This window comes from Xanthomonas sp. NCPPB 1062, from assembly GCF_041481705.2.
Classification (GTDB): domain Bacteria; phylum Pseudomonadota; class Gammaproteobacteria; order Xanthomonadales; family Xanthomonadaceae; genus Xanthomonas; species Xanthomonas euvesicatoria.
The window spans coordinates 3,655,122-3,770,464 of the sequence record NZ_CM192987.1; the positions used below are offsets into that span (position 1 = coordinate 3,655,122).

At 65.5% G+C, this 115,343-nt stretch carries 90 protein-coding genes and 2 other RNA genes (1 of these 92 only partly in view); 40 read left to right on the plus strand and 52 right to left on the minus strand.

The genetic code is table 11. From position 1 onward, the window contains the following. A protein-coding gene (locus ACCQ16_RS15805; protein WP_014090908.1) for a TonB-dependent receptor crosses the window boundary here: on the minus strand, positions 1-589 show its 5' portion. 2,348 nt of this gene lie to the left of the window's left edge; only the first 589 of its 2,937 coding nucleotides appear in the window; it begins with the start codon at positions 587-589; its stop codon lies beyond the left edge, outside the window. A gap of 140 nt (positions 590-729) precedes the next feature. Further along, complete coding sequence (locus ACCQ16_RS15810; RefSeq protein WP_372380010.1) at positions 730-4,197, minus strand: glycosyl hydrolase 2 galactose-binding domain-containing protein; 3,468 nt, start codon at positions 4,195-4,197, stop codon at positions 730-732. 218 nt (positions 4,198-4,415) lie between these two features. Here ACCQ16_RS15810 and ACCQ16_RS15815 point away from each other — a divergent pair, with 218 nt between their 5' ends. Together ACCQ16_RS15815 and ACCQ16_RS15820 are read left to right on the plus strand one after the other, a co-directional pair. Beyond that, positions 4,416-6,380: a glycoside hydrolase family 97 protein gene (locus tag ACCQ16_RS15815; protein ID WP_372380011.1), complete on the plus strand. Its 1,965-nt coding sequence runs from the start codon at positions 4,416-4,418 to the stop codon at positions 6,378-6,380. 300 nt (positions 6,381-6,680) lie between these two features. Then, a complete protein-coding gene (locus tag ACCQ16_RS15820) occupies positions 6,681-8,168 on the plus strand; it encodes a neprosin family prolyl endopeptidase (RefSeq protein ID WP_372380012.1) in 1,488 nt (495 codons plus the stop codon). Positions 8,169-8,218: 50 nt separating this feature from the next. Here the strand turns inward: ACCQ16_RS15820 and ACCQ16_RS15825 are convergent, their stop codons facing one another. The 9 genes from ACCQ16_RS15825 to cysD all read right to left on the minus strand — a co-directional run bounded on the left by ACCQ16_RS15825 (position 8,219) and on the right by cysD (position 22,075). Then, complete coding sequence (locus tag ACCQ16_RS15825) at positions 8,219-9,724, minus strand: carboxylesterase/lipase family protein (RefSeq protein WP_011348397.1); 1,506 nt, start codon at positions 9,722-9,724, stop codon at positions 8,219-8,221. Next, positions 9,724-10,641, minus strand: coding sequence for a TrmH family RNA methyltransferase (locus ACCQ16_RS15830; protein ID WP_033479195.1), 918 nt, complete (start codon positions 10,639-10,641; stop codon positions 9,724-9,726). Before ACCQ16_RS15830 ends, ACCQ16_RS15825 begins: the two co-directional genes overlap by 1 nt. 288 nt (positions 10,642-10,929) lie before the next feature. Further along, positions 10,930-11,499 (minus strand): GNAT family N-acetyltransferase, encoded by a 570-nt coding sequence (locus ACCQ16_RS15835; protein ID WP_372380356.1) that lies wholly within the window; start codon positions 11,497-11,499, stop codon positions 10,930-10,932. 67 nt (positions 11,500-11,566) lie between these two features. Then, positions 11,567-14,242, minus strand: a complete 2,676-nt coding sequence (locus ACCQ16_RS15840) for a M1 family metallopeptidase (protein ID WP_372380013.1) — start codon at positions 14,240-14,242, stop codon at positions 11,567-11,569. Positions 14,243-14,594: 352 nt separating this feature from the next. Beyond that, entirely contained in the window at positions 14,595-17,720 is a 3,126-nt protein-coding gene (locus tag ACCQ16_RS15845; protein ID WP_011348407.1) for an efflux RND transporter permease subunit, read from the minus strand. Next, positions 17,717-18,787 carry an efflux RND transporter periplasmic adaptor subunit gene (locus tag ACCQ16_RS15850; RefSeq protein ID WP_372380014.1) on the minus strand — a complete coding sequence of 357 codons (1,071 nt, stop codon included), beginning with the start codon at positions 18,785-18,787 and terminating at the stop codon, positions 17,717-17,719. The genes ACCQ16_RS15845 and ACCQ16_RS15850 overlap by 4 nt, the downstream gene beginning before the upstream one ends. Positions 18,788-19,054: 267 nt before the next feature. Continuing rightward, positions 19,055-19,129: non-coding RNA, sX9 sRNA (locus ACCQ16_RS15855), on the minus strand. Between the two features lie 61 nt (positions 19,130-19,190). Continuing rightward, positions 19,191-21,149, minus strand: coding sequence for a sulfate adenylyltransferase subunit CysN (gene cysN, locus ACCQ16_RS15860; protein ID WP_372380357.1), 1,959 nt, complete (start codon positions 21,147-21,149; stop codon positions 19,191-19,193). Positions 21,150-21,166: 17 nt separating this feature from the next. Continuing rightward, positions 21,167-22,075 (minus strand): sulfate adenylyltransferase subunit CysD, encoded by a 909-nt coding sequence (gene cysD / locus ACCQ16_RS15865; RefSeq protein WP_011348410.1) that lies wholly within the window; start codon positions 22,073-22,075, stop codon positions 21,167-21,169. Between the two features lie 179 nt (positions 22,076-22,254). Between cysD and ACCQ16_RS15870 the strand changes: the two genes are divergently transcribed. From ACCQ16_RS15870 to ACCQ16_RS15880, 3 genes are all read left to right on the plus strand, one after another. Beyond that, positions 22,255-24,102 (plus strand): assimilatory sulfite reductase (NADPH) flavoprotein subunit, encoded by a 1,848-nt coding sequence (locus ACCQ16_RS15870; RefSeq protein ID WP_372380015.1) that lies wholly within the window; start codon positions 22,255-22,257, stop codon positions 24,100-24,102. 123 nt (positions 24,103-24,225) lie between these two features. Continuing rightward, positions 24,226-25,932, plus strand: coding sequence for an assimilatory sulfite reductase (NADPH) hemoprotein subunit (gene cysI / locus ACCQ16_RS15875; RefSeq protein ID WP_372380016.1), 1,707 nt, complete (start codon positions 24,226-24,228; stop codon positions 25,930-25,932). Continuing rightward, positions 25,929-26,654 carry a phosphoadenylyl-sulfate reductase gene (locus tag ACCQ16_RS15880; RefSeq protein WP_031424105.1) on the plus strand — a complete coding sequence of 242 codons (726 nt, stop codon included), beginning with the start codon at positions 25,929-25,931 and terminating at the stop codon, positions 26,652-26,654. Before cysI ends, ACCQ16_RS15880 begins: the two co-directional genes overlap by 4 nt. A 126-nt stretch (positions 26,655-26,780) precedes the next feature. Here ACCQ16_RS15880 and ACCQ16_RS15885 read toward each other — a convergent pair whose 3' ends face one another. From ACCQ16_RS15885 to ACCQ16_RS15895, 3 genes are all read right to left on the minus strand, one after another. Then, the gene (locus ACCQ16_RS15885) at positions 26,781-28,382 is read right to left on the minus strand and encodes a PepSY-associated TM helix domain-containing protein (RefSeq protein WP_277572525.1); all 1,602 of its coding nucleotides are present in this window, start codon (positions 28,380-28,382) and stop codon (positions 26,781-26,783) included. After that, the gene (locus ACCQ16_RS15890; protein WP_277572777.1) at positions 28,382-30,385 is read right to left on the minus strand and encodes a TonB-dependent receptor; all 2,004 of its coding nucleotides are present in this window, start codon (positions 30,383-30,385) and stop codon (positions 28,382-28,384) included. The genes ACCQ16_RS15885 and ACCQ16_RS15890 overlap by 1 nt, the downstream gene beginning before the upstream one ends. Positions 30,386-30,580: 195 nt before the next feature. Beyond that, positions 30,581-31,018, minus strand: a complete 438-nt coding sequence (locus ACCQ16_RS15895) for a DUF2946 family protein (RefSeq protein ID WP_057681792.1) — start codon at positions 31,016-31,018, stop codon at positions 30,581-30,583. A 304-nt stretch (positions 31,019-31,322) separates the two neighbouring features. Between ACCQ16_RS15895 and ACCQ16_RS15900 the strand changes: the two genes are divergently transcribed. Beyond that, complete coding sequence (locus ACCQ16_RS15900) at positions 31,323-32,519, plus strand: sensor histidine kinase (protein ID WP_057681791.1); 1,197 nt, start codon at positions 31,323-31,325, stop codon at positions 32,517-32,519. 843 nt (positions 32,520-33,362) lie between these two features. Here the strand turns inward: ACCQ16_RS15900 and ACCQ16_RS15905 are convergent. After that, entirely contained in the window at positions 33,363-33,644 is a 282-nt protein-coding gene (locus tag ACCQ16_RS15905) for a hypothetical protein (protein WP_031424117.1), read from the minus strand. An 8-nt stretch (positions 33,645-33,652) separates the two neighbouring features. Continuing rightward, positions 33,653-34,636: a LysR family transcriptional regulator gene (locus tag ACCQ16_RS15910; RefSeq protein WP_008574681.1), complete on the minus strand. Its 984-nt coding sequence runs from the start codon at positions 34,634-34,636 to the stop codon at positions 33,653-33,655. A gap of 164 nt (positions 34,637-34,800) precedes the next feature. On the opposite strand from ACCQ16_RS15910, the gene cobA reads away from it, so the two are divergent. The 4 genes from cobA (at position 34,801) to ACCQ16_RS15930 (ending at position 38,518) form a co-directional block, all read left to right on the plus strand. Continuing rightward, on the plus strand, positions 34,801-36,003 hold the full coding sequence (gene cobA / locus ACCQ16_RS15915; protein ID WP_277572524.1) for a uroporphyrinogen-III C-methyltransferase: 1,203 nt from the start codon (positions 34,801-34,803) through the stop codon (positions 36,001-36,003). A gap of 16 nt (positions 36,004-36,019) precedes the next feature. Continuing rightward, positions 36,020-36,979: a cysteine synthase A gene (cysK, locus tag ACCQ16_RS15920; protein WP_127167820.1), complete on the plus strand. Its 960-nt coding sequence runs from the start codon at positions 36,020-36,022 to the stop codon at positions 36,977-36,979. Positions 36,980-37,275: 296 nt separating this feature from the next. Next, positions 37,276-37,782 carry a methyltransferase family protein gene (locus ACCQ16_RS15925; RefSeq protein WP_277572523.1) on the plus strand — a complete coding sequence of 169 codons (507 nt, stop codon included), beginning with the start codon at positions 37,276-37,278 and terminating at the stop codon, positions 37,780-37,782. 196 nt (positions 37,783-37,978) lie between these two features. After that, complete coding sequence (locus ACCQ16_RS15930; protein WP_008574675.1) at positions 37,979-38,518, plus strand: O-acetyl-ADP-ribose deacetylase; 540 nt, start codon at positions 37,979-37,981, stop codon at positions 38,516-38,518. A 215-nt stretch (positions 38,519-38,733) separates the two neighbouring features. On the opposite strand, the gene ACCQ16_RS15935 is transcribed toward ACCQ16_RS15930, so the two are convergent. From ACCQ16_RS15935 to gap, 8 genes are all read right to left on the minus strand, one after another. After that, on the minus strand, positions 38,734-39,738 hold the full coding sequence (locus ACCQ16_RS15935) for a class I fructose-bisphosphate aldolase (protein WP_003487259.1): 1,005 nt from the start codon (positions 39,736-39,738) through the stop codon (positions 38,734-38,736). A 554-nt stretch (positions 39,739-40,292) separates the two neighbouring features. Next, positions 40,293-41,759, minus strand: a complete 1,467-nt coding sequence (gene pyk / locus ACCQ16_RS15940) for a pyruvate kinase (protein WP_011348424.1) — start codon at positions 41,757-41,759, stop codon at positions 40,293-40,295. 258 nt (positions 41,760-42,017) lie between these two features. Beyond that, a complete protein-coding gene (locus ACCQ16_RS15945) occupies positions 42,018-42,662 on the minus strand; it encodes an HAD family hydrolase (protein ID WP_372380017.1) in 645 nt (214 codons plus the stop codon). Continuing rightward, positions 42,659-43,834, minus strand: a complete 1,176-nt coding sequence (locus ACCQ16_RS15950) for a phosphoglycerate kinase (RefSeq protein ID WP_031424127.1) — start codon at positions 43,832-43,834, stop codon at positions 42,659-42,661. The genes ACCQ16_RS15945 and ACCQ16_RS15950 overlap by 4 nt, the downstream gene beginning before the upstream one ends. Positions 43,835-44,148: 314 nt before the next feature. Next, positions 44,149-45,507, minus strand: coding sequence for a DUF3999 domain-containing protein (locus ACCQ16_RS15955; protein ID WP_218489703.1), 1,359 nt, complete (start codon positions 45,505-45,507; stop codon positions 44,149-44,151). Further along, positions 45,504-48,335 (minus strand): DUF2339 domain-containing protein, encoded by a 2,832-nt coding sequence (locus ACCQ16_RS15960; protein ID WP_372380018.1) that lies wholly within the window; start codon positions 48,333-48,335, stop codon positions 45,504-45,506. The genes ACCQ16_RS15955 and ACCQ16_RS15960 overlap by 4 nt, the downstream gene beginning before the upstream one ends. 195 nt (positions 48,336-48,530) lie before the next feature. Next, positions 48,531-49,001, minus strand: a complete 471-nt coding sequence (locus ACCQ16_RS15965; protein WP_008575072.1) for a hypothetical protein — start codon at positions 48,999-49,001, stop codon at positions 48,531-48,533. 209 nt (positions 49,002-49,210) lie between these two features. Next, positions 49,211-50,212: a type I glyceraldehyde-3-phosphate dehydrogenase gene (gap, locus tag ACCQ16_RS15970; RefSeq protein ID WP_003490161.1), complete on the minus strand. Its 1,002-nt coding sequence runs from the start codon at positions 50,210-50,212 to the stop codon at positions 49,211-49,213. A gap of 456 nt (positions 50,213-50,668) precedes the next feature. On the opposite strand from gap, the gene ACCQ16_RS15975 reads away from it, so the two are divergent. The 8 genes from ACCQ16_RS15975 to modC all read left to right on the plus strand — a co-directional run bounded on the left by ACCQ16_RS15975 (position 50,669) and on the right by modC (position 56,862). Beyond that, entirely contained in the window at positions 50,669-51,181 is a 513-nt protein-coding gene (locus tag ACCQ16_RS15975; protein ID WP_218498831.1) for an SgcJ/EcaC family oxidoreductase, read from the plus strand. Positions 51,182-51,467: 286 nt separating this feature from the next. Further along, positions 51,468-52,091, plus strand: a complete 624-nt coding sequence (locus ACCQ16_RS15980) for an OmpW/AlkL family protein (RefSeq protein WP_011348431.1) — start codon at positions 51,468-51,470, stop codon at positions 52,089-52,091. 117 nt (positions 52,092-52,208) lie between these two features. Beyond that, positions 52,209-52,823 (plus strand): OmpW/AlkL family protein, encoded by a 615-nt coding sequence (locus tag ACCQ16_RS15985; RefSeq protein WP_372380019.1) that lies wholly within the window; start codon positions 52,209-52,211, stop codon positions 52,821-52,823. Positions 52,824-53,081: 258 nt separating this feature from the next. Further along, positions 53,082-53,855, plus strand: a complete 774-nt coding sequence (locus tag ACCQ16_RS15990; protein ID WP_071118023.1) for a S1/P1 nuclease — start codon at positions 53,082-53,084, stop codon at positions 53,853-53,855. A gap of 13 nt (positions 53,856-53,868) precedes the next feature. Next, positions 53,869-54,693, plus strand: coding sequence for an MBL fold metallo-hydrolase (locus tag ACCQ16_RS15995; protein ID WP_122273514.1), 825 nt, complete (start codon positions 53,869-53,871; stop codon positions 54,691-54,693). 75 nt (positions 54,694-54,768) lie between these two features. After that, positions 54,769-55,545 (plus strand): molybdate ABC transporter substrate-binding protein, encoded by a 777-nt coding sequence (gene modA, locus ACCQ16_RS16000; RefSeq protein ID WP_122272398.1) that lies wholly within the window; start codon positions 54,769-54,771, stop codon positions 55,543-55,545. A 16-nt stretch (positions 55,546-55,561) separates the two neighbouring features. Beyond that, positions 55,562-56,248, plus strand: coding sequence for a molybdate ABC transporter permease subunit (modB, locus tag ACCQ16_RS16005; protein ID WP_008575885.1), 687 nt, complete (start codon positions 55,562-55,564; stop codon positions 56,246-56,248). Further along, positions 56,248-56,862 carry a molybdenum ABC transporter ATP-binding protein gene (gene modC, locus ACCQ16_RS16010; protein ID WP_057681677.1) on the plus strand — a complete coding sequence of 205 codons (615 nt, stop codon included), beginning with the start codon at positions 56,248-56,250 and terminating at the stop codon, positions 56,860-56,862. Before modB ends, modC begins: the two co-directional genes overlap by 1 nt. A gap of 97 nt (positions 56,863-56,959) precedes the next feature. Here the strand turns inward: modC and ACCQ16_RS16015 are convergent, their stop codons facing one another. From ACCQ16_RS16015 to ACCQ16_RS16025, 3 genes are read right to left on the minus strand one after another with little or no spacing between them, the layout of a single operon-like run. Next, on the minus strand, positions 56,960-57,544 hold the full coding sequence (locus ACCQ16_RS16015) for a hypothetical protein (RefSeq protein WP_008575882.1): 585 nt from the start codon (positions 57,542-57,544) through the stop codon (positions 56,960-56,962). Further along, entirely contained in the window at positions 57,541-58,839 is a 1,299-nt protein-coding gene (locus ACCQ16_RS16020; protein WP_277572519.1) for a TonB family protein, read from the minus strand. Before ACCQ16_RS16020 ends, ACCQ16_RS16015 begins: the two co-directional genes overlap by 4 nt. Next, positions 58,829-59,194 carry a BlaI/MecI/CopY family transcriptional regulator gene (locus tag ACCQ16_RS16025; protein ID WP_008575878.1) on the minus strand — a complete coding sequence of 122 codons (366 nt, stop codon included), beginning with the start codon at positions 59,192-59,194 and terminating at the stop codon, positions 58,829-58,831. Before ACCQ16_RS16025 ends, ACCQ16_RS16020 begins: the two co-directional genes overlap by 11 nt. 163 nt (positions 59,195-59,357) lie before the next feature. Between ACCQ16_RS16025 and ACCQ16_RS16030 the strand changes: the two genes are divergently transcribed. From ACCQ16_RS16030 to ACCQ16_RS16050, 5 genes are all read left to right on the plus strand, one after another. Further along, positions 59,358-61,316 (plus strand): acetyl-CoA hydrolase/transferase C-terminal domain-containing protein, encoded by a 1,959-nt coding sequence (locus ACCQ16_RS16030; protein WP_372380020.1) that lies wholly within the window; start codon positions 59,358-59,360, stop codon positions 61,314-61,316. Between the two features lie 135 nt (positions 61,317-61,451). Next, on the plus strand, positions 61,452-62,627 hold the full coding sequence (locus tag ACCQ16_RS16035; RefSeq protein WP_372380021.1) for a phosphatidylinositol-specific phospholipase C1-like protein: 1,176 nt from the start codon (positions 61,452-61,454) through the stop codon (positions 62,625-62,627). Positions 62,628-62,749: 122 nt separating this feature from the next. Beyond that, positions 62,750-65,464, plus strand: a complete 2,715-nt coding sequence (locus tag ACCQ16_RS16040) for a TonB-dependent receptor (RefSeq protein ID WP_014090946.1) — start codon at positions 62,750-62,752, stop codon at positions 65,462-65,464. Between the two features lie 387 nt (positions 65,465-65,851). Next, the gene (locus ACCQ16_RS16045; RefSeq protein ID WP_029820174.1) at positions 65,852-66,781 is read left to right on the plus strand and encodes a L,D-transpeptidase family protein; all 930 of its coding nucleotides are present in this window, start codon (positions 65,852-65,854) and stop codon (positions 66,779-66,781) included. A gap of 2 nt (positions 66,782-66,783) precedes the next feature. Then, on the plus strand, positions 66,784-67,503 hold the full coding sequence (locus ACCQ16_RS16050) for a M23 family metallopeptidase (RefSeq protein WP_218196866.1): 720 nt from the start codon (positions 66,784-66,786) through the stop codon (positions 67,501-67,503). A gap of 467 nt (positions 67,504-67,970) precedes the next feature. Here the strand turns inward: ACCQ16_RS16050 and fhuE are convergent, their stop codons facing one another. The 14 genes from fhuE to ACCQ16_RS16120 form a co-directional block, all read right to left on the minus strand. Next, positions 67,971-70,154 carry a ferric-rhodotorulic acid/ferric-coprogen receptor FhuE gene (gene fhuE, locus ACCQ16_RS16055; protein WP_008575865.1) on the minus strand — a complete coding sequence of 728 codons (2,184 nt, stop codon included), beginning with the start codon at positions 70,152-70,154 and terminating at the stop codon, positions 67,971-67,973. Positions 70,155-71,025: 871 nt separating this feature from the next. Beyond that, positions 71,026-73,026 (minus strand): transketolase, encoded by a 2,001-nt coding sequence (gene tkt, locus ACCQ16_RS16060; protein WP_008575863.1) that lies wholly within the window; start codon positions 73,024-73,026, stop codon positions 71,026-71,028. A gap of 224 nt (positions 73,027-73,250) precedes the next feature. Further along, positions 73,251-74,531, minus strand: coding sequence for a dicarboxylate/amino acid:cation symporter (locus ACCQ16_RS16065; protein ID WP_031424162.1), 1,281 nt, complete (start codon positions 74,529-74,531; stop codon positions 73,251-73,253). 626 nt (positions 74,532-75,157) lie between these two features. Further along, a complete protein-coding gene (locus tag ACCQ16_RS16070) occupies positions 75,158-76,906 on the minus strand; it encodes a BatD family protein (protein ID WP_372380358.1) in 1,749 nt (582 codons plus the stop codon). Next, complete coding sequence (locus tag ACCQ16_RS16075; RefSeq protein WP_277572515.1) at positions 76,903-78,720, minus strand: VWA domain-containing protein; 1,818 nt, start codon at positions 78,718-78,720, stop codon at positions 76,903-76,905. Before ACCQ16_RS16075 ends, ACCQ16_RS16070 begins: the two co-directional genes overlap by 4 nt. Beyond that, positions 78,708-79,724, minus strand: coding sequence for a vWA domain-containing protein (locus ACCQ16_RS16080; protein WP_029820181.1), 1,017 nt, complete (start codon positions 79,722-79,724; stop codon positions 78,708-78,710). Before ACCQ16_RS16080 ends, ACCQ16_RS16075 begins: the two co-directional genes overlap by 13 nt. Further along, entirely contained in the window at positions 79,721-80,182 is a 462-nt protein-coding gene (locus ACCQ16_RS16085) for a DUF4381 domain-containing protein (protein WP_014090956.1), read from the minus strand. Before ACCQ16_RS16085 ends, ACCQ16_RS16080 begins: the two co-directional genes overlap by 4 nt. A gap of 2 nt (positions 80,183-80,184) precedes the next feature. Continuing rightward, positions 80,185-81,147: a DUF58 domain-containing protein gene (locus ACCQ16_RS16090; RefSeq protein WP_033479015.1), complete on the minus strand. Its 963-nt coding sequence runs from the start codon at positions 81,145-81,147 to the stop codon at positions 80,185-80,187. Between the two features lie 20 nt (positions 81,148-81,167). Further along, positions 81,168-82,187, minus strand: a complete 1,020-nt coding sequence (locus ACCQ16_RS16095) for an AAA family ATPase (protein ID WP_029820183.1) — start codon at positions 82,185-82,187, stop codon at positions 81,168-81,170. Positions 82,188-82,447: 260 nt separating this feature from the next. After that, positions 82,448-84,352 (minus strand): type IV pilus secretin PilQ, encoded by a 1,905-nt coding sequence (locus ACCQ16_RS16100; RefSeq protein WP_014090959.1) that lies wholly within the window; start codon positions 84,350-84,352, stop codon positions 82,448-82,450. 19 nt (positions 84,353-84,371) lie between these two features. After that, on the minus strand, positions 84,372-84,905 hold the full coding sequence (locus ACCQ16_RS16105) for a pilus assembly protein PilP (protein WP_007974439.1): 534 nt from the start codon (positions 84,903-84,905) through the stop codon (positions 84,372-84,374). Continuing rightward, positions 84,902-85,567, minus strand: a complete 666-nt coding sequence (locus tag ACCQ16_RS16110) for a type IV pilus inner membrane component PilO (protein ID WP_008575845.1) — start codon at positions 85,565-85,567, stop codon at positions 84,902-84,904. Before ACCQ16_RS16110 ends, ACCQ16_RS16105 begins: the two co-directional genes overlap by 4 nt. Next, positions 85,564-86,346 (minus strand): PilN domain-containing protein, encoded by a 783-nt coding sequence (locus ACCQ16_RS16115; protein WP_011348457.1) that lies wholly within the window; start codon positions 86,344-86,346, stop codon positions 85,564-85,566. Before ACCQ16_RS16115 ends, ACCQ16_RS16110 begins: the two co-directional genes overlap by 4 nt. Then, on the minus strand, positions 86,346-87,404 hold the full coding sequence (locus tag ACCQ16_RS16120; RefSeq protein WP_011348458.1) for a pilus assembly protein PilM: 1,059 nt from the start codon (positions 87,402-87,404) through the stop codon (positions 86,346-86,348). The genes ACCQ16_RS16115 and ACCQ16_RS16120 overlap by 1 nt, the downstream gene beginning before the upstream one ends. 213 nt (positions 87,405-87,617) lie before the next feature. Between ACCQ16_RS16120 and ACCQ16_RS16125 the strand changes: the two genes are divergently transcribed. Further along, complete coding sequence (locus ACCQ16_RS16125) at positions 87,618-90,044, plus strand: penicillin-binding protein 1A (protein WP_228740513.1); 2,427 nt, start codon at positions 87,618-87,620, stop codon at positions 90,042-90,044. 309 nt (positions 90,045-90,353) lie between these two features. Continuing rightward, positions 90,354-91,004, plus strand: coding sequence for a hypothetical protein (locus ACCQ16_RS16130; protein ID WP_011348460.1), 651 nt, complete (start codon positions 90,354-90,356; stop codon positions 91,002-91,004). A gap of 246 nt (positions 91,005-91,250) precedes the next feature. On the opposite strand, the gene ACCQ16_RS16135 is transcribed toward ACCQ16_RS16130, so the two are convergent. The 9 genes from ACCQ16_RS16135 to ACCQ16_RS16175 all read right to left on the minus strand — a co-directional run bounded on the left by ACCQ16_RS16135 (position 91,251) and on the right by ACCQ16_RS16175 (position 101,275). Continuing rightward, positions 91,251-92,540 carry a citrate synthase gene (locus ACCQ16_RS16135; protein ID WP_372380022.1) on the minus strand — a complete coding sequence of 430 codons (1,290 nt, stop codon included), beginning with the start codon at positions 92,538-92,540 and terminating at the stop codon, positions 91,251-91,253. Positions 92,541-92,769: 229 nt separating this feature from the next. Next, positions 92,770-93,012, minus strand: a complete 243-nt coding sequence (locus ACCQ16_RS16140; protein WP_005911911.1) for a type B 50S ribosomal protein L31 — start codon at positions 93,010-93,012, stop codon at positions 92,770-92,772. A 71-nt stretch (positions 93,013-93,083) separates the two neighbouring features. Next, a complete protein-coding gene (locus tag ACCQ16_RS16145) occupies positions 93,084-94,022 on the minus strand; it encodes a nucleoside hydrolase (protein ID WP_008575834.1) in 939 nt (312 codons plus the stop codon). Positions 94,023-94,158: 136 nt separating this feature from the next. Next, positions 94,159-96,312 carry an ATP-dependent DNA helicase RecG gene (gene recG / locus ACCQ16_RS16150; protein WP_218489719.1) on the minus strand — a complete coding sequence of 718 codons (2,154 nt, stop codon included), beginning with the start codon at positions 96,310-96,312 and terminating at the stop codon, positions 94,159-94,161. A gap of 20 nt (positions 96,313-96,332) precedes the next feature. Then, positions 96,333-96,713: a RidA family protein gene (locus ACCQ16_RS16155; protein ID WP_005911914.1), complete on the minus strand. Its 381-nt coding sequence runs from the start codon at positions 96,711-96,713 to the stop codon at positions 96,333-96,335. A 79-nt stretch (positions 96,714-96,792) separates the two neighbouring features. Further along, positions 96,793-98,964 (minus strand): RelA/SpoT family protein, encoded by a 2,172-nt coding sequence (locus tag ACCQ16_RS16160; RefSeq protein ID WP_008575831.1) that lies wholly within the window; start codon positions 98,962-98,964, stop codon positions 96,793-96,795. Positions 98,965-99,091: 127 nt separating this feature from the next. Next, a complete protein-coding gene (gene rpoZ, locus ACCQ16_RS16165; protein ID WP_002812428.1) occupies positions 99,092-99,391 on the minus strand; it encodes a DNA-directed RNA polymerase subunit omega in 300 nt (99 codons plus the stop codon). 260 nt (positions 99,392-99,651) lie between these two features. Beyond that, a complete protein-coding gene (gene gmk, locus ACCQ16_RS16170) occupies positions 99,652-100,263 on the minus strand; it encodes a guanylate kinase (protein ID WP_008575828.1) in 612 nt (203 codons plus the stop codon). 151 nt (positions 100,264-100,414) lie between these two features. Next, complete coding sequence (locus ACCQ16_RS16175; RefSeq protein WP_011348463.1) at positions 100,415-101,275, minus strand: YicC/YloC family endoribonuclease; 861 nt, start codon at positions 101,273-101,275, stop codon at positions 100,415-100,417. Positions 101,276-101,384: 109 nt separating this feature from the next. Here ACCQ16_RS16175 and rph point away from each other — a divergent pair, with 109 nt between their 5' ends. From rph to ACCQ16_RS16215, 8 genes are all read left to right on the plus strand, one after another. Continuing rightward, on the plus strand, positions 101,385-102,110 hold the full coding sequence (gene rph / locus ACCQ16_RS16180) for a ribonuclease PH (protein ID WP_008575825.1): 726 nt from the start codon (positions 101,385-101,387) through the stop codon (positions 102,108-102,110). After that, the gene (locus ACCQ16_RS16185) at positions 102,107-102,499 is read left to right on the plus strand and encodes a VOC family protein (RefSeq protein ID WP_014090965.1); all 393 of its coding nucleotides are present in this window, start codon (positions 102,107-102,109) and stop codon (positions 102,497-102,499) included. The genes rph and ACCQ16_RS16185 overlap by 4 nt, the downstream gene beginning before the upstream one ends. Then, positions 102,496-103,095 carry an RdgB/HAM1 family non-canonical purine NTP pyrophosphatase gene (gene rdgB, locus ACCQ16_RS16190; protein ID WP_372380023.1) on the plus strand — a complete coding sequence of 200 codons (600 nt, stop codon included), beginning with the start codon at positions 102,496-102,498 and terminating at the stop codon, positions 103,093-103,095. Before ACCQ16_RS16185 ends, rdgB begins: the two co-directional genes overlap by 4 nt. Positions 103,096-103,110: 15 nt before the next feature. Further along, positions 103,111-104,268, plus strand: coding sequence for a radical SAM family heme chaperone HemW (gene hemW / locus ACCQ16_RS16195; RefSeq protein WP_136732497.1), 1,158 nt, complete (start codon positions 103,111-103,113; stop codon positions 104,266-104,268). A gap of 291 nt (positions 104,269-104,559) precedes the next feature. Then, positions 104,560-106,989 carry a DUF1631 domain-containing protein gene (locus ACCQ16_RS16200; RefSeq protein WP_372380024.1) on the plus strand — a complete coding sequence of 810 codons (2,430 nt, stop codon included), beginning with the start codon at positions 104,560-104,562 and terminating at the stop codon, positions 106,987-106,989. Continuing rightward, a complete protein-coding gene (locus tag ACCQ16_RS16205) occupies positions 106,986-107,333 on the plus strand; it encodes a PilZ domain-containing protein (RefSeq protein WP_008575819.1) in 348 nt (115 codons plus the stop codon). Before ACCQ16_RS16200 ends, ACCQ16_RS16205 begins: the two co-directional genes overlap by 4 nt. A 207-nt stretch (positions 107,334-107,540) precedes the next feature. Further along, a complete protein-coding gene (pepQ, locus tag ACCQ16_RS16210; RefSeq protein WP_029820191.1) occupies positions 107,541-108,866 on the plus strand; it encodes a Xaa-Pro dipeptidase in 1,326 nt (441 codons plus the stop codon). A 113-nt stretch (positions 108,867-108,979) separates the two neighbouring features. Continuing rightward, a complete protein-coding gene (locus ACCQ16_RS16215) occupies positions 108,980-109,378 on the plus strand; it encodes an XVIPCD domain-containing protein (RefSeq protein WP_372380025.1) in 399 nt (132 codons plus the stop codon). A gap of 162 nt (positions 109,379-109,540) precedes the next feature. On the opposite strand, the gene ACCQ16_RS16220 is transcribed toward ACCQ16_RS16215, so the two are convergent. Both ACCQ16_RS16220 and ACCQ16_RS16225 read right to left on the minus strand, forming a co-directional pair. Beyond that, on the minus strand, positions 109,541-110,869 hold the full coding sequence (locus ACCQ16_RS16220) for an aminopeptidase P N-terminal domain-containing protein (RefSeq protein WP_029820192.1): 1,329 nt from the start codon (positions 110,867-110,869) through the stop codon (positions 109,541-109,543). Positions 110,870-110,877: 8 nt separating this feature from the next. After that, the gene (locus ACCQ16_RS16225; protein ID WP_011348467.1) at positions 110,878-111,420 is read right to left on the minus strand and encodes a YecA/YgfB family protein; all 543 of its coding nucleotides are present in this window, start codon (positions 111,418-111,420) and stop codon (positions 110,878-110,880) included. Positions 111,421-111,655: 235 nt separating this feature from the next. On the opposite strand from ACCQ16_RS16225, the gene ACCQ16_RS16230 reads away from it, so the two are divergent. The 7 genes from ACCQ16_RS16230 (at position 111,656) to ACCQ16_RS16260 (ending at position 115,205) form a co-directional block, all read left to right on the plus strand. Beyond that, positions 111,656-111,877 (plus strand): TIGR02449 family protein, encoded by a 222-nt coding sequence (locus ACCQ16_RS16230; RefSeq protein WP_003486122.1) that lies wholly within the window; start codon positions 111,656-111,658, stop codon positions 111,875-111,877. Then, positions 111,874-112,173, plus strand: a complete 300-nt coding sequence (locus tag ACCQ16_RS16235; RefSeq protein WP_029820193.1) for a cell division protein ZapA — start codon at positions 111,874-111,876, stop codon at positions 112,171-112,173. The genes ACCQ16_RS16230 and ACCQ16_RS16235 overlap by 4 nt, the downstream gene beginning before the upstream one ends. 95 nt (positions 112,174-112,268) lie before the next feature. Beyond that, positions 112,269-112,452: non-coding RNA, 6S RNA (gene ssrS / locus ACCQ16_RS16240), on the plus strand. Between the two features lie 332 nt (positions 112,453-112,784). Further along, positions 112,785-113,375 carry a 5-formyltetrahydrofolate cyclo-ligase gene (locus tag ACCQ16_RS16245; RefSeq protein WP_065628787.1) on the plus strand — a complete coding sequence of 197 codons (591 nt, stop codon included), beginning with the start codon at positions 112,785-112,787 and terminating at the stop codon, positions 113,373-113,375. Beyond that, the gene (locus tag ACCQ16_RS16250) at positions 113,372-113,848 is read left to right on the plus strand and encodes an EVE domain-containing protein (RefSeq protein WP_008575810.1); all 477 of its coding nucleotides are present in this window, start codon (positions 113,372-113,374) and stop codon (positions 113,846-113,848) included. The genes ACCQ16_RS16245 and ACCQ16_RS16250 overlap by 4 nt, the downstream gene beginning before the upstream one ends. 97 nt (positions 113,849-113,945) lie before the next feature. Further along, a complete protein-coding gene (rpiA, locus tag ACCQ16_RS16255; RefSeq protein ID WP_008575808.1) occupies positions 113,946-114,593 on the plus strand; it encodes a ribose-5-phosphate isomerase RpiA in 648 nt (215 codons plus the stop codon). A gap of 162 nt (positions 114,594-114,755) precedes the next feature. Beyond that, complete coding sequence (locus ACCQ16_RS16260) at positions 114,756-115,205, plus strand: DUF192 domain-containing protein (RefSeq protein WP_033479023.1); 450 nt, start codon at positions 114,756-114,758, stop codon at positions 115,203-115,205. Positions 115,206-115,343: the final 138 nt, after the last annotated feature.

The window sequence follows — 115,343 nt, forward strand, 5'->3', positions numbered from 1 at the left end:
AGCCTTCGGCCTGGCCGCTGAAGGTCCAGCCTTCCGGCAGATCGAATGGGCGCCGCGTCTTCAATGAGACCGTGCCGCTGATGCCGCCATCCAGATCGGCGGCAGTGGGCGACTTGATCACGTCCACGCCACTGAACAGCGTGGGTGGAATGTCCACGAAATCCGGCTGCGCGCGGCCGATGTTCGGCTGACCATATTGATCGCCGCCGCCTGCACTCAGGTACAACTCGCCGTTCATGGTGGTCTGCACCTGCGGCATGCCGCGGATATTGAGCTGCGAACCTTCGCCGGCCGACCGCCGGATCTGCACGCCAGGCACGCGCTGCAACGAATCGGTGATGGTGACGTCGGGCAATTTGCCGATGTCTTCGGCAGAAATCGAATCGATGATCTGCGCCGCGCTGCGCTTGTTCTCGATAGCTTCGGCCTGCGCGCCGCGCACGCCCTTGACCATCACCTTGTCCAGTTCGGTGACGCCTGGAGCGGTGGCGGTGTCTTGCGCGCTTGCGCCGCCGGCAAGCAGAGTGAGCGCAGCCGCGAGCGCGGCGGCCAACGGGGTATGGCGGGTATTCGAATGCAGCTTGTTCATGGTCCCCTCCCAGGGATGACAAATCCACGACCGTTTCGACTGGCATTGCCGGCACGGCAATGCGGTATTGGCTGACGTACCAGACGGGGCGTCAGTGCGAGGCACCGTGCATGGCACGGCGCGGCAACACGCAGACGTCGCTACGGAGCCCCGTTGGCGACGCCTGTCGATGGTTCGGCATTCCAGCCACGCAGTTGCAGCGTGGCGTTGCGCAAGGTGGCAGCGGACGGCCCGCGAATTTCCACCACGCGCTCTTCGCCTGGTACCAGGCTCAGATAGTTGTCGCTGTAATAGGCCGGCAGGATGCGTTGGCCTTGCGCATCCACCAGGGTCAACTTGGTGTTGAGGGCCACCTGCTGCGACCGGTTGCGGACAGTGGCACGCAGCACGGCCTCGTTGCCCTGCTGCAATTGCGTGGTGAGCTGCAACGGCACCTTTGCGAGCGCATCCAGCCCACGCATCGCCACCGCATCGCGCGCCACCCAGTAGAAGTTGCGCGAACGCACCACCGCGTCGCGGTCGAGCAACTGCAGCCGCACAAAGCCCAGCCCGTTGGTGTCCGTCAGCAACGGCGCCAACTGCAGCACGGGTGCCGACACTGCCACTGCCGCGGCGTCCAGCGGCTGTTCGCGCTGTTGCAGCAGCGTGCCGTCGTGTGCGTACACCTGTGCACGCACACGCAATCCACGCACCGGCGTGGCAGCGTTGTTGACCACGACCACGTCGTGCCCCGGCAGATTCATCTGCACATGCAGCGTCTCGGCTGCAGTGCGCACGCCGTAATACGCGGCGTGGGTGTCGTAATCGTGGCTATACACCTGCCACATGTTGCTCGGCCACGCCGGATGGCTCATCCACAGCAGGCGGCCGCTGTTCTTGCTCCACAGTTGCGCGTTGAAGCCTTCGAAGATGGCGCGATGGGTTTCGTAATTGAGCAGCTGCGCCTTGCGCTCGAAATCCTCTAGGCTGGTCGGTGCGCCCAGCTTGTCGGTCAGCGTGCGCATGAAACTGTTGGTATCGCCATTACCGGACTGGTGCCAATCGTGGTACGCCCAGGCGTCGCTGATTGGCCATTGGTCGCCAACCGCCGGCACCGAGGCCTTGAACGACTCCAGCGTGGAGAACGATGGCGTGCCCACTTCCACCGAGAAGCCCTGCGCCAGCTTGTTGAAGTAGGCCACCGGCTCGCGATAGTTGTACGGCCCACTGCCTTGTAAATTGATCTCGTTGGAGCTTCCTGTGTACCAGCGCGTGCCGTCGAGTTCGGCGACCAGCTTGTCCAGGCCTTCGTTGAGGATGGGGGCCGGCACGCCTTCGTTGCGCCCGAACCACAACACGATGGACGGATGATTTCGGAAGCGCTTGATCACCTCGGCCGCGTTGTCCAGGAACAGCGCCGCGTCGGCCGGTTCCATGTTGTAGTTCTGCGTGGACTGCCAGAAATCGTTGAGCACCAACATGCCGTATTCGTCGGCCAGCTCGAAGAAGTTTGCTTCGGTGTTCTGCCCGACCCAGTTGCGCACCACATTGAAGTGCGCATCGCGCTGCAGGCGAAAGTACGGCTCCAGCCGCTCACGCGACACGCGCTTGCGCCAATCGTCCATGCCCCAGTTACCGCCCTTCACCGCAATGCGCACACCGTTGATGCGGATGACCAGATGCGGGGCCAGCGTGGAATCCTCCAGCTGCTGAACTGCCGGCGAGCCCAGCGCACCGGGATACAGCGACTGCGCGTTGCCGCCGGGTACCGGCCGGATCGCCGCATGGCGTACATCGACGATGCGTTCGCCACGCTGGCGGGCCTGGTTGAGATCGACCAGTACACGGCGCAATGCGCCATCGTCGTCGAATAACGACAGCTCGTAGGTCACTTCGCGAATACCGAAGCGCAGCTGCTGCGCATCCGAGCGCGCGCCTTCCACATCGACCCCCACTTGCAGCGTGTACAGCGCAGGCTCGCCGTAGCCGTTGGGCCACCACAGGCGCGGGTTGACGAGGCGCAACTGCGGCGTGTCGGCCGCGGTGAACTTCAGCGTACTGCCGCCGGCCGGCACCGTGACCTGGCGCTGGATGGTCACATCGCCGAAGGCCAGCTGCACATTGCCCTGCACTGCGGCAGGCGTGTCGTTGCGCAGCGGCACATTGATTTCCAGTTCGGCGCGTTGATGATCCGGCGCCAAGCGCGCGGTCAGCACCTGGATGTCGCCAAGTGCGAGCGGGCCGCTGGCGTGCAACTGCACGTCCTGCCACAGACCGGCATTACGGTCGCGTACCGCGGGAATCCAGTCCCAACCCTCGGTGGCGATAAAGGTCGGGCCATCCAGGGCCTGCATGCCGCCGTTTTCGCCGACGCCTGCGCGCATCGATTGTTCGTGCGCAATGCCCGGATGCGGTGGCGGCGACACCCGTACCGCAATGACGTTGCGACCTGGCTTGAGCTGCCTGCTGACATCGAAACGACCGCGTGCGAATGCGCCGCGCGTACGCCCGACCTGCACGCCGTTGACCCAGACTTCGCCGGCATAGTTGATGCCATTGAACAGCAGTTCCAGACGCTTGCCTTGCGCGGCGGCAGGCAGATCGAAACTGCTGCGGTACCACCAGTCCTGACGGCTCAACGCTTCGGGAATGGCCATATTGTTCAGGCCGATGTCCGGATCCGGATACACGCCACGGTCGACCAGCGTGGTGAGCACGGTACCGGGCACGGTCGCCACACGCCACGACGCATTGCCGGTGGTGTCATCACGACGCGACAGCGTGGCGCCGGTCGCTGCACCAAGCTCCGGTGCTGCGGCCAGTTGCCATGCATCCACGCGCCAGGATGCGGCATCCAGCGATTGCAGCGCAGGCGCATCCGGTACTGGCTGTGCAACCGGCGCCGAGAACGCTGCGCTGCTGCGCGGCAACGTCGCAGCCGGCTGCGGCGCAAGCTGGCCGGCCATCTGCTTGACCTGCAAGCGCCAGCCTGGCGATGCGTCTTCGAAGCGCTGCAGTGCCGGATCCGGCGCGTTTGCGACAAGCCGTGCAATGGCCTGTGCATCCAGCGCGCCCGCCTGCGCGGTAAAGCCCGCGATATCGCCGCCGAAGTGTTGCGTATACGCCGCAGGTTGCTGGCGTGGACCGAAGACGAGCGTCGGCGCGATGGCCGTCCGTTGCACACGACCGCTGGCGACCTTGCGGCCGTTGGCGTACAGGGTCAGGCGTTCTCCCTGGGCAACTGCGGCCACTTGCGTCCAGCTGCCTGCACGCAAGGTCTGCGTACTGCGCAGCACATTGTCGGCGCCCTGCGCAAAGCCGAGTGTGCCGCCATCGATCGCGAAGTAGCGGCCTGCGCCTTGCGGATCGCCGACGCCTGCAATCAATGCAGGACCTGTAATCGAACGTGATGGGCGCACCCATCCAACCACGCTCCAGTCCGCATCGGCAGACAACCACGGCGTCTGGGCGGCGAGCTTCTTGGTCAGCGCAACGCCGCCGGCAAGCACGCGCACGTCATACGGACCGGGCGGATCGTCGGCAGGCGCTGCCTCCACTGCAGTCCAACCCATGCAAGCACACAACACCCACAGCGCTCCGCGGCGGAACGCCTTGCGAACCATCAGCATTAGAGGCCTCTCCCAAGCTCTACTGCCACACAACGGTGCACACCGCTTCGATGCAATCGGCAACCCGTCGTGCAGACGTTCTGCGTCATGACCTCCGTGATGCCGCCCGTGGCTGCCGCCCCTGTTTCAGCGGCCATGGTGCGAGGTAACGTTACCCCAGCTGGATATCGACAACAACCTTTCTGCGTTAGGGTTGGCAATCCCAGGAGGAGGGAATCATGCGAAACCTGATCCAGTCCGCAGTCCCCGCGGCATGTGCGTTGTTGTGTTTGATCGCTGCACCCGCTGCAGCACAGAGCTTGCGCGTACAGTCGCCTGATGCACGCACGCAAGTTGAATTCACGCTGCGCGACGGCGGCGTGCCCAGCTATCGCGTGCTGTATCGCAACACGCTGGTGCTCGACGATGCACCGCTCGGGTTGGATCTGGGCCGAGGCAACAAGCTCGGCCGTGACATGACGCTAGAAGGCAGCACGACCGAACTGCACGACAGCCGCTTCACCTTGACGGTGGGAAAGACGCGCCAAGCACGCGACCACTATCGAGAACTGCGCGTGCAACTGGCCGATACGCAACGCCGCAGGCTCAACATCGAATTGCGTGCGTATGACGACGGCGTTGCGCTGCGTTATGTCTTGCCGGATGCGGGCCAGGTGCGCATTCGCGACGAACTCACCAGCTTTGCATTCCCCCAAGATTACCGCTGCTGGAACTTGAATCTGGGCCGCTTCGGAACCAGCCACGAGGGCGAATACGATGCAATCGCCGCATCCAGATTGCGCGCGCATCATCTGCTCGAGTTACCTCTGGTGTGCCAGACGGACGCCAACGGCACCACGCTTGCGATCGGCGAAGCGAATCTGCGCGATTACGCCGGCTTGTATCTCACCGGTCGTTCCGATGGCGGTCTGGGCGTCTCGGCAAAACTTTCGCCGCGCCTGGACGACCCCACGGTGGCGGTCAGCATCGATGCGAAGGGACGCGATTTCGCCACGCCATGGCGTGTGATCATGCTGGCCGGCAACCCCGCGAGCCTGATCGAATCCAATTTGATTTCTGCGCTGAACCCGCCGCCCGCCTTCGATGCGAGTTGGGTGCGCGCGGGCAAATCGGCGTGGGATTGGTGGTCGGGCAGCCTGGCCAGCGGGGTGGCGAACCCGGGCATGAATACCGCCACCATCCAGCGCTATATCGATCATGCGCGGGATTTGAAGCTGCAATACATGCTGATCGACGACGGCTGGTACTACGGCAGTACCGGCGATGGCCAGTACAACGCCGATGCAGACATTCTCCGCCCGGTCGAGCAACTCGATCTGCCTGGTCTGGTGAACTACGCACGCAAGCGCGGTGTGGGGCTGTGGCTGTGGGCGCACTGGCGCGCGCTCGATGCGCACATGGACCAAGCGCTCACCTGGTACCAGCAGCTGGGCATCAAGGGCATCAAGGTCGATTTCATGGACCGCGACGACCAGCAGATGGTGGACTTCTATCATCGTCTGCTGAGCAAGGCCGCCGAGCACAGGTTGCTGGTGGATCTGCACGGTGCGTATCACCCGACCGGGCTGACCCGCACCTATCCGAACTATCTCACCCAAGAGGGCGTGCTCGGCGCCGAGTACAACAAGTGGAGCGCACGCATCACCGCGACCCACAACCTCACCTTGCCGTTTACGCGCATGTTGCTTGGGCCGATGGATTACACTCCTGGCGGCTTCCGCAATGTCCGCCCGGCCGAGTTCAAGCCACAGCACTTCGGGCCGCAGGTGATGACCACACGCGCGCAGCAATTGGCGATGTATGTGGTCTACGAGAGTCCGTTTGCGGTGGTTGCCGACAGTCCCGAGCAATACGAAAACGTGCCCGCCGCGCAGTTCCTGCGCGATGTGCCTGCAAGCTGGGACCAGACGCGCGCATTGGATGGCGCCATCGGCGAGCACATCGCACTGGCGCGGCGTAGCGGCAAGGACTGGTATGTGGGTGCGATGACCAACGAGCAGGCGCGCACGCTGACCCTGCCGCTCTCGTTCCTGGGCGAAGGCAGTTGGACCGCCACCATCTATACCGATGGAGAGACCCCGAGCGACGTACGCATCGACACACGCAGGCTCACACGTAACGACACATTGCAGCTTGCGCTTGCTGCCGGCGGCGGCGCTGCAGTGAGGCTGCAAAAAAAGTAAGAGCAGCCATGCTGATAGTGGAGTGAACTGGCACACCTTTGCGCAATAGCAAACGCCGTACGCAAAGGTGTGCATGACCATTGACATGGCATCCGCTTAGCGCATTGCGCTTACTTCGTGCCTGATGTCACGCAATGCATTGTTGCCCATCCAGTTGTTTTTTGCACAGCTAGACTGCGCACGCCTTCAACGCAGGCATGCGCCCCGAACGGAACTCGGAATGCACCTGCGGACTGAAGCTGCTGTCCTGCATGGTACGCCGCGTGCAGGCAGTTTCATTCCGGCGCCAAGGGACAACACATGACCTTCCGTTCTCATCGGCCGATATCGATCAGCCACGCGATTGCTGCGCTTTGCGTTTTTGCACTGGCTCCCACAGCCGGCGCTGCCACGCTGCTATCGCCATCGATCTCGACGACCAGCGACCGCAGCATTGATACACTGATGCCACCCTTGCTTCGCACACCGGCCACCGCAAGCGTCGCAACTACCCAACGCGACGCGCTTGGCACGTCGCTGGCTGCATCCCGGGCATTTCCGCAGGTCACGCGGGACTTCAAGGCGTTTCTGGATGCGCAGGCGCAGCTCAGTTACGCAACACGTGGTGCTGCGGCCAAGGTCAGCGATCCCACCGCCTTCGCCGAAATGCAGCGTTATCTGTTCAATCGTTACAACGGTCTGACCGTGCTGCGCAGCGTGCAACAGGACGGCAAGGTGTTCGATTGCATTCCAAGTGCGCAGCAACCTGCCTTGCGCGATGGCAGCACGCCGGCGGCCCCCCCCTCCCTCTCAAGTAACAAGGGGACGGTGGCGCCGGTCAACCCGGGTCAACGTTGCGACACCGGCAGCGTGCCGTTCGAACGCATCGGCTTGGCCGAGATGAGCAAGCATGCGAATCTGCGTAGCTTTCTACGCGGCACAACCCCGCGCGCGATTGCTCCCAGGCAGGCTGACGCTGTGCCGGCGGTGCAGGAAGCGGCGCCGGTCACGCATTACTACTCCCTCGTCTTTCTGGATACCGCCGGCACATCGGTCACAGGCGCAGGAGCCGACATCAATCTTTGGGCACCCACGTTACGCTCCACCAACGAGAAACAAACCATCAGTCAGATATGGATCGTTGGTGAAAGCGCAAGCGAGCAAGTGCAAACACTTGAAGTGGGCTGGGAGATCCAGCCAGACGCAGGCTGGGGCAACAAGCCGATCGTTTTCATTTATTCCACCCAGGACGGTTACGTCACTACAGGTTGTCATAATCTGGATTGCAGCGATTTCGTGCAGACCAGCACGCGACATGTCCTGGGCGCTCAGCCGGCCGCAGGATTCAGCATTGCAGGCGGCAAGCAGACCCTGCTGGGTGTCGAATTCCAGAAGAATACCGACGGCAACTGGTGGCTGCGCCTGGACGGCGAATGGATCGGTTACTACAAAGCATCACTGTATTCGGGCGATCTCGCCGATGGACGCGTTGCGTACGTGAGCGCAGGCGGCGAGGTCTCGACCAACAGCGGTGTAGCCAGCACACGCATGGGGAGCGGTCAGTTCGCAGCGGCCGGCTATCGCCAGGCCGCATTCCAGGCCAACCACTTCTACCGCGATGCGGCGATGGTCACCCATCCCGTGCAGCGCCTGTCATCGCTGAGCGTGGAGCATCCGTCCTGCTACACGCTGGCGATGGCCGGTTACAGCTATCCGTATGCCTTGGATGCCGGCGTCACCCGCACCGGCTTGTCGCCGGAAATGCAGAATGGTGGTTTCTATTTCGGTGGGCCGGGCTGCGAACGCTGAATCGAGTTGCGTTGGGTCGATCGCGCGCACCGTTTGGTGCGCGCGATCGATCAGGGCAAGTCCACGCCTGCACATACCGCCGGACGCGCGTGCTTGATGGGTTGCACGCCACGCGCATCGAACTGCAGCCCCGCCTGTGCCGGCGCAAATGCCGGCCAAGCCGGCAGGCCCTTGGCATTCGGATTGCCCTGCTGCACGAACGCGGCCCAATAGCGCTGCAGGGACACCGGCGGCTGGCCGATCGGCAGATTCTTGAACAGGAACGGCAACTCGGCGCTATGTGTCACCTGCCCACCGGGCACCGCCGTATCGAACACGTAATGCCACACCGGCACGCCCAGCGCAGCCTGGCGTTGCGCCACGGTCACCGCCGGGCAGCGGAAGGTGAGATCGGTGGACAATTGCATGGATGCATTGCCTTGCCGCGCGGCGCGCTGCGCGATAGCGGCACGATGCGTTTGCAGGATGGTGTCGGCGTGGTCGGGATAGTCGCGGCGCACCCGCTTCTCGGCGCCGTCCTCGCCGCCATAGCGCAGTTCCTGCACCACGTAACCGATCAACAGTGGCACCTTTGCCTGCGCGCCGGCAGCCAGCAGTTCGGCCGGCGCACGTGGCAGCACGCGCCCGTCGACCACCGCCTGCAACCAGATATAGCCGTCGTCATCCAAGGCCGGCACATCCACGCCCTGCGCGGCCTTGAGCAGTTGGTCGGCCGGCAACGCGCGTAGTTGCGCCAGCCGTGTGGCCGAATCGTCGATGCCGGCACGTTTGGCAATGCTCACACCCAGCGCGCGATTGTCTTCCAGGCTGCGCGCCGGCAGGCCGAAGCCGGCAGTGCCGCTCTGTTCGATGGCTGCCGAGAACAGGCCACGTGCGAGCGGGCTGAGCATCAGCAAGCCCACGTCCTGGCCGCCGGCCGACTGCCCGGCAATCGTGACTCGCGCGGGGTCGCCGCCGAACTGCGCGATGTTGTCGCGCACCCATTGCAGCGCCGCGATCTGATCGAGCAAGGCGACATTGCCGGCGGCTTCGTTGTCGCCATCGGTCAGCTCCGGCAACGACAGGAACCCCAGCGCGCCCAGCCGGTATTGCAGCGTCACCACCAGCATGCCCTGCGCCACCAGGTTGGTGGGCAGATGTCCGTCGGCGCCGCCGGCCACGTTCGCGCCACCGTGGATCCATACGAACACCGGCAGCGGCTTGGCCGGATGCAACTGCGGTGTCTGCACTTCGACATAGAGGCAATCTTCGGTGCCGCGCCTGGCCATGGCGTTGTTCCAGCCCAGCGCCGGCTGCACGCACGGCGTGGCGGCCTGAGTGGCGTCGCGCACCTGCGTCCATGCGGCGACCGGTTGCGGCGGGCGCCAGCGCAGCGCGCCCAGTGGCGGCGCAGCGAAGGGGATCGCGCGGAAGACCGCACTGCCGTCGTCCTGCCATTGGCCACGCACCACACCATGATCGGTGCGCACCTCGGGAGGTGCCGCCGGCGTGGCGGCAGACGCGTTGGCACTGAACAGGCAACCGGTCGCAAGCAACAACGCACAAAAACGCACCATCAGTGTTCTCCGTTGAGCACGCGCGCGTGCCAGGCGGCCTGGAAGACCGCAGTGGCCGAGGCGACGTTGAGACTTTCCACCTTGCCGCTGCCGCGGATCGACAACTGCAGATCGCAATCGCGCGCGAAGGCGCGGTCCATGCCTTCGCTTTCCGCGCCCATCACATACACCAGGCGCTGCGGCAGCGCGGCGGCGAAGACGTCCTGGCCACCATCGACCAAGGTCGCGGCAATCGCAAAACCGGCCTGGCGCAGCTGCGCCATCGCCGTTGCAGTGTCGGGCAGTTGCACCAGCGGTACCGCTTCGGCGCCGCCTTCGGCCACGCGTGCCGCCGCGCCCGACAGGCCCAACGTGGAGCCGGCCGGCAACAACAGACCGGCCACACCGAAGTGCGCCGACGAGCGCAATATCGCCCCGAAGTTGTGCGGGTTGCCCACCCCGTCCAGCCACAGCGCCAGCACCGGGCCCTGCGGCAACGCGGCCAGCCATTCCTGCAACGGTTGCGGGGCGACGCGCAGCACCTCGGCGACGATGCCTTCATGGTGCGCACTGGCAGCGAGCTTGCTCAGATCGGCCTCGTCCACCACCCGATAGCCGATGCGCTGGGTCACGCACCAGGCCAGCAGCGCCTTGAACTGCGGAATGCGCGCCTCGCTTAGGTACAGCTTGCGCAGCGCCTGCGGGCGCGCCTTGAACACGGCCTGCACGGCGTTGATGCCGTACAGCCGCACCTCACGCGCGTTGCCGCTTGCTGCAGCGGCAGGTGGCGTGACAGCGGAAGTGTGCTGCGCTGGAGCGCGGGGTGCGGCACTGCGCGGTGCAGGTGTGCGCGGCGCAGCGCGGCCCCACGGGTTGTGCGAGGGGCCGGAGCCGCCGTCGCGTGGCGGCCGTCCGCCGCGTCCATCATGCTGTGTCATTGTCGGATCCAGGAGTTCGAGTTGCTTGCAGTGCGGAACGGCTGCTTCCGGCCGTTTCGCCGTCTGCGTGTCGATCGTGTTGCAGCGCCGGAAGGCCGCTGCCGCACAGGCAGTGACGCCGATGGTAAGCCACAGGCGCGATGGTCCGTACATGGCGGCTGCGCTGAGGCATGTTGAACGTCGTGCCGCCCGGCAGGAGGCGTCGACGCGACCCGAAGGCCAGCAGCATCTGCAAGACTCCTGCGGCGGCCATTTCTCGTCCTGCAGCTGGCCATCATGTGCATGCAATCACGCAGGGGCGGATGCGCACACCGGCACGCCAATCGCAACGGGTGGATTCACCCGCGCGAACACACGCAGATCGTGCAGCCCATCCGGCTTGAGCAGCGCACAGCGGCTGACGCCTTCTTCGACGAAGCCATTGCGCAGCAACACCGTGGCCGATGCAGGATTGCGATCGAGCACGGTGGCCTGCACACGATACAGCGGTCGTGTCTGCATCGCCCAGGCGACATACGTGCCCACGATGCGTGTCATCCAGCCGCGGCCCCAGTACGTGCGACCGATCCAATACCCCAGCTCGGCCGAGTAGCGACGTTCGCCCTGCCCTGGGCGCACTGCGATCGTGCCGCAGGCCCGGCCATCGATCTCGATGGCCAGCACCGGGTCTCGCAAATCGACAACCCTACCCGCTAGGAACGCTTCGCCATCGGCACGGGTATATGGGTGAGGGAATCGCTCGCTCAATCCGCGCGGCACCAACGGATCGTTGGCATGCCGCACCAAGGCATCCAGGTCGTCCTGGCGCCAGCGGCGCAGCACGAAGCCTTCCCCGTGCACGATCAGCGATTGGTCCATTGCGTTGGTCATGGCATGCGCAGCAGCGACTCCCGCGATACTGCGCACACCGGCCGCACACCGCAACTCAGCGCTGGGCGGTTTGCGCCTGTTTCAACGCAGCGCACAGGCGGATGGTCTCGCCGGTCTGCGCCAGGCCACGGTCGGCGCCACTGAGCTTGGCCAGGCGCGGCTTGAAGAACGCATCCAGGCGATCGGCCTCGTCCACGCTGCAGCCACCGGAAGCACCCAGCGCCGGCAACCCGCCACCATCGAACGAGCCACTGCGTTGCACGATGCGGTCGAAGTTGGCGGTGAACCAGGCCCACATCGACTCATGCGAACGCTCATCGCTGTGCCCGCGCATCAGCAGGCTTTTCATCTCGCCCACCTTGATCGCGTCGGTCAGCGCGAAATCGCGCACCTGCTTCAGCAGCGCCGGGTCCTGCACCGCACCCAGTGCGGCGATCATGGCGTTGCGCTGGGCCGGGTCGGCATGCGTGCGCAATGCATCGATCAGCGCCTGCACTGCCGGTGCGCCGCGTTCCTGGACAGTCACTGCCAGCACGGTGCCGAGCAAGTCCGGGTTGGCGGCGGAGAAATCCAGCGCACCCTTGCCGCCGGCCAGCACCGCATCGCCTTGCGCCAGCAGGGCCTTGCGGACCTCTGCGTTCTGCAGACGCAAGGCGAACACACTGGCCAGCGACGTGCGCAGTGCGGTGTCGTCGATCGACTCACCGCTGCGCCGCGTGTAGCCCAGCGCACGCAGACGCGGCAGGTACGCCTGTTCGGCGGCCTTGCGCAATGCGCCGCGCTGCGCCTCGGTGGTGGCCTGGTAACGCCAGATCCACCCGAAGCGGTCCAGCAACGCGGTCGACACATCGGCCGATGCCGACGGCGCCAACTGCGCGAGCGCTGCCAGCACGGCCGCGTTGTCGGCATCGCCGTGACGGTACGCCGCATTGATCGCATCGGCGTAGGCGAGCTGTTCGTTATCGTCCAGCTGGCCGACCTGCTTGCCCAGCGCCGCCAACTGCTTGCTGGGCAGCGAGAAACGGTAATAGCCGGCGCCACGCGCATTCGGGAACACCCAGGTGTTCTTGCCGGCGCCTTCCAGCACGATGCTGCCGCTGCCGCCCTCAAGCAACTGGCAGGCGGTGCCAACCTGGTTCTTGCCCTTGCCGTACTTCACGCACAACGGCACGCCCCACTGTTGCGCGGCAGAGCCGCTGGAGCCCAGCGGCAGGTAGCGTTGCTGCTGCAGCTTGACCACGGTCTTGCCGCCTTCGCGCGCCACCTGGGTCTGCAGATACGGCACGCCCGGCTGGTTGAGGAAGCTGCGGAATGCGGCCTTGAAATCATCGCCCTTGCCGGCCGCTTCTGCGATTGCATCGACCAGGTCATCGGCGGTGGCGTTGCCGAACTTATGCTTGGCGATATAGGCGCGCATGCCCTGACGGAACACGCCTTCGCCAACGAAGGCTTCAAACATCGCCAGCACCGCCGCGCCCTTCTGGTAGGTGATGCCGTCGAAGGCGGTTTCGATATCGCCATTGCCGGTGATCGGCTGGCGAATCTTGCGTGCGCTCACCAGGCTGTCGTTTTCCATCGCATGCTGCGCACCGCCGATACGGTCCAGATTGGCGTGGTATTCCGGATGCAGCTGCATGGTGATCTTCTGCTGCATCCAGGTCGCGAACGCTTCGTTGAGCCACAGGTCGTCCCACCACGCCATGGTCACGGTGTCGCCGGTCCACTGATGCGCCAGCTCGTGCGCATTGACGTTGAAGGAACGCTGCACGTTCTCGGCCGGCGAATCCTTGTCCAACAACAGCAGCCAATCGCGGAAGGTCACAAACCCCGGGTTTTCCATCGCGCCGGCGCTGAAGTCCGGCGCTGCGACCAGATCGAGCTTGTCGAACGGATAACCGAAGGCGTAGTAGTCCTCCAGCGCGGCGATGATGGCCGGGGTCTGGTCCAGTGCGGGGGTGATGCGCGGGCCCTGGCCCTTGGCGGCAATGCCGCGCAACGGCGTGGCGTTGGGGCGCTGCGGGGTGGCCGGCATCGGCGCCACATCCACCACGTCCCACGGGCCGGCGGCGTAGGCGACCAGATAGGTCGGCAGCGGCACGGTCGGGGCGAACGTCACCGTCTTCCAGCCCTTGCCGGCCGGCTTGGTCGAGGTCGCGATGGTGTTGGCCAGTGCCTGGTCATCGCTGGGCACGGTCAGGCTGATGTCGAACGGCGTCTTGAACGCCGGCTCGTCGAAGCCGGGGAACGCGTAGCGCGCACTGATCGGCTCCATCTGCGTCATCGCATACGCCTTGCCCTGGTATTTCACCTGGTAAAGGCCCTGCAGCTGTTGGTTGAGCGGCGCGCTGTAGGCGATTTCCACGGTAAGCGTCTGCGGCGAGAGCGTGCGGCCGAAATCCAGCCTTGCTACGCCGGTTTGCGCATCGGCTTCCACGTAGCGTGCAGTCAGCGCCTTGCCCTTGCCGGGCTTGACGGTGACCTTGCTGACCTTCAATTCCTTGCCGTGCAGCCAGAGATGGTCGGACGCCTGCTTGAGCTGCACGCGGATGGTGGTGCGGCCGCTGAATTGCGTCTGCTCCGGGTCGATCTTGAGCGCGAGGCTGTAGCGCTCCGGTACTGCCCAGGTCGGCAGACGACCATTGGGAACCGGCTCGCCGGACGACTGTGCCAACACGTTGCCGCAGCACAACGCGAGAAGGGAAGGAGCAAGCAGGCAGGCAAGACGACGCATCGACAACTCCGGGGATGGCAATCGTCGAAGTGCACCATATCCATCCGTGACTGTCATGGGCCATTGGTTGGCGACTGGCGCGCACCCGTGCTGTGCCGCGCCCACAGGACCGGCCACAATGCGCGCCCGTCCTGGCTGGGCACCGTTATGAGGCTCGCAGCGACGGCCTACCGTGCACAACCATATGAGACGTATCGCAGCGCGCGGCATCGCCGCCGCATGCAACGTACCGCGCAGCGCAGCGACACCGGCCGCTCAGATGGACGAATGCACATACCGGCCCAGCACGTCGATGGCCTGACACCTTCCCCGCCTCGACGGACGCCGGCAGCCGTTGCGCTGCCGGCCGCGTTCACGCATGCCCACCCACCGACGGCGTCTGCGCTTCCAGGGTTTCCAGCTGGCGTGCCACCGCTTCGGGCGACTTGGTAAACGGCGCGATCAGGCTGTAGAACGCCGGCACCACGTACAGCGACAACAACGTGGACAGCGAGACGCCGAAGATCACCACCACGCCGATGGTGGCGCGGCTGGCCGAGCCAGGCCCACCGGCTACCACCAGCGGAATCGCGCCGACTACCGTCGCAATGGAGGTCATCAGGATCGGGCGCAAACGCACCGATGCCGATTCCACGATGGCCGCATGCACACTGCGCCCTTCGTCGCGCAACTGGTTGGCGAATTCCACGATCAGGATGCCGTTCTTGGCCGCCAGCCCCACCAGCATCACGATGCCGATCTGACTGAACAGATTGAGCGTGCCGCCGGTCAGCCACAGCCCCACCAGCGCGCCCAGCACGGCCAACGGCACGGTGAGCATGATCACCAACGGGTGCGCAAAGCTTTCGAACTGCGCGGCCAGCACCAGATACACCACCAGCAGCGCCATGCCGAAGGTCAGCAACACCGCACTGCCCGATTGCTGGTACTCGCGCGATTCGCCTTTCCAGTCCACCTGCGCATATTCGGGAAGTTCTTCCTGCGCGGCCTGCTGCGCCCAGGCAATGGCATCGCCAAGCGGGTAGCCCGGGGCCAGGCCGGCGGTGATGGTGATCGCACGCAGGCGATTGAAGCGATTCAAGGTGCCGGCTTCGGCCACTTCGCTCAAGGTCACCAGGTTGGAGAGCGGGATCAGTTCGCCACGGTTGGAACGCACGCGAATGGCGGTGAGGTCTTCCGGCGACATGCGGCCTTCGCGCCCGGCCTGCAGCATCACGTCGTATTCCTCGCCGTTGTCGACGAAGGTGGTGACGCGGCGCGAGCCCATCAACGCTTCCAGCGCCCCGCCGATGGCAGTGACCGGCACGCCCAGATCGGCCGCGCGCAGGCGGTCGATATTGACGCGCATCTGCGGGCGGGTCTCCTTGTAATCGGAGTCGGGGCCGACCAGACCGGGGTTGGCTTCCATGCGCTGCAAAATGCGGTCGCGCCATTGCGCAATCTCCGCGTAATCCGGCCCGCCCAGCACCAGCTGGAACGGTTGTCCACGGCTACGCACCAGCCCGCCGCTCACCTGCGTGCGCGCACGCACGCCGCTGAGCACATTGAGTTTCTGCTGCACCTCATCGGCCACTTCGGTGGTGGGGCGGGAGCGCTTTTCCCAATCCTGCAAGAACACGCTGACCCGGCCGGTGTGCATTTCCTCGCTGCTGCCAAAGCCGCCGGGCACGCGCGGGTTGGCGCGCACGATGGGTTTGTCCGGCCCCACGAAGGGGCGCAGGATATCTTCCACCTGATGCATCTGCCCCACCGTGTAATCGAAGCCGGCACCTTCCGGGCCGTCGATCATGATCTGGAAATTGCCGCGGTCTTCGGCCGGCGCCAGTTCGGAAGGAATGCGGCCCATCAGCCATGCGCTGGCGCCCAGCGCCAACAGCATCAACAGCGCAAAGATCCAGGTGCGGTGCACATGCCGCTCCAGCGAGCGCCCATACGCACCGGACACCGCCTGCATGCGCCCATCGAACCAGCGGTGGAAGCGATTGGGCTTGGCCTGCCCATGCGCGCGCAACAACTTGGACGACATCATCGGCGTCAGCGTCAGCGCCACGAAGGCCGAGATCGCCACTGCCGCCGCCAGCGCCACCGCCAATTCGCGGAACAGCCGCCCGGTATTGCCTTCCAGAAAACCGACCGGCAGAAACACCGCCACCAGCACGGCCGTGGTCGCAATCACCGCGAACGCCACCTGCCCGGTGCCGCGCTTGGCGGCCACCAGCGGCGGTTCGCCCAGATCGATCCGGCGCTGGATGTTTTCCACCACCACGATGGCGTCGTCCACCACCAGGCCGATACACAGCACCAAGGCCAGCAGGGTGAGCAGGTTGATCGAAAAATCGAAGGCGTATAGCGCAATGAATGCGGCAATCAGGCACACCGGCACCGTCACCGCAGGAATCAGCGCGGCACGCGCGCTGCCCAGAAACACCCAGATCACCACCAGCACCAGCACCACCGCTTCCACCAGCGTGTGATACACGCGCTCCACCGCCGCATCGATGAAGGTGGTGGTATCGAAGGCAACGAAGATGTTGGTGCCCTTCGGGAGCGACTTCTGCACTTCTTCGGCCTGCGCGCGCGCTTCGCGCGCCACGTCCAGCGCATTGGCGGTGGAGTTGCGCACGATGCCCAGCCCCACGTTGGGCACGCCATTGCTCTGGAAATAGGCGCGCCGCTCGGCCGAGGTCAGCTCCACCCTGGCCACATCGCCCAGCCGTACCACGTAACCGCCCTCGCCCTTGTTCAACGGCAACTTGGCGAAATCTTCGGGCTTGAGATAACTGCGCTCCACGCGCAAGGTGAAATCGCGCTGCGCCGATTCGATGCTGCCGGCGGGCAGCTCGACGTTTTCGTTCTGCAGCGCCGCTTCCACATCGGCCACGGTGAGTTCGCGTGCCGCCAATTGGTCGCGGTCCAGCCAGATGCGCATCGCATAGCGCTGGCGCCCGCCGATCCGCACCTGCGCCACGCCATCCAGGCTGGAGAAGCGGTCGACCACGTAGCGCTCGGCGTAGTCGGACAGCTGCAGCGTGTCCATCGTGCTGGAGCTCATGTTGAGCCACAGGATGGGGTCGGCGTCGGCTTCGACCTTGGAAATCTCCGGTGGACGCGCCTGGTCGGGCATGCGGTCGGACACCCGGCTGACCGCATCGCGCACGTCGTTGGCGGCCGCTTCCACATCGCGCGATTGCACGAACTCGATACTGATGTCGGAGGAGCCATTACGGCTGCGCGCCTCGATGGTGGAGATGCCCTCGATGCCGGCCAGCGCGTCTTCCAGCACCTGGGTGATGCGGCTTTCCACCACTGCGGCAGAGGCGCCGGTGTATTCCACATCCACCGAGACGATGGGCGGGTCGATGGCCGGCAATTCGCGCAAGGTGAGGCGGGTGAACGACATCACCCCCAGCACGATCAGCAGCAAACTCATCACCACCGCCATCACCGGGCGGGTGATCGACAGGTCGGAGAGTTTCATTGTGCGGCCGCCTGCGGGCGTGGCGCTGCGGGCACGGCCTGATCGGCAATCTTCAGGCCCGGGCGCAGCTTGCCGGTGCCGTCCACCACGATGCGCTCACCGGCCTTGATGCCTTCGAGGATTTCCACCTTGCCGTCGCGACGCTCGCCCAGCCGCACATCGGCGCGCTCCACGGTGCTGTCGGGCTTGACCCGGAAGACGTACGATTCGCGCCCCACCTGCACCACCGCGATTTCCGGAATCACCACCGCCTGCCGCGCCGGCTGGAACAGCCGCACATCCAGCAGCATGCCCGGACGCAGCCGGCGGTCGTCGTTGGGGAAATCCGCGCGCACCGTCACCGAGCGCGTGGTCTCATCGATCCGCGAATCGATGGTCACCACCTCGCCCTGGAACTGCGCGCCCGGATACGCCGCCGCGCTGCCGCTCACGGCATTACCGAGTTGCACCAGGCCGAACTGCGATTCCGGCACCTGGAAATCCACGTACATGCGCGCTACATCGTCCAACGTGGCGATCACCGTGCTGGAGGTGATCAGCGAGCCAGGGCTGATCTGGCGGATGCCCAGCACACCGGAAAACGGCGCGCGCACTTCGCGGTCGGTGATTTCCGCGCGCATCTGCTGCACCCGCGCCTGTGCGGCATCGCGCAGCGCGCGCTGCGTGTCCACGGTGGACTTGGCCACCAGTTGCTGGCCAACCAGACTCAACTGGCGGCGGTACAACTGGTCGGTCTCTTCGAAGGTGGCCTGTGCGGCGGTCAATGCCGCCTGCTGCGAATTGCCGCGCAGACGCAGCAGCAATTGCCCGGCCTTGACCTCGTCGCCGCTGTCGAAATACACCTGCTCCACCACATCGCTGACCGCGGCGGTGAGCGCCACCGATTCGCGCGCACGCACGGTGGCGATCGACTGCACGGTCGAGTTCCAGGGTTGGGTGGCCACCGTCTGCACCGACACCGGAATGGGTTTGGCGGCGGCCGGCGTGCTGGCCTGACGGCTACAACCGGCCAGGACAGCGGCCAACAAGAGCGCGGCGCAAACGCGCGCGCTGGGCAGAACAGGCATCAGAACATCCTGGCGGGGTACGTCGAAAGTTTACCGACCTAGCCGCCATGAATTGACAGAAAGGGCGCGCTTTGCACCATGACCAAAGACCCTTGCTGTCCTTGGCACGATGCGCTGGTCAGCGCGGCCAGCACCTGGCCGCGCATTCGCCAGACGGGCGCCGCCGGTATGCACTAACGGCGTGTATGGGGTCTACACCGCCGCTGCGTACACGCACCGCGTTTGCCTGACGACCGCCTGCCCTGTCGTGTTCGCCGCGCTTAGAGCGGCGAACAAAACGTAGCGAGCAGTCGTCAGGTGGGTGCGGACGGCGCACAGGACCGGAGTGTACGAGTGGTACATGCCGATTCCGAGCACCGGCCGCGCCCGCCTGGCGGCTGCGCAGGAGTTTTACTAGCCGCGCTTAGCGTTCCAGCCCCAGATATTCGAGCACATGGTGCGCCAGCGCCTCTACATTCTCACCATCGGCGTGAAGATGGATCTCCGGGTTCTGGGGCGCCTCGTACGGCGAGTCGATCCCGGTGAAATTGGGAATCTGCCCGGCGCGCGCCTTGCGGTACAGCCCTTTCACATCGCGCGCCTCGGCAACGGCCAGCGGCACGTCCACGAAGACCTCGACGAACTCGCCCTGGTCGAAGCGTTCGCGCGCCAGTTGCCGCTCGGCACGGAATGGCGAAATGAAACTCACCAGCACGATCAGGCCGGCATCGGCCATCAGGCGGGCCACTTCGGCCACGCGACGGATGTTTTCCACGCGGTCTTCGTCGGTGAAGCCCAGGTCGCGGTTGAGCCCGTGGCGCACGTTGTCGCCGTCCAGGATGAAGGTGTGATAGCCCAGCGCGTGCAGGCGCTTGTCGACCAGGTTGGCGACCGTGGACTTGCCGGCCCCCGACAGCCCGGTAAACCACAGCACGCATGGCGCTTGGCCCTTGATGCGCGCACGTGCGCTGCGATCCACGTCCAGATGCTGCCAGTGCACGTTGCCGGCGCGGCGCAACGCGAATTCCAGCGTGCCGGCGGCCACGGTGGCATTGCTTTGGCGGTCGATCAGGATGAATCCGCCGAGCACGCGGTTGCGCGCGTAAGGCGAGAACGCGATCGGTTCGTCCAGTGCCAGGTTGCAGTAACCCACCTCGTTGAGTTCCAGGCGCTTGGCGGCCAGCCGCTCCTGCGTGTTCACATCGACCTTGTGCTTGATCTCGCTGATGCTCACGGTCACGGTGCGGGTGCCGATCTTGAGCCAGTACGGGCGGCCGGGCAGCAACGCAGCATCGTCCATCCACAGCAGATGCGCGGCGAACTGGTCGGCCACCTCCGGCGGGTCGTCGACGGCGGCAATGATGTCGCCACGGCTGATGTCGATCTCATCGCGCAAGGTCAGCGTCACTGCCTGCCCGGCGCGTGCGCTGTCGACCTCGCCGTTGGCATCGCGCACGCTTGCCACCTGCGTGCGGCGCCCGGACGGCACGACCACCACCGCATCGCCCGCACGCACCTGGCCGGCGGCAATCGTGCCCGCATAGCCACGGAACTGCGCGTTGGGGCGGTTGACCCATTGCACCGGCAGGCGCAGGCCGCTACCAGCGTCCAGCGACTCCAACTGCACGGTGTCCAGGTGCTGCAGCAGATGCGGGCCGCCGTACCACGGCATCTGCGTCGAAGCGCTGGACAGATTTTCGCCCGCCAGCGCCGACAGCGGAATGCACTGCACCTGGGCGATGCCCAGCTGCGCGGCAAGTGCGGCGTAGCCTTCTGCGATGTCGGCGAACACCTGCGCGTCGTAGTCCACCAGGTCCATCTTGTTGACCGCCAGCACCACATGCCGGATGCCCAGCAACGACACGATGTAGCTATGCCTGCGGGTCTGCGTCAGCAGGCCCTTGCGTGCATCCACCAGCACCACCGCCACATCGGCAGTCGACGCGCCGGTGGCCATGTTGCGCGTGTACTGCTCGTGCCCGGGGCAATCGGCCACGATGAATTTCCGCCGGTCGGTATCGAAATAGCGGTAGGCCACATCGATGGTGATGCCCTGCTCGCGTTCGGCCGCCAGCCCGTCCATCAGCAGGGCATAGTCGATGCCCCCGCCCTGGGTGCCATGCCGTCGGCTATCGCTTTCCAGCGCGGCAAGCTGATCGTCGAACAAGCGCTTGCTGTCGTAGAGCAACCGCCCGATCAGCGTGCTCTTGCCGTCGTCCACGCTGCCACAGGTGATGAAGCGCAGCAGCGGCTTGGATTCGTGTTGCTGGAGGTAGGCGCCGATGGTGCCGGGAATTGGGAGTCGGGAATCGGGAATCGCAAAAGCGTTCTCCGCCAACGTGACGTCTTCCGGCAACCGCTGTTGCGATTCCCCATTCTCCATTCCCCATTCACTGCCCATCAGAAATACCCCTCAAGCTTCTTCTGTTCCATCGATGCGCCCGGGGCGTGGTCGATCATGCGGCCCTGGCGCTCGGAGCTGGTGCTGACCAGCATTTCGGCGATGACCGCTTCCAGCGTGTCGGCATCGGAGTCGATGGCGCCGGTGAGCGGGTAGCAGCCCAGCGTACGGAAGCGCACCGAGCGCAGTTGCGGGGTTTCGCCAGGGCGCAGCGGCAGGCGCGCGTCGTCGACCATGATCCAGGCGCCGTCGCGCTCCACCACCGGGCGCGGGGCGGCGAAGTACAGCGGCACCACCGGAATCTTCTCGCGGTAGATGTACAGCCAGATGTCCAGCTCGGTCCAGTTCGAGAGCGGAAACACGCGCACGCTTTCGCCCGGACCGGTGCGCGCGTTGTACAGATTCCACAACTCCGGGCGCTGGTTCTTCGGGTCCCAGCGGTGGCGTGCGGTACGAAACGAAAAGACGCGCTCCTTGGCCCGCGATTTCTCTTCGTCGCGGCGTGCCCCACCGATCGCCGCATCGAAGCCGCCGTGCTCCAGGGCCTGCTTCAGGCCCTGGGTTTTCATGATGTCGGTGTGCACGGCGGCACCGTGGCTGATCGGGCCAACGTCCTGCGCAACGCCGTCGGGGTTGATGTGCACGCGCAGGTCCACGCCGGTCTCGGCCGCGCGGCGGTCGCGGAAGGCGATCATCTCGCGGAACTTCCAGCGTGTATCGATATGCAGCAGCGGGATCGGCGGCCGCGATGGCGCGAACGCCTTGAGCAGCAGGTGCAGCAGCACCGAACTGTCCTTGCCCACCGAATACAGCATCACCGGAGCCCGGAACTCGGCGGCGACTTCGCGCAGGATGTGGATGCTTTCGGCTTCGAGCCGGTCGAGATGGGACAGCGGCGGCAGGGTCATCGGAATGTCGTGGGTGTCGGCGGGCAGACCAGCCGATGGTAGGGCAAGGCGCTGCAGTGTGTGCCGCCCCGATGACTGCGCGAAATAAGCGCCCGGCATAACGCGATAACGGCAATTCCTTTCTGGTGGGCGCAACGCTTCCCTAACATCGTCCCTCTCATCAAATCCCCCGGATCCGAATGACCGCCGCCAGTTCCGCGCTACCGCCCAGCCCCTTGCCCGACGAGCGCAAGGCGCTGCTGGACCGGTTGGTCGACGGCCTGGATACCGCATCGCTGTGGTGGCTGTCCGGTTACACCGCCGGGCTGGCGCAGGGCCATCCGCCGCGCGCGCTGGCCGTGTTGCCGGGCGGACAAGCACAGGCAATCGCCCTGGAAGGCCAGCGCCTGACCGTGGTGTACGGCAGCCAGACCGGCAACGCGCGTCGCCAGGCAGAGCACCTGGCCGCCGAGGCCGAAGCCGCAGGTCTGAGCGTGCGCCTGTTGCGCGCCGACGCCTACCCCACCCGCGAGCTGGCCAGTGAGCGGCTGTTGTATGTGGTGATCAGCACCCAGGGCGAAGGTGACCCGCCAGACGATGCGATCGGCCTGGTGGAATTCCTGACCAGCCGTCGCGCGCCCAAGCTGCCCGAGCTCAAGTACGCAGTGCTGGGGCTGGGCGATTCCAGTTATGCCGATTTTTGCGGTATCGCCCGACGCATCGACGAGCGCCTGGCCGAACTGGGCGGCCGCCGCGTGCAGCCGCGCGGCGAAGCCGATCTGGACATCGACAGCGTCGCCGCGCCATGGCGCGCGCAGGCGCTCACGCATGCGCGCGAGCAACTCAAGGGCGGCCTGCACTCGGCCACGGTCACGCCACTGCGCAGCACCCCGGCCACGCCGGTGTGGTCGCAGCAGCAGCCGTTCGCCGCCGAGCTGTTGTCCAATCAGATCATCAGCGGGCGCGATTTCAAGGGCCCGGGATTTCGCGTCTACGCGGTCCCCGGCAAGCGCGTGCGTCATCTGGAATTTTCGTTGGAAGGCAGTGGCCTGAGCTATGAGCCGGGCGATGCGCTGGGCATCCGCCACCGCAATCCGCCTGCGTTGGTCGATGCGGTGCTGCAGACATTGCGGTTGGACGGCAACGCCGTCGTCACCGTCGGCGAGCAGACACTGGCAGTGCATGCATGGCTCGCCACCCAGCGCGAACTGACCAAGCTGTCGCGGCCGTTTCTCACCGCACATGCCGAGCGCGCAGGCGCGCAAGAACTGCAAGCGTTGCTCGCCCCCACCCAGACTGCCGGCCTGGCGTCGCTGCACGCCGATCATCAGGTGATCGACGTGCTGCGCCGCTGGCCGGCGGATTGGGACCACGCCGGCCTGCTCGCCGCGCTGCGTCCGCTCACCCCGCGGCTGTATTCCATCGCCTCCAGCCGCAAGCGCGTGGGCGATGAGGTGCATCTGGCGGTGGACGAGGTCGCCTACCAGGCGCATGGGCATGCGCATCTGGGTTCGGCCAGCGGCTTTCTGGCCGCGCTTGCCGAAGGCGACACTGCGCCGGTGTACGTCGAACCCAACCACCGCTTCCGCGTGCCGGCCGATACCGATCGCGACATCCTGATGATCGGCCCGGGCACCGGCGTGGCACCGTTCCGCGGCTTCGTGCAGGAGCGTGCGGAAACCGGCGCCAAGGGCCGTAACTGGTTGTTCTTCGGCGCCCAGCATTTCAATACCGATTTCCTGTACCAGGCCGAATGGCAGCTGGCCCTGCAACGCGGCGAGTTGCACGCGCTGGACCTGGCGTTCTCGCGCGACCAGGCCGAAAAGCTCTACGTGCAACACCGCCTGCGCGCGCGTGGCGCCGAGGTCCATGCCTGGCTGCAGGGCGGCGCGCACGTGTATGTGTGCGGCGCCACCCGCATGGGCAAGGACGTGCACGCCGCCCTGCTCGACATCGTCGCCACCCACGGCGCCCTGGATGCCGAGGCCGCCGCCGCGTATCTCACCCAATTGCAGGTGGAGGGGCGCTATGCGCGGGATGTTTACTAGTGCCGGGATTGGGGAGTGGGGATTGGGGATTCGTGAGAGCGGGTGTCCGCGATCTTTGTGCTGTATGGGTAACGCCCGCGCTTTGCTGTTGCTAATCCCCAATCACGAATGCCGAATCCCGTTATGAGCCACTCCGTCGAAGACATCAAATCCGAAAGCCGCCGTCTGCGTGGATCGTTGCAGCAGAGCCTGGCCGATGCGGTGACCGGGGCGTTGCGTGAGGACGATCAGACGCTGATCAAGTACCACGGCAGCTACCAGCAGGACGACCGCGACATCCGCGATGAGCGGCGGCGGCAGAAGCTGGAGCCGGCGTACCAGTTCATGATCCGCACGCGCACGCCGGGCGGAGTGATCACGCCCACGCAGTGGCTGGCACTGGATGGCATTGCCACCCGTTATGCCAATCATTCGCTGCGCGTCACCACGCGCCAGGCCTTCCAGTTCCATGGCGTGATCAAGCGCGAATTGAAGGCCACCATGCAGGCCATCAATGCCACCTTGATCGATACGCTGGCCGCCTGCGGCGATGTGAATCGCAACGTGCAGGTGGCCGCAAATCCGCTGCTGTCGCAGGCGCATGCCACGCTGTATGCCGATGCGGCGCGCGTGTCCGAGCACCTGCTGCCCAACACGCGGGCGTACTACGAAATCTGGCTGGACGAAGAGCGCGTGTCCGGCTCCGGCAGCGAGGAGGAGCCGATCTATGGCGAGCGGTATCTGCCACGCAAGTTCAAGATCGGTTTCGCCGCACCGCCGCTCAACGATGTGGACGTCTTCGCCAACGATCTGGGCTTCATCGCCATCCTGCGCGATGGGCAATTGCTGGGCTACAACGTCAGCATCGGTGGCGGCATGGGCGCCTCGCACGGCGATGCCGAGACCTGGCCGCGGGTGGCCAACGTGATCGGCTTCGTCACCCGCGACCAGTTGCTCGATATCGCCACGGCCGTGGTCACCACGCAGCGCGACTTCGGCAACCGGGCGGTGCGCAAGCGCGCGCGCTTCAAATACACCATCGACGACCACGGGCTGGACACCATCGTGGCCGAAATCGCGCGCCGCGCCGGCTTCGCATTGCAACCGGCGCAGCCGTTCGCGTTCGACCACAACGGCGACCGCTATGGCTGGGTCGAAGGCGAAGACGGGCGATGGCACCTGACCCTCTCCTTGCCGGCCGGTCGCATTGCCGACACCGACACCGCTGCGCATCTGAGCGGGTTGCGCGCAATCGCGCAGTTGAACGTCGGCGAATTCCGCATGACGCCCAACCAGAACCTGGTGATCGCCGGCGTACCGGCCAGCGAGCGCGCACGCGTCGACGCGCTGGTGGCGCAGTACGCGCTGGATGCCGGCAACCGCGCCGCCACCGCCCTGGCGCGCGGCGCAATGGCCTGCGTGGCACTGCCCACCTGCGGCCTGGCGATGGCCGAGGCCGAACGCTACCTGCCCGATTTCAGCGCCGCGCTGCAGCCGCTGCTGCAACAACACGGACTGGCCGACACGCCGATCGTGCTGCGCGTGTCCGGCTGCCCGAACGGCTGCTCGCGCCCGTATTTGGCCGAAATCGCGCTGGTCGGCAAGGCCCCCGGGCGCTACAACCTGATGCTGGGTGGCGACCGCCGCGGCCAACGCCTCAATACGCTGTATCGCGAAAACATCACCGAGCCGGAGATCCTGGCTGCATTGCAACCGCTGCTGGCGCGCTATGCCACCGAAGGCGACCACGCCAACGATGAAGGCTTCGGCGATTTCCTGCACCGCGCCGGCGTGATCACGTTGCCGCCCTACCCCACGCACCGTCGCCTCGACCTGGAATTGCTCGCATGACCGCGCTGCCCGCTGCATCGATTACCTCTTCCGCGTTCGACGATCTGGACGCGCTCAATGCGCAGCTGGAAGGGCTGCGCGCCGACCAACGCGTGGCCTGGGCGCTGCAGCATGGCCCGCAGAACGCGGCCTTGTCGTCCAGCTTCGGCGCGCAATCGGCCGTCACCTTGCATTTGCTCAGTCAGCAACGCCCCGACATTCCGGTGATTTTGATCGACACCGGATATCTGTTTCCGGAAACCTACCGCTTCGCCGATGCCCTGACCGAGCGACTCAAGCTCAACCTCAAGGTGTATCGCCCGCTGGTCAGCCGCGCCTGGATGGAAGCGCGCCACGGCCGCCTGTGGGAACAGGGCATGGTCGGCATCGATCAATACAACAACCTGCGCAAGGTCGAACCGATGCGGCGCGCCCTGGACGAACTCGAGGTGGGCACCTGGTTTACCGGCCTGCGCCGCAGCCAGTCCGGCGGCCGCGCGCAGACGCCGATCGTGCAGAAGCGCGGCGAGCGCTACAAGATCAGCCCGATCGCCGACTGGACCGATCGCGATGTGTGGCAATACCTGCAAGCACACGATCTGCCGTATCACCCGCTCTGGGAACAAGGCTACGTGTCCATCGGCGATTTCCACACCACCCGTCGCTGGGAGCCTGGCATGCGCGAGGAAGACACGCGTTTCTTCGGCCTGAAGCGCGAGTGTGGCATCCACGAAGACATCTAGCGGCAGCGGTCACGTGCACCTGTGCGGGTGACGCTTGACCAGCATGTGCTGCAGCTGCATGGGCAGGCTGCATCCAGGATGCAATGGTGGTGCACTGCGCGCCGTGCTCATGCACCGACGCGCCCGTCACCGCGCCGAGGCACCGGCGTGCATGCGCCGCATCCAGTAACGATCGAACGCCCACATCAGCAACAACGACAGGCCGACCAGCGGAAAGATCAGCCCGCACAGCACCAGCAGCACCATCAAGCCGCGTAGCGTGCGCGGGTCGGCCGGCAACGGCGGTACACCCAGGCCCCCGCTGGGGCGGCGCTTCCACCACATCACCGCCGCGCTGACGCACAACAGCACAATGGCGATGCAGGCGAACAACAGGATCAACTGGTTGGCAGTGCCGTATTGCTGCCCCAGGTGCACGTTGATGCCCCATTCCAGCAGCTTGGCCAGCGGCCCGTAGTCGCGGTAACGCATGTCCAGCAGCACCGCACCGCTGTATTGATCCAGGTGGATCACGCGCTGCCGCTGCAGATCGGCCGGGTACACCGACGCGGTATAGACCCCGGTCGCACCACGCGGCGGCGCCACGCTATATCCCGGCTGGATGCCGCGTGCCTCGAAACGCGCCATCGCTGCATCCAGACCGATCGCGCCGCGTCCCGGCGCAGCGAATCCAGCGGAATCGCCGTGATCGGCATGCGCGTTGTCTGCCGAATGCGCGTGTTGGGCCGCGTGCTCCGCCTGGGCCAGGTGCCCTGCGTGTTCTTCATGGCCTGCATGCGCTGCGCTTGTCGTGAGCGCTCCCTGCCGGGAACGCTCGGGATGCTCGTCGCCCACCTGCAACGCACGCGCGTGCTCGCCATGCGCGTGCTCATCCACCGCGCCAGTTGGCTGTGCAGGCACCACAGATTCCGGCAGGCGCGCCTGCCGCAACAACCATGCCGGCTCGCCACTGTCGGCCAAGCGCTGCTGCGACATCGGCTGCTGCACGCGCAGCCCGGCGGGATAGCCGAAATCATGCCCATTGGCCCAGCGATTGACCTGCGCACCCCACAGCCACGACCACGGCATGCCGGTCAGCGCCAGGAACAGCAGGATCGCACCAACCCCGGCACCGGTCACTGCGTGCAGGTCGCGCCAGAACAGCCGCTGTGTCGACTTGCCGCGCACGCTGATCACGCCGCCGCGTCGCCCGCGCGGCCACCACAGATACACGCCCGTGAGCACCAGCACGATGGCCCATCCGCCGGCCATTTCGATCAGGCCACGGGCATATGGCCCCACCAGCGCAAGACTATGCAGCCGGCGGATCGTCCAGCTGAGCGTGCCGTGCTCGGGCAAGGCGCCCAACACCTGCGCACGGTACGGATCGACATACACCACCTGGCGCACGCCGTGCGCATCCACCAACCCGATCTCCGCGCTCGCATCGACGCGTTTGGGCGTGGTGTACACAAACAAGCGGCCGCCATAGCGCCCTTGTGCAGCGGCAACCAACTGCTGCGCGGGCAGGCGCACATCGCCTACCGGCACCACCTTCAACCCGTGGTGCACGCTGCGGTCGATGGCGTCCTGGTACAGGAACGCAGCCCCGGTCACCGCCAGCCAGATGATGAAAGGCAGCACAAGCAGCCCGGCATAAAAATGCCAGCGCCACACCGCGCGATAGAAGCGCCAGCGGCTGGTTTGGCGTGACTCGTCCACGCCACCGTGGTCAATCGTTGCATGCATCAGAAGCTCCAATCCCACGACACCGACAACGCACGCCCATCGCCGGGCGAGTAACCGGAGCTGCCGCTGTCGTACCAGGCGTATACATACGCGCGATCGGTGACGTTGCGCAGCTGCAGGCTGAGCGCATTGCGCGCGTCCACCGCCCAGCGCGCGCCCAGGTTGAGCAAGGCGTAGCCACCGGTGCGGCCCAACGTGTTGGTGCGTTCCAGGTAGTAGTCGCCTTGTGCGTTGCCCCAGGCGCTCACCTGCACCGACGAACTGACCTGCCACTCCAGCCCGGCGGTGGCCAACCAGTGCGGCACGTTTTCGATCTCCTTGCCGCGCGTGGCCGGGGCGCTCGGATCGGGTGTGGCGATGCTGGCCTTCTGCCGCGAATACGAAACCCATGCACGCCAATGCTCGGCCGGCTGCAGGTTGAGCTGCGCATCCCAGCCGCGCCGCAGCGTACGGCCGACATTGGCCACATCGCCGATGCCCACCACGCCATTGACGCCGAAAATGGTCGCCACCTCGCCGGATGCGCGCTGCTCCCAATATGCCAGGCGCCCGTCCAGCAAGGACGACGGTGCGAACTTCAAGCCGGTCTCCCAGCCATCGTTGATCGACGGACCCAGGTTGCCGGGCTGGCGACGGTAGGCGCCATCGCCGCTGCCGATCTGGAAGGTGCGCCCCCAGTTCGCATACACGCTGCTCTGCTCGCCCACGCGGTAGCTCGCACTGAACTTGGGTTGCTTGATGGTGCCGTAGTCGTAGACCGGCGCAATGCTGCCGGCCAGCACGTCGTGCAGCTGTCCATCGACACGATCGATGCGATACCCCGGCACCAGCTGCAGGCGCGCAATGGGGGTCAGCACCGCCTGCACATACGCGCCACGCGTGCGCAGGTCGTAGTCCCAATCGCGCAGCTGTGCCCCGCGCACACGGGCCACCGTGCGATACCGCTGCGATTGGTTGTCCTGCCACTGCGCATCCACCCCGGCTTCCAGGTTGGCCTGCAGCGCACCCCAGTCCGGCTGCCAGTTGCTACGCAGCAGCAGCCCGCGATGGGTTTCGTCGGTATCGCGTTCCTGCTGCAGCCCGGCCGCAGAAAACCGCACCCAGCGTTGGTTGCGGTAGTCGTTCTGGTAGGCCTTGGCGCTCCATTGCGCCTGCTCACCGAGCGCACCGTCCGCATGCAACGCAGTCTGGCGTAGACGACGCTCGCTTCGGTCGTTCTGCGCATAGTCCGGCGAACTGCGCGGCGCCGCACGCGCGGTGGCGGCATCCAGATAGCCGGCTTCCAAGGCATGGTTGTCGTAGTACCGCGTGGTGAGCCCCGCGCGGAATGCGCCGTCCGGGTCGGTGTAGAACCACTTGCCCGCCACGCTGCGCTTGCGTGCGTCGGCATGATCGCGATACCCGTCCGAGTCGCGCCAGGCCAGCACGTAGTTCTGGCTCCAGGCGCCCTGTTCGAAACCTTTGCTCAGTTGCACCTCGCGCGCATCGAAGCTGCCGGCCGTCACGCTCAAGCGGCCGTCGTTGCCGCCGGTACGGGTGAGCACGTCCACGCTGCCGGCAATGGCATTCAGGCCATAGCGCGCGTCGTTGGTGCCGCGCACGATCTCGATGGCGCTGATGTCCTGCGGAAACACCGCGTCCAGGTACGGCATGGCGCCAGCGTTATCGTTGCTGGGGATGCCGTCGATCAGCAGCTTCACCGCATTGATGCGCCCCTCGCCATTGAATCCGCGGAACGAAAAGCGCCCCGCATCGGTGCCCATGCGGAATTGGGTGACCTGCACCCCGGGCGCGCGCATCAGCAGTTCCCAGCTGTAGTCCACATGTTGATCTTGCAGCAGCTCGCCGCCGATCACATCCACCGAGCTCAGCACGCGCGCCGTGCTCGGGCTGCGCTGCGCATGTTCGCTCACCTGCACCTTGCCCAGCGTGAGTGCGGCGTCTTGCGCCTGCACATCGCATGCAGGCCCCCACACCAGCGCCAACGACGGCGCATACCACATCGTTTTCAACAACCGCAAACGCATGACCAACCCTTCGCCGTGACTGCACGGCCGCACAGCCGTGCGCTGCCACCATCGCGGCGCGCATCGGCATCACTCGATCAGAAGCGAGTCGCCCGCACTGCCCGGCAGGGGCGCCGACAACCTCAGGCGCGCACGGGGCCTTGCTGCGTGGACGCCCGCACAGGGGCCACCTTATGCGCCCAATGGTGGCCCACGTGCGCCGAGTGCGGCCCATCGAAAGACCGAGCGTGCGCTTGCCTGGGTGAGTGTCGGGGCCGGCGTCGGCCGCAGTTGCAGCAGGCACAGCAACGCCGCCATGAGCAATGGCAGCAAGCGTGCGGCCAGGACGCAGTAATCGCAGGCTTCGCCATGCGTCGCTGCATCATGGGTGCCGGCGTGCGGCATGTTCACTACGGCGCCGGAGTGCGCGTCCGCAGCCAGACCGGGCGGCGGGGTTCGATGACCGGCATGCAGCGCGCGCTCTGCAGACAGTGCCGCAGCACCCATGCACATCGGCTCGATCGGCTGCGCCTGGCTCCAGCGGCTGATCAGCGGAGCGACCAGCATCAGCACCACCGCCAGACAGGCAAGCAGGGGCAACAACCGGTGGCGACGGGACAAACGCAGCATGCGTCGAAGTGTAAGCCGCCACGCAGGCCGGCGGCGATGGTCGCGGCCGATGCGCGACCGCATGTCGCACCTGGCTGTCCCGGTCAGCCCCGGATGACCCGCGCCCAGGCATGCGCCGGAGCCGGCGCGCCAGAACCGGATGGGCCTGCCGCTTCAGCCCCAGGCCCGTTTACCGCATGCCGGCCCCGTCCACGCACCGCCGTCCTGGTCGGCAGTCACACTTTCGTCCCACCTCTGTGACTGCAAGCACACGATCGGCCTTGGCATGCCCTATGCTTGCCGCTTCCACCCTGTAGCCGCGCGCATGAGTACCGTCCTGTCCGATCGAGCGGCCGAACCGCTTCCCTGCGCACCCAAGCCCCCCAGCGAAGCATTACGTCTGCAGGCGCTGCGCAGCTACGGCATTCTCGACACCCCGCGCGAAGCGGCCTTCGATGACATCACCCGGCTTGCCTCGATCATTTGCCAGACGCCGATCGCACTGATCAGCCTGGTCGATGCGGACCGCCAGTGGTTCAAGAGTGAGCTCGGGATGGGCGAGCGCGAAACCCCGCTGTTCAAGTCGATGTGCGCGCATGCGCTGCTCGAGAACGATGTGCTGGTGGTGCCCGACACGCGCCATGACATCCGCTTCGCGCGCAACCCGCTGGTCACCGGCGAGGCGCCGCTGCATTTCTATGCAGGTGCCTTGTTGAAGACACCCGACGGCCTGCCGCTAGGCACGGTGTGCGTGCTCGACCGGCAGCCGCGCCAACTCACCGAGGAGCAGGTGGAAGCCCTGCGCGCATTGGCACGCCAGACCATGGCGCAGCTGGAATTGCGCCGCGCACTGGCAATCGCCGAGGAATCCGATCGCTACCGCAGCCGCCTGATGGCCATCGCCGGGCACGATCTGAAGACCCCATTGCGCACTGCCGCCTACGCCATCGACAAGATGCGCCGGCACGCCGACGTCGACGCCGTTCCCAACCTGGTCACCGCGCGCGATGCGATCAGCCTGGTGGGCCGCAGCCTGGACGAGCTGGCCACGCTGGCGGCCGCGAGCAAGGCCGCCATGCCGGACCTGCAGCCACTGCAGCTGGAAGACGTGCTGCATTCGATCCTCGGCGTGTGGCGTCAACCGGCCATCGACAAGTACCTGGCCCTTCGCTATGTGCACACCTCGCTGCGCGTGCGCAGCCACCCCACACTGCTGACCACCTTGATCGGCAACCTGGTCGGCAATGCCATCAAGTACACCGAGCGTGGCCGCGTGCTGGTCGGCACCCGCCGCCGCCCCGGTTTTGCGGAAGTGGAGATCATCGACAGCGGCATCGGCTTGAACATGGACCATCCCGAGCAGGTCTTCCAGGCGTTCCGCCAGGCCGACCCGCGCAGCGACGGTTTGGGCATCGGCCTGTGGATCGTGCATCGCACTGCCGAGACGTTGGGCTGTGAAGTGGACGTCCGGCCGCGGCCGCAGGGCGGGACCTGTTTTTCGGTGCGGATTCCGTTGGCCTAAAGATGTGTGGCCCGCTGCGTATTCGGGCTGCGCGGCAAACGCCTGGGTCTCACCTAGTGGGGCACCGGTCTGTGGCCAGACCTCAACGCGCGAACCCTCCATCCCGTCGGCCCGACGTTGCAGCTGCACGCGCCACGCCAAGTCGCGCCTCAGTGGCGACCGCTCAGACCCGGCAACTCGCCGCAGGTGTCAGAATCCAGCACCGGCTCCGATCGCGCACTGCCTGCCGTGCATGGGCAGGACTTGGCGCTGTTCCATCTTTAACCGATGCTCGCTGCGGAACATAAAAAAAGCGGACCCGGGCTCCCGACCCGGGTCCGCCGCCAAGCACGCCAGGCCTCTCCCCAGGGACCCGGATGCGCCAGCCGCTCTGTGCACAGCCTCGCGCAACAGTGATGCGACAGCGCTAGCAACCCTTCGACGACACCGCGAAACACACCGGCAATGCGATCACCTGCATCGCCAGCTCTGCGCCGTCCACCCCTAGACGTTCGAGAGTGTCGCGTCATGGTTGCTATAAGGGTTTTCGACAACGCAGCGCGCAACTTGATGCGCCCGGTCGACGCCGACTGCATCGCCCCGACACGGGTAGGGAAAATCACCCACAGCACGCATGGCAGGGCTGCCGGGCAGACACGCATCCCGTTGATCCTGCGGATATTTTTTTGCGGCGATTGCGCTGCAGTGCAGCACCAAGGTCATCGCGAACGCACCGATCACACGGCCAAGCCGCCACCGTTTGGAAGGGGCATGCACGCACGTCCACTCCGGCTCCCTCCCGTGCGCCGTCCACATCGCCTGACCACTGCCCGGTGGGCTGTGCTAGCCGCGCATATCCCGGCCTCAGACGTCGGACGCATCCGCATCCTGGCGCGCGAACCACTCGGCCGAATGCACATCCTCGGCCGCAACGTCCAGCGCCTTGCGCAGCACTTCCAGCGGGATCTGCACGCGCGTGCTGCCCGCCTGCACCGCCACCCATAACGCTTCGTCGCGCGGGTCGGCCAGCACCGTCAGCACCTCATGTTCGCGGCCGGCGATGCTGGCCGACAGCTGCAGCGACATGCCGCCGTCCGGCTCGGACGACCACAGCCTGCTCAGTGCGGGGCGCAAGGGCTCGGTCATCGTGCCGCTCAACTGGTGATGGTCTGGGTCAACGATTCCCAGGTCGGCGGCAACGGCCAGTTGGGCGCCTGATTGCCGTCCAGCACGCGGCGTAGGTCGCGCTTGTCGATTTGCGGCGCGAGCACATGCACCAGGTCCAGCGCGTAGTCGCGCAGCACGCGGTCGCGCGGCAGCACCGCCCACGCGATGCACTCGGCAATCGGCGCCGGCGCCGGCCAGGCGCGCAGGTCCTCGTCGAAGGCATTGACCGCCATTTCCGCGACCAATCCCACGCCAAGCCCTGCGCGCACATAGGTCTTGATCAGGTCGGCATCCAGCGCGGTCAGCGCAATGCTCGGCTCCAGCCCCACCTGCGCAAACGCGCGCTGCAGCGACGAGCCCGGCCGGGTGGAGGATTCGTAGCTGATCAGCGGATGCTCGGCCAGCGCCTGCATGTCCGGTGCCGTGCGCGGGTGATCCAGTGCATGCCCCCGCGGCACCACCACCAGCCGCCGCCAGCGGTACAGCGGCACTGCGATGCCGGCGCTCGGCTCGCCACCGGCGGTGCTGACCACCGCGATGTCCGCATCGCCCTGGCTCAGCAGATCCAGGGCCGCACTTTCGGCGGCCTGCTGCAGATGCACGCTCACTTGCGGGTAGGCATTCTTGATCTGTGCCACCGCCGGCGGCAGCACGAAGCGCGCCTGGGTATGGGTGGTGGTCAGGGTCAGCTGGCCCTGGCTTTCGCGGCGCTGGTTGGCCGCATAGGTGCGGATGTTGTTGGCCTCCGACAGCACCGCGCGCGCGCGCTCGATCACTTCCACACCGGCCGGCGTCACTGCGTCCAGGCTACGTCCCTTGCGCACGAACAGCAGAAAGCCCAGTTCGTCCTCCAGCTGCTTGAGCTGCTTGGACAGGCCGGGCTGGGTCGCGTGCACGCGCGCGGCGGCCAGGGTGATGTTCAGCTCGGCATCGGCAATGGCCACCAGATAGCGAAGTTGGGTCAGCGTCATGGCTTATATCCAAAAAAGCGCGAGGCGCTACAAGGACTTCGACTGTAGAGGAGTTCTGCGGGCCAGCTTATAACCGAACGCTATTTTTAGGATGGATGAAGTCATTTCCGACGGCTATAAGCCGGCGTTACGGTCTGGCCCTTCCTCAAGGATGCTGCCGAACCGTGACTCCTGCGTTCCCGCTGCTTGCCGACCTGCGTGGCCGTGCCGTCCTGGTGGTCGGCGGCGGTGCCGATGCCGAACGCGCCACTGCCCAGCTGCTGCAGGCCGGTGCACTGCCGCTGGTGGGCGCGCCCGAGCTCACGGCGCAGCTGCGGCACTGGGCGCAGGCCGGGCAGCTGCGCTGGTTGGCCGGTCGGTTCGACCCGGCATGGCTGGCGCAACCCGACCAACCGCTGTGGCTCACTATTGCCGCCAGCGAATCGGAAGCGCTCAACGACGCCCTGCGCCATGCGGCCAGCGCCCACCGGCTGCTGACCCACGCCGCGACGCCTGCGGCGTCGGCAACGGCTCCTGCGCGCTCCCCCGCACCGCGCAGCCCGATCGGCACGCTGGCGCCCGGCAACGTGAGCCTGGTCGGCGCCGGCCCCGGCGATCCCGGCCTGCTCACCCGGCATGCGCTGCGCGCACTGCGTCAGGCCGAGGTGGTGCTGCACGACCGCCTGGTCAGCCCGCAGATCCTGCGCCTGGCTCGGCACGGCGCGCACCTCATCGAGGTGGGCAAGTCGGCGCAAGGCCATAGCACCCGGCAGGAACAGATCCACGCCCTGATGCTGGACCACGCCCGCGCCGGTCGCCGCGTGGTGCGGCTGAAGGGCGGCGACCCGTTCGTGTTCGGCCGCGGCGGCGAAGAGCTGGAATTCCTGCGCGCGCACGGTATCGGCTTCCAGGTGATTCCCGGCATCACCGCAGCCATCGCCTGCGCTGCGTATGCCGGCATCCCGCTCACCCACCGCGACCACGCGCAATCGCTGCGCCTGATCACCGCGCACTGCAAGGATTCGCTGGACACGCTGGACTGGCAGGCGCTCGGCCAGGAGCGGCAGACGCTGGCCTTCTACATGGGCGTGGCCGGCCTGGACACCATCCAGCAGCGGCTGCTGCAGGCCGGGCGCGCAGCCTCCACCCCGTTTGCGCTGGTCGAAAACGGCTCGCGCCCGCAGCAACGCATAATCACCGGTACGCTCGCCAGCCTGGCCGCCAGCGCCCGGCAGCATGCCGTGGCCGCCCCGGCGCTGCTGATCCTGGGCGAGGTGGCGACGCTGGCGCAGACGCTGCACTGGTTCGGCAGCGCGCCGCTGAGCGCCTCGCCGCCGCACTCACCCGGCGCAACGCCCCACACGCCCACACTGGCCCACGCAGCCTGACCCCGACGGAGACCCCATGGCCCTGTACGACAACATTCTCGACACCATCGGCCGCACCCCGGTGGTCAAGCTCCAACGCCTCGCCCCGGACAACGTGACCTTGTACGTCAAGGTCGAATCGTTCAACCCCGGCGGCTCGGTCAAGGACCGGCTGGCGCTGGCGATCATCCTCGACGCCGAACAACGCGGCCTGCTCAAGCCCGGCGACACCATCGTCGAAGCCACCTCCGGCAACACCGGCGTGGCACTGGCGATGGTGGCCGCAGCGCGCGGCTACAAATTCGTCGCCACCATGGTGGAAACCTTCTCCATCGAACGCCGCAAGCTGATGCGTGCCTATGGCGCCAAGGTCATCCTGACCCCGGCTGCCGAGCGCGGCAGCGGCATGGTGCGTAAAGCCAAGGAACTGGCCGAACAGCACGGGTGGTTCCTGGCCAGCCAGTTCGCCAATCCGGCCAACCCGGCCTACCACCGCAACACCACCGCTGCCGAAATCCTGCGTGACTTCGCCGGCCACCGGCTGGATCATTTCGTCACCGGCTGGGGCACCGGCGGCACCCTCACCGGCGTGGGCGAGGTCCTGCGCGTTGCGCGACCGGAAGTGCGCATCACCGCCTCGGAGCCGGCTGGCGCCGCCCTGCTGCAAGGCCAGGACTGGAAGCCGCACAAGATCCAGGGCTGGACGCCGGACTTCGTGCCCGAGGTGCTCAACCGCGAGGCCGCCCACCAGGTCCTGAGCGTGGAAGACACCGACGCGATCACCGTCGCGCGGCGCCTGGCCGCCGAAGAAGGCATCTTCACCGGCATCTCCGGCGGTGCCACCGTCGCCACCGCGCTGCGGGTGGCAGAAGGCGCCGCATCTGGCGACGTCATCCTGGCGATGCTGCCGGACACCGGCGAACGCTACTTCTCGACCCCGCTCTTTGCCGACATCAACGAAGGCTCCGACGACGACTGGCTGGCCGGACTGCCCTGATCGGGCAGTCGATGACCAGGCCTGAAGCCGCGCAATGCGCGGCTTTTTTTTGGTACCGGCCGAACAGCGCACTTGCGCCGAAAGACGCCGCGTCGCGGCGACCACGTCGTGCCCACAATCCGTGGCCGCTCCGAGACGCAAGCGCACGCGTCATTGCCGAGACCAGGCGTGACACGTGCCCGGCACGCCTCGCGCTGGGCGCAGCATCCGCCCCGTTTCCCGGATGTCGGGACGCCCGCACTCCCGTCCATGTCAAGGAAACGTTAGGATGGCGGCCGTAATGTAGGGAGAGATGTGTGAGCAACCAGCCGTATGGACACAGCGAGACCCGTGCCGCACGGGCGCCATGGCTGGTAAAAATGACCTCCCCGGTCCACTTTGCGCTCGCCCTGGGGCTGGGCGCATGGTTGCAAGACGCGCTGGACCTGCCTCTCCCTCCTCCCGCGCCGCTGGCCTGGATCGAATTGGCTGGCGGCGGCATCGCCTGTCTCGGCCTGGCGTTGGCGGTGAGCTGCTTCGTGCTGTTTGCGCGTCGGCGCACCACCATCATGCCCAGCGGCCATCCCTCGCGCCTGGTGCTGGACGGCCCGTATCGCGTCACCCGCAACCCGATGTACCTGGCCTTGGTGCTGAGCTACGTCGGCCTGTGCCTGCAACTCGGCTTGCTGTGGGCGGTTGTGTTGGTGCCGCTGCCGTGGCTTGCGCTGCAGCGCTATGTCATTCCGTTCGAAGAGGCGCGGCTGCGCGCCGAATTCGGCCGCCACTACAACGACTACTGCGCGCGTGTCCGCCGCTGGTTGTAAACCCGACATGCATCGCCTCGTGCGTTGCGAAGCTTGTTGCCGATCGCTCCGAGGCAGCGCCCAGATGTCGCGGGGCGGCACACATTCCACCCCGTCGGACAGTCGCAGCAGATGAGATGAATGGACGATAGTGTGCGGATTCCGCAGCGTGCTCCCCATCACGCGCCCATCATGCAATTCGCATAATTATCGCGCTATGAGAATCGAAGTCTGGCAAGGCGACATCACCGAACTCGACGTTGACGTCATCGTCAACGCCGCCAACGAATCACTGCTCGGCGGTGGTGGCGTCGATGGCGCCATCCACCGTGCCGCCGGCCCGCGCTTGCTGGAAGCCTGCGAAGCGTTGCCGCAGGTGCGACCGGGCGTGCGTTGCCCCACCGGCGAAATCCGCATCACCGACGGTTTCAATTTGAAGGCACGCCACGTCTTTCATACCGTCGGCCCGGTGTGGCGCGACGGCAAGCACAACGAACCCGAACAGCTGGCCAACTGCTATTGGCAATCGCTGAAACTCGCCGAACAGATGATGCTGCACTCGATCGCGTTCCCGGCGATCAGCTGCGGCATCTACGGCTATCCGCTGTATCAGGCAGCGCGCATCGCCGTGACCGAAACACGCGATTGGCAGCGCTCGCACAAGGTGCCCAAGCACATCGTCCTGGTGGCCTACAACGAGGCGACCTACAAGGCCTACCAGCAGGCGTTGGCCACGCAGGAAACTGCGGCGGCCTGAGATCGGATTGACGTTGGCGGCCTGCTGCATCGCCCGGCTGGATTGCGCAAGCCATTGAGCGATTCCGATTGAGCAAAGGGCGCCGAAAGGCGCCCTTTGCGTTTTTTCGCGCGGCATCAATGCGCACCTGTGGATGCAGCAAACAAAAAACGCCGGCATCGCTGCCGGCGTGTTTGTTTCATCGATGCGGCGGCCTTGCAGCCACCATCAATCGATCAACCTTTCCACTTACCCAGCGCGGCCAGGCCGTTTTCCTTGGCGCGCTCGTAGATGACCTGCTGCGCCTTGGCGAAGTTGCCGGTCATGTCCTTGGCCCACAGCTTCAGCGCGGCCTGCTGCATGGCGCGGCCGTAGGAGAAGCTCAGCGGCCAGGGCAGATTGCCGAGCTGGTGCATTTCGTTGAGGTGGGCGGTGGACTGCTCGTCGGTCTGGCCGCCGGACAGGAACACGATGCCCGGCAGGATCGCCGGCACGGTGGACTTCAGGCACATCACGGTGGACTCGGCCACCTCTTCGATGCTGGCCTGCTCTTCGCAACTCTTGCCGGAGATGACCATCGACGCCTTCAGGATGGTGCCTTCCAGCACGACGTTCTGCTCATACAGGGCACCGAACAGCGAGCGCAGCGTGGCTTCGGTGACTTCGTAGCAGGTTTCGATGTCGTGGCTGCCGTCCATGATCACTTCCGGCTCGACCATCGGCACCAGGCCTTGTTCCTGGCACAGCGCTGCGTAGCGCGCCAACGCATGCGAGTTGGCCTCGATGCAGGTGCCGGACGGAATGTCTTCGCCGATGTTGATGACCGCACGCCACTTGGCGAAGCGCGCACCCAGCGTGTAGTACTCCTCCAGCCGTGCACGCAGGCCGTCCAGGCCTTCGGTGACCAGTTCGCCCGGCATGCCAGCCAGCGGCTGCGCGCCCTTGTCGACCTTGATGCCCGGGATGATGCCGTGGGCGGTCATGTACTCGGCGAACGGCACGCCATCCTTGGTCTTCTGACGGATGGTCTCGTCGAACAGGATGGCGCCGGAGATGTAGTCGCTCAGCTTGGGCGTGGTCAGCAACAGTTCGCGATAGGCGCGACGGTTCTCTTCGATGTTCTCGATGCCGACGCTGGCAAAACGCTTGGCGATCGTACTGGTCGATTCGTCGATGGCGATGATGCCCTTACCCGGGGCGACCATCGCCTGGGCGGTTTCGGCAAGCTGTTCGATGCTCATGTAGTTCCTGTGGCAGCTGCGGGGGAGAACGAAAGTATAGCGACGAAAGTCGTACACATTCCTTCACGGAATGCCTGCAACCGATTACACGTGATCTGCGTGACAGGATGTGTGGTGATGCTCGCATCGCGGGAATCGGGAATCGGGAATCGGGAAAGCTGAGCATGGTGCGCGGCGCGGCGCTTGCGGTGCCGTGATGCATGGCTGCAATGACTGCGCTGGCGCGTTGATATGGAGCCATGCGTGAGTCAGCCGGCATTTTTGAGGGTTGGCCGCGTCGCTGCTTCGTCCGTCGCAATAGCGCTGCGCCTGCGGCGTACGTTACATCGTAGACAGCGTCTTGTTCCGCCATGACCAGCACCGTTGCGGCAGCGCGCGTGCGATGTGGTGGGACCGGGTACCTGCCGGATCCGGCCGTTGACCAACGATCCGGCCACGACCGGGTGCGCGTCCAGCGGCCAGGTCGCCACACAGCACGACGGCGGCCCTGGGGCCGCCGTCGTGTGTCGCCTCTGTTCCGGCTCAGGTCATGCGCCGGATGCAGTCCACAGGCGTTAGAGCTCGCCCAGCCCGGTGGCGCGACCGTCTTCGCCCACTTCCAGCAAACGCAGCGTATTGGTGGCGCCGTGGGTTTCCATGTGCTCGCCACTGGTGAACACCACGCGGTCGCCAGGCCCCATGCGCTCGTTCTCCACCAGCAGACGGATCGCCGCACGTGCGGCTTCGCGCGGGGTCAGGCCGCGGCTGTCGAAGCTGATCGGGAACACGCCACGCATCATGGCCATCTGGCGGCGCGCGCCATCGTGACGGGTGAAGGCGTAGATCGGCATATTGGAGCGGAAGCGCGACAGGAAGCGCGGCGTGCCGCCGGATTCGGTCAACGCCACCACGCCGCCCAGGCCGATGTGCTCGGACAGGAACATGGTTGCCATCGCAATCGCCTGGTCGGCGCGCTGCAGGTTGCGTTGCGCCGCTTCGAAGTCGGTGTCGAATTCGAACTGGTGTTCGGCCCCCAGGCAGATGCGCGCCATCGCTTCCACCGCACGCACCGGATAGGCGCCGGCGGCGGTCTCGGCCGAGAGCATCACCGCATCGGTACCGTCGATGACCGCGTTGGCCACGTCCAGTACTTCGGCGCGGGTGGGGATCGGGCTTTCGACCATCGACTGCAGCATCTGCGTGGCAGTGATCACCACTTTGTTCTGCGCCAGCGATTCGCGAATGATCTTCTTCTGCAGGCCGGGCAATTCAGCGTCACCGATCTCAACGCCCAGGTCGCCACGCGCCACCATCACCACATCGGAGGCTTCGACGATCTCGACCAGGTTTTCGATCGCCTCGGTGCGCTCGATCTTGGACACCAGTTGCGCATCGCAGCCGTGCTGCTGGGCGATCTGACGCGCGTCGTGCATGTCCTGCGCATTGCGACAGAACGACACCGCAATGAAGTCCACGCCGATCTTGGCCACGATGCCGATCAGTTCCTTGTCGCGCTCGGTCAATGCGCCCAGCGACAGACCACCGCCCTGCTTGTTGAGGCCCTTGCGGTCGGACAGCACGCCATCGTTCAACACCTTGGTGACGATGCGCTCGCCCTGCACATCGGTCACCTGCAACTGCATCAGACCATCGTCGAGCAGCAGCACGTCGCCGGCGGTGACGTCCTGCGGCAGCCCCAGATAGCTGACGCCAACCTGCGTCTGGTCGCCAGCCGGCGCGTTGGCATCGGCCACCAGGTCGAAGCGATCGCCCATGGTCAGCTTGATCTTGCCTTCGGCAAACCGTTCGATACGGATCTTCGGGCCCGGCAAGTCGGCCAGGATGCCGACCTCGGCACCGACGCGGGCTGCAGCGGCACGTACTTCGGCGGCGCGCTTGGCCTGGCCAGAGGGGTCGCCATGGCTGAAGTTGAGGCGCACCACGTTGACGCCCGCCTTGAACAGCGTATCCAGCACACCGGGCGCATCCGTTGCCGGTCCGAGGGTGGCGAGGATCTTGGTGCGGCGTTGACGTTCTTTCATGATGGCCTCCCTGTAAAAGCCGCGAAACTTAACACACACGTCACGTACCGAGGATGGCATTGCGGCATAGCCTTCCTCCGATTCCGGCATGTCTTATAGACAGTGCGGGACAGTACGTACGCCTGCGCCCGCGCTGCCATGAGCAATGCGAACGGTCGCCACCCTAACCCGGCGACGGTGAAGAGTGTTCTGCGCGCTTCGAACCGCAACTGCAGGCGCGGCGACCAAGCGAACGCAACGGCCGACGCGCACTGCCCATCACTGAAGCAACGCCGCCAGTTCAGCCGGCGTGCGTGCCAGCGCACCGGCACCGGCGGCGCGCAATTCGCCCTCGTCGCCGAAGCCCCACAACACGCCAATGCTGTGGATGCCGTGGTGATTGGCGCCATCGATATCCATGCGCCGGTCACCGATCATCACGCAGCCGGCCTTGTCGATCTGCAAACGGCGCAGCGCTTCGGCAATGAGATCCGGCTTGAAGCGACGTTCGCCGTCTTCGCTGGCACCGATCACCTCTTCGAAGCACGCGCCGAAGGGCAGATGCTCGACGATGCGCCGCGCGTAGCGCTCATTCTTCGAGGTCACCACGGCCAGACGATGACCGGCGCGCTGCAGGCCGGTGACAACCTCGCCGATGCCGTCGAACACGCTGAGTTCGGTCCAGCCTACCGCGTCGTAGCGTGCGCGGTAGAGCCCGAGCGCGCGCTGCACCAACTCCGGATCGTCCGGAAAACACTCGGTGAAGCTGTCGCGCAACGGCGGGCCGATCCAGGCGCGCAAGGTCTGCGGCGACGGACGCGGCTGGCCGAGTTCGTCGAAGGCGTGCACGATGCTGGCAACGATGCCTGGCTCCGAATCGACCAGCGTGCCGTCCAGATCGAAAAACAGCGTGGCTGCACTCACTGACCGCGGGCCTGGAGTGCGGCCACCGCCGGCAAGGTCTTGCCTTCCAGAAACTCCAGGAACGCACCGCCACCCGTGGAAATGTAGGTGACGTCCTGGGCGATGTCGTATTTGTCCACTGCGGCCAGGGTGTCGCCACCGCCGGCGATCGAGAACGCCTTGGAACTGGCGATCGCGCGCGCCAGCGTTTCGGTGCCGTGGCTGAAGGACTCGAATTCGAAGACGCCCACCGGCCCGTTCCACACCACGGTACCGGCACTGGCGATCAGCTCGGCGTAGCGCTGCGCGGTTTGCGGGCCGATATCCAGGATCAGATCGTCCGCGTCGACCGCGTCCAGCGACTTCACGCTGGCCTGCGCATCGGGCAGGAACTGCTTGGCAACGACCACATCGGTGGGCAGCGGAATCTCGGCGCCACGCGCCTTGGCATCGGCCACGATCTGGTTGGCGGTCGGGATCAAGTCCGGCTCGTTCAACGACTTGCCCACGGCATGCCCGGCCGCGGCGATGAAGGTGTTGGCGATGCCGCCGCCGACGATCAGTTGGTCGACCTTGTTGACCAGGTTGGACAGCAACTCCAACTTGGTCGAGACCTTGCTGCCGGCCACGATCGCCAGCAGGGGCTTGGCCGGGTTGTCCAGCGCCTTGGCCAGGGCGTCGAGTTCGGCCATCAACAGCGGGCCGCCTGCGGCGACCGGCGCGAAGCGGATCACGCCATGCGTGGAGGCCTGCGCACGGTGCGCGGTGCCGAAGGCATCCATCACGAACACGTCGCACAACGCGGCGTACTTGCGCGCCAGCGTCTCATCGTCCTTGCCCTCGCCGACATTCATGCGGCAGTTTTCCAGCAGCACCACCTGGCCCGGCGCGACGTCCACGCCGTCGACCCAGTCGCGCACCAGCGGCACGTCCACGCCCAGCAACGCGGCCAGGCGCGTGGCCACCGGCGCCAGCGAATCTTCTTCGGTCCAGCTGCCTTCCTTGGGGCGGCCCAGGTGCGAGGTCACCATCACGGCCGCGCCTTTTTCCAGGGCCAGCTTGATGGTGGGCACCGAGGCGGTGATGCGCTGTTCGGAGGTGATCTGGCCGTTGTCGATCGGCACGTTGAGATCCTGGCGGATCAGCACGCGCTTGCCGGAGAGATCGAGGTCGGTCATGCGGACAATGGACATGGGCTCAGCTCGTTCGGTCTAGGGAGGGGGAATGGGGAATGGTCATGCAGACGCACCCAGCAGAAGCGCCGGTGCAAACATGTGAGCGCTTGCCTTAGCGGCAACCGGCTGTGGATCGCCATCGCGCCTTCGTTGCGCCCGCATGTGGACCGCGCAGCGCCGATTGCCCACCACGCGCCAGTCCGCCAGGCGGCTGGCAAGGCGCGGGATGCTTGGTCGAACACGACGGGCAATACGGCTGCCTTGGTCACGGGGGACGCCCATTGTCCGACCTTCGCGCCGCAGCGGCAAACCGCCATGCGAAGCGGGCGCGATCAGCCGTTGCGATTGGCCGATGCGCTACGCAACAGGCTCACCGCGAAACCGCCGACCAGCAAGGCGCCACCGACCAACAGACCCCACAGCAGCCAACGCTTCCAGTCGCGCGGCGCGGCGGCCGGTTGCAACGCGGCATCCCCCGCCAGCGGCTGTGCCTGCGCAGCCAGGCGGGCCTGCGCCGGCTGCCACCGTGCGCCGCGTTCGCGCCGCAGTGCCTGCAGCATTGCGCCCAGTGGTGCGTCGGTGCGCTGCGCCCGCGCGCTGCCGGCGACCAGCGCATATGGCGGCTGGCCCTGGGCGAGAAACATCAACCGCTCGGGTTGGTACCCGACGCGCAGCGTCGGCACGGCGGTGCTGCGCCCCTGGGCGGCGACCAACCTCCATTGGCGATCGCGCACGGGGGCAGGCAGCAGTTGCGGCGGCGACGCGGCTGCCGTGCCCTGGCCCAGTCGATACGCCAACCAGGGGCCAGCACGTTGCAGCCACGGCGCATCGTCGCTATCGCGACTTGCCACGATCCACTCGACCGCCTCGGCCTGACTGCCGCCGACATCCAGTTGGCTGATCGGAAAGCGACCGGGCAAGGCATACACCAGCGCCGCATCTCTTGCGGTGCCTGGCAAGTCCAGCCACTGCGGCGGTGTGGACATGGCGACGCCATCCAGCTCCGCCTCGACCACGCGTAATGCCGGCAGCTCGCCCGATGCGGTGACCAGGCGCAAGTAACGCGCACCATCGTCCAGGGCGATACGACGCTGCTGCAGTCGCTGCGCCTGATTGTCCAGCGCCATGACCGTGGCGCTGGAGACGAGCACGCGCCAGTCGCGCAGATCGTCGCTGCCTTCCACACGCACCTGGGCCTGCACCGGCATGTCGCCCTCCCAATCCAGCACCAGCGCACGCGGGCGATCGCGCAGCGCGCTGGCATCGATCAGCCAGCTCACACCACGGCCCGCAGCGACAGCCCCGGTCGCAAAGCGACCTTCCAGGCGGCGCACCGCACCACTGGCGTCGCGCTCGGCAATCAACTGCAGGTCGCCGTTGGCCGGCGCGGCACCTGCCGGCAGCGCAAACAGGGGCAGGCGCTGACGGCGTACCGCAGCCGCCGGTGCTGCATCCATCGGCAGCCAGGCGGTGGGCAGCTCTTGTCCACGCGCATCGATCACCGTGACATCGCGCAACGCCGCGTCGTGCGCGGTGCGATACACCGCCGCATCCAAGCTCACCTGATAGAGGCCGACATCCGCGCCGGTGACCTGCAGCGGCCACTGCTGGCGGTAGTCCTGCCGCACATCGGCGGCCTGCGCCAGCAGCGGCATCAGTATCAGCAGCAGTGCCCATCGCATCGTGTTCATGCCTGATCCTTTTCGACGCCGTTCTCTTGGACAGCATGACCTTCGGTCGCGACCGCACGCGGCGGCGCCGGCGCCAGATAGCCCACCACGGTGCACAACAGGCCATAGGCCATGAACGAGCCGATGCCGAGAAGATTGCCCAGATGCTGGCGGTCGACCAACACCAACTTCGCCAGGACCAGCCCCATCAGCAGCGCGCCGCCCAGCCACAGCCCGCGTTGACCACGACGCGAGCCGATCACCCAGCCCAGCACGCCGAGTACGCTCCAGACGATGGTGAGGCTGGTCTGCGACAAGGTGGCGCCGATCAGCGCCGAATCCCACGGCACACCGCCCCAGTGGTGCACGCTGTGCAAGGTGCTGCCGGTGATCAACGCCCAACCCAGCACACCCAGCGCGGTCACCCGCCAACGCTGCAGCACTGTCGGCGCAGCTGCCGACCAGGCCCAGCGCGCAAGCAAGGCCAGGACCGCCAATTGCGCCAGCTCGGCGGGATTGAGCAACGCCAACCATGGCAACGGGGCCGCGCTCACCGGATCCAGCAATGCGCGCAGCCAGCCGAGTCCCAGTACCGCGAACACGCAACTCAGCAACGCGTTGCGTGCAGGGTCGAAGCCGGTTCCCTGCGGCCAGGCCAGCCATGGCCAACGCAACAGCCCCAGCGTCGCCACCAACAACCACGGTGCCGCCAGCAAGGCGCAACGCCAGCCATTGGACAGAAAGAACGCGTCGGCCAGCCAGGCCGTGCCCAACGAGATGACCAACGGCCACAGCAGCCACCAGATGAACTGCGCCGCCATCGCGCCAGCACCCTGCTGCGTGCGCAAGCACCACAGCGCACGCGCGCCCGCCACCGCAAACACACCCCATGCCAGCGCGCCCCAATGCGCGAATGGCTGGGTGTGCGCTGCGCCCTGCCACAGCGCCAATGGCGCCGCCAGCGCCAGACCAGACATCACCGTCCATACCAGCGCCGCTGCAGGACGGCGGCGATGCACTTCGGCCGCCAGCCATATACTGAGTGCGACCAAGCCCAGCAGCAGATCCGGCTCGCTGCGCAGATCGGCAAAACGCACGATCTCGTGCACGCCGCACAGCGTCCACCAGCCCAGTCCCCACAGATATGCCAGCAGCGCACGCCGCCGATGCCCGGCATCGCGCAGGAACCAGGCACTGGCCCAGCCGGCAAGCGCCAGCAGCACGGTACTCATGCAGGTTGCGTTGGCCACCGCGACCGCATCGTAGCGCCAGGCATCCACGCCGAACGCGACACCCACCGCCGCAAACATCTGCAACGCCACACCGCTGACCTGCGAGACCCGCCGTTGTTGGCCAAGCCCCAGCCACAGCAACCCCACGCCTTCCAGCGCAAACACGCTCGCAGTGGCACGTGCCGACAGCGCCAGCGGCACGGCCAGGGTTGCGAACCCGACCGCCAGCATCGCGTGCGCCTGGCCCAGCACGCGCGTAGGCGCGCGGCGCAGCAGCCAGCTGCCCAGGCCCGCGTACAACGCTGCCACCGCCACCGCGCACAACGCCAATGGCAGCCGATCGCCCTCAAGCAGGCGCGCCTGCAACGCGAAGGCGACGAGCGGCGTTCCGAACAACAGGCTGCCATCGATGAGCCTGCCGGCACTGCCGTCGCCGCGGCGCGCATGCAGGACCGGAATCGCCACGTACATGGCGAAAAACAGCAACAGGAACGGCTCGGTCGTGGCGAATTTGGCCGGGGAGTACTGCAGCGCCCCCCACACGGTGCCGATGCCGAAGGTGAAAGCAAACCCCAGCAGGTTCAGCACGCGCCACGGGCGTGTCCATGCAATCGCCACGATGCCGGCGTTGAGTACGGCGTAGTACGAAAACAGCGCGACATGATTGCCGCTGCCGGTAGACAGCCAGATCGGCGCAAGAAAACCGGCCAGCACGCCCAGCACCGCCAACGTGCGCGAATCCTGCAGCACCGCCAGCACGCACATGCCTGCGATCAGCACCACGCTGATGCCCAGTGCCGTTCCGGCATCGAGCAAGCCGTACAACTTGAAGGCCGCGAACACCGTCAACAACAAGCCGCCGATGGCGCCGCCCTGCAACGCCAACGCAAAGCCCGGCCGCTGCGCGCGCTGCTTCCAACCGAAGATCAGACCGGCCAATGCCAGGACGCTGATGCCGGCCAAGCGCAGCTCGATCGGCATGCGCATCCAGCCCTGGTCGCTGGCGTACTTCAACAGCGACGCCACGCCGGCCAACAACACCAGCATGCCGACCTTGACCGGCACATTGCCCTGGGTGAACCAACGCTTCAAGGCGCTGGCCGCGCGCGCGATGGCGCTGGGCGCGGCCGGAGGCCGGGGTGGTTGCGATTGTGCGGATTGCGACTGCGCCGGCTCGGCGCGCGTCGCCTGCGCTTGCGGGCTCGGACGTTCCGACCCCGCGATCGCACTGTGCGCCATCGCCTCTGCGGGTGCCTGCGCCGGCAATGGCGGCGGCACCGCCGAGGCAGACACGCCAACCGCGTCGTGGTCCGCGCTCGGCGCCTGCCAGCCAACGGCCTGACGCGCTGCATCGGAGATGCGGTACCCAGGTAGATCGCCGTCGGCAATGAAGCCCGGACCAGTGCCGACAGCGGACGCCTCGCCCGGTCGTTCCCATGCCCTGCCCTGCGCGTCCGCGGGTGCTTGCGCTGGCGCATCCGCAGGCTCGGCACCACTGCGCTGCCACTGCGCAAGCCGCTGCTCCAGCGCCGCCACCCGTCTCCGCAGCCCGGCCATCCACACCAGCGCGATCACCACACCCACCGGCACGGCGAGCAGCACCAGGGCCACCAACACGATTATCGTTTCCAACGCAGCAATCCCCGAGCCGGCGTCCAGCCGAATGCGCGCACCATACAGCCTCGGGCTACGGCTGGGCAGCCAGCCTCTCGCTCAGACGACGGATGGAGCGTCGGCAAGCTGCAGTCGCACGCGTGCTTGCGTGGATGCATCACACAAGAAAACGCCCGGAAAACCGGGCGCTTTGAGCGATTATTCGCGGTAACCGCTGTCGTTCTTGTTATGGATGATCCAGATCAGGTTGCCGCCGGTCCCCATCGACTTGCCCGCGAACACCAGGCGTCCCTGGCCCTTGTAGGCCATTTCATAACGGTAGCGGTCGCCACCGAAGAAAAACGGGATAAATGCCTTGCCGGTCACGTAAGCACCCTGGTCGTCCGGCTGACCAATCAGGTCGGTGACCTGCTTCATCGGCATACCGATTTTCAACTGGGTGAACTTGCTGCCAGGCGCCGGCTTGCCGGTGATTTCGCCTTCGTAATCGTTGATGCCCTTGACGGTCTCGCCGTAGCCCGCCTCGACATCGGACGACTTGATCACCTCACCATCGGCATTCATCCAGGCCGGCGTCCCGGTCTGCTTTTTTGCAGCCCAGCTGGTGGACGGCACGGAACACGCAACTACCACGCTCAGCGCCAGGGCGCCTGCCAAAAACTTATTCATCACTCTTCTCTCGATCCATGGAGTTCCCCGATCCTTCGTACACGACACGGGAACGGCCGCCGTGCGTGCAAATTAGCGCACGTGAGTCCAGCAAAGTCCACTTCCGGGCAGCCGCCGAAGGCGTCGCAGTGCAAGAAACGCAACATCCATCGCCCACAAATGAAAAAGCCCCGGCATGCCGGGGCCTGTCTCATCACTGCGCCAGAAACTTACTTGGCGACAACCCGCACCATCTCCAGGCACTTGTTGGAGTAGCCCCACTCGTTGTCGTACCAGGACACCAGCTTGACGAAGGTGGAGTCCAGCGCGATGCCAGCGTCGGCGTCGAACACCGAGGTGCAGGTTTCGCCGCGGAAATCGGTGGCCACGACCTTGTCTTCGGTATACCCCAGCACACCCTTCAGTGCGCCTTCGCTCTGTGCCTTCACTTCGGCGCAGATTTCGGCGTAGGTGGCCGGCTTTTCCAGTTCGACAGTGAGGTCGACCACCGAAACGTCCGAGGTCGGCACGCGAAAGCTCATGCCGGTGAGCTTCTTGTTGAGCTCGGGGATCACCACGCCCACGGCCTTGGCCGCGCCGGTGGAGGACGGAATGATGTTCTCCAGGATGCCGCGGCCGCCGCGCCAATCCTTGTTGGACGGGCCGTCCACGGTCTTCTGCGTCGCAGTGGCCGCATGCACGGTGGTCATCAGGCCGCGCTTGATGCCCCACTTGTCGTTGATCACCTTGGCCAGCGGCGCAAGGCAGTTGGTGGTGCACGAGGCGTTGGAGATGATCGCTTCGCCTTTGTAGGTCTTGTCGTTGACGCCATAGACGAACATCGGGGTGTCGTCCTTGGACGGCGCCGACAGGATCACTTTCTTGGCGCCTGCATCGATGTGCTTCTGAGCGGTTTCCTTGGTCAGGAACAGGCCGGTGGACTCGATCACCACGTCGGCGCCGACGGCATCCCACTTGAGGTTGGCCGGGTCGCGCTCCTGGGTCAGGCGGATCTTCTTGCCGTTGACGATCAGCGTATTGCCGTCGACCGAGACGTCGGCCTTGAAGCGGCCATGCACCGAGTCGTACTGCAGCATGTAGGCCAGGTAGTCGGGCTCGAGCAGGTCATTGATGGCCACGATCTCGATGTCATTGGCGAAGTTCTGCACCGCAGAGCGCAGCACGTTGCGTCCGATGCGACCGAATCCGTTGATGCCAACCTTGATTGCCATGTTCACTAGCTCCTGCGACCGCGACAGCGCGGCGGATGGAAAGGGGCTGTCATTCTAGCAGCGTCACTGTCGGCAGCCGTGTTGTTGTGGGCCGGGATTGGGAATGGGCATTCGGGATTGGCTGGCGGTTCGCCAGTGCTCTGTGCGTCGCCTGGTGAGCCACCGGGCCGCAACTGCGCTCGGTCCCTGCGGGAACGCGCGTGAGCGGCCGATCCGCGCGCCACGGCATCGATGACCGACGGCGTCCGGATGCACCCATGCCGGTCGCATCAAGCGACATGCATTGGGCACGATAAAACGGTCACACGTCCAAACATTTCAATCACTTAAGGAATAATCGGATACGCTGAAGAGCATATTCAATGCTATGCCGAACAGCAGAATTTCGGCACCCCGTGGATTTCGATACTGGCCCTGCCCGCTGAGGCACCCCCATCAATCACACGGAGATTTCCCATGCGTCGCACCCTCTTCTCTCTGGTTCTGGCTCTGGCTGCCACCCCGGCGCTGGCTGGCGGCGTGATGCATTACATCGACAAGGCCAAGCTGCCGGCCGGCGGCGAGGAACGCGAAGTCGCTGCGCTGTTCGACACCTGGAACGCGGCGTTGGCCACCGGCAACCCGCACAAGGTGGCGGACCTCTACGCACCGGACGGCGTGCTGCTGCCGACGGTCTCCAACGAAGTGCGTGCCTCGCGCGAACAGATCGAAAACTACTTCGCGATGTTCCTGACCAAGAAGCCGCAGGGCGTGGTTAATTACCGCACCGTGCGCGTGCTCGATGACGACAGCGCCGTGGATGCCGGGGTGTACACCTTCACGCTGACCGACAAGCACGGCAACAAGAGCAACGTGCAGGCTCGCTACACCTTCGTGTACGAAAAGCGCGACGGCAAGTGGCTGATCATCAACCACCACAGCTCGGCGATGCCGGAAGTGGATGCACCCAAGGTCGCCAAGGTCAAGTAAGCAGTACATCGCACCGGCGATCGATCGCTGTCGACGCCACTGTGCACGCAACCGTCGGCGTCCATCCCGCCGCCGACAGCTGTGCCAAGCGCATCGCACGATGCCACACGTGCGATGCGCGCTGCGAGCCCCAGCACGGCGCGCAACGCCGTCTTCCGCGCAGGGTGTGGCAACAGCCATTGCAGGGCCGCACACCTGGGCGCACGGCCAAATTGATCAGGATCAAGGCAGCGGTGACGCCAAGCGCGAAGACTTCCCACGTCCATTGCACCCCACGAGACTTCTCATGCGTATGCGCTCTACCCTTCTGTTCGCCGCTCTGGCCGCTTCTTGCGTCAGCCTCCCCGCACTGGCGCAATCCAAAGGCGACTGGACCGTTGCCGTCGGTGCCCACCAGGTCGCTCCCAAATCCGACAATGGCAGCCTGGTCGGCGGCACCCTCGACGTGGATGTGGGCAAAGACATCAAACCCACGTTTACCGCCGAATATTTCGTCGCAGACAACCTGGGCATCGAGGTGCTGGCTGCGCTGCCGTTCGAGCACGACATTGCGATTGGCGGCCTGGGCCGGGTGGGCAGCACCAAGCATCTGCCGCCGGTGATCTCGCTGCAGTACCACTTCAACGCCCAGGGCACGCTATCGCCGTTCGTTGGCGCCGGTATCAACTACACGCGCTTCTTCGACACCGACACCCGCGGCGCGCTGGCCGGCAGCAAGCTGGAGCTGGACGATTCCTGGGGCCTGGCACTGCATGCAGGCGTGGACTACAAGCTCAGCGACCGCGGCGCGCTGCGCGTCAACCTGCGCTGGATCGATATCGATACCCGAGCGCGCCTGGACGGCAACCGTATCGGCACGGTCAATATCGACCCGCTGGTCTACGGCCTGGCCTACGTGCACCGGTTCTGATCCCCGCGGCGTGGGCGGCGCATCTCTGGCACACTTGCCGTCCAGGGACGTGCATCACCGCCGGAGTTGCGGACAGGTCGGTCACGTCGCCCGCCTGTCCGACCTACCGGGGATTCCATGAACACGCTGACTCGCACCGCCCTCGCCATCGCACTGGCCGCCTCGGCCGCACCCGCCCTTGCACAGTCGGCCGGTCATTGGACGACCGGTTACGGTGCCGGCTATGTCTCGCCCAAGTCCAATAACGGCACCTTCGGCGGCACCCAGGCCGAGATCAAGGGCGCGCCGGCACTGTCGTTCACCTACGAATACTTCCTGCGCAACAACCTGGGTATCGAAGTGCATGCGGCAGTTGCAGGCAAGCACGACCTCGAGCTGCAGGGCATCGGCAAGGTGGGCAGCTATTGGACGGTGCCACCGAGCGTGCTGCTGCAGTACCACATCAATGGCTATGGCACGGTGTCGCCGTTCGTGGGCATAGGCATCAACTACACCACGTTCCTGGGCGAAGACACCGAGCAGACGGTCACCAGCGGCGATCTGCGTTTCGACGATTCGGTCGGCGCCACTGCGCATGTCGGCGTGGACTTCATCTTCAACGACCGTAGCGGCCTGCGCGTGGATGCGCGCTGGACCGATTCGCGCAGCAACGTCGACCTCAACGGCGGGCGGCTGGGCAAGGCACGGATCGATCCGTTGACCTTCGGCGTGTCGTACCTGGTGTATTACTAAGAGCGCCTAGCAACACGACTGCGCTCATCGCCAGATGGGCGCGGCCAGCGCCCGCTGCGGCATGCCCCCACGCGGATGCTGCAGTTGCCGCTTGCGCGCAACTGTTTGCTCCATCCGGGCGCGCCCCAGGCACGTGCCGGCACCATGCTGAGGCGTGGCTGTCGCAGCTTCGGGAGGGCCATCAAACCGTCCCGGACCGATGCGTACAATCGCCGGATGAAAACACGTTCCCTCTCTGCATTCGTTGTTGCAACGGCAATGGCCGCCGCATTCCACCCAAGCACCGCCCTGGCCTGGGGCCCGCAAGGCCACCGCCTGGTGGCGCGCATCGCCGAAACCGAGCTGAGCCCGCAGGCACGCACGCAAGTGGCGCAATTGCTGGCCGGCGAGCCGGACCCGACCCTGCACGGCGTGGCCACCTGGGCCGATGAGCTGCGCGAGCACGACCCTGACCTGGGTAAGCGCTCCGGGCCGTGGCACTACGTCAACCTGGGCGAACACGACTGCACGTACTCGCCACCGCGCGACTGCCCGGACGGCAACTGCGTGATCGCCGCGCTCGACCAGCAAGCCGCCCTGCTCGCAGATCGTACCCAGCCGTTGGACGTACGCCGCCAGGCCTTGAAGTTCGTGGTGCATTTCGTCGGCGACATCCATCAGCCGATGCACGCCGGCTATGCGCACGACAAGGGCGGTAACGACTTCCAGCTGCAGATCGACGGCAAGGGCAGCAACCTGCATGCGCTGTGGGACAGCGGCATGCTCAACGACCGCCATCTGAACGACGATGCGTACCTGCAACGCTTGCTGGCATTGCCGGCCGCCACTGCGGGGTCTGCGGCGCTGCCGCCGCCGGCTGCGGCATGGGCGCAGGCTTCGTGCAAGATCGCCATCACGCCGGGCGTCTACCCGAGCGCACACGTGTTGCCCGCCACCTACATCGCCACCTATCGCCCGATCGCCGAAACCCAGCTGCGCATCGCGGGTGACCGGCTTGCCGCCATCCTCAACGCGGCGCTGGCCGGCCCCTGACGTGGAGACGCCGATGCAGCCCCAGGTGCTTGCCTTCTTTCATGCCGACAGCAACACCTTCACCTACGTGGTCGCCGATGCGGCCACCGGTGCGGCGGCAGTGATCGACCCGGCGCTGGACTACGCGGCCGATAGCGGCGGCGTCGGCAGCCAGGCGGCGCAGGCCATCCTTGCGGCCATCGAGCAACACGGATGGCAGGTGCAATGGCTGCTGGAAACTCACGCGCATGCCGATCACCTGTCTGCAGCGCAGTGGCTGAAGCAGCATTGGCCGCAGGCGCGTATCGGTATCGGCGAGGGTATTTGCCAAGTGCAACGAACCCTTGCCGCGCAGTACGCATTGCCGGCCGACTTCCGCGCCGATGGCTCGCAATTCGATCATCTGTTTGCCGACGACGAGCGCTTCAAGCTTGGCGGTATCGAAGCACGCGTCATCGCGGTGCCCGGCCACACCAGCGACAGCATTGCGTATCTGATCGGCGATGCGTTGTTTCCTGGCGACTCGTTGTTCATGCCGGATGCGGGCACGGCGCGTTGCGATTTTCCCGGCGGCGATGCACGCCAGCTGTTTGCCTCGATCCAGCGCCTGTATGCGCTGCCGGAAAGCACCCGCGTGTTCGTCTGCCACGACTATGGCCCTGGCGGGCGCGCGGTGGCGCATCAGACCAGTATCGGCGCGCAGCGGCGCAGCAATATCCATGTGCGCGACGGCGTGGATGTAGAGACCTTCGTGGCGCAGCGGCAGGCGCGCGATGCCACCTTGCCCGAGCCCAAGCTAATCCGCCCGGCCCTGCAGACCAATCTTCAGGCCGGGCGTTGCGCCGGAGTGGTCCTGTAGCGCGCGCAGGCTCGCCACGCGGTACGCATCGCGTAGCCGCTATGATCGGGGCCCTGTCCTGGTGAGGAGCCTTCGATGCGCATGATCGGTTTCTGGCAGCGCGCGTTGTGCGTGCTGATGCTGGCGTTGCCCCTGCTGGCGAGTGCGCAGACCGCACCGGTGACGGTGTTTGCGGCCGCGAGCCTGAAAGAATCGATGGACGAAGCCGCGGCCGCGTACCAAAAAGCCACCGGCACGCCGGTGCGCGTGTCGTATGCAGCGAGTTCTGCACTGGCACGCCAGATCGAACAGGGCGCGCCGGCAGACGTGTTCTTTTCGGCCGACCTGGAGTGGATGGACTATCTACAGCAGCGTGGGCTGGTGCTGCCGGCGCAGCGGCACAGCCTGCTCGGCAACACACTGGTATTGATCGCGCCGGCGAACAGCAAGCTGCACGTTGACCTGCGCACCCCCGGCGCCATTGCCAAGGCGCTTGGGCAGGGCGGACGCCTGGCCGTAGGCCAGACCGCCAGCGTGCCGGCCGGCAAGTACGCAGCCGCCGCGCTGCGCAAGCTCGGCCAATGGGACAGCGTCGGCAACCGGCTTGCCGAATCGGAAAGCGTGCGTGCGGCTTTGATGCTGGTCTCGCGTGGCGAAGCGCCGCTGGGCATCGTGTATGGCTCGGACGCGCGCGCCGATGCCAAGGTGCGCGTCATCGCCACCTTCCCCGACGACAGCCATGGCCCCATCGTGTATCCGGTTGCTGCATTGAAGAACAGCAACAACCCCGCCACCGCCGCATTCGTCAGCTGGCTGGGAAGCAAGCCGGCCAAGGCGATCTTTGCGCGCCGTGGTTTTTCGCTGAAGGATTGAGGCACACCGTTTGTCGATGTTCACCCCGGAAGAGCTGACCGCGATCGGCTTGAGTCTCAAGGTCGCGATCGTGGCAGCGCTCGCCAGCCTGCCGCCGGGCATTGCCTGCGGCTGGCTGCTGGCGCGGCGCCGCTTCCCCGGCAAGGCCCTGCTGGACGCGCTGCTGCATCTGCCCCTGGTGATGCCGCCAGTGATCACCGGCTATGCGCTGCTGGTGGTGTTGGGCACACAGGGGCCGGTGGGCAGCTGGTTGCTGGAACATCTCGGTATCCAGTTCGCCTTCCGCTGGACCGGCGCGGCGTTGGCGTGCGCGGTCATGGGATTTCCGCTGATGGTGCGCGCGATCCGTCTATCCATCGAGGCCACCGATCGTCGCCTGGAAGCGGCCGCCGCCACGCTGGGGGCCGGGCCGTGGCGGGTGTTCTTCAGCATCACCTTGCCGCTGGCCTGGCCGGGCCTGGTCGCCGGCATGGTGCTCGCGTTCGCCAAGGCGCTTGGCGAGTTCGGCGCCACCATCACCTTCGTGTCCAATATCCCTGGCGAAACGCAGACCTTGTCGTCGGCCATCTACGGGCTGATGCAGGTCCCGGGGATGGAATCGGGCATCTGGCGGCTGGCCGGCGTGGCGCTGGCGATCTCGCTGGCGGCGCTGCTGCTGTCCGAATGGCTGGTGCGCCGGCCGCATCCGCGCGAGGACGCGTGATGCTGGATATCGACCTGCAGCTGCAGCGCGGCGCCTTCGAACGCCGCATCCGCATCCACGACGATGCGCGTGTCGTGGCGCTGGTGGGGCCCTCCGGCGCGGGCAAGACCACGGTGCTCAATGCAATTGCCGGCTTGGTGCGTCCGCAGGCCGGGCATATCCGCATCGATGGGCGCTGCCTGTACGACGCCGGGCAAGGCATCGACCTGCCGACGCATCAGCGCCGGATCGGTTATGTGTTCCAGGATGCGCGGCTGTTTCCGCATCTGGATGTGCGACGCAACCTGCGCTACGGCCGGCATGCGCGCGGCAAGGCACCGTTCGGCTTCGACGATGTGGTGGCCTTGCTCGGCATCGCACCGCTGCTGCAACGCCGGCCGCGCAACCTCTCTGGGGGCGAAGCGCAGCGCGTGGCGATTGGCCGCGCGTTGTTGGCGCAACCGGCGATTCTGCTATTCGACGAACCGCTGTCGGCCCTGGATCAGGCGCGCCGCGAAGAATTGATTCCCTACCTGCAGCGCGTGCGCGACGAGATTCGCCTGCCAATGCTCTACGTCAGCCACAACCCCGATGAAGTGCAGCGCATTGCCGACAGCGTGCACGTGCTGGATTGAAGGCGGTGTGGGCGGTGATAGGGCGTTAGCGGTTGACGCGTTATGAGAGGGCGCCGCGTTGTTGGTGACTGGACATGCTGCGCAACGGCTGCAGCAGCTATCGGACCACCTTCCCGGTCCGCACGCTCACCTTGCCTTGCCGCACCTCGAAGGTGAACGCGAACGACAACGTCACCGGTACCGGCTCGATCTGGGCGGCGCCAGTGCAATCGTCTGGCACTGACGGTTGCGCAGCGCCTGATGGATACGTGCACATCGCCGCCGGAACAAACTGCCATCGCAGCGCGGCGGCGCGCACCGCTTGCATGAGATCGGCGTTGTCCGGCAGCAGCCCGGCGGCGCATTCGTCGCGGTCGGACATTGGATCCACGCGCTGCACCGTGCCCTCTGCGCTCAGAATGAGATGCGCGCAGACGGTGGTGGGCGCCAGGCTCTGGCGTGGCGAATCGGGGGGCAGCACCGGGGCGTCGCTGCGCGCCGCGCGTGGCATGCGAAAGCGTTGCGTTGGTGCCAGCGTATAGGATTGGACGCCCGCAGCGCCGCCGCCGTCCGGCTGTGGAGGCAGCATGCGTTGATCCACCGAATCCTCGCGCTGGCTGCGTTGCTGCTCGGCCAGTTGGCGCGTGGCGCAACTACTCATGGCCAGCATCAGGGCGAGGCTACCGATCAGGCAGCGGTTCATTGCAACGCCCCGCGTGAGGCGCATCCCGCAGGTGCGCAGCTGGCCACACGTTCGGACCGGTCGGCAGCGTGTGGGCCTGCAGCAGCTTCGGTACCGGAATGGATATCTGCAACTGCCGATGCCGCATCTGGTGGATCCAGTTCGAATTTCACCGGCACGCGCACCTCGGACGCGACCGCCTTGCCATCCTCCAGCGCAGGTGTGAAGCGCCAGTGGCGTGCTGCGTCGAGCACGGTCTGATCGAACACGCCTGCCGGCGTGCTGCGCACGATGGCGATATGGTCGGGTGTGCCAGTCGGGCTCACTGCGATCTGCAGTTCGACAAATCCCGCCAGGCCTGCAGCGACGGCGTCAGGCGGATACCTGGGCGGCTGCATGGTGCCAAAATCCAGCGTATTGCCAGGCACGCGCATGCCATGCAATCGCGCAGGCTGGAATGCCCAGCAGGCGCCACTGACCATCACCGCCAATGCCACCACCACGCGCAGGTTCCATCGCGCGCGGGGCGCCTCCACCGCAGGCTTCAGCAAGGCTGCCACGCGTTGGGTAAGCGCATGCGGCGCATTCCAACGGCAGGCCGTCGGCGTCCAGCTGGCACCACAGTGGGTCTTGAGCATCGCGGTGGCGTAACTGCGGCGCTTGCCCGGATAGCGCGTCAGCACCTCTGCGTCGCACGCCAGTTCCTGATCCAGCCGGAACGCGCGCAATGCCAGATGCATCAACGGATTCCACCAGCCGATGCACAGCAACAGCGCGGCCAGCAGATTGGCATACAGATCACCGCGCCGCAGATGCAGGCGCTCATGCGTCAGGATCAAGGTGCGTTCGGCGGCGCTGTAGCGCGTATCGAAATCCATCGGCAGCACGATGCGTGGGCGCCAGAGTCCCAACGATACCGGCAGGCCTACATCGTGCGTTGCCGCCCATACTTCGCCCTTGAGCGCATGCAACGCGCCCAAGCTGCGTACGAATCGCCGCTGTCGCCACCAGAGCGCTACGGTCATCGCGACCGCACCGGCCAGCCAGGTGGCCATCAAGGTCCCCGCCCATGCGTGATCGCCCTCCTGCAGGTTGAGCGGCATCGCGACCATCGCCGGCATCTTCGGCAACGCTGACGCGAGCGGCGGCCCTGGTATTGCAGCTGCCAATACGGCAAGTGGCACGGCGAGCCAGATCGCATACGCCGCTGTTGCGCCCAGCCAGCCACGCAGTGCGCGCCGCAGCACCAGACAGGCCACCAATGCGGCACTGCTATACAAGGTGACGCGCAACAGCAATGGCAGCTCAAGGTGCATCGTCCAACTCCTTGAGCAGACGCTTCAATTCTGCGATGTCCGAGGCACTGAGTTGCCCGCGTTCGCTGAAGTGCGCCACCAGCGGTGCAACGCGCCCGCCGAACAGCCGCTGCAGCAATCCTTCGCTCTGCTGCTGCACCCACTGTTCGCGCGCCAGCAGCGGCGCGTAGTGATACCTGCGGCCGTGTTTTTCTGCCGCAACGGCGCCCTTGGTGAGCAGCCGATTCAGCAAGGTCTTGATGGTGGGCTCGGCCCAGCCGGTGTGCGCCAACGCGGCGATCACTTCTTCTGCGGTGCGCGGCGCACCATCCCAGAGCACTTGCATCACCACCGCTTCGGCGTCGCTGATCGGCATGCGATTACATCCGTAATTTTTATCGATTACGCGCGTAAACAGCTTGCTTGTCAAGCAGTGATCGAACGGGCTCCCGACGCCTGCCCGCATTGATGGCGGCCAAGCATGGCGCACGAGTATCGGGATGCAGGCAGCACGCGACCGGCTCGGCTACTCTGCGTGGATGACCGAGCACCTCACCGACCTGAGCGCCGCCGTGGAGCGGATCCTGCAACGCATCGACGGCCCGCTGCGCGTGGGCGCGCCGCTGGGCATCGGCAAGCCGCACCGTCTGTTGAACGCGCTCTACGCACAGCTCAAGGACACGCCGTCGCGGCCACTGGCGATTTACACGGCGCTCTCGCTCAATCCCCCCAGGCCGGGTACCGGACTCCAGGTGCGCTTTGCCGCACCGTTCATCGCGCGCCACTTTGGCGAGGATTTCCCTCGCCTTGCCTATGTCGACGCCATGCTGCGCGATGCCTTGCCCGCGCATGTGCAGGTGGAAGAGTTCTACATGCAATCCGGCGGGCTCTTGCATTCCACCCAGGCCCAGGCCGACTACACGAGCCTCAACTACACGCATGCCGCTGCAGCGGTGGCGCAACGCGCGCCCAACCTGATCGTGCAGAAAGTGGCGCGCGAACCGGGCAGCACGCGGCTGTCGTTGTCGTGCAACAACGACATCACCCAGGACACGCTGGACGCGGTGCAGGCACTCGGCTTGCCGCGCCCGATGCTGGTGGCGGAAGTCGATCCGCTGTTGCCGTGGATGGGAGGCACCGCAGCGGTAGATGCCGCATTCTTCGACTTGATCATCGATTTGCCAGGCCCGTTCCCACAGCTGTTCGGCTTGCCGCGGCAAGCGGTGAGCAGCGTCGACTACGCCATCGGCTTGTATGCCAGTGCCCTGGTGCGCGATGGCGGCACCTTGCAGATTGGCATCGGCACGCTGGCCGATGCACTAAGCCATGCACTGGTGCTGCGGCATACCGATAACGCGACCTATCGCCGTGTGCTGCATGCGCTGGATCCGGCACTGGAACACCACCCGGCCGTGCAGGCCAGCGGCGGCCTGGAGCCGTTTGCCGTCGGCTTGTACGGTTGCAGCGAGATGCTCAACGAAGGCTTCAAGCAATTGGTGGACAGCGGCGTGATCCGTCGCAAGGTGCACGACGATCTGCCGCTGATGCAGCGCATTGCCGATGGCAGCGCCGACATAGCCGATCACGCACGTCTTGCCGCCGAAGGCGAGTTCCTGCATGGCGCGTTCTATCTCGGCTCGCCCGCGTTCTATCAATGGCTGCGCGATCTGGATGCCCCGACACGCGCGGCGATCGGCATGCGCCGCATCAGCGAGATCAATCAGCTCTACGGCGGCAACGAGACGCTAAACCGCTTGAAACGCAAGGATGCACGCTTCTTCAACTCCTGCATGATGGCGACCGCGCTGGGCGCGGCAGTCTCCGACGGGCTGGAAGATGGCCGCATCGTGTCCGGGGTCGGCGGGCAGTACAACTTCGTGGCGATGGCGCATGCACTGCCGCAGGCACGTAGCGCCTTGATGCTGCGCGCCACCCGCGAGGCTGGCGCACACACCGCCAGCAACCTGCGTTGGAACTACGGACACACCACCATTCCACGCCATCTGCGCGACCTCTACATCACCGAATACGGCATTGCCGATCTACGCCACAAGACCGACCAGGACTGCGTGCTGGAAATGGCCGCCATCTGCGATGCCCGCTTCCAGGGTGAATTGCTTGCCCAGGCGGAACGGTCGCGCAAGTTGCGCACAGCGCCGGCAATGCCGGTAAGCGCGCAGCGCAACACACCATGGGCACTGGAACAGGCACTGGCGCCATTTCGACGCGACGGCAGCCTGCCCGATTACCCGCTCGGCAGCGACTTCACGAAAATCGAACAGCGTCTGCTGCCCGCATTGGGCTGGCTCAAGGGCGCAACTGCCAGCACTGGCGGAAAGATCGCCACGGTGGCCCGCGCACTGCTCACGCGCCAAGCGCCCGGTGCCGATGATGTTGCTTGCCTGCAACGCATGGCACTGGATGCGCCAAACAGCCTTGGTAATCGCCTGCAGGCGCGGCTGCTGATCTATGCCTTGCGACAGACCGCCGCGTCATGAAGAAACAGTGCCGCGATTTGCCACCAGCTCGAACGCACCGCGGCAAGCACTGACGCATCACGGACACACAGCGGAAAGATATGCGTCAAACTGGGCCGTGATGATGGCGACCTCGTCGCTTTCCGGCTGTGCTGCATGCATCTTTTTCGCGTATTTACTGCTGTCACGTCAGGGTTAGATCGCAAAACGAATTTGGTGCGCGCAAAGCGAAGAAAGACGCAGCGCACCGCCATCTTCGCCGCGCTGTTGCTGAGCAGTCTTGTCGCGCAAGCCGCACCGCGCCTGACCGACCTGCAGTACATCGGCAGCCACAACAGCTACCACGCCGGCTTTGCGCCCAGCGAAGCGGCGTTATTGAAGCAACTGGACCCGACACTGTTTGCCGCGCTGGATTACCGCCATCCCGCCTTGACGCAGCAACTTAACGATGGCGTGCGCCAACTTGAACTGGACGTCTTCGCCGATGCACAGGGCGGGCGCTACGCACATCCGGCCATCGTTGCGCAGATCGCCAAGGCCGGTCTGCCGACCGCACCGGCAAGCGCGCCTACCGGAGTGATGGACAGGCCCGGCTTCAAGGTCATGCATGTGCAGGATCTGGACCAGCGCAGCAACTGCCAACCCCTGATTGCCTGCCTGCAGGAAATCCGCACCTGGTCGAAGCAGCACCCGGGCCACGTGCCCATCTTCATCCTGCTCGAAACCAAGCAGGCGCCGATCCAATTGACGTTTCCCACCGTACAACCCGAACCCTTCGATGCAAAGGCGATGGATGCGCTGGATGCCGAACTGCGTTCGGTCTTCCAGCCCGGTGAATACATCAGCCCCGATCAGGTGCGGGGCCGCGCGCCTACGCTCAACGCAGGCGTGCTCGCGCATGGCTGGCCGTCGTTGGCCCAGGCGCGCGGCAAGGTGGTATTTCTGCTCGACCAACGCGTTGCCGGTGCCAGCTACCTGCCCGGCCACCCATCGCTGCGTGGCCGGGTGTGTTTCACCAATGCAGTGCCAGGCGAAGACGATGCGGCCTTCGTCGAACGCAACGACGGCCCTGCCGATGACATCAAAAAGCTGGTCAAGGCGGGCTATCTGGTACGTACACGCACCGATGCGGATTTGAAGGAAGCCCAGCACAACGACACCGCCCGGCGCGACGCCATGCTGGCCAGCGGCGCGCAATTGCTCAGTACCGACTTCCCGATCAACGAGCCGGCCGATAACGGCTACGTGGTGCGCTTCGATGGCGGCGCGGTGGCGCGTTGCAATCCGCAACGACCGGACCCGGGTTGCCACGACATCGACCTGCACCACTGAGGGCAGCAACGCGCACAAGCGGCCCTACGCATCAGCCCTGTCGCAATGGAAGCGTCGGCGATCCATGGCCGTGCCCGCTGCCCGGGCGCGAGCCTCCCCTTCCCCATCACGCGAGCATCAAGATGCAGTTTTCCCGCCCCCTCCATCGCTTGACCTGCGCCATTGCCGCGGCGCTTTGCGCGCCATCGCTGGCGTGCGCTGCAGAGATGACCACCACCACGTTGGACTCGGTCAACGTGCAAGCCACCCAGGCCGCGGCGCCGGGCTCGCTCAACGAACAGCGCCTGTCCAATAGCGTCAACAGCGTGATGAGCAAGCAGCAGATCGATGCGATTCCCTCCGGCGGCATTGCCGATGTGGTGGCGCACATGCCGGGATTATCGGCCTACAGCGACATGCATCTTGGCCAGGCCACCACCGGCGAGAACGCCTACGTCAGCATCCGCGGCATGGACGCCAGCTATAACGCATACACGCTCAACGGCTTTGGCATGCCGGAAACCGACTCCTCGACGCGCGCCATTTCCTTGAACATGCTGGCGCCATTCGGCATCCAGTCGGTGCAGGTCTCCAAATCGCCGACGCCCGACATGCCCGGCGATTCGATCGGCGGCGCGATCGATATGCGCACCCCCAATGCATTTGATTTCGACCAAGACCTCTATGCCAAGAGCACCGCGCAAGGTCAGTTCAATGCATTGGCCCACCACCTGGGTGGCAAGGACAGCGGCGGCACCTTCCAGCAAGAGCTGGCTTGGAAGTTCGGGGAAGGCGATGCGTTCGGCATCTACGCATCGGCCTATTACGGCAAGAACAACAACATGGCGCAGGCCCCTGCACCCAACAGCAAATACGTGCCCGCCGACCCTGCGCTCGCCGCCGCCACCGATTTGCGCGATGTCGGCCCGCTGATCAGCACCCGCTACAAGTACAGCCTCTACGCCAGCCAGATCGAACGCTATGGCGGCAACCTGTCGCTGGATTGGCAGGGCGACACCAGCGCGCTGTATGCACGTGCCATCTACGGCAGTTACGGCGTCACCGGCACGCAGGACCAGTCCAGTGCGCGCCTGGAGACCTATCGCAACCAGCCCACGGCGGTGCGCGGCGGGTACTTCAACACCCACGATATCGACGAGACGCTGGCCACGGTGCAACTGGGCGGGCAGACCACGCTCGACCGGCTGCACCTGGACTACGGCACCTCGTTCGGCCGCGGCACGCGCAGCCGGCCGGATTATGTGTCGGCCAGTCTGTATGGGTTTACCCCGGGCAGCTTCGCCTTCGACCTCAGCGACCCCACCTACCCGAGCATCGGCCCAAGCTCGCCGGCGTTGAAGGACTTCTTTTACAACCTGGATTCTTCGCTGTTGTGGAAGGTGCAGGGCCACGACGCCGGCAGTCACGATAACCGCTTCAACGCGCATACCGACATTGCGTACCAGGTCGATGGCGCTGTGCTGGACAGCGTCAAACTTGGCCTGTCGGCCGATCACTCCGAGCGCGACGCCTATGACCACCCGTTCTTCCACAAGGATGGCAACTTCGTCACCAACGGCCCGTACTTTGGCGGCCCCAATTACGCGTTTCCCACCGCCGGCGGCCCGCCGCTGAGCGCGATTCCCGGCCGCATCACGTACAACGCATTCGATGGTCACTATGCGGGGCCGTTCAAGCTGCTCGATCGCGGCTGGATGCGCGCGCAGGCGCTGCCTTACAAGTACATCGACGACCCGAACGGCGCAGGCATCTATACCGCCAACGACTACAACGCCAACACCACCTCCAGCACCGAAGCGATCTATTCGGGCTATGCGATGGCCGCGCTGCATCTTGGCAAGGTGAGCATACTGCCCGGCGTGCGTTACGAACTGACCCAGTATTCGGCCGACTCCTGGCAATCCAGCGGCGATGGCAGCACCGGCAGTTTCGTCGGCAGCGGCAGTACCTACGGCAAGGTCTTGCCAGGCATCAGCGTCAACTATCGGCCGGACGATCTCACCGTATATCGCGCGTCGTTGCGCCGCAGTTTCAGTCGCCCGGCATTCGGGCTGATTTCCGGCGAGACGGTGTATTCGATCGATGACACCCAAAAAGTGGTGGGCATCTCCAAGCCCAACCCCAACCTGCAGGCGAGCACCGCCGACAACGCCGACCTGTCTGCCGAGTTCTACGATCATCAGGGCGGCGTGCTCAGCGCCTCGACGTACTACAAGCGCATCAATGGGTTCATCTATACCTCGCAATCGGCCACCAGCAACGACAGCACCCTGGGCGGCCTGGTGCCAACCGGCACCACCTTCGAAAATGGCGTGCCGGTGACCATGCCGCAAAATGGCGGCACCGCAAAGCTCTATGGGCTGGAGTTGGCGGCGAGCAAGCGCCTGCAACAGTTGCCCGGACTCTGGAGCAACTTCGGCGTCACCGCCAACCTCACGCTGCAGCACAGCCAGGCAGATAGCAAACGCAGCGACCAGCCGGAAAAGACCTGGCTGCCGCGCGCACCCGAACGCATCTACAACCTGGATCTGTTCTACGACGACACGCACCTGCGCACGGACCTGAGCTACAACTACACCGGCCTGCAACTGCTGGGGCTCACCACCGACCGTCTCAATTACTACCTGCAGCCGGTGAAGTCGCTGGATTTCAACGCGACCTATCACTTGCCGCACCATCTCGATGTCGGCGTGTCGGCAAAGAACCTGCTCAATGCCGCCACGTTCTACGAAACGCAGGGCAAGTCCAAGCGCTACATGGCCTACGATCCCGGCGCCGACGGTGCCTATGTGCAAACCGGGCGCACCTACATGCTGACCTTGGGCTACACGTACTGATCCATAGGCCGGCACGCTGCAGCGGTGATCTTTCAACGGAAAGTACGCCGCTGCGGCGATTGCCACCTGCTATCCAGCGGCTGTCGCAGTGCCATTGCTGGATCCGCGATTGCGCAGCCGCATCATCGCGCCGCGGTATCGGTATCGGTATCGGTATCGGCAGTGAGGCTCCGTCACAACGGTGTGCTGCGTCAGTCGATTGCGCAGCGCGCAATGTCCACCGCAATGCCGCATCGCACCGCTTGCCCAGTCAGTACCGGTGCAGCGATTTCACGCAGAAAACGCAGGCGGCTGCGGCAAGGTGCGCGCATGCCTCTTTCGGACCTGCACATGCCACCACGCCCCTACGCTCGCGCCTGCTTGCTTGCCCTTGCATTGGGTACTTCCTTGTCTGCGCTGGCGCAGGCGCAACAGCCCGCGCCTGCCGCTGCGCCTGCATCGGCCGCAGCTCCCGCGGCCAAGGTTGTTCCTACCGGTGCGCGCTCGGACCTGCACGCGCAGGTGTTGCTGGATCGCGCGCATTTTTCGCCGGGCCAGATCGACGGCGAGCGCGGTTCCAATCAAAAGCGCGCAGTGTCAGGGTTCCAGGCCGCCCACAACATCAAGGCCACAGGCGAGCTGGATGACGCGACCTGGCAAGCCCTGCAGGCCGACACCACACCGGCCCTGGTGCAGTACACGCTTACCGACGCCGATGTCGCCGGCCCGTTCCAACCCATTCCCAAAGGGCCTGCCGAGCAGGCCAAGCTGACTGCGCTTGGCTATGCCTCCGTCGACGAAGCGCTGGGCGAACGTTTCCACGCAGACCCCGCGCTGCTGGCCCAACTCAATCCTGGCGTGGATCTGAGCAAGGCCGGCAGCGTGATTCAGGTACCCAACATCGACGGAGTGCCGCCCCTGGCCAAGCCAGCCAAGCTGGTGGTGGATAAGTCCGATTCGACGCTGCGGCTATTGGACGCCGACGGCAAGGTCTATGCGCAATTCCCGGTGTCTTCCGGCAGCAAGCACGACCCGCTGCCCATCGGCCGTTGGAAAATTCTCGGCATCTCGCGCGACCCGGTGTTCAAGTACAACCCCAAACTGTTCTGGGACGCGAAAAAGGGCGATCAGAAAGCCACCTTGCCAGCGGGCCCAAACAATCCGGTCGGCCGCGTCTGGATCGATCTGTCCAAACCGCATTACGGCTTGCATGGCACGCCCGAGCCAGGCCACGTCGGCAAGACCGAATCGCATGGCTGTGTGCGTCTGACCAACTGGGACGTGGTCAATCTCGCCAGCGTGGTCGGCCCGTCGGTGCCGGTGGTGATGCAGGAATAGACATGAAACTGCTGATGACCTTAGTGGTGGGCGTCGTGCTGGGCGCGGCCGGCTATTGGTGGCTGGAACGCACCGCACCGGAAGCGAAAGTAGAACCGTCATCCAGCGCTGCACCCGTCGCAACAGATCGCAGCGCAGCGAGTGCTGCGCCGATGGCAGCCCCTGCAGCGGCCGCCACGGCGGCACCGATGGCTGCCTCAGCACCACTGTCCGATCCCGCGCCGGCCGGCATGCCTGCCGCAACAACGCCAGCGCAGCCGCCTGCCGCTGCGGCACCGGGCAGCGACTTGCTGATTCCGGTACAGGGCATCGGCGCCAGCCAGTTGCAGGACACCTTCACCGATGCGCGCAGCGAAGGCCGCGTGCACGATGCCATCGACATCCTCGCTCCTACCGGCACACCGGTTGTGGCAGTTGCCGACGGCACGGTGGAGAAACTGTTCACCAGCGAGCGAGGCGGCCTGACGATTTACCAGTTCGAGCCTGGCGGCAAATACTGCTATTACTACGCGCACCTGGAGCGCTATGCCGACGGCCTAGCGGAGAAACAATCGATCAAGCGCGGCCAGGTCATCGGCTATGTCGGCAGCACTGGCAACGCCAATCCTGCCGCACCGCATCTGCACTTCGAGATCCATCGGTTGGGGCCGGAAAAACAATGGTGGAAGGGCGAGGCGCTCAATCCCTATCCGGTGTTGCACGGGGACCAGCCCCTGCAGTGAGATGGTCGCCCAAGTGTGTCTCGCTACGGCCTGCGTTTTTCGCATAGCGCCGCCATCTGCCGCAACGCCTGCGCGCCTTCATCGACTGGTTGGCAGAGGTCATGGCACCGTATCTGCAGCCGCTTGTGCAATAAGCAGCAGGTACATCGGCGCAGCGCGCTACGCCGATCGGCAGTCATCCACAGCGAACCCTTGCATTGCGGACTTCGCAGCGCACGTGGGGCGCTGATGTCTAGTGCATGCCCGTTGACTCGATGACGCGACACGTTGCCTCACGACAACCGATCTCGATCCACCGCGCGCCCTGATCGCGCAATCAGCGCGGCTGACAGAGGCCCTGTTCGGCAGTGCAATTCCCTGCAATCTGCTGAAACTCGGAACACCAAAAAGCACAAGCATCTTTCGCAAGATGCCCGTGCCATGGCGCAATCGCAGCGAGCGTTGCAGACGCCCGATGTCGCTTCAGATCAGAACGTGTAGTTGAAGGTCAGCATGCCGTTGCGCGAGGCGCCCCACGCACCATAGCCATTGTTGAACTGCGCGTAGTAACGCTTGTCGAGCAGGTTGTCGATATTGAGCTGCACCGAAAACTGCGGCGACAGGCGATAGCGCGCAAACGCGCTGACCACTGCGTACGGGCTCTGCTGGAAAGTGCCATACACCGGGTCCACATAGTACGAACGGTTCTGCCAGTTGACGCCACCGCCCACGGTCAGGTCGCTCCACGCGCCCTGCGGGGTGTAGCTACTGAACAGCTTGATGGTGGTGCGCGGCAGTTGCGTGTTGATCGAGGCGCCGCTGTCGTCGCGCGCGGTGTAGTGCGAGGCGCCCAAGGTCGCGTTCCAGCCCTGGGTCAAGCGGCCGGAAAGTTCGAAATCGAAACCTTCGCTGACCACACCATTGGCAGCGACGTAAGCAAAATCGCTGCTGCCCGGCACCAGCGTGCTCGTCGCCACACCCAGATTGTCCTGCTCGATGCGGAACAGGGCCAGCGAGGCGTTGAGCTGGTCGTCGAACCAGGCCGCCTTGACGCCGGCTTCGTAGCCCTTGCCGCTCAACGGATCCAGGTAGCCGCCATTGGCATCGCGCAAGGTCTGCGGGTTGAAGATCTCGGTGTAGCTGACATAGGTCGACCAGACATCGTCGATGTCGTAGACCAGCCCGGCGTATGGAGTGACTTCGGTCTGGGTGTCGGAGAACGGCACCAGCCCCTGCGTCGCATCGGCGTTACGGCCGTCAATCTGCCAATCGGTATAGCGCGCGCCCACCAGCAACGTCAGTGGATCGGCCAGCGAGAAGCGTGCGGCCACGTAGGCGGCCTTCTGCTTGATGGTGCCATCGCTCTGCACCGTGCGCGGGCTCCAGTTGGGCTCCGGATACGCGCCATTCCAGCCCAGGTAGCTGTCCAGGGGTGCGGGGAAGTCGAAGGTACCGTTATTGACGTACTCGCGCCGGTTGTAGCTGGCGCCGGCGACCAGTTGATGTTCGCGGCCGAACAGCTGGAACGGGCCCTGGGCATACACGTCGGCGCCGTCGGCCTTGCGCTCGGTCTGGTAGTTGCCCGAATACGGCACCACCCCACCGCCGGTGGTGCGGTCGAAGCCGAAGATGGTGTAGAACGGATAGAACAGGTGGTTCGTCGCTTCGGTGTTTTCGTGGCTCACATTGGCCTTGAGGGTCCAGCCGTTGTCGAAGCTCTGTTGCAGGCTGGCGAAGGTGCGCTGCAGGCGCGTGTCCCAGAACGTCCAGTCGGCCGCCGGATTGAACGAGCGCTTGTAGTCGGTACGCGTGCCATCGCTGTAGAACAGCGGGAAGCCGCCCCAGGTGACATCGTCCGATTCCTTTTTCTGGTACTCATAGCCCACGCTCAACAGCGTGCTGTCGGTGAGGTCGGCATCGATGATGGCCGAGCCGATCTTCTTGCGCAGGCTGTAGCGATCCATGTCCGATTCGCCGTCCTGATACACGCCCACTACGCGTGCGCGCACGGTGCCTTCGGGACTCAGCGGCACGGTGAGATCGGCCACGCTGCGGGTCTTGTTGAAGTCTCCCCCGCCCACCGACACGGTGCCGGTGAAGTCGCGGCTGAGCGCATGCTTGCGTACCAGATTGATCGAGGCCGACGGATTACCCGAGCCGGTCAATAAACCGGTTGCGCCGCGCACCACTTCCACCCGGTCGTACAGCGCTACGTCCAGTGCCGAATCGCCGTAGCTCCACGCCTGCTCCATGTAGGCCGGGATGCCATCGAATTGGTAGTTATCGATATAGAAGCCGCGTGCATAGAAGTCCAACCGTTCGCTGTCATTCTGCGAAGCCGAGATACCGGTGACGTTGTTGAGCACGTCGGTGATGCTCTGCAGGTTCTGGTCGTCCATGCGCTCGCGGGTGATCACGGTGACCGACTGCGGAATCTCGCGCAGCGCCAGGTTCATCCGCGTCCCGGCAGAGGTTTTCTCCACCGTATAGCCCTTGGCCTGCTCACCCTGCACGGTCATCCGGTCCAGTGTGGTGACCTCGGCATCGGCGGTGGGCGCTTCTGCCAAGACCTGGCCGGCGGCCAGCGTACACAGCGCAGCGAACAGTGCGCGGGGCAGGGCGTGGCGGCGTGCGCCCACAGAAATAAGACGCATTTCGGTACTACGGATCATCGGGTGACTCCAACGCAGACAGATCGGGCCGTACGCACCGCATAGGCGCAGCGCCGGCAACAAGGGGGAGGAACGGTGCGCCATACCATTGGCAGCGCATCATTTTAATGGGAATGATTCACATTTTAAATAGCCCGCGTAACACCTCGTTGGTATCGACCGCCACAAGGCAAACACCGGCTCCCTGGCTCCCTGGCTCACTGACACCCTGGCTCACTGACACCTTGGCTCACTGACACCTTGGCTCACTGACACCCTGACTCACTGACACCCTGACTCACTGACTCACTGACTCACTGACACCCTAACTCACTGACTCACTGACTCACTGGCTCTCTGGCTCCCTGGCTCCCTGGCTCCACGCCCTGCCGGGTCGCGATATCACGCGTGGGAGACCATTACGTGCAAGAGCCGCCGCATACGCATCGGCTCGCCGGCGCCAGGTCCACGGACCGCAGCTGTCCCGCTTCTGCCATCAGCCGTCATACGTGGCGGGCATGGCCTCGCGCGTTGGCGCCACCCTGTGCAGGCCCTCCCGCGCAGCCATTGCGGTTACACATGCATCTGGCAACCCGTCGGCCGCCACGGTTGCCGCAATGACGCATGCCGCGGCTTGCGTACTGTTGCGATGGCGATCGTCCCTAAGACTGCAGCGCTCCGATCCACCGCTGCAGGAAGCGCTCGCATCGAATTGCGCAAATTCTCGCGACATGCAGCGTTGCCAGAGATGCGTGCCCCCCCCTCCGCCGGCCACGCAGCACTCGAAATGGAGACATCGCACCGCGAGTGCGCGAAACGCAGCGCGTTGTGACATCCGCCACAAACAAAAACGCCGGCTTTCGCCGGCGTCTTTGTGACTCATATCAGCGCACTACAGCGCCTTCGCTGCGGCCACCACGTGCTCGGCAGTGATCTTGAAGTACGCATACAGCTGATCGGCCGGTGCCGAGGCGCCGAAGGTATCCATGCCGACGACATCGCCATCCAGGCCGACGTACTTGCGCCAGAAGCCGGTCACGCCCGCTTCCACCGCCACGCGCTTGCGCACGGCATTCGGCAACACCGACTCGCGATAGGCCGCATCCTGGCGGTCGAACACATCGGTCGACGGCATCGACACCACGCGCGTCTTGAGGCCGGCCGCATCCAGCGTCTGCTTGGCTTCCACCGCCAGGCCCACTTCCGAGCCGGTGGCGATCAGGATCACGTCCGGCGTACCGCCTTGGGCATCGGCCAGCACGTAACCACCGCGTTCGATCAACTTGATCTGCTCGGCGCTGCGCGGCTGATGCTGCAGGTTCTGACGGCTGAAGATCAGGCAGCTCGGGCCGTCCTTGCGGGTAATGGCCGCCTTCCAGCTCACTGCCGATTCCACCGCATCGCCCGGGCGCCACACGTCGTTGTTGGGGATGTAGCGCAGCGAGGCCAGGTGTTCCACCGGCTGATGGGTCGGGCCGTCTTCGCCCAGGCCGATCGAGTCGTGCGTGTACACATGAATCGCATGCGCCGGGTTCAACGCGCTCATGCGCACGCCGTTGCGTGCGTAGTCGCTGAACACCAGGAAGGTGGCGTCGAAGGGAATGAACCCGCCATGCAGCGCCAGACCGTTGGCAATGGCGGTCATGCCGAACTCGCGCACGCCGTAGTACACGTAGTTGGCATCCGGGTCGTCGGTGGCGACCGACTTGCTGGCCTTCCACAAGGTCAGGTTGGAGTGCGCCAGGTCGGCCGAACCACCGATCAACTCCGGCAGCAGCGGCGCAAACGCTTCAATCGCCAGCTGCGAAGCCTTGCGCGAGGCAATGGTCTGGCCCTCTTCCTGCGCCTTGGCGATGTAGGCATCGGCCTTGGCGATGAAGTCGGCCGGCAACTCACCGTGCGAGCGACGGGTCAGCTCTTCGGCTTCGCTGGCGTACTGCTTGGCATACTTGTCGAACAGCTGTTCCCATTCGGCCTGACGCAAGGTACCGGTACCGCCGGCACGCCAGCCGGCGTAGATCTCTTCGGGAATTTCGAACGGGCCGTACGGCCATTCCAACGCCTTGCGGGCGCCTTCCAGTTCGTCCTTGCCCAGCGGCGCGCCATGCGAGGATTCCTTGCCGGCCTTGGTCGGCGCACCGAAGCCGATCTTGGTACGGCAGCAGATCAGCGTGGGCTTGTCGGTGTTTTCCAGCGCCGCCTCGATGGCGGCCTTGATCTTGTCGGCGTCATGCCCGTCCACATCGCGGATCACGTGCCAGCCATAGGCCTCGAAACGCGCCGGGGTGTCGTCGCTGAACCAGCCGGCGGTATTGCCGTCGATGGAAATCTGGTTGTTGTCCCAGAACGCCACCAGCTTGCCCAGGCCCCAGGTACCGGCCAGCGAGGCGGCTTCGTGCGAAATACCCTCCATCAGACAACCGTCGCCCATGAACACCCAGGTGCGGTGATCGACGATTTCCAGCTCCGGGCGGTTGTAGCGCTGCGCCAGCAACTTCTCGGCCAACGCGAAACCGACCGCATTGGCGAAGCCCTGGCCGAGCGGACCAGTGGTGGTTTCCACGCCGGGAGTTTCGCTGCGCTCGGGGTGGCCGGCGGTCTTGCTATGCAACTGGCGGAACTGCTTGAGCTGCTCGATCGGCAGGTCGTAGCCGGACAGGTGCAACAGCGCGTACTGCAGCATCGAACCGTGGCCGTTGGAGAGCACGAAGCGGTCGCGGTTGAACCACTGCGGGTTGTTCGGGTTGTGCCGGTAGAAGTCGTTCCACAGCACTTCGGCGATATCGGCCATGCCCATCGGCATGCCGGGATGACCGGACTTGGCGGCTTCGACCGCGTCTGCGGCAAGAAAACGGATGGCGTTGGCCAGCTGGCGGCGGGTGGGCTGGGTCATGGGCGTCTATGGAAGCGGAGGGAACACCGCTGGAAGCGGAGGCCCCTATTCTCCCACACAGCGCGTTAGGGGAATCGGGAATCGGGAATAGAGAGTCGGATGCAGTGTTGCCGATTGGTCGATGCAATCACATGCGCGCCTAATCACCGTAGCCATCCGTGAAGCGCACCGTCACACCCCACCCTCGCACCAGCTCGCCTTACCCATTCCCGACTCCCGATTCCCTATTCCTCGCCCTTGGCCACCAAGGTCGTCAGCGCCAGATCCCCGGTCACGTTCAGCGCCGTGCGGCACATGTCCAGGAAGTGGTTGACGCCCAGGATCATGCCGATACCCACCGGGTTGACCCCGACCATCGCGCAGATCAGCGCCACCACCGGCAGCGAGCCGGACGGCACGCCGGCCGTGCCGATCCCGCCCAGGATGCAGACCAGCATCACCATGAACTGCTGGCCCAGGCTCAGGTCCACGTTGAAGAACTGCGCCAGGAAGATCACCGTGACGCCTTCGAAGAGTGCGGTGCCGTTCTGGTTGGCGGTGGCGCCCACGGTCAGCACGAAACGCGACACGCGCGCCGGCAGGCCCATCTCGTCGGCCACGCGTAGCGCCGTCGGCAGGGTCGCGTTGCTGGACGCGGTCGAGAACGCCATCACCGTCGCTTCCTGGGTCTGGCGGAAAAAACCCAGCGGCGAGCGTCCGGCGAATTTCACCGCAATGCCGTAACTGACCACCATGTGCAGGCCCAGCGCCAACACCACCACGCCCACGTAGGCGCCCAGACGAATCAGCAGATCGAAGCCGAACAGCGCGGCCAGGTTGAACATGAAACACGCCACCGCATACGGCGCCAGGCGGATCACCAGCCCGATCAAGGTCATCGAAATCTCGAAGACCCCTTCGATGCCGCGCCGCAATGTGGCGACCTTTTCGTCTTCGGTCAGCACCATGCCCACGCCGAACATCACCGCAAAAAACATCAGCGACAGAATCGCGCCGTTGCTCGACGCGGCGGCAATCACGTTGCTGGGCACGATCGACAGCAGCATGTCCATGCCCTGCGGCTGCGTGCCGGAGCTGGAAATGATCTCGCGGGTGCGCTCGGCGTTTTCCTGGATCAGCTGATTGGCCAGTTGCGGGTCCACGCCCCCACCGGGCTTGAGCACGTTGACCAGCACCAACCCCAGCAGCACCGCCACACCGGACAGCACCACGGTATAGCCCAGGGTGCGCCACCCCACCCGCCCCAGCGCGCGGATGTCGCCCATTTCGGAAATGCCCATGACCAGCGCCGAGAACAGCAGCGGCACGATCAGCATGAAGATCAGATTGAGGAAGACCTGCGAAAACGGCGTGGTGACGTACTTGGTCGCCAGGCGCACCCACTCGGCGTCGCTGCCAGCCAGGTAATAGACAGCCAGGCCCAACAACAGGCCAACGGCAAAGCCAATTCCCATCTTCCAATGCAGGGGCAGGCCCGGGCGACGCGTGGCTGGGGATGCTGTCATCTGGTCAGGCCTTGGTGGACACAAAGACCGGAGCTTAACAAACGCCATGGATGCGGCCACCTACCCGGGTGCTGCTATATGCCTGGTGCGGGTAGGCGAGCTTCTCGCTGTCGGGTGAGGCAGGCGTTTTGCAGTTGGCTGCAGGAGTTGCTGTTTAGGCGCAAAGCAGGACAGCCGGCATTTCGAGCCGTCGCGGCGTTCAGATGAAATCAGATGGCTGAAAGCGAAAGCCCGCCTGTCGAGTGCGCGGTGCCTGCCCTCGCCGCTCGCGGGACCCTTGGCGGCATGGATGCCGCCACCGAGCTTACAAGGACGTACTTGCAGCGTGTCCGGCGAGGGGGCGGGCAAGGGCACTGCGGCTAACCCAGCGCCAACGCTCCTTGCTCTGTGCCCCATAGTTTGCAGATCACGCGCATCCAAAGTCGACGCGTTATCCGCGCTGGAAGGCAATGTCGCCGCTCAGAGCAAGTAATGGCGGCCAACAAAATCTAACGAGCCACTGTTAGGTGTGCAGATCCCCCACCAGCAATCGAAGTACCGTTGTTGCAGACCCTTCGTCACCCCGGCTGCAACTGCGCGGCCAATATGTCAGTCGTTCCAGGCCGCCATCAATGCGACACCGTCAATCAAGGCGCAGGCGGATACAGCGGCGCCAGCACCTCCGGTTCGGCCGCACTTGCATGCCGCCAGCGCGGCCCCTTGGCGAACGCTTCGCGCAAGGCAGCGCGCGCGCCGGTCACATCGCCGTCGCCGCCCCAGCGTGCGCGCTGCATGCGCGCCACGGCTGCACGCTGCGCCGGGTCGGCCAATGCCGCCATCACTGCATCGATATCGGCAACACCGGCCATGCCGCAGAGCACCGCCGCCACCTCGTCCATGCCGCCGGTGTCGAGCGCGCGGCGCAACTCGGCAACGCCGTGGGTCGCACGTCTGCCCTGGGCTGGCACGTTGCTGCCGTTGCCCTCATTGCCGCCTGATGCACCGCGCGGAGCACCGCGCCGACGCAATAACGCCCATAGCAGCGTGGCGATCCACAAAAGCGCAAATCCGATCGCCGCCGCGATCCATCCCCACGGCGCTCGCGCGGGAGATGGTGCTTGCAGGGTGAGCGTGCGATCGGGTATCGGCGCCGATTGATCGGGTGCCGGATTCGGCGCCGATGCCGGCGCAGGCGTCGCAAACGCACCGCTACCTGCCGCCACATCGAGCGTCAGGTCGGGCAGTGACGCGGTCTTGGCTGCGCCTGCCCCCACATCCCACCATGCCATCTGCAGCCCGGGCACCACCAACGGACCGGCGCGGTTGGGCACGATCGAATAGCGCCGGGTCAGTCGCAGTTGCGGCGAGCCTTCCACAAAGCGTTCCTCGAATTGCGGCGGCTCGGCGAATACCTGCGCGTCGGGCACGCTGGGCGTGGGCAATTCGGGAAACTGCGCCTGGGTCGCGCCGCGCGCACTGGCTTCCACCACGAATTGGGCCGCCTCACCGGCTCTCGCCCGCTGAGGCGTGGTCGTGTAGCGCAACTGCAGGCTGCGCAACGGCAGCCACGGCTGCGGCGCATTGGCCGGTTGCGCGCGCACCTGCAGCGGAATGCTCGCACTGCGCGCACTCAACTCACCGTTGCCGCGCCCGAAGTAATCGTCGAAAAACCCGCCTACCGAACGCCCGTTGAAACGTGCCGGCGGCAGTAGCAGGCGACCGCTGCGCTCGGGCACCAGCAGGTAGCGCCGCTCCACCACATTATATTGGCGTCCATTGACGACCTTGACCGAGCTGACGTCGTCGCCGACGCGCTGCATCGATGCCCCATCGGGTGCCTCAAGATCCAATTCGCCCGATGCCAGTTGGGTGGCGAAGTACAACCGCACCACCACGCCCACGCTTTGCTGCACGTAGGGTTGCGGGTCGTCCACCTGGGTTTGGACGAAGGCTTCTTCATTGCCCTGCGCCGCACTCGGCGCGCCGGCAGCGTTGCCGGAGCTGCTCGCGGGATCGTTCGCCGCGCCAACCACCTGCAGGCGCAGCGGTTCGGTGCGTTCATTGCCCACGCGTATCGCCGGCACGATGAGTTCGCCGCTCCTGCGCGGCGTCAGTACCACGCCGAACAAGGCACGCACCGTCACCGACCCATTGGTCACCTGCATCTGCTGATTGGCGCTCTTGGCGCCCAGCGAAAAATCGCTGCGCAGCGGCGTGTAATCCGGGTCGACGCCGCGTTGGTCGGTTTCGATATTCAACATCGCCACATCGCCGGCATTGACGCTGTCGCGATCCAGCCACGCGCGCGTGACCGCACCCACAGGCGCGCACGCCAACAGTGCCACGCTGGCCAGCATGCCGATTGCCGCGCGACGTAAATGCTGTCTGCCGATCATCGTCCGTCCCGTTGCCTGCGTTCGTATTCCAGCCTGAATTTGGTACGCAGCAGGCTGCCCGGATCGTCCGGCACCCGCCGCAGCCATGCGTCCACCGCCTGACGTTGCTCGCGTTGTTCCGGCGTCTCGCCGGCGACGGCGGCCTCCTGCTTGCCGCTGGCATCGGCCTGCTTGTTGCCCGCCTGCGCCATGGCCTGCTGCATCTTGCGACGCTGTGCCTCATCGGCCTGCTGCTGCGCCTTGGCATCGGCAGATTGCGGCGGCGTGTCCTGCTTGCGTTGCTCGCCCTGCCCGTTCTTGGCCTGCGCATCTTGTGGCCTGCCGTCCTGTGGCGGCTGCGCCTCAGAGGGTTGGTTCTTGCTGTCGTGCTGATTCTGCCCATCCTGGCCGGATTGCTTGTCCTGCTGATTCTGGCCCGCCTGCTGTTGCCCCTTCCCATCCTGGCCGGATGGCTTCTGGTCCTTGGACTGCCCCTTGCCATCCTTGTTGGTCTGCTGCTGGCGCTTGCGCGCCGCATCGACCGCCGCGCGATTGGCGATGGCGTCCTGCTGATTCGGATGTTGCTTGAGCGCACGGTCGTAGGCCGCGATCGCCGCGTCGTACTGGCCTTGTCGCGCCAGCGCGTTACCGAGGTTGTACAGCCCCTCATCGGTCGGTACCGCTTCGAAGGCCTTCTGCGCCGCTGCGAAATCGCCCTTGCGATACGCCTGCACCCCGGCATCCAGGCGCTGTTGTTGCACCTGATCGGCACGCTGCCACAAGGTGCCATCGGCCGCGTGCGCGGGCTGCGCCAGCGGCAGCACGCACACCATCGCCAGCACGGCTACCACCGCGCGGCGACGAAACGCCAGCAGGGACAGCAGCATCACCGGCAGCACCAGCCAATAGCCTTCGTCGAGCCAGCTCTTGCCGCCATCGGACTCGGCGGTTTCATCGGCCAACGGCTGTTGCGATGGATCGAGCACGCCCAACGCCCGCAGGTCTGCATCGTCCGGCGCAATGCGCGCATAGCGCCCGCCCCCCTGCGCGGCCAGGGTGCGCAGACTGCCCTCGTCGAGCTTGGCCTGCGCAATTTCACCGCTGGCCGTGCGATACGCCGCACCGCGCTCGCCGCCCACACCGAGCGCAGAGACACTGAAGCCGCGCGAACGCGCCATCCGCGCCGAACTTTCGGCGGAGCGATCTGCGCTATCGCTGACAAGCAGGATCTCGCCTTGCTTGAAGCCGGCCTGCTGCAACAACTGCGCGGCCGCATCGATCGCCCGGTCGGCACGCTTGCCATCGACCGGCATGACCGACGGCGACAGCGCATCCAGAAACAAGGCCACGTTGGCACTGTCTTCGGTCAATGGCGCAACCGTAAAGCTCTCGCCTGCATACACCAGCAATGCCACCTCGCCACCGGCACGTTTGCGCAGCAGCGTCGCCAGCTTGGCGCGCGCCTGCAGCAGGCGCGAAGGCGGCAGGTCGGTTGCGTTGGTACTGGACGACAGATCCAGCACCACTACCAGCGGCATGCTCGATTGAAACACCGGACGCTCGGTCTGCCGCCAGCTCGGCCCGCTCATCGCAAGCACGGCCAACGCATAGGTCAGCGCAGCCAGCACGAATCCCAGCCATCCGCGCCGACCGCCGGAGACCAACAGCTTCGGCAACAGATGCGCATCCACGCTTTGCCGCCAGACGTCGGCATCGCGGCGACGCCAGTGCCACAGCGCAGCCGCCGGTACGATCGCCAACAGCGCCCACAACAGCGTCGGGCGCAACAGATGTAACGACTGCAGCCACCCCGCCAGCTCGGTCAGCGCGTCCATTGCCACCTCCGCGGCAGCAGATAGGCCAACAGGGCAACGACGATTGCCGCGCCCAATGGCCAGTAGTAACGCTCGACGCGCGGCTGCACCGAAGGCCCCAGTCCCTTGACCGGTTCCAGCCGATCCAGCTCGGCATAGATGCCGGCAAGCTCCTCAGTATCGCGGGCGCGGAAGAAGCGCCCGCCGGTCTGCTGGGCGATCTTGCGCAGCCCGTCTTCGTCGATGTCGTCGTTGCCGCCGGCCGGAATCGGCACCCCGAACAAGGAATAGCCGCCACTGCCGCCAAAGGCAATGGTGTGCACGCGCACGCCTTCGGCCTTGGCCAGTTCCGCGGCCTTCAGGGGATTGAGTACGCCGGCGGTGTTGACGCCATCGGTGAGCAACACCACCACGCGCTGGCCCTGCTTCTGTTCGCGCAGGCGCTTGACCGACAAGGCGATCGCATCGCCAATCGCGGTTTCGCGCCCGGCCAAGCCCACCACGCTGTCGCTCAACTGATCGCGCACGGAGGTCAGATCCGCGGTCAACGGTGTCAGCGCATACGCGCGTTGGCCGAATACCAGCAGACCGACGCGGTCGCCGTCGCGCCGATCCAGAAAGTCCGACAGCACGGCCTTGGCGGCGGTGAGCCGGTCTACCACCTTGCCACCAAGCACCATGTCGGGCTCGCTCATGCTGCCCGAAAGATCCACCGCCAACATCATCTGGCGCGCCTCGCGCGGTGGTTGAATCACCTCGCCCAATTGCTGCGGACGTGCCAGCGCGGCACACAACAAAAACCAAGCCAGCCACGCCAGCCAACGCGGCATCCGCAGCACCGGCGCGCTTTTGGCCTGCGCCACCGCCTGCAACTGCTCCGCATATGGCACGCGGAGTGCGGCCGCATCGGCGCGGCGTTGCGGCCAGAACCACATCAGCAACGGCAAGGGCATCAGCCACCACGCCCACGGCCAGGCGCAGTGCGCCAACGCATCCTGCCATTGCGACCACTGCAACCAGTTCATCGCCGGCCCCGCATCAACGCCACAAAGCGCTGCCGCGCCAACGCTTCTACCGCAGGCAGATCGCTGACGGCGGGTGCGCGCTGAAAGCCGCCTTCCAGCACAGCCCGGCCCGGCCCCTGCGAAAACACCTGGTCCTTGCGCTTGCGCCCATCCAGAAACTGCAACCACGCCTCGCCCTGCAAGCGGTCGGCCTGCGGGTCGACGCGCCGCGCCGCACGTCGCAGCAGCACCGACACGGCCGCCAAGCGCTGCGCAGGCGTGGTGGCGCGCGCTAGTTCCGCATCGAACGCAGCCAGCCAGCGGCGCTGGCGCTGACGCCGGCGCCACCACCAGACCCACGCGCTCCCCACCACCAGCACGACAACCGCGATCACCAGCCACCAGCCCGGTGCCAGCGGCCACCACGACGGCGACGGCGGCAGGTGCACATCACGCAGCGGCAGCGACTGCGGGGACATCGTCAGCGACTCCGCGCGGCAGGGCTGCCGCCCAACCACGCATCGCTGGCATCGTCGGTGGACAGGCGATGCAAGCGCACGCCGCGTGCCTGCAGGAGCGACCCCAAATGCTCCAGCGGCGCGACGAATTCGGCCTGCCAGCGTGCACGTCCGGCCTGAGTCGACAGATCGATCGCGATGCGCTCGCCACGCACGTCGAAGGTGACTGCACGTGCCGGTGGCGCCAGTTCCAGCGGATCGACCAGCACGATCACCACCACCTCGTGATGCAAGGCCAAGCCCGACCAGCGCGTGGCAGAAATCCGGCCGGCGCTGCGCGCATCGGCCAGCACGGTCAGGCGCGCGCCGGGGCGCAACAGGCGCGCCGCATGATCCAGCGCCACCTCCAGCCCCGCATCGCCGGACGGCGGCTGGGCATACCAACGCGCCAAGGCATCCAACACCGGCAGCACACCACGCTGACCGGACCGCGGCGCAATCGGCGCCTCGCTCGCGGTGCCGCGCAAGGCTGCAATACGATCGCCCTGGCGCTGCGCCAGCCATGCGGCGACCGCGCCGGCGCGTGCGGCCTGCACCGATTTGTAGCGCACGCGCGTACCGAAGAAGAGCGCAGGCGAGGTATCGGCCACGATCAGGCTCAAACGCTCGCGCTCAGCCTGAAACAATTTGGTGTGCGCTCGCCCGGTTCGCGCGGTCACGCGCCAATCGATATGCCGCGCATCATCGCCAGCCACGTACTCACGCGACTCGGCATATTCCATGCCGCGCCCGCGCGTGGCGGCCGGCACCGGCCCCACCACCCCGTGCCGGCCACGTCCCGGTTGACCGCGATGGATTGCAGTACCGCGCAGCGCAATCAGTTCTGCAAGCGCTGGGCGCACTCCATCGCCAGCGACTGGCGAGGGGGCGGCTGCAGGGGACGAGAACGGCATCGAAGACATCGGTGTCTGGCGAGAGTGCGGCATACCTCAGCGACGCTGCCCGATCAGGGCAGCGGAATCTTTTCGAGCAGTGCAGCGATCAGGCGTTCGCCGTCCCAACCCTCGGCGGTGGCCTCGTAGCTGGGTAGGACGCGATGCCGCAGTACGTCCGGGGCAATGGCGCGGATATCGTCCGGCGTCACGTAGTCGCGCCCGGCCAGCCACGCCCGTGCGCGCGCGCACCGTTCCAGTGCGATCGAGCCACGCGGGCTGGCGCCCCAGGCGATCCTCCGTGCCAATGCCGGGTCGTAACGCTTGGCATCGCGCGAGGCCAGCACGATTTCGATCAGATAGCGTTCCAGCTGCGGTGCCAGATGCACGTCAAGCACCACACGGCGCGCGGCGAAGACATCTTCCAATGGAATCTTGTCGGGTACGGTCTCGTGCTTTTCCAGCGTGTCGCGGGCGGACTCGCGTGCCAGGCGCAGGATTTCCGCCTCGGCGTCAGCCAGGGGATAGCCGATACGCACATGCATCAGAAAGCGATCCAACTGCGCTTCGGGCAGCGGGAACGTACCCTCCTGCTCGATCGGATTCTGCGTCGCCATCACCAGGAACAACTGCGGCAGCGCATAGGTATGCCGGCCGACCGTCACCTGCCGCTCGCCCATCGCTTCCAGCAGCGCAGATTGCACCTTGGCTGGTGCGCGGTTGATTTCGTCGGCCAGCAGGATCGGGTGGAAGATCGGCCCGGGCATGAACTCGAACCGGCTGTCCTGCGGCCGCCAGATTTCGGTACCGGTCAGATCGGCAGGCAGCAGGTCCGGGGTGAACTGCACCCGTGCAAAATCCGCTTCCAGCCTCGAAGCCAGCGCACGGATCGCGGTGGTCTTGGCCAACCCGGGCGCGCCCTCGACGAGCAGATGGCCATCGGCCAGCAAGGCAATCAACAGCCGCTCCACGAGCGCTGCCTGGCCAATGATGCGCTGCGCAAGCGATTCGCGCAGCGAGGTGAATTGACGGTGCAGCCGGTCCTCGGCGGGCGCGGCAACGGCTTCGGGGGGGAGCAGTGGCGGTGCGTTCATAGGTCCAGTGTGACCGATTCGAACGCGATTGGTTCACTCGGCGGCGTTGGGATGTTCAGTGAACGATACGAAATTTGACGTTTGTCAACGGGCCAATGCCAGAACTTTCGGACTCTACAAGGTCCTAGATCCCGCATCGGCACTAAGGTAGGGTTTCGTAAGCATTAGCGCGAAAATGATGTGGGAAGTGATTGATTGCTCAATCTGGATCTCACAAAAGGAAAGGGCCGCTTCCGCGGCCCTTTCAATCCGATCATTGCTCAAGGAGTCGCACTTGCGACGCGCAGAACCTTGGGCGTTACAAAGACCAGCAGCTCCGCCTTTTCCTTACTGCGACCGCGCTTTTTAAACAAATTCCCTAGGAACGGTATGTCACCCAGGAACGGGACCTTAGCGATACTCTCGCGATCATTGAATTCGTATACGCCACCGATCACCACCGTTTCACCATCGCCAACAAGCACTGCGGTATTGACCTCGCGCCGATTGATTTCCGGAACGGTCCCGTAGCCATCGAGAACAATGAACCGCGCAACTTCGTCCTTCTTGACGTTCATGTTCAAGAAAACGCGGTTGTCGTTGGTGATCGTCGGGGTCACCTTGAGCTCGAGCAGCACCTCTTTAAATTGAACATTTGCCTGGGCCTGCCCGCCACCGCTCGCCGCGGTGATAGTGACATAGCCGATCTCGCGACCTTGCTTGATGACGCCTTCGCGTTGATTGGCAGTCACAATACGCGGATTAGAGACCACTTCGCCGCGGCCTTCTTCCTGCATCGCGGACAATTCCATGTCAAGAGCAAAGTTACGACCAAGTAGCGTATAGGCGATCGACCCGGCGGTATTTGTCGTGAAGGTACCGGCTGGAAGATTAAAATTCAGGCCTGCTGGAACGTTATGTATGCCGTCATTAATAATAGAAACGTTATTGGATGTGCTGCCGCTAATGACGCCCGTATTCCCACCATACTGCTGCCGACCAGCGATACCAAATCTTGCACCCAAGTCTCTTGCAAACGTATCGGTTGCGATCACAATCCGGCTTTCAATCAGCACCTGATCCACAGGGCGGTCGATATGCGAAATCAGTTCGCGCATCTGCGCAACTTTTTTCGGGATATCGCTGATCATCAAAGTATTTGTGCGGTCGTCGGCAACCAAGCGCCCCCGTGGCGACAGGAACCCATTGTCCTGTCCTGCGCCGCCACCTTGGCCGCCCTGGCCACCGCTGCCGCCACCACCGCCAATGCCCTTGGCCTCGGTCAAGGCCTTAAAGATCGCGCCCGCGTTGTGGTAATTGATCTGCACATAATCGGTGATCAAGTCCTCGCGGTTCTCGATCGCGATGCGGGCGTCTTCCTTGTCCTGCTCGAACTTGGCCAGCTCCGGTTGCGGGGCGACCCAAACCACGCCACCATCGCGGCGCTTGTCCAGGCCCTTGGCACGCAGCACGATGTCCAGCGCCTGGTCCCACGGCACGTTCATCAGGCGCAGCGTGACGTTGCCCTGCACGGTGTCGGAAGCGACGATATTGAGGTTGGACTCCTCGGCGATCAGCTGCAGCACGGTGCGCACCGGCACGTCCTGGAAGTTGAACGTCACCGGGCGGCCGCTGTAGCCGCGCGCAGCGATCTGCGCGGCAGCCTGCGTGACCGCCGCCGGGCTCACACCGCCAACCGCCGGCTGGCCCTTGCGCGGGGTGATCTCCACCACGTATTCGTTGCCGGTCTGGTAGGCCAGCGAGTCGAAGGCACCCTTGGTCGACAGCACCAGCTGCGAACCGGAGCCGGACGGCTTCACTTCAACGCGCTGCACCGGCGTGGCGAAGTCGGTGACATTGAGCGGGCGTTGCAGCTCGGCGGGTAGCTTGGCATTGCTGATGTCCACCAGCACGTTGTCGCCTTGCGTCCGCAGGTCCGGGCTGGCGCCCTGGCCGTCGAACTGCAGGATCAGACGGCCAGCGCCGTCTTCGCCGCGCTTGAAATCGATTTTGGACACCGCCAGGCTCGCCGGAGCGACCTTGGCCGGATCCTGCGCGGGCTGAGTCAGCGCCGCGGCGGCGAACGCGCTGCCGCTCGCCAGCGCCAGCGCGAACCCCAACGCGCAGGCCTGGAAGATCGCGTGGCGTCGTACCGGACGCAGCCGCTGGGCATTGGAAAACGTCATCGTGCTATCCCCTATCACTTTATTGATCATCCAATGCGAGTGCGGCCGGCCGTTCAAGCCATCCACCCGCACCGTCCGGCACAAGTTCAATCAGCTCGATGCGGTCTTCGTAGACCCCGGTCACCCGGCCATCGCTCTGTCCCAGATACACACCCGGCCGCACCCGGTAGGTCACCTTGTCAGGCGCCATCACCAATGCGATCAGGCCCGAACCGCCGCCAATGGTCCCCACCATGTCGAGGGCGTCGAGCGGAAAGGCTTCCAACGGTTCCTTGCGCCGGTTCGGATCCGGACGCGTGCCGTTGCCACCTTCCGCGCTGACCCAGGCATCGCTGAACGGGTCGCGCATCGCCTGCGCTGCATATTCGAAGGTCTCGAACTGCTGCATCACCGGCAATGGCTCCAGCGGCGGCGCAGGACGCGCGCGCACCTCGGCAACCCAGGCTTCCAGATTCGGCGCATCGCCCGGTGTGCTGGTCACACCGCGCGTGCACGCCGGCAATACTGCAATTAACGCCACACAGGACAGAATCTTGAGCAATTTCATGGTCATTGGCCGCCCTTCTTCGCAGCGTTGGCCGCAGCCTTTTCCTGCTCGGCCATTTCCTCATCGTCCAGATAACGATAGGTCTTGACCGTTCCGGACAGCTCCAGCGCACCGCGCGGGCCGATACCGGCCTTGGGGTCCTTGGGCTTGAGGTTGATGTCGTGCATGGTCAGGATCACCACGCGCGGCAGCGAGGCCACACCGCTGACGAAGGCACCGAACTGGTGATAGCTGCCCACCATGCGCAGAGCGATCGGCTTTTCGGCGTAAAACTCCTTCGGCGATTCCGGACCGGGCTGGAACAGCTCGTTGGACAGGCCGCTGGACAACGCGGTCTGCGAAATGTCGATGATCAAATCCGGCATTTCGGTCTTGCTGGGCAGCTGACGCAGCATCTGCTGCAGCACTTGTTCCATCTGCGCGAGCTGCTGCTTGAGCGGCTCCAGGTTCACCGCGCGGCCCTGTTGGGTCTCGAACTCGGTGCGCAGCTGGGATTCGGTGCTTTCCAGGCCTTCCAGTTCATCGCGCTTGCTGCTGATCAACAGGAACCAGGCCAGCACCATGATGAACAAGCCGACCACAACGCAGAACACGATGCGCGCCTGCTGCGGCCAACCGCCGATGTTGTTGAAATCCAGATCGCTGAGCTTGAATGATTTCTTACTCATGACGCCGCCCCCTCCTGCGGCCGATTGGCTGGCGCCGGTGCTGCCTGCGTCGGTGCAGGAGCAGCGGCCGGCGGCGTTGCGGGCGCAGGCGCCGCGGCCGGAGCGGCAGGCGTCGCACCGGCAGGCGCAGCACCCGGTGCTGCGGTGCCCGGCGCAGCCGGATCCGCTGCGCCCGGCGCGGTGCCGTTCTTGTCAGCCTCGTTCGGGTTGGCCAGCTTGACCTTGAGCGTGAACACGTACGGCAGCGTCTTGGTGTCCATCGACGACGCGGCAGGTTGACCGGCCTTGTCCTGACTCTTGGCCTCGATGATCGACAGGTCCGGATTGGTCATCCAGCCCGAGCTTTCCAGGTTGCGCATGTATGCACTGACCCGCGCATTCGATTGCGAGCGACCTTCCAGCGTGAGGATGTCGCCATCCTGCTTGATGTTGGTCAGCGCCACGCCATCGGGAATGGTGCGCACCAGCGAATCGAACAGGTGCACCATCTGCGAGCGGTTGGCTTGCAGTTCCTCGATCACCTTCTTGCGGGCAAGCAGGCGGTCTTTCTTCTTGTCGAGTTCCTTGATCTCTTCGTTCTGCGCCTTGACCTTGTCGATCTCGGTGGTCAGAAACGCATTGCGCTCGGTCTGGCCGCTGATCTGCGCGTCGTAATAGAACCAGATCAACGCCGACAACAGCACGCCGCCCAATGCGGCGAAGCCCAGCATCGAATAGAACTCGCGCTCGCGTGCCTTTCGGCGCTCCGCGCGCCAGGGCAATAGATTGATTCTTGCCATCAGTCGAAGCTCCTCAGGGCCAGGCCGGTGGCGATCATCAATGCAGGCGCATCCAGCGCCAGCGCATGGGCCTGAACCTTCGGGCCAAGCGTCATCTGGGCAAGCGGATTTGCAACGACCGTGGTCACGCCGAGCTGCTCTTCCACCATCTCCGGCAGGCGCGCCAGCGCGGCGCAACCGCCGGCCAGCACGATGCAGTCGACGCGGTTGAACTCACTGCCCGCATAGAAGAACTGCAGCAGACGGCTGATCTGCTGCACAGTGGCTTCCTTGAACGGCTCCAGCACCTCGACCTCGTAACTTTCCGGCAGGCCGCCCTGACGCTTGGCAAGGCCAGCCTCTTCATAGGTCAGGCCGTAACGGCGCATCACTTCGTCGGTGAGCTGCTTGCCGCCGAACACCTGCTCGCGGCTATACAGACTGCGACCGGAGCGCAGCACGCTCAGCGTGGTCATGGTGGCGCCGATATCCACCAGCGCCACCACCGCGTCGGCGGCCACCGGCAATTCGCTGGCGACCAGCGCGAAGGCGTTTTCGACCGCGAAGGCCTCCACGTCCATGACCTTGGCGGTCAAACCGCCGAGTTCCAGCGCCGACTGGCGCAGCTCCACATTCTCCGAACGCGAGGCGGCCAGCAGCACCTGCACCATGTCCGGGCTGTTGGGCATCGGGCCCAGCACCTCGAAATCGAGATTGACTTCCTCGATCGGGTACGGAATGTAATTGGTGGCTTCCAGTTCGACCTGGGCTTCCAGGTCGCTATCGTCCAGATCGGCCGGCATCGGGATCAACTTGGTGATCACCGCCGACCCTGCCACAGCAGCTGCCGCGTTCTTGGCCTTGCTGCCGGAACGGTTGATGGCGCGGCGAATGGCTTCGCCCACCGCCTCCACTTCGACGATGTTCTTTTCCACGACCGCATTCGGCGGCAATGGTTCCACCGCGTAATGTTCCACGCGAAAACGGTTCCCGCTGCGCGATAGCTGCAAGAGCTTCACGGCAGTAGAACTAATGTCGACACCAATCAGTGGCGACTGACTCTTGGGTAAAAGCCCCACGGTAACTCCCCTGCCGACGGGCACTTGGACGCACGTGCGCCCTCGTATTAATAATCAAATTTTAACAGTTGACAAGCCCTTCACGCGCAAGGCAATGACCCCGCGACCGTGACCCCAGTGCTGTCTTCTGCGATCCCCAGAGTTCGGCCCCAGCCAAACTCGGCGTCATCTATACTCTGTGACCAAGAAATCTGCAATCGGAATCTCTCTTACATGCCCCGTATTCGCCGTTGGCTGGGCTGGATCCTGGCCACGATCGTCGTGCTCGCACTGCTTGGCGCTATTGCTGCCGGCGGCCTGTATTACGCCATTTCCTCGAAGTTGCCGGACGTTCAATCGCTCAAGCAGGTCGAGCTGCAGGAGCCGATGTACGTCTATTCCAGCGATGGCCGCCTCATGGCCGTTTATGGCGAGACCCGGCGTTATCCCGTCCAGATGAAGGACGTGCCGCTGCGCCTGAAGCAGGCCTTCCTGGCCACCGAGGACGCGCGCTTCTACGAGCACGGCGGCGTGGACTACAAGGGCATTGCCCGCGCGGTGTGGCTGCTGACAACCACCGATGCCAAGCGCGTGCCGGGTGGTTCGACCATCACCCAGCAGGTGGCGCGGCAGTTCTTCCTGAGTTCGGAGTACAGCTACACCCGCAAGCTGGCGGAGATCCTGCTGGCGCGCAAGATCGAAAGTGAGCTGAGCAAGGACGAGATCTTCGAGCTGTATCTCAACAAGAGTTTCTTCGGCAACCGCGCCTACGGCGTCGGGGCCGCTGCCGAGTACTACTACGGCAAGAAGATGAGCGAATTGAGCCTGGACGAGATGGCCTCGCTGGCCGGCATCCCCAAGTTCCCGTCCAGCGGCAACCCGATCAGCAACCCTGAGCGTGCGCAGGAGCGTCGCGACTATTACGTGCTGCAGCGCATGGCCGACCTGGGCTTTGTCAGCCAGGCCGAAGCCGACGCCGCCAAGGCCGTGCCGATGCACGCCAAGCCGCATGAGCCGCCGGTGGAGGTGTACGCCCCTTACGTGGCCGAGCTGGTACGTCAGGAAATGATCGCCAAGTACGGCGGCGATGTGCTCAACAAGGGCTATCACGTCACCACGACCATCGATGCGACCCTGCAGACCGGTGCGGATGTGGCAGTCGCCGACGGCTTGCGGGTCTACGATCATCGCCATGGCTGGCATGGCGTAGAGCAGCACTTCGACGTGCCCGCCGATGCGGACGCGCCTGCACTGGCCAAGCACCTGGCAGGCGCGTTCACCCAGGGCGGACTGCGTGCGGTGATCGTGGCGCGCACCAATCCCGATGGCGGGGTCACGGTCGTGCTGAGCGACAAGACCGAACTGTCCCTGCCCGCCAGTGCCAGCCGCTGGACCGGCAAGACCCCGGCCAAGCTGCTGACCCGCGGCGACCTGACCCGCATTCGCGCCGGCGAAAAGGACGGCGAGTGGATCATCGACCAGTTGCCGCGCGGCCAGGCGGCATTGGTTTCGCTGGACGCCAATAGCGGCGCCCTGCGTGCGCTGGTGGGCGGCTTCAGCTTTGCGGGGAACAAGTTCAACCGCGCCACCCAGGCACGCCGCCAGCCAGGGTCGAGCTTCAAGCCGTTCGTCTACGCAGCCGCATTCGAAAAGGGCTTCAACCCGGCCTCGATCGTGCTGGACGCGCCGGTGGTGTTCCGCGACCGGCGTGGCAAGACCTGGTCGCCGCAGAACGATGGAGGCGGCTTCCGCGGGCCGATGCGCCTGCGCGAAGCGCTGGTGCAGTCGCGCAACCTGGTGTCGGTGCGCCTGCTGGACGCGATCAGCGTCGATTTCGCACGCAAATACATCAGTCAATTCGGTTTCCAGGAGGCCGAATTGCCGCCGAACCTGTCGATGTCGCTGGGCACCGCTTCGCTGACGCCGCTGTCTGTGGCACGCGGCTATGCGGTGTTCGCCAATGGCGGCTCACGGGTGGACACCTGGATCGTGGATGAGGTCAAAGACCGCGAGGGCAATGTCATCTTCAAAGAGGTGCCGGCAGTAGCCTGCCGCACCTGCGCCCTGCAAGGCGGCAATGTGGCGCCCGTGAGCCAGGTCGTCGATGGCTTCAACTTCGGCGCGCAGGCACCGGAAACACCGCCTGCCGCGCCGGCCACGGCCACGCCGACGCAGGCGCAGACCGCCCCTGCGGCAACCGCGCAGACCAAGATCGCGCCGCGCGCGATCGACGAGCGCACCGCCTACCAGCTGGTGTCGATGATGCGCGACGTGGTCCAGCGCGGCACCGGCACCGCGGCCAAGGTCCTCGGCCGCGAGGACGTGGGCGGCAAGACCGGCTCCACCAACGAGCACCGCGACGCGTGGTTCTCCGGCTTTGGCGGCCCCTACGTCACCACCGTATGGGTGGGCCGCGACGACTTCCGCTCGCTCGGCTATCGCGAATACGGCGGCAAGGCGGCGCTGCCGATCTGGATCGACTACATGCGCGTAGCGCTCAAGGACAAGCCGATCGCCGCCAACGATCCGCCCGATGGCATGACCCAGGCCACCATCAATGGCGCCGTCGAATGGGTCAAGAACGAAGATCTGGACCGCCTGCAGGATTACGACTACGGCCTGCAGGAACAGCAGGACGAAAAGGCGTTCGACATTTTCTGAGGAATCGGGATTGGGGAATCGAAAGCGGCGAGGCTGTTCGGTTCCCCAATTTGTTGGCCCCCGATTCAATACGCGCCGGCCATTGCCGGCCTGATGGATCGCTGGCGGCAACGTTGCCGGGTCGGCGCAGCGCTCACCTGCCCGCCACGGATATCGCACGCGCATTGCGCCTTGGCCGTGCATACCCGTACCTGGACCATCGCCCGGTCACCGCTGCGTGATCGTTCCTTTGCAATGACATGACGCATTCGCCATGTCTTCATGCAGCTGTTGTAGAGTCCAGATCAGGTTCATTAGGGGAGCCCGGTCATGCATCACGCACGCGCGCACGCCGATACACGAACCCGGGAACGTCGCCATCGTCTGGCGCACGAAGCCGCACGCCTGATGGCCGAAGGCGGCATCCGTGATTTCCATCAAGCCAAGCTCAAGGCTGCCAGCCGGCTCGGCATTCATGACGATGCGTCGCTGCCACGCAATCGCGAGATCGAAGATGCGTTGCGCGAGTACCAACGCCTGTTCGCCGGACCTGCGCACGGTGCGCGTCTGCGCCAACGTCGCGAAGCCGCGTTGCGGGCGCTTGAGTTTCTCAGCCCCTTCCAGCCACGGCTGACCGGCCCGGTGCTGGACGGCACCGCCGACGCCAATGCACCGGTGCACCTGCAGTTGCACAGCGACGATGCCGATGCCGTGCAGCGGTTTCTGGAAGAACACCGCATTCCGGCCGAGTCGCGCACGCGCCGGCTGCGCCTGGATCGCGAGCGCAACGGCGAGTTTCCGGTGTGGCTGTTCAGCGCCGAAGACCTCACCTTCGATCTCACCGTGCTGCCCTACGACGCGCTGCGGCAGGCGCCGCTGTCGCAGCTGGACGAAAAGCCGATGCAGCGTGCGTCGGCCGCGCAGGTGCGACAGTTGTTGACAGACGGCGACGGTTCCACCGGCTCACCGCTGCTGCGCTGAGTCGGCCATATGACGCGGAACCTGACTACGCGGGCGAGCTCTGTGCTTCTTTAACCGGCGTCACGACGCCGCTACGCAGCGGTCGTTTATTCGGGCCCAGCCAGCCGGACGAACCGTCGTGAAACACGACGCTGCCAATCGCCACGACAGCAGCACGCTGTGCTGGAAGGCGACTGCCGCGCAACCATCCAAATGCAAACGCCCCGCACTGCGGGGCGTTTGTTTACGCAGGTACGCGTGGACCGATCAGCGCTTGGCGCTGTCGGTGTAATCGCGCTTGTCGTAACCGGTATAGATCTGGCGCGGACGGCCGATCTTCATTTCCGGGTCGACCTGCTGCTCCAGCCAATGCGACACCCAACCTGCGGTGCGTGCGATGGCGAACATCACGGTGAACATTTCCACCGGGATGTTGAGCGCCTTGTAGATGATGCCCGAGTAGAAGTCGACGTTCGGGTACAGCTTGCGCTGCACGAAATAGTCGTCCTTCAGCGCGGCTTCTTCCAGCTTCAGCGCCACTTCCAGCAGCGGGTCGTTGACGCCCAGCTCGCCCAGCACCTTGTGGGTCATCTCGCGGATGATCTTGGCGCGCGGGTCGAAGTTCTTGTAGACGCGGTGACCGAAGCCCATCAGACGGAACGAGGAATTCTTGTCCTTGGCCTTGGCCACGGCCGATTCGACGTTGTCGGCGGTGCCGATCTCTTCGAGCATCTTCAGCACGGCTTCGTTTGCGCCACCGTGTGCCGGACCCCACAGCGCGGTGATACCCGCGGCGACCGAGGCATACGGATTGGCACCGGTCGAGCCGACCAGACGCACGGTCGAGGTCGAGGCGTTCTGCTCGTGGTCGGCGTGCAGGATGAACAGCAGATCCAGGGCCTTGGCAACGACCGGATTGATCTCCAGCGGCTCGCTCGGCACTTCGAACATCATGTGCAGGAAGCGGTCGACGTAGTTCAGGTTATTGCGTGGGTAGCGGATCGGCCAGCCGATCGAATAACGGTACGCCGCAGCCGCCAGGGTTGGCACCTTGGCGATCAAACGGATGGCGGCCTGACGGCGCTGCTCCGGATCGTTGAGGTCCAGGGTGTCGTGGTAGAACGCCGACAGCGAGGCGACCGAGCCGGCCAGCATGGCCATCGGGTGCGCGTCGTGACGGAAACCGCCGAGGAAGTTCTTCAGCGACTCGTGCATCATCGTGTGATGCGTCACTTCGTGGTCGAACTTCTTGAATTCGTCCGCCGTCGGCAGTTCGCCGTTCATCAGCAGGTACGAGACCTCAAGGAAGCTGGACTTTTCGGCCAGCTGCTCGATCGGGTAACCGCGATACAGCAACACGCCATTGTCGCCATCGATGTAGGTGATGGCCGACTTGCAGCTGGCGGTGGCGGTGAAGCCCGAGTCGTAGGTGAACAGACCGGTTTCTTTGGTCAGCTTTGAGATATCGACGCAATAATTGCCAAGCGTGGGCTTGAGAACCGGCAGAACGACCGACTTGTCGCCGGCGTTGAGCGTGACCTGATCAAGATCGGACACTGTGTACGCTCCTTCAGTGGAAGGCGCCTGATCCCACATGGGCAGGCACGTGATGGAAGTCCAAGGCATCGCCTCGGATCAGACCATTATCGCACAGCAGCATTTTGGCCGTCGCTTGGACAGAAGTCGTAGACGCATCGCGCCAGGCATACAGGCGAAGCGTTCAGCGCCCCAAAAAACAACGGCCGCGCAATGCGCGGCCGCTGCCGGTACAGCCCGTCCTGCAAGTTCAGCGCGCGTAGCGCTTCTGGAACTTGTCGATCCGGCCGCCGGTGTCGATCACCTTGTGCTTGCCGGTATAGAACGGGTGCGAGGACGAGGAAATTTCCACCTTGATCAGCGGATACTCCTGGCCGTCTTCCCACTTCACGGTCTCTTTCGAGGTCATGGTGGAACGGGTCAGAATCTTGAAATCGGACGTCACGTCGTGAAAGACGACGTCTTTGTAGTTGGGATGAACGTTATCTTTCATGGACTTGGCGCCGGGCTGCCTGGATAAGCCGGGCATTATAGCTGCGCCCAGGCAGCCGGCGCAAGGTCGCCTCAGTTCGCCGCCAGGGCGGCCCCGACCAGCGCGTAGAACTGCTGGATGTCATAGGCCAGCAGCAGATTGGCATTGTCGGGCGCCCCGCCCTGCCGGTTCCAGTCCACTAGGGTCATGCCACGGGTATGCGCACCGGACAGTTCGATATGGACCGGGCGCTGCTCCAGCCGCTGGGCGCCTTCCGGGTGCAGTGCGAACGCCATCGCCAGCGCGTCGGCGGCATACCAGTACTCGCCGCGGCTGTCTTCGGACCACAGCCGGGTCTTGCGCGAGATTTCCTCGTAGAACCGGGCGCGGCCAGAATCGGCCGCCAGCCATTGCTCCACATCCCGGTGCAGCAGGCCGTGCGCGATGGTGGCTTCCCAGTCGGCCACGTCGAACTGCGGAAAACCGCCGAACACGATATGCGCCGCTTCCGGGTCGAACCCGATATTGAACTCGGCCGCAGCGGTGATATTGCCGTGCCCGGTCAACGCCCCGCCCATCACCACCAGCCGCGCCACGCGCTGCGGCAGGGTCGGGTCCAGGGTGAGCGCCAGGGCAAGATTGGTCAATGGACCGAGCGCCACCAGCAGCAGCTTGCCGGCGTGTTCGTGCGACAGACGCAGGATGGCGAGCGCGGCGTGTTCGGCCTCGGCAGTGCGCTTGGCCGGTGCCAGGCCCACATCGCCGAATCCGTCGAGACCGTGCACGTGCGCCGCATCCACCGACGGGTGCAGCAACGGCTGCGGGCAGCCGGCGTAGACCGGCACATCGGTACGGCCAGCGATCTCGCAGACCTTCAAGGCGTTGCGCACGGTGTGCTCCAGGCCCACGTTGCCGGCGGCGATGGTCAGGCCGACCACCTCGTGGCGTGTGTCGTTGAAGGCCATCAGCAGCGCCAAGGCGTCGTCCACGCCAGGGTCGGTGTCGATCAGCAGCGGTATCTTGTCAGTCATGGGATTCGGGATTGGGCATTCGGGATTCGTTGCCGCATCTTCGCAAGGATCGGCCGGCCACGCGAATCAACGACGCCCGTGTCGCAGCAATCCCGCTTTGACGATTCCCTAATCCCGATTCCCGACTCCCGGCCGCTCAAGCGGCCGCATACCGCACCGCGCCGCCGATCCAGCGTTCGACCACGCGGTCGGCGACTTCTGGCGCTTCGTCCAGCAGCCGCTCGGCCAGTACCTGCACACGCGGCAACAGGCCGGCGTCGCGTGCCAGATCGGCGATGCGGAAACTGGCCAGGCCGGTTTGCCGGGTGCCCAGCAATTCGCCCGGGCCACGCAACTCCAGATCCTTCTCCGCGATCACGAAACCATCGTTGGTCTGGCGCATGGTCTCCAGACGCTGCCGCGCCATCATCGACAACGGCGCCTGGTACAGCAGCACGCAACTTGAGGCGGCTGCGCCACGCCCGACCCGACCGCGCAACTGATGCAATTGGGCCAGGCCCAGCCGCTCGGCATTTTCGATGATCATCAACGAGGCGTTAGGCACGTCCACGCCGACTTCGATCACGGTGGTGGCCACCAGCAGGTCGCTGCGGCCCTGCTTGAAATCCAGCATGGCCTTCTGCTTTTCGGCCGGCTTCATGCGGCCGTGCACCAGCGCCACCCGCACGCCCGGCAACTGCGCCGACAAGGCCTCGAAGGTGACTTCGGCGGCCTGCGCTTCGATGCGCGGCGGACCGCCTTGCTGGCCTTGCGCGCCTTTCTCGGGTTCTTCGCTTTCTTCGATCAGGGTGCACACCCAATATGCCTGCCGTCCTTCGGCGCAGGCGGCGCGAATGCGCTCGACCAATTCGGGCCGGCGCTCCGCGCTCAGCACGATCGTCTGCACCGGCGTGCGGCCGGGCGGCAATTCGTCGATGGCCGAAACATCCAGATCTGCGTAAGCCGACATCGCCAACGTGCGCGGAATGGGCGTGGCGGTCATCACCAGTTGATGCGGCACGCTGCCCGCCGCCGCTCCCTTGTCGCGCAACGCAAGGCGCTGATGCACGCCGAAGCGGTGTTGCTCGTCGATGATGGCCAACGCCAGGTCGTGGAAGACCACCGCTTCCTGCATCAACGCATGCGTGCCGACCACGACCTGCGCCTGACCGGAGGCGACCTCGGCCATCACTGCCGCGCGCGCCTTGCCGGTGACCTTGCCCGCCAGCCAGACGATGCGGATGCCCAACGGTTCCAACCAGCCGCGCAGATTGGTGAGATGCTGCTCGGCCAGCAATTCGGTGGGCGCGGCAAGTGCGACCTGCTTGCCCTGCTCCACCGCCAACATGGCCGCCAGCGCCGCGACCACGGTCTTGCCGCTGCCGACATCGCCCTGTACCAGCCGCAGCATCGGCGAGGGGTGCGCAAGGTCATGCGCAATCTGTTCGAACACGCGTTGTTGCGCGCCGGTCAGCTGGAACGGCAGCGCCTTGCACAATTGCTGCACCAACGTGCCGTTGCCGGGCAGGCTGGGCGCGTGCAGACGCTGCAACGCGATGCGTTGCCGGCGCAGGCTGAGCTGGTGCGCCAGCAATTCCTCGATTGCCAGGCGCTGCTGGGCCGGGTGGCCTCCGGCGAGCAGTTGCTGTGGATCAGTGCCAACCGGCGGGCGATGCATGGTGAGCAAAGCCGCGCGCAATGAGGGCAATCGCTCGTCCTGCAGCCAGTGCGGTGGCAACAATTCCAGCGCACTTTCGGGCGGCAGGCGCTCCAGCGCCTGGCCGATGAGCTTGCGCAACGTCGCCGGGCCAACGCCTTCGAGCACCGGATACACCGGATCCAGACTGTCGCCCAACCCGGCATCTTCGTCCGGTGCGAGCACGCGGTAACTGGGGTGCACGATCTCCCAGCCGTGCTGGCCGGGCTTGGGTGTGCCGAACACCCGCAGCCGCGTACCGACGGCGAACTGCGCGACCTGCGCCGCACGAAAATGAAAGAAGCGCAGCACCAGCGTCCCGTGCGAGGCGTCGGACACTGCCACGCGCAGCACCGGCCGGAAGCGGAAGCCGCGCTCCACAGCCTCCACGCGTCCTTCGACCTGCGCCGGCACGCCACCTTGCAGCTGCGCGATGGTGGTCAAGCGCGTGCGGTCTTCGTAACGCAGCGGCAGATGCAGCCACAGGTCCTGCACGCTCAGGATGCCGCGCGCAGCGAACTTGTCGGCCACTTTCGGGCCGACACCGGGCAGGCTGGACAGCCGAGCCTGGCCGGCGACGGCCAGGCTCGGTGTGACGACGCGCGTGCGCGACACGGCCGATCAGCGGCGCAGGATCACTCGATCACCATCACTGCATCGACTTCGAAGCCGGCGCCCTTGGGCAGACCGGAGACTTCGATGGTCGAACGCGCCGGGAACGGTGCCTGGAAATACTCCTGCATCACCGCGTTGACTGCAGCGAACTGCCCCAGGTCGGTCAGATACAGACCCAGACGCACGATCTTGTCGAGCGAGCCGCCGGCCGCTTCGGCCACCGCCTTGAGGTTGTCGAATGCACGGCGTGCCTGCGCACCGATGTCGCCCGGCACGATCTCGCCGGTGGCCGGGTCCAGCGGGATCTGCCCGGAGAAATACACGGTGTTGCCGGCACGCACGGCCTGCGAATACGGGCCGATGGCGGCAGGCGCCTGGTCGGTATGGATGATCTGGGACATGGACACTCCACTGCAAAGGGTTGCCGCAGTTTAGGCCTTTGTGCGGATTTGCTCGACTGTTGCGCGAGTGCGCCAGGCGCTACTGGCGTCCGACGCTCTGCACCACGTGCAGACGCCGTAGCCGGCGCATCACCTCGGCCAGGTGGCGGCGGTCGCGCACCTGGATGTTGAAGCGCAGCACGGCTGCGTTGAAGTCGCGGTCCAGATAGTCCACGCGCTCGATATTGGACTGACTCTGCGCGATGGCTGCCGCCAGCTGCGCCAGCACGCCGGTGCGGTTTTCCACTTCGACCACCAGCGCGGTGTCGTAGTCGCCGGTCACGTTGGAGTCCCAGTCGATCGGCACCCACCGTTCGGGCGATTTGCGCAGTTCCGCCAGGTTCGGGCAGTCCAGGCGGTGCACCACGATGCCCTTGCCTGCGGTGTGATAGCCCATGATTTCGTCGCCGGGAATCGGCTGGCAGCAATTGGCGAAACTGATCACGCCGCGCTCGCTGCCGTCGATCAGGATCTTCTCGTGCGAATGCTTGGACAGACCACCGCCACGCAGTTCTGCGTAAGCCATCAACGCCTGCGCGGCCTGATTGGGCATCCAGTTGCCGAGCGCCACATCGGCCAGCAGCGCTTCCAGACGCGGGTAGCGGTGCTCGGCAAGGAAGGCGTCCAGGCGGCCCTTGGGCAGCCGTTCCAGCGAAGAGTCCATTGCTTCCAGCGCGCGGTCCAGCATACGGTGGCCCAACTGCACGGCATCTTCGTGCTCGAGTTGCTTGAGCTGATGCCGGATGGCGGTGCGCGCCTTGCTGCTGACCACAAATTCCAGCCACTGCGGTTTGGGCGTGGCCGAGCGGGCGGTGATGATCTCCACCGCCTGCCCGCTGACCAGCTTGGTGCGCAACGGCACCAGCTTCTTGTCCACGCGCGAGGCCACGGCGCGATTACCCACGTCGGTATGCACCGCGTAGGCAAAATCCAGCGCGGTGGAATTGCGCGGCAATGCCAGGATCTTGCCCTTGGGCGTGAACAGATAGACCTCGTCCGGGAACAGGTCGACCTTGACGTTGTCCAGGAATTCCAGCGACGAGCCGGCGGCGCGCTGCGAATCGATCAGTTCCACGATCCAGTCGTGCGCACGACTCTGCGCGCTGTTGGGCGAGGCCGAGCCGACCTTGTAGGTCCAGTGCGCCGCTACGCCGCGTTCGGCGATCAGGTCCATCTCTTCGGTGCGGATCTGCACTTCGATCGGCGAGCCGTATGGTCCGAACAACACGGTGTGCAGCGACTGGTAGCCATTGGCCTTGGGGATTGCGATGAAATCGCGGAAGCGCCCGTCCAGCGGCTTGAAGCTGGCATGCACCGCGCCCAGCGCGTGATAGCAATCGGCCACCGTGCGCACCACCAGGCGAAAGCCGAACACGTCCATCACCTGGTCGAAGGACTTGTTCTCTTCGTGCATCTTGGAATAGATGCTCCAGGGCGTCTTGATGCGGCTGACCAGCCGATGCTCCAGCCCTTCCTTGGCCAGCCGCTGGGACAGCTGCACTTCCACCTGCGCCATCGATTCGCGCCGCACCACCGGCTGGCTGCGGATGTGCTTTTCGATGATGGCGTGGCGCCACGGATACAACGCGCGGAAGCCCAGGTTCTGCAATTCGGACTTGATCAGGCTCATGCCCAGCCGCTGCGCGATGGGTGCGTAGATCTCCAGCGTCTCGCGCGCGATGCGGCCGCGCGCCTCGGTGCTCTGTGCGCCGAGCGTGCGCATGTTGTGCAGGCGGTCGGCCAGCTTGATCATGATCACGCGCAGGTCGCGCGACATCGCCAGCAGCATCTTGCGGAAACTTTCCGCCGCCGCTTCCTGGCGGTCGCGGAACTTGAGCTTGTCCAGCTTGGTGACGCCATCGACCAGTTCGGCCACCGCCTCGCCGAACTCCGACGCCAGTTCTTCGCGCGTCAGCGGCGTATCTTCAATGGTGTCGTGCAGGATTGCGGCAATCAGCGATTCCATGTCCAAGCCCAGCTCGGCCAGCACGCCAGCCACCGCCACCGGGTGGGTGATGTAGGGCTCGCCCGACTTGCGGGTCTGCCCGGCATGCGCGCTGGCGCCCACTTCCCAGGCACGGCGCAGGATCGGCAGCTGCTCCTTGGGCAGGTAGCTGGCCGCGCGCTCGAGATGCAGGACGTAGTCGGGGATGGCCTGGTCGGAAGACGGAGACGTCACGACGGTCGCCTGGGCAGTGGGGCCTGGGTTCATGCCGGAAGACTATGCCAGCCGTGCAGTCTCGGCAAACATTTGCACACGCAGGCGTATTGCCGGGACCGAAAACGAAAACAGCCCGCATCGAGGCGGGCTGTTCTGATCGATCGCAGCGATGCTGGGATCAATCGTCGTTCTTGGACATGTCTTCGTCGGCGACCACTTCGGCGGCGGCCCATTCCAGCGCTTCGCGCTCGGCGCGTTCGCGCTCGGCCTTCTCGACTTCATCGATCAGCGCGTTGTCGATCCGGCGTGCGGCGATCTCGCGCAGTGCCATCACGGTGGGCTTGTCGCTGGCATCGGCATTCTCGATCAGCGGCTGCACGCCGTTGGCGAGCTGACGGGCGCGCTTGGAGGCCATCATGACCAGCTCAAAACGGTTGTTCACGACTTCCAGGCAATCTTCTACGGTAATGCGGGCCATGCGGGCTCCCGGCGACCAGCAACGGCCGCGCATCGAATGAGGGAAAGGGGGCGGAGTGTACGCTCCGGCCGGCGCCGCAGCAACCGCCACCCATTCAGTTTCCTTTGGAATCAGCGGTTTGAGCCGCTTGGAGCGACCAGGAAACCTTCCTGAGCAGTCGCTGGTGCAGCCGGCGCGTGTCAGGACCGCGGTCTACGCGCGGTGGATGCCGTCGCGCGGCGGCGCCCGTCCGGTGACCAGCCCCGCGCTGCCAGCGGCGCTTACTCCAGCAGCGCCTGGATCAATCCGGCGTGCCGCTGCTGTTGTGCCTGCCGACGCAGCCGGCTGGCGGTGAAGATGGCGCACATCTCCGCCACGGCGATGTCGAAGGTCTCGTTGATGATCACGTAATCGAACTCTTCGAAATGCAGCATCTCTTCACGGGCGGCGGCCAGGCGTTGCGCCATCACGTCCTCGCTGTCCTGCCCGCGCTTGCGCATGCGCTCGTCCAGCGCCTGGCGCGACGGCGGCAGGATGAACACGCTGACCGCATCGGGCACCTTCTGGCGCACCTGACGCGCGCCCTGCCAGTCGATCTCCAGCAGGACGTCGTGGCCGGCGGCCAGCTGCGGCTCCACCGACTGCCGCGCGGTGCCCTTCCAGTCACCATGCACCAGCGCATATTCGAAGAAGTCGCCCGCCTCGATCATGCCCTGGAACTCGTCGGCGGAGACGAAATGGTAGTGCTCGGCATGCCGTTCGCCCGGCCGCGGCGCGCGCGAGGTGAACGAGATCGACAGGGCGATCTTCGGGTCGCGTGCCAGGGTGGCGTTGACGATGCTGCTCTTGCCGGCGCCGGAGGGGGCCGCAACGATATAGAGAGTGCCGCGCATAGGATCAGGGATTCGGGATTGGGGAGTCGGGATTCGCGAACGGACTGCGGACCGGTGCCACCGGGGTCGACATGCTACCGGGATTGGCCGCAGCCCGCTGAAACGCGAGGTTGCCGTCGACCAATCCCGAATCCCCAATCACCAATCGCGGCTACTCGATGTTCTGCACCTGCTCGCGGATCTGGTCGATCAACACCTTCAGATCCACGGCGGCATTGGAGGTGCGGCTGTCCACCGACTTGGAGCCCAGCGTATTGGCTTCGCGGTTGAATTCCTGCAGCAGGAAGTCCAGGCGGCGACCGACCGGTTCGCGCTGCCTGAGCACGCGACGGATCTCGGCGATGTGGCTGGACAGGCGGTCCAGCTCCTCGTCCACATCCAGCTTCTGCAGCCACAGCACCAGCTCCTGCTCGGCACGGCCCGGGTCGACCGGATGCGGCAGGTCGGCCAGGCGCGCGGCCAGCTTGGCGCGCTGACCTTCGCGAATCACCGGAATCAGGACGCGCACCTCGGCGGCGATGCGTTCGATGGCATCTACCCGCTCGCTGATCGCCTCGGCCAGCTTGGCGCCCTCGCGCTCGCGCGCGATCACGAAGCTACCCACCACCTCCTCCAGCAACGCCAGCGCCTGTGCCTGCAACGCGGGGGCGTCCACGTCCTGCACCTGCAGGACGCCGGGCAGCTGCAGCAGGTCGGTGAAGCCGACCTGCAATTTGGGGAACAGACCATCCAGCCGCGTGGCCAGCGCACCCAATTGCTGTAGCAGCGATTCGTTGACCGCCAGCGTCTGCGCGTTGTCGGGCGCGCGCAGGCGCAGCGTCAGATCCAGCTTGCCACGGCTGTTTTTCGCCGCCACCCGCTCGCGCAGCAGCGGTTCCAGCGCACGCAATTCCTCGGGCAGACGCACACCCACTTCCAGAAAGCGGTGGTTGACCGAGCGCAGCTCGCAACCGAGCGTGCCCCAGGGTGTGATGCGTTCGCTGCCAGCGAACGCCGTCATGCTTCGGATCATCGTCAATCCCGTGCCGTCAAAGCGCGAATGGTACCCTAGCCGCCCTCGCCGGCTGCCTGCACGCTGCGCAGTGGCGCCAGACCCACCTCCCGACTTCCGGACTCATCGCATGACCTTTTCCCGTCCCAGCGGCCGCACGGCCGACCAGCTGCGCCCGGTGCGCATCGAACGCGCCTTCACCCGCCATGCCGAAGGCTCGGTGCTGGTCAGCTTCGGCGACACCCGCGTGCTGTGCACCGCCAGCGTGGAAAACCGCGTGCCGGGCTTCCTGCGCGGCAAGGGCGAAGGCTGGGTCACCGCCGAATACGGCATGTTGCCGCGCTCTACCCACACCCGTTCCGACCGCGAGGCTGCACGCGGCAAGCAGGGCGGACGCACGCTGGAAATCCAGCGCCTGATCGGCCGTGCACTGCGCGCCTGCGTGGATCGCAATGCACTCGGCGAACGCACCATCACCCTGGACTGCGACGTGCTGCAGGCCGATGGCGGCACCCGCACCGCGGCCATCACCGGCGCATACGTGGCGTTGGCCGATGCGGTGAACCTGCTGATCAAGCGCGGCGACATCAAGAAACACCCGCTGATCGGCGCGGTGGCTGCGGTGTCGGTCGGCATCTATCGTGGTGAACCGGTGCTGGATCTGGATTACCCGGAAGACAGCGACTGCGATACCGACATGAATGTGGTGATGAACGACGGCGGCGGCTTCATCGAGCTGCAGGGCACCGCCGAAGGCCATGCTTTCCGTCGCGACGAACTCAACGCGCTGCTTGCCCTGGCCGAAAAAGGCATGGGCGAGTTGTTCGCACTGCAACGTGCTGCGCTGGCCGGATGAGCCGTCGCATCGCCCTGACCACCTTGCTGGTTGCCGATTACGATGCGGCCATTGCCTGGTACGCCGGCGCGCTGGGTTTCCACGTGCTGCAGGATCGCCCGCTCGATGACGGCAAGCGCTGGGTCGTGATCGGCCCGGGCGGTGCAGACGATGCCGCCCTGCTGCTGGCGCAGCCTGCCAACGCCACGCAACGCGCGCGCATCGGCGACCAGACCGGTGGGCGGGTGGATCATTTCCTCTACACCGATAACTTCTGGCGCGACCACGCGGCCATGCAGGCGTTCGGCGTGGAATTTCTGGAAACCCCGCGCGAAGAGCCGTACGGCACGGTCGTGGTGTTTCGCGATCTGTACGGTACCAAGTGGGATCTGCTGGAGCCCAAGCAATGAAACAACTGGTCCTGGCCAGCGGCAACGCCGGCAAGCTGGAAGAACTGCGTGCCATGCTCGCCGGCCTGCCGCTGCGCATCGTCGCGCAAGGCGACCTGGGCGTGGAAGATGTCCCGGAAACCGGCCTGACCTTCGTCGAGAACGCGCTGATCAAGGCGCGCCATGCCAGCGCGGTGACCGGTTTGCCGGCCCTGGCCGATGACTCGGGGCTGATCGTGGATGCATTGGATGGCGCGCCCGGTCTGTACAGCGCGCGCTATGCCGGCAGCCCAACCGATGCGCAGGCCAACAACGCCAAGTTGCTCGATGCGATGCGCGAGGTTCCGACCGATCGCCGCAGCGCGCGGTTTTATGCGGTGATCGTGTTGCTGCGGCGTCCGGAAGATCCGCAGCCGCTGATTGCCGAAGGCAGTTGGGAAGGGGTGATCACCACCGAACCGCGCGGCGCTGGCGGCTTCGGCTACAACCCGGTGTTCCTGGACCCGGTGTATGGCCTGACCGCCGCGGAGATGGACACCGCGTTGAAGAACCGTCTCAGCCATCGTGCGGTCGCCCTGGCCACGCTGCAGCACAAGCTGCATGCGATGGCGCTGTAAGGCACGCCTCGCGCAATGCCCCAGCTGATTCCGCCGCCGCTGTCGCTCTACGTGCACCTGCCCTGGTGCGTGCGCAAATGCCCGTACTGCGATTTCAACTCGCACGCGGCCAAGGGCGTGCTGCCGTTCGAAGAATACGTGGATGCGCTGATCCGCGACCTGGATGCGGATCTACCGCTGGTGTGGGGCCGCGTGGTGCATTCGGTGTTCTTCGGCGGCGGCACGCCCAGCCTGTTTCCGCCGCAGGCGATCGACCGCTTCCTGCAGGCCGCGGCGGCGCGGCTGCGTTTTGCCCCGAATCTCGAAATCACCCTGGAAACCAATCCCGGTACCGCAGAACACGGCCGTTTCGAGCACTACCGCGCTGCGGGCGTCAACCGCCTGAGCTTCGGCGTGCAGACCTTCGACGACCTGGCACTGCAGCGACTTGGCCGCATTCACGACAGCGCCGAAGCCGAGCGCGCGATCAAACTGGCGCAAGACGCCGGTTACGATAATTTCAATATCGACCTGATGTACGCGCTGCCCGAGCAGACGCTGATGCAGGCCGAGCACGATCTGGAGCGCGCCTTCGCGCTGCAGCCGACGCACCTGTCGCATTACCAGCTCACGCTGGAGCCGAACACGGTGTTCTTCGCGCGGCCGCCCAAGGGCATTCCCGACGACGATGCCGCCTGGGATATCCAGGAGCACTGCCAACGCCTGCTGGCCGACGCCGGCTACGCCCAATACGAAGTCAGCGCGTACGCCAAGCCGGGGCGACAGTGCGCGCACAACCTCAATTACTGGCGCTTCGGCGACTACCTGGGCATTGGCGCGGGCGCACACGGCAAGATCAGCTCCGGTGCCCAAGAGCACGTGTTGCGGCGCTGGAAACACAAGCATCCGCAAAGTTATCTGGCCAGTGCCGGCACCGCCGCATCCATCGGCGGCGATGAAATCGTGCCGGGCGAACGGCTGCCGTTCGAATACATGCTCAACCTGCTGCGCCTGCATGAGGGCTTCCGGCTCAGCGACTTCGAGGCTTCGACGGGCCTTGCGGCCTGCGTCATCGACGCGCCGCTGGCGCGCGCAGTGGCGCAGGGCTGGATGAGGCGGCAAGACGGGCGCATGGTGCCGACCGAGTTGGGAAGGCGCTTTACCAATGACGTGGTCGAGCTGTTCCTGGTCTGAGCGCAGCGAAGAGCTGCGTTCACTGCCAGGTCGGCGCGGCCGGGCGCCTGGCATCGGCATGTATCGCCTGCGTCCAGTACGCCATCACGCCTGGCTGACCCGTGCGCGAGGTGTGAGCGGGCCTGGGCGCGTTGGCAGTACCGATGGATCGGCCGTCCGAGCTGCCGCATACCCGCATGACCACCGGCTGGCACACCGCAGGCCGCATGCGCCGGCGCGCGCCGATGCCGCGCGGTCAGCGAAAAAACATGCTACATAGCTCACGCTTCGAACCGAGCCCACCTCCCCCGGATGTCCATGCACGTGTCTCCCATGCAACCTGCAGTTAGCGGCCCGATTGCCGATGCGCCGGTGTCCGCGCGCGGCCGGCGACTGCTCGGCATGCTGCACGCGCAGTGCGTGCAGGCGTTGAGCGGGCCGCTGCGGCTGACCGTCGTCGAGCTGGAACGCGAGCTGTTGCATCAGGCCGAGCATGCACGCAATAGCCAGATCCAGGCCGAAACCTACGCACAGATGCGCGGCCTGCGCGACCACATCGACCGGTTTCCGCAGGCATTCCTGCAGGAACTGGCGCACGCGCTGGCAAGCCTGCGTGAGCGCCCGGTGCTGACACCATTGACCGATGTGCCTGCGCAAACACAGATGCTGACCCTGGTCGAAGACACCGATATCGACCGCGACATCGTATTGAGCGACATCGCACGGCGCGAAACGTCGCGGCGTGCCGATGCCCTGCACCTGCTGGCGCAGCGCTTGGCAGTGATCGGCGCGGTGGCCGAATTCGAGCTGGAAGAATTGCCGATGGGTCCCTACGCGCTGTGCCGCATCGTGCGCCAGTGCGGTCAGACGCTGGGGCTGAACCTGGATGGGCAGCTGACGCTGTACAAGGTGTTCGAGCGCCAGGTGATGGACCGCCTGGGCGACCTGTTCGAAAGTGCCAACGGCGCGCTGGCCCAGGAAGGCATCCTGCCGGGGCTGATCTATCACCCGTATCTGGTCAAACCCACGCAGGTGCAGTCGCGGCGTGCGCCGCCGGCAGCGGCGCATGGGTCGAAGGACGCTGCCGCAATGAGCACGCCCGGTGCGGGCCCGCGCACGCCGCGACCGGCCACCGGCTGGGCGGGCCAAGCCGCACCGACGGCGTGGCAGAGCGCCTTGCTGGATCCCGCTGCCGCGCCACCAGCCATGGCAATCGCCGCACCTGCGCAGGCGCTGTCGCCGGCGCTCAGCGACGCAGTCCAGGCGCTGGGCGGCTTGATGGCGTCGGCACGGCAGTCGCAGGCAGCGGTGCACGCAAGCCACGCAGGCGCTGGGGTGCCCGCCCATCACGATGTCATGGCGCCCTCTCCCACCTCGCTCGCCGCTGTGGCCCAGGCATCGCAGCACAGTGCCGCCGCTGCGGTGCCCAAGGCAGCGCTTGGCGATGCCTTGGCCAGCCTGCAAGGTGCGCTGGCCACGCAGGCGGCAGCAACGCCACACGCACCCGGCATCGATGCGGTGCAGCGGCAGGTGCTGGAAGTGCTGCGCCGTCAGCACGGCCCCGATGCCGCGCTATCGCCGCAGGACAACGACACCTTCTACCTGCTCGGCCTGCTCTATGCGCAAATGCAGCGCGAAGTGCGCGAGCAAGCTCCCGCCCAGGCGCTGCTTGCCAAGTTGCAGGTGCCGGTGGCGCGCGCAGCGTTGGCCGACGCGCATTTTTTCGTGCGCGACCAGCACCCGGTGCGCGAACTGCTCAACACCGTCGCCGAGTCCGGGGCCGTGTGGCTGGGCGAGGACGATGCAGACCCGCAACTGCTGCACAAGCTGGGCAGCGCGGTCGACAAGATCGTCAACGACTATCAAGGCGACGAGGCTGTTTTCGCCGCGGCCAACGACGACATCCAGACGCATCTGCGCACCCTCGCGCGCAAGGCCGAGGTGGCCGAGCGGCGGCATGTGGATGCTGCGCGCGGAAAGGAACGGCTGGAATCTGCCAAGCAGCAGGCCCAAGCGCGCATCGAGCAGCTGTGCGAACAAAGCGCGCCGCCGCGCTTTGTGCAATCGCTGCTGCGCCAGGCCTGGTCGGACGTGCTCACGCTGACATTGCTGCGGCAGGGCGAGCAGTCGCCCGAATGGGACGAGCGCCAGGCGCTGACCGCACGCATTGGCGAGGTCACCTGCCGCAGCAAGGGCCAACCCACCGACATCGCACTGGGCACCGACGTGGAAACCGCGTTGCTGCAGGTGGGGTATCACCACGACGAAGCAGCGGCGATCGCACGGCGCTTGTCCACGCCCGGTGGCGAGGACGAGGTGACCTCGCGCACCGAGCTTGCCGCCAAGCTCAAGGCACGCGCGCGGCTTGGCGACCAGGGCGACAACGCTGCGCGCAAGCAGGCGCCTACGCCGCGCACGCCCGCCGAAGAGGAGTGCTACCTGCAGGTGCGCAGCTTGCCGTTCGGCACCTGGTTCGAATTCGTGGTCAACCAGCAAGGCGACCTGCGCCGGCAACGCCTGTCCTGGTACAGCCCGATGACCGGCAACGCGCTGTTCGTGAATCAGCGCGGGCAGAAGGTTGGCGAGCACTCGCTGGACAGCCTGGCACGGCTGATGGCCGGTGGGCAGGCACGTTTGGTGGTGGAAGAGAAATCGCGTCTGATCGATCGCGCCTGGCATGCCACCGTGCGCACGCTGCGCAGCCTGGCCGGCCAGTCGCCTGTTTCCGAGACCCAGCCATGATCCAGGACACCCGCCGCGCACCGCGCCGCCAGCCGACCGACCTGCTGCCGGTCATCGACATGCTCAGCGAGGCGCAGATCGGCCGGGTCGGCAATGTGTCCGAAACCGGCATGCTGTTGTTGGCCTCGGTGCCACTGCACGACGACGCCCTGTACCAGTTGCGCTTTTCGCTGCCCGAACGGGTTGGCCGCGCGACCGAGATCGATGTCGGCGTGCATCTGCTGTGGTCCGAAGCCGCACACGCACCCGGGCAGGCCTGGGCGGGCTTCCGCTTCCTGACCATGTCCGAGCCGCACCGGCAACGCCTGCGCGCCTGGATCGCCGAAGAACATCTGGCCGGGTAAGCGCGGCCGACACACGGCCACGCAATGGCCAAGCGGGCGCTGCCGCATGGGCCTGCCGCCGCAGGCCCATGCGTTGCCTGTTGCTCCTTCGCGTCGGCGGTCGTCCACGGACGATTGCGCCGTGGTTGTCGGCCGTATCAGACACAGCGCCGTTGCAGGGATTGCGGCAAACTGCGCATCGCCGTTGCATTGCCGATCGAGCCTCGCATGCCCCAACCCTCCTTGAGCAGCCTGTACTCCGACCACCTGCGCACCCTCACCGCGCGCGCCGACGAAGCGCTGCAACGCGGCGGCTTCGAGCATCTGGTGGTTCCCAGCGGCAGCACGCATTACCAGCTGTTCGACGACCGCGATTACCCCTACGCGGTGAACCCGCAGTTCAAGGCCTGGGTACCGCTGACACGGGTCCCCAACAGCTGGCTGGTCTACACGCCGGGCAAGCGCCCGACGGTGATCTTCTATCAGCCGTTCGACTACTGGCATGTGGTGCCCGACGCGCCCAGCGGCTGGTGGGTCGACCACTGCGACATCCACATCATCCGCACCCCGGAGCAGGCGCTGGCGCTGCTGCCCAAGCACGCTGAGCGCTGCGCGATCCTCGGCGAGCCGCAAAGCACGCTCGGTGCATACGTGCCGAACAACCCGCAGCCGGTGCTCGATTACCTGGAATACCAGCGCGCGTTCAAGACACCCTACGAGCTGGCATTGCTGCGCATCGCACAGCAACTGGCGGTGCGCGGCCATCGCGCTGCGGAAGCCGCGTTCCGCGCCGGCCAAAGCGAATTCGGCATCCACATGGCGTATTGCGCGGCAGTGGGCCAGGACGCCAATGACTTGCCGTACGGCAACATCATCGCGCTCAACGAACACGGCGCGGTGCTGCACTACACCGAACTGGGCCAGCAGCCGCCGCAACCGCTGCGTAGCTTCCTGATCGACGCCGGCGCCTCCGCATACGGCTACGCCAGCGACATCACCCGCACCTACGCCGCCGACCCCGGCAGCGACTTTCAGGCACTGATCGACGCGGTGGACGCCGCCCAGCTGCGCATGGGCCAGAACGTGCGCGCCGGCGTGGACTACAAGCAGTTGCACATCGAGGCGCATCTGGCGTTGATGGGCATCCTCAAGGAGTTCGGCGTGCTGACCGTCTCGCCGGAAGCGGCTTTGGCCACCGGCGTCAGCGCCGCGTTCTTCCCGCACGGCCTGGGCCATCTGATCGGCCTGCAAGTGCACGATGTGGCCGGTTTTGCCGCAAGCGACCGCGGCGGCCGCATCGAACGCCCGGCCGGCCACCCGTATCTGCGCCTGACCCGCGTGCTGGAACCCGGCATGGTGGTGACGATCGAGCCCGGCGTGTACTTCATCGACATGCTGCTGGACGAAGTGAAGAAGAACGGCCACGCCGCCAGCGTCAACTGGCAGCGCGTGGAAGCCTTCAAGCCCTACGGCGGCATTCGCATCGAAGATGAGGTGGCGTGCACCGACGGCAGCGCGGAAAATCTGACCCGCCCGGTCTTTGCCTCCGCATGAGCACCAGGCGCAACTGACGGTACTACGGTTGCGCTGAAGTGGGCTCTCAGCCGCGCCATCCACCGCCCGATCACGCCCGGCAACGTTTGGGCATCACCCTACGGAACATCGCCATGAACGACCCACGCCAGAGTTCGCACCCGGACCACCCGATGTATCAACAGATCGAACGCGGCGTGCATGCGATCGATGCCGCGCATGGCCGCGCCCCCGATCAGACCAGCGCACGCCTCACCGCCGCCTTGCTGCCACTGGCCAAGGAAGGTGGGCTCGTGCGCGTGGATCATGTGCTGATGAGCGAAGCGAACGATCGCGGCGTGCACGGCGGCGAAAACGTGTTCGTGGTGCAAGGCGACCCGGCCAACCCCGCGCATCTGCGCGCGCACATGAAAACCGAACAGGCGCTGGGCACGCCGGAAGAGCAATCGTTCGAGCGCGCGCGTCAGCTCGGCGGGCAGAGCGCGCCCGTGCAACAGCCCGAACGCACGCAGGCGCCGCAGCTGGGCCAATAACCGCCAGCCAACCCACGCCTGCGCAGCCGCCCGGCGCGCGCGGCCGATGCCCCGAACCGGCGTCTGCCATGGCACTGCTGCGGCAATTGCGCTGCGGCAACGTCTGCGTCATGACGCCAGCTGCAGCGTGTCGGTCCTTGTCAATGTCGTGCACGCCGGCGCTCATGCGCCGCCGGCCATCTCCGCTTCGATCTCGTCGGCACTGCGCGCCAGCGCATCGGTCAGCACACGGTGGCCATCGGCAGTGATCAGCACATTGTCTTCGGTGCGAATGCCGATGCCGCGCCACTTGGCCTCTACCGAACTGTCGTCGGCCGACACGTAGAGCCCCGGCTCGATGGTGAACACCATGCCGGGCTCGAGCAGCCGCGAATCGCCGGCCAGCCGGTAGTCGCCCACATCGTGCACATCCAGGCCCAGCCAGTGACCGGTCTTGTGCCGATAAAAGCGTTTGTAGTGTCCATCGGCGATGTTGCGCTCAAGTTTTCCCTTGAGCAGGCCCAGGCGCAGCAGGCCTTCGGTCAAGGTTTCCACCGCCGCCAGATGCCCGGCTTCGTACGCCACGCCGGGGCGCGCCTGTGCAAGCGCAGCCGCCTGCGCAGCACCGACCAGATCGTGCAATGCACGCTGCGCTGGCGTGAAGCGGCCGTTGACCGGAGAGGTGCGGGTGATATCGGCCGCATAGCCGCGATATTCGGCACCGGCATCGATCAGCACCAGCTCGCCATCGCGGCTGCGCGCATTGTTGGCACGGTAGTGCAGCACGCAGGCGTTGCTGCCGGTGCCGACGATGCTGCCGTATGCCGGCCATGCGTCGGCAGCGCGGAATTCACGCTCGACCTCGGCCTGCAGTTCGTATTCGTGCACACCCGGCCGCGCCATCCGCATCGCTGCACGGTGCGCGCGCACGCTGATGTCGGCAGCCTGCTGCATCAGCGCGATTTCGTCGCGTGATTTGAACAGGCGCTGCTCGTGCAACAGATGCCCGAGCTCGAGGAATTCGTGTGGCGGCTGCGCCCCGTGGCGCACCTGCTCGCGCACGCGCTTGAGCCAGCCGATCAATTTGAGATCGAAATCGACATCGCGCCCGAAGTGGTAGTACACGCGGCTACGCCCTTCCAGCAGGCCGGGCAGGATCTCGTCGACATCGTCGATGGGGTACGCATCGTCCATGCCGTAGCGTTCCACCGCACCTTCCTGGCCCTCGCGCGGGCCATCCCAGGCTTCGCGCTCGGCATCGCGTTCGCGGCAGAACAGAATCGCTTCGCCATGCTTGCGGCCGGGCACCAGCACCAGCACCGCCTCGGGCTCTGGAAACCCGCTCAGATACCAGAAATCCGAATCCTGTCGATATGGGTAATGCGTGTCGTGGCTGCGCACGCGCTCAGGCGCGGCCGGCAAGATCAAAATCGCCTGCTCGCCCGCCATCTGCATCAGCTGCTTGCGCCGGCGCGCGTACTCGGCCGCGCCAATCCCGGTGAGCTTCTTCATGCCGGCAATCAGTTCAGACGTTGGCGAAAGCGCGGCCCCATCACGCAGTCGCCATGCAGCAACAGCACCGCCACGCGTACGAATTCTTCGATCTCGGCCAATGCGGTGTCGTCCTCGTCGGCCGCGTCGAAGTCCTCGCTGGAGGCCTGCGCCAGACGCGCCAGATCCTGCAGCGCTTCCTCGCCTTCTTCGCTCAGTGCCGGACGCTGCTGCGCAGCCAGGCCGAAGCCGCCCAGAAAGGCGCGGCACCAGTCGAACAATGCATCGGTGCGCGCCGGCAACGGGGCGCCGTCTTCGACCAGCAGCAGCTCGAAGGCGAAATCGCGGTCTTCCAGTTGCGCCACGGTGGCCTGCCGCAGCTGATCCAGCGCCCCACCCTGCTGGGGCGCCACCTGACCGCTGTCGGCCAGAATGCGCGCCAGCCAGTCGGCGCTGTCGGCACCGCCGCCGGAGAGCCACCCGCACAGTCCACCATGCAACTCCGCCGCAGAGGACGCCAGCGCGAGCTGACGGCTTTCGTGTTGCACAGCGGTTACGTCGGGCAGATCCATCGGGTCATCCAGGCTGAAGAGCGAAAGGTGCCGGCGCACGGCCGGCGATATGACTTCCCAGTGTACCAAGGCGGCCTGCGTGAGCCGCGACCTGCGCGTTTCAGCGCGCGTTCTCCTCCTGCAATGCCGGCCTGCCTGGATCGGTGCCAGGCCTTGCAGGGCTTGGACCGACGCCAGGGATTGGGGCAAGCGTGGGCGCTTGACCACCCCGCGCACGCGCCCCTATCGTGAGCGCATGGACAACGCTGCCGCCCTCGCCCAGATCCGCGCACTCGCTGCCCGCGTGGAGGCGTTGGTGGAGCGTACCCAACGGCTCACCGACGAGAACCGCAGCCTGCGTCACCAACAGGAGCAGCTCATCGGCGAGCGCTCCCAACTGTTGACCAAGAACGAGCAGGCGCGCTCGCGGGTGGAAGCGATGATCGCCCGCCTGAAGTCATTGGAGCAGCACACGTGAGCAACAACGAACCGGTCAGCGTGCGTATTCTGGATCGTGAATACACGGTGGGCGTGACGGCAGACGAGCACGAAAGTCTCACCGCCGCCGCGCGGCTGCTGGATCTACGCATGCGTGAGATCCGCGGCAGCAATCGCATGGCAGCAGTGGACCGTGTGGCAGTGCTGGCTGCGCTCAACTTGGCGCACGAGTTGCAGCAACTGCGCGAACAACAGGCGCTCTACGATCGTGAATTGGCAACGACGCTGGACACCTTGAATCGCCGGCTCGACAGCGTTGCCGACACACCGCGCTGAGTGGAATTCGCACTGCCATCGCAAATATGAATCCTCAAGCCCGCCGACCGACGAGTGGGCTAGCCATCGCGGCACAGAGGTCTATAATTCACCTGCGTTCTCTGCTGTAAACGACAGCGTGCAAAACATTCGCCTTGTCCCTTAATTACGACCACGGGGGCGCGACGAAGCCGGGTGTGCAAGTCCGCCTTGTAGCGGGAAGCCCGATGGCCTCACAACGTCCCCACTTGAACCCCGGGTTCAAGGTCGTTTCGCCCGCATCGTCACGGCGGAGAATGCAAATCTGAAACGGCGCCTTCGGGCGTCGTTTCTTTTTTGTGCGTCTGACGGTCTGACATGCGGCAGTTGAAGCGGCCCTGCGGATCTGTTGCGCTCGCGATGCTGGTGCCGTGTCGGTGGCGTTGCCGCGCGCGGCAATGCGCACGCTGTATCGCCCATGCAGATGCAGATGCAGATGCAGATGCAGGGCATATGTCCGGGTAGTGCGCACACCGTAAGGCTCTATCGGCACGCCCACAGCGCAGGCGCAACTGCGGGCCGCATGGCACGCCATGCTAGGCAGGCGCGTGTGCGCATTCGACAATGCAACACCATTGCGCTGCGAGACACCGATGACCGAGGACCGAGATGCGTTGCGCCAGCAGTTGCGCGCACACCGCCGCAGCCTGCCGGCAGCGCAGCGCCTGGCCGCAGCCGATGCGTTGGCACAGCGTTTGCTGGCGCTGCCGTTCGCACCGCACCGCGGTGCCGTGGCGGGCTATTGGGCGATGGACGGCGAAATTGCGCTGCACCGCTGGCAGCTGACCTTGCCGGCGGGAGTGCGCTACTGCCTGCCGGTGCTGGACGGGCGCGTGCTGCGCTTTGCGCCGTGGCGGCCGGGCCAGCCGCTGGTGAGCAATCGCTACGGCATTCCGGAGCCGGATGTGGCACGCGCCGACACGTTGGCACCGGAGGAGATGGCACTGGTGGTGACGCCGCTGACCGGCTTCGATGCGGCGTGCCGTCGGCTGGGAATGGGAGGCGGCTGGTATGATCGCAGCTTCGCGTTCCGGCATCGCCAGGCGCCGCCTCCCTGGCTGGTCGGTGCTGGCTTCGCTGCGCAGCAGGTGCCCGCCCTGCCTTCCGAAGCATGGGATGTGGCGGTCGACGCCATCTGCACCGAACGCGCCACCTTCCTGAAAGACGACACCGTTTCCGAATGACTGCCCGCAAGCGCTACTGGTTGATGAAGTCCGAGCCTGACACGTTCTCCATCGATGATCTGGAACGTGTCGGCACCGAGCCCTGGAACGGCGTGCGTAACTACCAAGCGCGCAACTTCATGCGCGATGGCATGCAGGTGGGCGATGGCGTGTTTTTCTACCATTCCAACTGCAAGGTGCCCGGCATCGTCGGCATCGCCAAGGTGGCGAGCGCGGCGTATCCGGACGACACCCAGTTCGACCCGTCTTCCGACTACCACGACCCAAAATCCACCCGCGAGGACCCGCGCTGGATGCTGGTGGACGTGGCGTTCGAGCGCAAACTCGCCCGCACGATTTCGCTGGATGAAATCAAGCAAGAGGCCGATGCGCTGGGCGAAGGCTTTGCGCTGATCGCACGCGGTAACCGCCTGTCGATCCTGCCAGTGACCGCCGCGCAGTGGAAGTTGCTGCTGGCGATGGAAACGCCGTGATTGGGGATCCGGCAGTTGGGATTCGCCCATTGCCACCCCGCGTGACCGGCTTTTACGAATCCCAAATCCCCAATCACTAATCCCGAGCTCTTTACCCATGTCCGAAGCAAAACGCCTGGCCGCCGAAAAAGCGATCGATTACGTGGAAGACGGCATGATCGTCGGAGTGGGCACCGGCTCGACGGTGGCTTACTTCATCGACGCGCTGGGCCGCATCGGCCATCGCATCAAGGGCGCAGTGTCCAGCTCCGAACAGAGCACCGCGCGCCTGCGCCAGCATGGCATCGAGGTGCTGGACCTCAATCACACCGGCAATCTGTCGCTGTACGTGGACGGCGCCGACGAGTGCGACCCGAACCGTTGTCTGATCAAGGGCGGCGGCGCAGCGCTGACGCGCGAGAAGATCATTGCCGAGGCCAGCGAGCGCTTCATCTGCATCGTCGACCCCAGCAAGCAGGTACCGGTGCTGGGCAAGTTCCCGCTGCCGGTGGAAGTGATTCCGATGGCGCGCAGCCTGGTCGCCCGGCAGATCCTGGCGCTCACCGGCGGCCAGCCGGTGTGGCGCGATGGCGTGGTCACCGACAACGGCAACGTGGTGCTGGACGTGCATCACCTGCAGATTACCGACCCGGTGGGCCTGGAGCGCAGCTTGAACCAGATTCCCGGCGTGGTCTGCGTGGGTTTGTTCGCGCGGCGCCCGGCCGATGTGGTGATCGTGGGCGGCGAGCCACCACAGGTGATCTGAAGATCGCGCGCGGGCCTTCGCATGCGCAGTGACGGCCCGCATTGCGAAGCGATGGCGGGTCGCACATATCCCGCTTGCAGCAACCGCACGACGCGCCGCAGCCGCTTGACGCACGCGGCCGCTTGGCAGATGGTGCGGCATCCTCGCCAGTTGGTATGCCGCATGCGTTGTTCTGGTCTTCTAATCCTTGCGCTTCTGCTCCTGCTCGGCGGCTGCGCCAGCAGCGGCGACAGCTGGGTGGAATTGGCAGGCACGCGCTACAAGGTGGAACTGGCGCAGAACGATGCCGATCGCGCCAAGGGCCTGATGTTTCGCGATGCCATGGACCAAGACCGCGGCATGCTGTTCATCCACGACCGCCAGGAGCCGATGGCGTACTGGATGAAGAACACCAAGATCGCGCTGGATATCCTGTATTTCGATGAACAGCGCCGGCTGGTCTCCCAGCAGCGCGATGTGCCGCCGTGTTCGGCCGGCGACGCCTGTCCGCCGTACCCCAGCAGACAGCCCGCGCGCTATGTGCTGGAGCTGAATGCCGGCCAGGCCGCCAAGCTCGGCCTGAAGGATGGGGCCACGCTGCGCTTCAGCCCGGACATCCCGACGCCCGAATAAGCGGCTGCAAGCAGGTCCTGGGGGCCATGCCAGCAAGGCACATGGGGCCCGCCGACGGGTGAGACCTGCGCGTCACCTTTCCGAACGGCGTTCGCGTCCGTCGGACGCAGGGCCGCCTGTCAGCGTTACGCGTTCATG

Coding starts and splice junctions, on each gene's coding strand:
- pyk (WP_011348424.1), bottom strand. CDS start 41,759: ATGAAAGAACGTCAACGCCGCACCAAGATCCTCGCCACCCTCGGACCG.
- gmk (WP_008575828.1), bottom strand. CDS start 100,263: ATGCGCGGCACTCTCTATATCGTTGCGGCCCCCTCCGGCGCCGGCAAG.
- ACCQ16_RS16075 (WP_277572515.1), bottom strand. CDS start 78,720: ATGGACGCGCTGACCGAGCTGGCGGGGTGGCTGCAGTCGTTACATCTG.
- ACCQ16_RS16050 (WP_218196866.1), top strand. CDS start 66,784: ATGAAACTGCTGATGACCTTAGTGGTGGGCGTCGTGCTGGGCGCGGCC.
- ACCQ16_RS16110 (WP_008575845.1), bottom strand. CDS start 85,567: ATGAGTAAGAAATCATTCAAGCTCAGCGATCTGGATTTCAACAACATC.
- ACCQ16_RS16175 (WP_011348463.1), bottom strand. CDS start 101,275: ATGATCCGAAGCATGACGGCGTTCGCTGGCAGCGAACGCATCACACCC.
- cysD (WP_011348410.1), bottom strand. CDS start 22,075: ATGACCCTGCCGCCGCTGTCCCATCTCGACCGGCTCGAAGCCGAAAGC.
- ACCQ16_RS15895 (WP_057681792.1), bottom strand. CDS start 31,018: ATGCTGCGTTTGTCCCGTCGCCACCGGTTGTTGCCCCTGCTTGCCTGT.
- cysK (WP_127167820.1), top strand. CDS start 36,020: ATGGCCCTGTACGACAACATTCTCGACACCATCGGCCGCACCCCGGTG.
- ACCQ16_RS16100 (WP_014090959.1), bottom strand. CDS start 84,352: ATGACGTTTTCCAATGCCCAGCGGCTGCGTCCGGTACGACGCCACGCG.
- rpoZ (WP_002812428.1), bottom strand. CDS start 99,391: ATGGCCCGCATTACCGTAGAAGATTGCCTGGAAGTCGTGAACAACCGT.
- ACCQ16_RS16225 (WP_011348467.1), bottom strand. CDS start 111,420: ATGGATCTGCCCGACGTAACCGCTGTGCAACACGAAAGCCGTCAGCTC.
- rdgB (WP_372380023.1), top strand. CDS start 102,496: ATGAAACAACTGGTCCTGGCCAGCGGCAACGCCGGCAAGCTGGAAGAA.
- ACCQ16_RS16070 (WP_372380358.1), bottom strand. CDS start 76,906: ATGATCGGCAGACAGCATTTACGTCGCGCGGCAATCGGCATGCTGGCC.
- ACCQ16_RS15950 (WP_031424127.1), bottom strand. CDS start 43,834: ATGTCCATTGTCCGCATGACCGACCTCGATCTCTCCGGCAAGCGCGTG.
- ACCQ16_RS16160 (WP_008575831.1), bottom strand. CDS start 98,964: ATGAACCCAGGCCCCACTGCCCAGGCGACCGTCGTGACGTCTCCGTCT.
- ACCQ16_RS16115 (WP_011348457.1), bottom strand. CDS start 86,346: ATGGCAAGAATCAATCTATTGCCCTGGCGCGCGGAGCGCCGAAAGGCA.
- ACCQ16_RS16095 (WP_029820183.1), bottom strand. CDS start 82,187: ATGAACGCACCGCCACTGCTCCCCCCCGAAGCCGTTGCCGCGCCCGCC.
- ACCQ16_RS16015 (WP_008575882.1), bottom strand. CDS start 57,544: ATGAACCGCTGCCTGATCGGTAGCCTCGCCCTGATGCTGGCCATGAGT.
- ACCQ16_RS16215 (WP_372380025.1), top strand. CDS start 108,980: ATGAACGACCCACGCCAGAGTTCGCACCCGGACCACCCGATGTATCAA.
- hemW (WP_136732497.1), top strand. CDS start 103,111: ATGCCCCAGCTGATTCCGCCGCCGCTGTCGCTCTACGTGCACCTGCCC.
- ACCQ16_RS15830 (WP_033479195.1), bottom strand. CDS start 10,641: ATGACACAGCATGATGGACGCGGCGGACGGCCGCCACGCGACGGCGGC.
- ACCQ16_RS16090 (WP_033479015.1), bottom strand. CDS start 81,147: ATGCCGCACTCTCGCCAGACACCGATGTCTTCGATGCCGTTCTCGTCC.
- ACCQ16_RS15905 (WP_031424117.1), bottom strand. CDS start 33,644: ATGACCGAGCCCTTGCGCCCCGCACTGAGCAGGCTGTGGTCGTCCGAG.
- ACCQ16_RS15880 (WP_031424105.1), top strand. CDS start 25,929: ATGACCGCGCTGCCCGCTGCATCGATTACCTCTTCCGCGTTCGACGAT.
- ACCQ16_RS16065 (WP_031424162.1), bottom strand. CDS start 74,531: ATGACAGCATCCCCAGCCACGCGTCGCCCGGGCCTGCCCCTGCATTGG.
- ACCQ16_RS16040 (WP_014090946.1), top strand. CDS start 62,750: ATGCAGTTTTCCCGCCCCCTCCATCGCTTGACCTGCGCCATTGCCGCG.
- ACCQ16_RS16245 (WP_065628787.1), top strand. CDS start 112,785: ATGACCGAGGACCGAGATGCGTTGCGCCAGCAGTTGCGCGCACACCGC.
- cysN (WP_372380357.1), bottom strand. CDS start 21,149: ATGGAGAATGGGGAATCGCAACAGCGGTTGCCGGAAGACGTCACGTTG.
- pepQ (WP_029820191.1), top strand. CDS start 107,541: ATGCCCCAACCCTCCTTGAGCAGCCTGTACTCCGACCACCTGCGCACC.
- ACCQ16_RS15910 (WP_008574681.1), bottom strand. CDS start 34,636: ATGACGCTGACCCAACTTCGCTATCTGGTGGCCATTGCCGATGCCGAG.
- ACCQ16_RS16105 (WP_007974439.1), bottom strand. CDS start 84,905: ATGACCATGAAATTGCTCAAGATTCTGTCCTGTGTGGCGTTAATTGCA.
- ACCQ16_RS15995 (WP_122273514.1), top strand. CDS start 53,869: ATGCAGCCCCAGGTGCTTGCCTTCTTTCATGCCGACAGCAACACCTTC.
- ACCQ16_RS16125 (WP_228740513.1), top strand. CDS start 87,618: ATGCCCCGTATTCGCCGTTGGCTGGGCTGGATCCTGGCCACGATCGTC.
- ACCQ16_RS15870 (WP_372380015.1), top strand. CDS start 22,255: ATGACCGCCGCCAGTTCCGCGCTACCGCCCAGCCCCTTGCCCGACGAG.
- ACCQ16_RS16250 (WP_008575810.1), top strand. CDS start 113,372: ATGACTGCCCGCAAGCGCTACTGGTTGATGAAGTCCGAGCCTGACACG.
- ACCQ16_RS16205 (WP_008575819.1), top strand. CDS start 106,986: ATGATCCAGGACACCCGCCGCGCACCGCGCCGCCAGCCGACCGACCTG.
- ACCQ16_RS15990 (WP_071118023.1), top strand. CDS start 53,082: ATGGCCGCCGCATTCCACCCAAGCACCGCCCTGGCCTGGGGCCCGCAA.
- ACCQ16_RS15835 (WP_372380356.1), bottom strand. CDS start 11,499: ATGGACCAATCGCTGATCGTGCACGGGGAAGGCTTCGTGCTGCGCCGC.
- ACCQ16_RS15965 (WP_008575072.1), bottom strand. CDS start 49,001: ATGAATAAGTTTTTGGCAGGCGCCCTGGCGCTGAGCGTGGTAGTTGCG.
- ACCQ16_RS16020 (WP_277572519.1), bottom strand. CDS start 58,839: ATGCACCTTGAGCTGCCATTGCTGTTGCGCGTCACCTTGTATAGCAGT.
- ACCQ16_RS16220 (WP_029820192.1), bottom strand. CDS start 110,869: ATGAAGAAGCTCACCGGGATTGGCGCGGCCGAGTACGCGCGCCGGCGC.
- ACCQ16_RS15845 (WP_011348407.1), bottom strand. CDS start 17,720: ATGAAACTCTCCGACCTGTCGATCACCCGCCCGGTGATGGCGGTGGTG.
- ACCQ16_RS16200 (WP_372380024.1), top strand. CDS start 104,560: ATGTCCATGCACGTGTCTCCCATGCAACCTGCAGTTAGCGGCCCGATT.
- ACCQ16_RS15890 (WP_277572777.1), bottom strand. CDS start 30,385: ATGTGGTATGCGCCGTCGTTGGCGCTGGTGTGGGGGCCTGCATGCGAT.
- ACCQ16_RS16085 (WP_014090956.1), bottom strand. CDS start 80,182: ATGTCCCCGCAGTCGCTGCCGCTGCGTGATGTGCACCTGCCGCCGTCG.
- ACCQ16_RS16035 (WP_372380021.1), top strand. CDS start 61,452: ATGCATCTTTTTCGCGTATTTACTGCTGTCACGTCAGGGTTAGATCGC.
- modC (WP_057681677.1), top strand. CDS start 56,248: ATGCTGGATATCGACCTGCAGCTGCAGCGCGGCGCCTTCGAACGCCGC.
- fhuE (WP_008575865.1), bottom strand. CDS start 70,154: ATGATCCGTAGTACCGAAATGCGTCTTATTTCTGTGGGCGCACGCCGC.
- ACCQ16_RS15980 (WP_011348431.1), top strand. CDS start 51,468: ATGCGTATGCGCTCTACCCTTCTGTTCGCCGCTCTGGCCGCTTCTTGC.
- ACCQ16_RS15810 (WP_372380010.1), bottom strand. CDS start 4,197: ATGCTGATGGTTCGCAAGGCGTTCCGCCGCGGAGCGCTGTGGGTGTTG.
- ACCQ16_RS15955 (WP_218489703.1), bottom strand. CDS start 45,507: ATGAACACGATGCGATGGGCACTGCTGCTGATACTGATGCCGCTGCTG.
- cysI (WP_372380016.1), top strand. CDS start 24,226: ATGAGCCACTCCGTCGAAGACATCAAATCCGAAAGCCGCCGTCTGCGT.
- ACCQ16_RS16140 (WP_005911911.1), bottom strand. CDS start 93,012: ATGAAAGATAACGTTCATCCCAACTACAAAGACGTCGTCTTTCACGAC.
- ACCQ16_RS15975 (WP_218498831.1), top strand. CDS start 50,669: ATGCGTCGCACCCTCTTCTCTCTGGTTCTGGCTCTGGCTGCCACCCCG.
- rpiA (WP_008575808.1), top strand. CDS start 113,946: ATGTCCGAAGCAAAACGCCTGGCCGCCGAAAAAGCGATCGATTACGTG.
- ACCQ16_RS16025 (WP_008575878.1), bottom strand. CDS start 59,194: ATGCCGATCAGCGACGCCGAAGCGGTGGTGATGCAAGTGCTCTGGGAT.
- tkt (WP_008575863.1), bottom strand. CDS start 73,026: ATGACCCAGCCCACCCGCCGCCAGCTGGCCAACGCCATCCGTTTTCTT.
- ACCQ16_RS16185 (WP_014090965.1), top strand. CDS start 102,107: ATGAGCCGTCGCATCGCCCTGACCACCTTGCTGGTTGCCGATTACGAT.
- gap (WP_003490161.1), bottom strand. CDS start 50,212: ATGGCAATCAAGGTTGGCATCAACGGATTCGGTCGCATCGGACGCAAC.
- modB (WP_008575885.1), top strand. CDS start 55,562: ATGTTCACCCCGGAAGAGCTGACCGCGATCGGCTTGAGTCTCAAGGTC.
- ACCQ16_RS16145 (WP_008575834.1), bottom strand. CDS start 94,022: ATGACTGACAAGATACCGCTGCTGATCGACACCGACCCTGGCGTGGAC.
- ACCQ16_RS15825 (WP_011348397.1), bottom strand. CDS start 9,724: ATGGTGCGTTTTTGTGCGTTGTTGCTTGCGACCGGTTGCCTGTTCAGT.
- ACCQ16_RS16155 (WP_005911914.1), bottom strand. CDS start 96,713: ATGTCCCAGATCATCCATACCGACCAGGCGCCTGCCGCCATCGGCCCG.
- ACCQ16_RS16130 (WP_011348460.1), top strand. CDS start 90,354: ATGCATCACGCACGCGCGCACGCCGATACACGAACCCGGGAACGTCGC.
- ACCQ16_RS15885 (WP_277572525.1), bottom strand. CDS start 28,382: ATGCATGCAACGATTGACCACGGTGGCGTGGACGAGTCACGCCAAACC.
- ACCQ16_RS16080 (WP_029820181.1), bottom strand. CDS start 79,724: ATGAACTGGTTGCAGTGGTCGCAATGGCAGGATGCGTTGGCGCACTGC.
- ACCQ16_RS15985 (WP_372380019.1), top strand. CDS start 52,209: ATGAACACGCTGACTCGCACCGCCCTCGCCATCGCACTGGCCGCCTCG.
- rph (WP_008575825.1), top strand. CDS start 101,385: ATGACCTTTTCCCGTCCCAGCGGCCGCACGGCCGACCAGCTGCGCCCG.
- ACCQ16_RS15850 (WP_372380014.1), bottom strand. CDS start 18,787: ATGCCTGTTCTGCCCAGCGCGCGCGTTTGCGCCGCGCTCTTGTTGGCC.
- ACCQ16_RS15935 (WP_003487259.1), bottom strand. CDS start 39,738: ATGAGCATCGAACAGCTTGCCGAAACCGCCCAGGCGATGGTCGCCCCG.
- ACCQ16_RS16030 (WP_372380020.1), top strand. CDS start 59,358: ATGACCGAGCACCTCACCGACCTGAGCGCCGCCGTGGAGCGGATCCTG.
- ACCQ16_RS15930 (WP_008574675.1), top strand. CDS start 37,979: ATGAGAATCGAAGTCTGGCAAGGCGACATCACCGAACTCGACGTTGAC.
- ACCQ16_RS16260 (WP_033479023.1), top strand. CDS start 114,756: ATGCGTTGTTCTGGTCTTCTAATCCTTGCGCTTCTGCTCCTGCTCGGC.
- ACCQ16_RS15840 (WP_372380013.1), bottom strand. CDS start 14,242: ATGCGTCGTCTTGCCTGCCTGCTTGCTCCTTCCCTTCTCGCGTTGTGC.
- ACCQ16_RS15900 (WP_057681791.1), top strand. CDS start 31,323: ATGAGTACCGTCCTGTCCGATCGAGCGGCCGAACCGCTTCCCTGCGCA.
- ACCQ16_RS16230 (WP_003486122.1), top strand. CDS start 111,656: ATGGACAACGCTGCCGCCCTCGCCCAGATCCGCGCACTCGCTGCCCGC.
- modA (WP_122272398.1), top strand. CDS start 54,769: ATGCGCATGATCGGTTTCTGGCAGCGCGCGTTGTGCGTGCTGATGCTG.
- ACCQ16_RS15815 (WP_372380011.1), top strand. CDS start 4,416: ATGCGAAACCTGATCCAGTCCGCAGTCCCCGCGGCATGTGCGTTGTTG.
- ACCQ16_RS15820 (WP_372380012.1), top strand. CDS start 6,681: ATGACCTTCCGTTCTCATCGGCCGATATCGATCAGCCACGCGATTGCT.